This is a genomic window from Flavobacterium sp. UBA7682 (assembly GCF_002482945.1).
Lineage (GTDB): Bacteria > Bacteroidota > Bacteroidia > Flavobacteriales > Flavobacteriaceae > Flavobacterium.
The window spans coordinates 230,685-320,677 of the sequence record NZ_DLGY01000026.1 but is presented as its reverse complement, the minus strand read 5'-3'; the positions used below and the strand labels follow the sequence as shown (position 1 = coordinate 320,677).

The window sequence follows — 89,993 nt, the reverse complement described above, 5'->3', positions numbered from 1 at the left end:
TTGTCTTCTGCCATTATGACCAACAACTTGCGTGAAGCGGAAGCTTTCCTTTCGGTTGCTGGTTCAGAATGTGGTATTGCCAACGTCAACATAGGAACTTCAGGAGCTGAAATCGGTGGCGCTTTTGGTGGTGAAAAAGAAACCGGCGGTGGCCGCGAATCTGGTTCTGATGCTTGGAAAGTGTATATGAGAAGACAAACCAATACAATCAATTATACTACGAGTTTGCCATTGGCACAAGGGATTAAATTTGATTTGTAATTAATCGGAAAAGAAATAAAAAAAGAAAACCCTGCAAATTACGCAGGGTTTTTTTATGTTTTCAAACAATATTAATACAAACTAAAAAGACAACTAAAATAGTTATTAACCCTACTATAAATGCGAGCAGAGGCCTCTCTTCTATTGATGTTTTTATGCTGACTTTAAAACCATTGAATAGTCCAATAAAAATAGCTCCAACAAACTTAATTGGATGACCACCAAACACAGTTTAAATTTTTAATTTGTTCGTAAATAGACCTACTTCGTCTTCTTAACATACTGGGTCAAAATCACAATGTGTTGTCCTTCGACTCTGCCTTCTATTTGTTCGGCATTGTCCCAAACCACTTTGATATTGTGAACGGCTGCACCGCGTTTGGCAGTGAAGTTTGCCCCTTTTACATCCAAATCTTTTATCAAAACCACGGAATCACCATCGAATAAAAGATTGCCATTGCTGTCTTTGTGCACAATTTTACCTTCTTCCTCTTCGCCTTCTCCGGTAGCTTTTGCCCATTCAAGCGCATCTTCATCCAAATACATCATATCAAGCAAATCATGATTTTTCAAACGTGCTAACATTCTCCAAGAAACAATCTGCACCGGAAGATTTTCATTCCACATGCTTTCGCTTAAACCACGCCAATCATTGGCATTAGTTGTATCTGGATTTTCGATTTGGTCTTTTAAAGATTTTGTGATTAAAATACAGTTCTCAGGAACATCTTCGGTTTTTGGTGCTACCAAATACACTACTAAATTTTCTTCGCTTCCGCTGATTTCACATTTAGAATAGCTTCTGTCTCTCAATCTTTTCTCAGTAACAATGCTCATTATCTATCTCTTATAAATTAAATGTTGCACCAATCTGAAAGACAAACTGGTTGTTAAATCGTTCGTAACCTATAGCATCCGGATTGTATTTTGCTAAAGGAAATCCGGCTTCAGAATAAACTCCGAAACCTTGGGTAAAGAAATATCTTGCGCCAAAATGAGCACCGAAATTTCGCAATCCTAAATCCAATCCCGGATAGAAGTCAAATTTATCGCTGATGTTGATTACATTGCCAATATTTGCATTGAAACGCAATTTCGCATCAAATCGGTCATCAAACTTTGGGGTTCCGCCTCTTTCCGTAGTATTTAAAAGATAGGAAACTGAAGCACCAACCGAAATGTTATCACCCAAACCATAATCTGTCATAACAGCAATTCCGGTCGCATATTCCTGCATCGTGGCACCTACTTGGAATTTGACATCCTTTTTCCCTTTAAAGGCTTGCGCATTGGCAAAACCTATTGTCAATAAAAGAGCAATCAATGTAATTTTTTTCATTTGTATCGAATTTAAAGTGCAAATATAGTCCATTAGAAAATAGTAACTTGTAGAATTAATTTGAAATCAATTTCTACCTTTTTCGTTAAAATACAATTCGTTCAACGGTTCGCTTTGCCAAAATTCTTTGGTATTGACATCCATAATGGTCAATGGTCCTTTAAAAGCGGCACCGGTATCAACATTCCAAACACTAGCTTTTTGCACCGGAACCGTTTCTCCGATTCGCGTCACCGGAGTATGTCCGATATAAACTTCAGTATACAAAGTCAATCTTCTTGGATACAACCAACTGCTTTTTGAAATGGATGAATCTAAAGCCAATGCTGATTCCCAAAGCGTTCTATCCCAATAAAACAATTTGGGGAAATATTCATAATGAACGCCATTCATGTTGGTAAATCCGGCATGAACAAACAATCGGTTTTCATCATCGAGAAAATAATTCTCCAATCCTATCAGAAAGTCAATATGCAACTTCTTTGTCGCTTCTGAAATATCGGAATAAGCCAAAACCGTAGCTTCACCACCGTGTTTGTACCACATTTTTTCATCAAAATTCTTAGTGTTGCCTTCGAGCCAATCTAATAGCAACTCATCGTGATTGCCGCGTAAAAAAATGCAGTTTTGCTTTTTACCCAAATCAATTAAATAATTGATTACTTGTGGTGATTCGCTCCAACCATCAACATAATCTCCAAGAAAAATAAGCGTGTCATCCTTGGTCACATTCGCTCTTTCCATAATTTGGTGAAGTGCTCTTAATCCACCGTGAATGTCGCCTATTACTAATATTCTACCCATTAATTTCGTTGTATTTCATTTTTCTTAAAATGCGCATCGCTTCTTTAAAGCTCAAATAAACATTGGCTTTCTTTTGTGCCTTTAAATACGGTTTTGCATCAATCAGTTTTTGCTTTGCATCCTCAAATCCGTTCAAATAGCAAATCATCAAAGTGGAAGATAAATTCTCTAAATCCTTTTCTTCTCGCTCAGACAAAGTAATTCCTTTTTGCAATTTATTAATTAAAGCTAAATTAGAATTATAAATGTGATGCAGCATTTTTTTATTGTAAGCCGGCGGTTCAAACAGCATTTTTGTTTCCATTTTGTAATATCCATTGTCAAAAAAACGGATCGTCAATTGTTCCAATGGATAAAAACTCGTTTTGTCATTCAGCCCAAGCGGAACGTGTTCTACAATCGTAAAACTATGGTCGTCATATTCAATAGAAACCACATCTAGTGCCGAATAAAAAAGCTTGACCCTTTCATTGATTAATTCAATATCTACCCGAGAAAGATAAGTTGTATCTCGGATTTTTTTCGGAATTCCGGCCCAACAAATCACAAATAATTCTTTAAAAACTCTATATTTTGAAGGCATATCGCCATGTCGCACATTCATAAAATCCATCACGCCGTCAAGCGTATAAGCAATGCTGTTCCGCGAACTGTTTTCAATACTGATGACAGTTTCGATATTCTGCTTTGAATACGGAATCTTATCTTCGGTCGGCATCGAATTGCTTCCAACTCTCACAAAAACCGTATTCGCCAAAATGGTGTGAATGTTTTTCTTGAAAAAGGAAATTTTGTGCTTCGGTTTAATCGTTACCAAACCCACTACTCGGTCTTTAGGCAAATTAGGAAACGGTACATTTTCGTATTGAATTTTCGGCGGATTTTCTAAATAAGCATTGACCAAATTCTGTATCCGACTGTCGTCAAAAAAGTCGTCACCCATGATTTCATTGTCCTGATCTTCTACACCAACAACTATGTAAGAATTATTCGAAGGATTAGAATTGGACAATGCGCAAATGTGTTTTAAAAACTTGGCTTTTCCTTCTTTGGTATGCAAATTCAACTGACGCTTCTTGTCATAAAAACTGCACTCATCATTGTGAGCTAATAAATTCTTGATAAGCAAACGTTTATTAATCATATTTTGAGTGTTCAGTGCTCAGTTTTGAGTGTTCAGTTACTGCCAACTAATTACTGAACACTGAATACTAAATTTAAGGTACTTTATTTCCCATACTTTCCGTCCAAATGGCAAACCAATCTTCTTGCTCCAATTGCAATTCTGCGGCTTTGATTAAGGCTTGAATTCGAGCCACATTAACCGTTCCGGCAACCGGAAGGACTTTCGCAGGATGCTTTAATATCCACGCCAACAAAATGGTATCCGAACCAAAATGATATTTCTTCACTAATTCTGCCAATAATATCTTCAATCTTCTGGTTTGCTCAATATCTTCCCTAAATACTGTTCCTAGCGGATTCCAACTCATCGGACGAATGTTGTGCATTTGCATATAATCAAAACTGCCGTCCAACATCGCTTCGTGATGCGTTGCCGAAAATTGGACTTGGTTATAACTGATTTGGGTTTTTTGACGAATCAATTCCGTTTGCCAAGACGTAAAATTAGACAATCCGAAATCAATAATCTTGCCTTCTTTTTTAAGTGTTGAAACGGCTTCCGCAATTTCATCAGCTTCCATTAACGGACTTGGTCTATGCAATAACAAAACATCTAAATAATCTGTTTTGAGATTTTTTAGCGAATTTTCTACTGACCAAATGATATAGTCTTTAGAATAATCATAGTGCTTGATTTTGTTGTCTCTTCCTTTGATGTGTTGAATACCGCATTTCGAGATTAATTGAAGTCTTTTTCGGTCTATTCTACTTTGGGCGAAAGCCTTGCCAAAATCAGCTTCTGTAGTATAATCGCCGTAAATATCAGCGTGGTCAAAAGTAGTAATCTGGTTTTCGATACAAAGTTGTATCAAATGCTCCATTTCGGAAGTGTTTAGTTTTTTATCCCAAATACCCCAATTCATGGTTCCGGCAATTATGGGCGAAAGTTTTGTTTGCATTTTTATGTTTTTTTAGAAGTGTGTTGCAATTGTTTTTGTTTTTTGTCCTTTGGAAAATTTTCTTATTTTGCCAACGAAAAATCGTAAAACAGATTAGGTCTTAAAATTATAAAAAGAAAATCATAAATCATCCTTAAAATTGGGATGTTTTATAAAGTTTTAACGCATTATTAACATCGCGTAACCTAATAAATTTTCACTTTTGAAATGTTAAAATTATAACGTACATACATTAGCATAAATAGAACACTATGGAAGAAAATGGTACTGCTTTAGATATCAGAGCAATTAATGCAAAAATAGAACATGAAAGTGCTTTTATCGACTTGTTGGCAATGGAAATGAACAAAGTCATTGTCGGTCAAAAACACATGGTAGAAAGATTGTTAATTGGACTATTAGGACAAGGCCATATTCTTTTGGAAGGTGTTCCGGGATTAGCAAAAACCTTAGCCATCAATACTTTGTCACAAGCTATTGACGGCAGTTTCAGTCGTATTCAGTTTACTCCGGATTTGTTACCGGCGGACGTAATTGGAACAATGATTTACAACATTAAAGCCAATGAGTTTTCGATTAAAAAAGGACCTATTTTTGCCAATTTCGTTTTAGCAGATGAGATAAACCGTGCGCCGGCCAAAGTACAATCGGCTTTGTTAGAAGCGATGCAGGAAAAACAAGTAACAATTGGCGATACAACCTTCAAATTAGACAGGCCATTTTTAGTATTGGCTACGCAAAATCCGATTGAACAAGAAGGAACTTATCCTTTACCGGAAGCACAAGTCGATCGTTTTATGCTAAAAACCGTAATCGATTATCCAAAAATGGATGAAGAAAGAATGGTGATCCGTCAAAACTTAAAAGGCGCATACGAAAAAGTAAATTCGGTAGTTTCTGTTGACCAAATTCTACGTGCACAAGAGGCCGTTCGTGAAGTGTACATGGACGAAAAAATCGAAAAATACATTCTAGACATCATCTTTGCGACGCGTTTCCCTGAAAAATATAAATTAGAAAGTCTAAAACCGCTTATCAGTTTCGGAGCTTCTCCTCGTGGAAGTATCAACTTGGCAACTGCTGCCAAATGTTATGCTTTCATCAAACGTCGCGGCTACGTAATTCCGGAAGATGTCCGTGCTGTAGTTCACGATGTATTGCGTCACAGAATCGGAGTAACTTACGAAGCCGAAGCCGAAAACATAACTTCTGTTGATATCATCAACAAAATCGTAAACGAAATTGAAGTACCTTAATTCAAAGTTGGCAGTGGTCAGTTTTGAGTGGTCAGTTATTTATTTTTCTTAGAAAATTTTACTGAACACTAATTTCTGAACACTGAACACTATCTAAAATGGAAACAAAAGACCTTCTCAAAAAAGTTCGTAAAATCGAAATCAAAACCCGAAGATTGAGTGATCATATCTTCTCGGGTGAATACCACACATCGTTCAAAGGCCGTGGTATGACGTTTTCGGAAGTGCGTCAGTACCAATTTGGCGATGACATTCGCGCCATCGACTGGAATGTGACGGCTCGTTACAACGAACCGTATGTGAAAGTTTTTGAAGAAGAACGCGAATTGACCATGATGTTGATGGTAGACATTTCGGGTTCGGAAAGTTTTGGAACCAAAAACCAACTGAAAAGCGAAATCGTCACCGAAATTGCCGCAACCATGGCTTTTTCAGCGACACAAAACAACGATAAAATTGGCTTGATTTTATTTTCAGACCAAATCGAATTATACATTCCGCCGAAAAAAGGGAAATCACACGTATTGCGCATCATTCGGGAGTTAATTGAATTCCAACCGAAAAGCAAAAGAACCGATTTGTCTCAAGCATTGAAATTCCTATCCGGAACGCAAAAAAAGAAAGCAATTGTGTTTGTGATTTCAGATTTTATGGTCGAAGACGATTACGAAAAAACCTTAAAAATTGCCGGAAAGAAACACGATATCACTGGTGTCAGAGTCTACGACATTCGTGAAGAAAAAATGCCAAATATCGGAATGGTTGAAATGGAAGATGCCGAAACCGGAGAAGTTTTAGTCGTCAACACAGGTTCTAAAAAAGCACGTTTGAGCTACGAAAAACAGTACCAAGACAAAGTGAATTATTTCAAAGATATTTTCTCTAAATGTGGTTCAGGAACCGTAAACACGCGTGTGGACGAAAGTTATGTTACTAAATTATTGGGGTATTTTAAATCGAGATGAAAAATTTAACCGCAAAGAAGGCAAAGAAGACGCAATGCTCGCAAAGCATTCCTTCAGAAATTTAACTTTGCAACCTTTGCGAAAACTTAGCGCTCTTTGCGGTTAAGAAAAACTAAAAATGAAATTAAAGTTATACATATTATTTTTACTAACATCAGTAGCTCTTTTCGCGCAACCGAAAAAAGTAACGACTTCTATTGACACTACCAAAAACAAAATCGGAGCCGAATTCAAACTGACTTTAAAAGCCGATGTCGATACGTTGTCCAAAGTAAAATTCCCAAACAGTAAGTTTTTTGGTGCTTTGGAAGTGATTCAATCCTATAAAATTGACACCGTTAGAAAAGGCGCTCGTTATGAATTAATCAAAAAATATGGATTAACGCAATTCGATTCAGGAAAATATACGATTCCGAGAATTCCTGTTATGATTAATGGAAAAGCTTCATTTTCCGATAGTATCAAAGTCGAAGTCAATGATGTTAAAGTCGATACCTTAAAACAAAAAATGTACGATATCAAAGACATTGCTCAAGTCGAAAGTCCGATGGGAACTTGGTGGATTTATGTTTTGATTGTCATTGCCATTGGTGTTATTGGTTTCTTCATTTACAAATTCATCAAAAAAATTCAGACCAAAGAAAAAGTCGAAGTCATTGTTTATAAAACACCTATCGAAAAAGCCACAACTTTACTCCAACAATTAGAATCAAAAGAACTTTGGCAAAAAGGCGAAATTAAAAACTATTATTCGGAACTAACTGATATTGCACGAAATTATATCGAAGAAGAAATTCACATTCCGGCGATGGAAAGTACTACTTCTGAATTGATTGAAGGTTTGCGAAAAGCTGCGAAACAACAAAAATTAAAGCTTTCCAACGAAACCGTTGAGAACTTAGAAAAAGTATTAAAACAAGCCGATTTGGTGAAATTTGCTAAAGTAAAACCACTTGAATTTGAAATCGAAGAAGACAAAAAACGCATTTCCAATTCTATAGTAACCATTCACAAATCGATTCCGGAAGTGGTGGAAGATGACGATGAATTGGCATTGTGGAACGAACAACAAAAAGAATTGGCGCGTTTGCAAAAACTCAAAAAACAAAAACGCGTTAGAATCATCACCACTATCGGAATTGTACTTGGTATGATTGTGATTGCGCTCGGCAGCTTGATTTATTTCAAAGGTTTTGATTATGTGAAAGACAATTTAATTGGTCATCCAACCAAAGATTTAATCGAAAGTGAATGGGTTTACAGTGAATATGGTAATCCAGGCGTAAAAGTGGAAACTCCAAAAGTTTTAAAGCGTTTGGATGTCTCTAAAATGATGCCCAAAGAAGTTATGGCTGTTGTAAAAGAAGCGCAGATGTTTGGCTACGGAAGTATGTTCGACAGTTTCTACATCTTAGTATCAACAACCACTTTTAAACAAGAAGGAACTGTCGATTTAGAAAAATCTATTGAAGGTTCTCTAAAAGCGATGGAGGCAAGAGGCGCACAAAACATCATTGTTAAAACTGAAGACTTCGGCACACAAAAAGGAATAACCGGAAAAAAAGCTTATGGCACTATGACCACTTTCGATCCTGTTCAGAAAAAATCAGAAAAAATGTATTATGAAGTATTGGTTTTTGGTCAAAATGGTGGATTACAACAAATCTTAATCATGCATCGTGAAGGAGACAAATACGGACAACAAATTTCTGAAAGAGTACTAAATTCGACCGAATTACAAACAACACAAGAATGAAAGAAGTGAGTTTTTTAAATCCTGAATTTTTCTGGTTGTTTTTATTACTTCCGGCTGCTATCGCATGGCAGTTTTGGAAAAAAAAACAATCGGCGACCTTAAAAATAAGTTCTGTCAGAGGTTTTAAAGCTGAAAAATCATTGGCTGCCAAACTAAAACCGTATTTGTTTGTACTTCGATTGTTAGCATTAAGTTCTTTGATTATTGCGATGGCGCGGCCACGAAAAGTCGATATCAGTAGCCAAACCAAATCGACTAAAGGAGTTGATATTGTAATGGCCATCGACGTTTCCGGAAGTATGTTGGCCAAAGATTTAAAACCCAATCGTATGGAAGCGTTGAAAAAAGTCGCCGAAAATTTTGTCGCCGGAAGACCCAATGACCGAATCGGAATTGTGGTTTATGCTTCCGAAGCTTACACGAAAACACCGGTAACTAGTGACAAAGCCATTGTTCAAGACGCGATTCGAAGTATAAAATATGACAATGTGTTGCAAGACGGAACCGGAATCGGAATGGGATTGACTACCGCTGTAAATCGTTTGAAAGACAGCAAAGCCAAAAGCAAAGTGATTATTCTGTTAACCGATGGTGTTAACAACGCCGGGTTTATTGAACCGGAAACCGCTTCGCAAATTGCCAAAGAATACGGAATCAAAGTCTATACCATTGGAATCGGAACGAATGGTGATGCAATGTTTCCTTATGCTTATGCACCAAATGGCGGCTTTTTATTCCGAATGATGCCGGTGGAAATCGATGTAGCTTTGTTAAAAACCATCGCTAGAAATACGGGGGGAAAATATTTCAGAGCCAATAACAACAGCAAACTGGAAGCCATTTATAACGAAATCAATAAACTGGAAACCACCGAAATTCAAGAACTGAAGTTCTATGATTATGACGAAAAATTCAGACCATTTGTTTGGATTGCCGGCCTCTTGCTTTTGTTAGAATTTGGTTTGCGAAATACGGTTTATAGAAGTTTTATATAACAGCATATGTACGAGTTAGAAGAAAAAGGATATTTGTATTTCTTGATTGCCATTCCGGTATTGGCGATGCTTTTCTTGTATGTACAATACTGGAAAAGAAAAAAACAACGTGAATTTGGCGATTTAGATTTGCTGAAAAAATTAAGCCCGGAGAAATCAGTTTTTAAACCCGTTTTGAAATTGGTTGTAATTCTTTTGGCTTTGACTTGTTTGATTATTGGTTTGGTCAACCCAAAAATGGGAACCAAATTAGAAACAGTAAAACGAGAAGGAATCGACATTGTTTTTGCCATTGACGTTTCCAAAAGTATGTTGGCCGAGGACGTTGCACCAAGTCGATTAGAAAAAAGCAAGCAATTGGTTTCGCAAATCATCAACAATTTAGGAAGTGATCGAATCGGAATAGTGGCTTATTCAGGTAGTGCTTTCCCGGTTTTACCCATTACGACGGATTATAGCGTGGCCAAAATGTTTTTGCAAGGCATGAATCCGGGCATGATTTCTTCGCAAGGAACTTCGATAGACCAAGCTATAAACTTAGCGTCCACATTTATTGACAAAAAAGATAAAACCAACAAACTGTTAATCATTATCAGCGACGGTGAAGACCACTCTGAAGCTTCCGTTGAGGCAGCTGAAGAAGCTAAAAAATTAGGCTTAAAAATTATTACTATTGGGGTTGGAAGTGAAAAAGGCGGACCAATTCCGTTGAAAAGAAATGGTGTCGTAGAAACTTTTCAAAGAGACCAAAATGACGAAGTGGTCATTACCAAAAGAAATTCTGATGTGTTAAAAGAAATCGCCAAAGCCACCGGCGGCGGTTATGTAGATGGTAATTCGACCAAAACGGTTTTGGATTATGTAAAAAATGCGCTGGACAATATTCAAAAAACCGAATTTGAAAGCACGCAAATGGCCGATTTCAAATCGCAATTCCAGTGGTTTTTAGGATTTGCTTTTTTTCTATTGTTTTTGGATGTTTTCCTCTTGGAGAAAAAGACGAAATGGGTAGAAAAGATGAACTTATTTAATGAAAAAGAATAAATGAAAAAGATATTGCTATATAGTCTAATCCTGATTTCCTTTTTGGCGAAAGCCCAAGAAAAGGGAAAAGATAAAAATTTGCCTAAAGGAAACGAATCTTTTGTAGAGAAAAAATACGCCGATGCCGAAGCGGAATACCGAATTTCGGAATCTAAAAACCCTAAGAAGTCCATTGCTCCTTATAACTTAGGCAACGCCATTTACCGCCAGAATCAAAATAATGAGGCAAAATACCACTACGCCAAAGCGTTAAAAAATGCCAAAACACGAACTGAAAAACATCTGGCGTTTCACAATATCGGCAATACCTTAATGAAAAACAAAGATTATTCCGGTGCCGTTGAAGCTTATAAAAATGCTTTGAGAAACAATCCAGCGGATGAACAAACCCGTTACAATTATGCTTTAGCTAAAAAAATGCTGGAAGACAATCCGCCTAAAAAGGATGATGATAAAAGCAAAGACAAGAAAAACCAAAAAGAAGACGAGAAAAAAAACAAGGACAAAAAAGACGATAAAGAAAAAGACAAGGACAAAGACAAAAAAAGCCAAAACGACAAAGATAAAAAAGACGACAAAGACAAAAACCAAGGAAAACCTCAGCCTCAACCGGGTGGAATTTCAAAGCAACGTCTGGAGAATTTGTTAGATGCGGTGAATAACGAAGAGAAAAAAGTACAAGATAAAGTCAACAAACAAAAAGTACAAGCCAATCCGAAAAAAGCTGAAAAAGATTGGTAATTAGAATGATTATTTAAAATTTCGTTAAATAACAACCTAAAAAACACAGACTTTACCAACTTTGTGAGTCGAAATAAATGATAAAATGAAAATGAAAAAGGTAATTGTATTATTACTGTTAATATTCGGAAGTTCACTTATGGCTCAAGTCCAATTTGAAGCCAAAGTGAGCAAAAATTCTTTGGGAATCAACGAAAGATTGCGCATCGAATTTACGATGAATGCTGATGGCGATAATTTTGTGCCGCCGGCTTTTGAAAGTTCGGGTTTCAGGATAGTTGGCGGGCCAAGCCAATCGGTAAGTCAATCTTGGGTAAACGGAAAAAGTTCGTTTAACAAATCTTATATCTATATTTTATTGCCTACGCAAAAAGGCCAATTGACCATCAAACAAGCATCGATTGAAATCAACGGCCAGATTTATAAAACTTCTCCGGTAAAAATTAATGTGACCAATGCAGTCGAATTGCCTAAAGATCCAAACGAAGCACCGGCTATTACCGCAGACGATAATATTTACTTGGTCGCCGACATTTCAAAAGCTAATCCTTACCTCAACGAACCGATTACTGTAGTTTACAAATTGTATTTCAGTTATAACATCGGCATTTCCAATTGGCGCGAATTGAACAAACCAAAATACAATGATTTTTGGAGCCAAAACATTGACATCAAACAGCTCAAAGCCGAGGACGGCATGTTCAAAGGCGAACGTTATCGCTATGTGGTTTTGAGAAAAACAGTTTTATATCCGCAAAAATCGGGTAAACTCGAAATCGAACCACTTTCCTTAGATATCGATTGTCAAGTACCCAGTAACCGAAGAAATTTTTGGGGACAACCTTTGATGGTTGATGACAGCAAACGTGTTTCAGCCGGAAGCAAAGTCATCAATGTAAAACCTTTACCTGAAGCCGGAAAACCAATTGATTTTAGTGGCGCAGTAGGCCGTTTTGACTTTCAAGTAAAACCTTCCAAAACCACCTTGAAAAACGGTGAATCAATGGAATTGAATGTGAGCGTGGTTGGAACAGGAAACTTAAAATTATTCACACTACCAAAACCTATTTTACCTTCTGCTTTGGAAGTGTATGATCCGGTACATGATGAAAATGTAAATACGCCGTTAACCGGAATGTCGGGAAGAATTTCGGACAAATACACCATCATTCCACAATACAAAGGCAATTATCAAATCAAGCCGATTAGTTTTACCTATTTCGATTTGGCTTCCGGCAGATATAAAACCATTACTTCACAACCTATAACGATTAATGTTTTGGATGGTCCGAGTATAGCTTCAGCCGAAAAAACGAATCCGAATGAAGTCGCTAAAACCAAAGTGGAAGTGGCTAAATCATTTGCCTATAACAAGCAAAAAACGACTTTGAAATCAATGGGAAAAGATGATTTCTTAGGTTCGGGATTGTTTTATTCTTTGGTTGCTTTGCCGTTTTTAGCCATTCCGTTATTGATTGTTGGTAAACGAAGAAAAGAAGCATCAGACAATGATGTGGTTGGCAATAAAATCAAAAAATCGAATGCTTTGGCGAAGAAATACTTGGGTGAAGCCAAAAAATACTTGGCCAACAAAGAGCCCTTTTATATTGCTTTGGAAAAAGCCATGCACAATTTTCTGAAAGCCAAACTGAACATAGAAACTTCGGAAATGAGTAAAGAAAAAATTTCCGAAATTCTACAATCAAGAAGTGCTAAACCCGAAACGATATCAGAATTTATAGCCTTAACCGAAAACTGTGAATTTGCTCGTTATGCGCCTTCTTCAGAAACATCGATTCAGCAAGATTATAATAAAGCGGTGAATATTATTTCGGCGTTGGAAAAACAAATTAAATAATTGACAATGAACAATTGATAGTTGATAATGAAAAAAATACTTTACCTATTTCTGTTGATTTTTCAAGTTTCATTGGCGCAAACTGCTTTTGAGCAAGGCAACCAATACTACCAAAAAGAAAATTACCAAGCCGCGATTACCAGTTTTGAAAGCATCATCAATTCGGGTAAAGAATCGGCTGAAGTGTATTTTAATTTGGGAAATGCTTATTATAAATTGCACAAAGTCGCTCCGGCGATTTACAACTATGAAAAAGCATTATTGCTTAGTCCGAATGACGAAGAAATCAAAACCAATTTAGATTTCGCCCGAAAAATGACCATCGACGACATCAAAGTCATCCCGAAAGTTGGTTTTCAAAAATTGATTTCTGATTTTACTTCAAAATACTATTACGACACTTGGGCATGGATTGCTGTGGCTTTTGCGTTATTATTTTTAGCTTTTTTTTCCGGCTATTATTTTTCACAAAAAACCGTTTTGAAACGTGTTTTCTTCTTCGGAATGTTCTTTTGGCTTGCCGGAATTTGCCTTAGTGCTGCTTCGGGGTTTTATGAAAAAAGTAGAACCGACAATGAAAAACCAGCTATCATTTTTGCCGAAACAACACCTTTAAAAAGTGAACCAAAAATCGGCAGCCAAGACGCAACTGTGTTACATGAAGGAACGAAAGTTTACATCTTAGAAAGTATCGCCAACTGGAAAAAAGTTGAACTCACCGACGAAACCACCGGTTGGATTGAAGACAGCGCTATTAAAGAGATAAAATAGTGGTCAGTGGTCAGTAATTAGTGTTCAGTATGATTATCTTTACCAACTTAATTACGTTTTGAATATTATACCTAATATTTAAAATCTAAAATCTAATATTTACAAGTGTCTAGAGACGAACAATTAAAAAACCGCTGGGACAAAGTCGTGACCATTCTTTCCAATCAATTTGCTGAAGGAGATTTGCTCGACTTAGACGCCATTATATACTTAATCGGAGTGCAAGAACTTGGAAAAGTGCACCAAACCTTCAAAAAAGACGAAAAACTCAATTTGATGCACATTGCTATCTGTCGTTTGCTAGAGCCTTATGGTTACTATGAATTTGACTATGTTGACAAAGAAGGTTGGCCTCATTACAATGTCAAAGAAGAATTGCCGCCATTAAAAGCAGGAGAACAATCGGTTTTGATGAAAGAAGCAATTGTGAACTATTTTTTGGAGAGAGAAGTGATAGAATAGCATTTGGTCGATGGTTTTTATTTAAAAACTTCCAACTTCCAACTCCTAACTTCCAACTTTTCCCTAAATTTGCACCTTTACAAAAATGACCGATGATAGATAAGATTAAAGAACACATAGAAGAAGCTAAAGCATTCAATACCAAAAACAAAGAAGCTTTAGAAAATTTCCGCATTAAATATTTAGGCAGTAAAGGGCTTTTGAAAGAGCTTTTCACCGAATTCAAAAATATCCCGAACGACCAGAAAAAAGACTTCGGACAAGTAATCAATACCCTGAAAACTGTTGCTGAAGAAAAAGTCAAAGCGATTCAGTCAGCATTAGAAAGCAAAGAAGAAGTCAAAGGTTTCTACGGTGATTTAACTCGTCCTTCTGAACCTATTACAATCGGTTCACGTCACCCTATTTCGTTAGTAAAAAACCAAATCATCGATATTTTTTCTACCATCGGATTCAACGTTTCCGATGGACCTGAAATCGAAGACGATTGGCACAATTTTACCGCGTTAAACTTACCGGAATATCATCCGGCGCGTGATATGCAAGACACCTTTTTCATCCAAACCAATCCCGATGTGTTGTTGAGAACACATACTTCATCGGTTCAAGTGCGTTACATGGAAAACCACAAACCACCAATCCGTACGATTTCACCGGGAAGAGTTTTCCGTAATGAAGCAGTTTCTTCGCGTTCGCACTGTATTTTCCACCAAGTTGAAGGTTTGTACATTGACAAAGACGTGTCGTTTGCCGATTTGAAACAAACCCTTTTATATTTCACCAAAGAAATGTTCGGGAAGTCGAAAATTCGTTTAAGACCAAGTTATTTCCCATTCACCGAGCCAAGCGCTGAGGTTGATATTTATTGGGGATTAAAAACCGAAACCGATTATCGTATCACCAAAGGAACCGGTTGGTTAGAAATCATGGGTTGCGGAATGGTAGATCCAAACGTTTTGAAAAACTGTGGTATCAACCCGGAAGAATACAATGGTTTCGCCTTTGGAATGGGCATTGAGCGCATCGCTATGTTATTGTACCAAATCGGCGACATCAGAATGTTCTATGAAAATGACGTTCGATTCTTGGAGCAATTCAAGTCGAGTATATAAATAAAAGTCAAAAGGGATAAGGGAAAAGGCATAATAACTTTCCCTTATTACATATCCCTATTCCCTAAAATGAAAAAAGACATCACCATACCAACAGTAGAAAACGTATTCCTAGCCGCAGTTCAGGAATGGAGCGATGATTTTATGGATAAGGTTTGGCATGTGTATCTTGTCAACGATTCTGACTACGATTTAGACAGCGTAATGGTCGTTTCCAAAGCTTTTGGCACCATTGATGGGGAAATGAAAAAAACAGCGCTCTTACGTCACGCATTTGTCCAAGTGCCTTCGGTTTCTGTCGCTAAAATTGAAATGATTGAAAACAACGTGTTGCGATTGAACAACGAGTTTATGGTGACTTACTTTATCGGAAGCACTTTATACGACAAGAAATTCATCTTCCGCGCCCAATCCATCACGCCGGATTATGTAGAAGAAGTGCCGATATTGTTTGTAGACGGCGTTATTGCAAGATAATTATGGATTGTTTTGTTGTTTTGCTTTTTGTTTCCAATTGACATAACCTAAAACAAAAATCCCAACCAAAATGAACACCAAAGCTCTCAGATAGAAACCCGGTGAAGAAAGTTGAATATTTAAAGGTTTCTCTTTAATCTCAAACAAAACATTAAAGACAGTCATAAAAAGTCCCCAAAACGCACCTGTTTTAACTTGGTATTTCCATCTTTCACTCATCTTAGTCTAGCTTATCCGTTAATTTTTTGAATACTTTCTTAGCATCTTTGCCTTCATATAAAATTTCGTAAACTGCATCAATAATTGGCGTCTTTGCTTTGTATTGTTGATTTAATTTGTAGGCACTTTTTACAGCATAATAACCTTCTGCCACCATACTCATTTCCATTTGTGCGGCTTGAACCGTGTAACCCTTTCCAATCATATTCCCGAACATTCGGTTTCTTGAAAAAACAGAATAACCTGTAACCAATAAATCGCCTAAATAAGCCGAATTGTTGATGTTTCGTTTCATCTTGTGCACTTTGCGGATAAACTTTTTCATCTCGCGAATTGCATTGCTCATAATCACCGACTGGAAGTTATCGCCATAGCCTAAACCATGTGCAATTCCTGCTGCAATAGCATAAATATTTTTCAACATTGCGGCATATTCGGTTCCGATAATGTCATCAGAGATTTTGGTTTTGATAAAATGACAACTCAAATTATTAGCAACCACTTTGGCCTTTTTAGCATCGGCGCAAGCAATTGTCAAGTAAGATAGTCTTTCTAAAGCTACTTCTTCTGCATGACACGGACCAGTAATAACGCCAATGTTCTCGTATGGAATGTCAAAGTGCTTATGAAAATGTTCGCCAACAATTAGGAAAGTTTCCGGCACAATTCCTTTTATAGCAGAGAAAATTACTTTGTCTTTCAAATCAACCGTTAATTTCTCGAGTTCTTTACTTAAAAAAGCTGATGGAATTGCAAAAATTAAATAATCGGCATAAGCTATCGCTTCATTGATATCATTGGTCAATTTTAGTTTTTTGATATCAAACTCAACTGAACTAAGGTAATTTGGGTTATGTCTTTCTGTTTTTAAATGGTCTATAGCCGATTGGCTTCTCATGTACCAAGCTATTTCGTCAAGGTTAACACAAAGCATTTTTGCAATAGCTGTCGCCCAACTTCCGCCACCGATTACTGCAAATTTTGGAGATTCATTCATGAATAGTAACTTTAATGATGTCCAAAAATACTCAATTTTAAATGATAAAAGAAGAACTTTATTAAAATAGAAATAAGACCAACCAACTAGCGTCTTTTGGCTCTAAAACATTAAGTGTTACTATTATTCTTACTTGTTGGTGTTTTGTTGTCTTTAGTTATTTCCTTTAATGATAAAAACTATTTTCGATAGAAATTATTATGATCTACATACTCCCAAACATTATGAGGCAATAATGGGCGAATGTTTTTTTTGTTTTTGATATTTTCACGAATAAAAGTAGAGGATATTTCTACTACAGGCGCATCAATTTTGTGGATTTTCGGATGGTCTTTCAGTTCCAAGTTTTCGGCTTCTTCCGAAATTGCTCCGTCGATTCGGCCTTTGGTCTCGAGTCTCGGATAAATATAAATGTCATGATTTTGTAAAATGTACTCGTAGTTTTTCCACTTGTGAAACGATTTCAAATTGTCTTCTCCCATGATTAAAGAAAACTCATGTTGCGGATATTTTTCCATTAAATGCGCCAAAGTATTTACGGTGTAATTCGGTTGCGGCAATTTAAATTCAATATCGGAAGGCCTGATTTTCGGGTAATCTTCAGTAGCCAATCTAACCAAATGCAAACGATGGTAATCATCTAACAAAGTGTTCTTCTGCTTCAACGGATTGTGTGGCGTTACGACCATCCAAATTTGCTCTAAATCGGAATGTTCGGCCAAATGATTCGCAATAATCAAATGCCCAACATGAATAGGGTTAAAGGTGCCGAAATATAAACCAATCTTCATTTTTTAAAAGGGATAAGGGATAAGAGAAAAGGCATAAGATTTTTTACTTATCCCTTTTCCCTAATCCCTTGTTACTTATTTTACAAATTCTTTCACTAATTCATACGCTTCCGCTTTCGCAACATCCAAATCATAATTCTTAATAATGGTGTCAAATTGTGGTGCTGTTGCCAGCTCTACGTGGGCTTTTGCTATGCGCATATTGATTTTTTCGTCGGTTTCGGTAGAACGCTCTTTTAAACGGCGTTTCAACTCGTCGACACTCGGTGGTTTTACAAAAACGGCTAAGGTTTCTTGAGGGAATTTGTGTTTGATTCTCAATCCGCCGGCTACGTCTATATCGAAAATCACGTTTTTACCTTTGGCCCAAATACGTTCTACTTCACTTTTTAAGGTTCCATAAAAATTATCTCGATACACTTCTTCCCATTCAATAAAATCTTCGGCTTTGATGTGCTTCTTGAATTCTTCAATTGAAATGAAATAGTAATCCTTACCATGCACTTCTTCGCCACGTGGTTCACGCGTTGCGGCCGAAATTGAGAATTCTAGATTCAATTCGGGTTGTGCTAATAAATGTCTTACTATGGTGGTTTTCCCGGAACCGGATGGCGCTGAGAATACTAATAATTTTCCTTTGTTCATTTTTATGCTGAATTTCTTTACTTCGTCAGTCGCTTCGCTCGTGTAAGTATCTATTTTACAAAACATTCAAAACCTGTTCCTTAATCTTCTCTAACTCATCCTTCATCATTACGACCAATTTCTGCATTTCGGAATGATTGGATTTGGAACCCATGGTATTGATTTCTCTTCCCATTTCTTGGGTAATGAAACCTAATTTTCTTCCATTGGCTTCCGTTCCGGCAAGGGTTTCAATGAAATAGTTTAAATGGTTTTCCAAACGCACTTTCTCTTCGGTAATATCGTATTTTTCGAGGTAAAAAATCAATTCTTGTTCGAAACGATTTTCATCTACGTTTTCTTTTAATTCGTCCAAAGCGGTTCTCAATCTGGTCTTAACCGTTTCAACTCTTTCTGCGTCATAAGCCACCGCATTATTCATCAACGTCATAATATTGGCAATGCGATGTAAAAACTCTTTTTCCAAAGAAACGCCTTCGTCTTTTCTGAACTGCACAATATTTTCCAAAGCATCATCAATCACGGTTTGGATTTTCTTCCATTCGTTTTCGTCAATTTCATCACGCTCGGTTTTTAACGCATCGGGCATTCTTACCGCCATTTTCATCAATTCGGTTTCATCGGCATTCGGAATCACGGCTTTCATTTGGCTGATATAACCTTTTACAATAGGCACGTTGATTTTAGAGGAAGTTTCTTCTCCGGTTACTTCAACATACAGCGAAAAATCAATTTTTCCACGCTCTAATCGTTGCGAAAGTTGGTTGCGCAAACCCAATTCCATTTCTCTGAATACGGAAGGCATGCGCGTGTTTAAATCCAAACCTTTGCTGTTCAGCGATTTGATTTCTACGGTAATTTTTTTGGTTGGTAGTTGCAAACTCGCTTTCCCAAAACCGGTCATCGATTGTATCATAAATTGTGTAAAATGTTCTCAAAGATAAATAAAAGTTTGCATCCCGAAACATCGGGAGCAGTCGCAGTTTACCGTTTTCTGCTGTGACTGATTACTGAGGCTGGGACTTCTTTTTCTGCAAAACCAAATAAACCCCAACAAATATTAAAACCGCAGACAGCATCTTAACCCAAGTCAGTTGGTCTTTCCCTAAACTCATGGCAAAAATGGTAGCAAAAAGCGGCTGCAGATAAATAAAAACCGCTACAGTTGTCGGTTTCAATTCACGCATCGAAACCAAGTTAAATAAATAAGTAAAGAATGTAGTAAACACGACTACAAAAACAATTTCCCACATAATCATCGTTGGAATCGTTTGCCATTGAATTTCCTGATATTCGCTCCAGCCAAAAGGAATTACCATTAGTAACCCAAAAGTATAAATCCATTTTACGAAGGTGAACGCATTGTATTTGTCCATTAATTTCTTAACCACAATGAGGTAAAAACCATAGGAAACTGCGTTGATGAAAACCAAGAAATTCCCCAACGTCGCATTGGTGGCATTGCCCATTGATTTGCCATAAAGGATTAAAAATCCGGTTCCGAAAAGTCCAAGTAGAATTCCGAAAATCTTTCGGGTTTCCATTCTCTCTTTCATGATTATCGCGGATAAAATCAAAACAATTATTGGCGTCGTTACCATGATTACCGAAGCAGAAATCGGTGAAGTATAATTCAATCCTTTGAAAAAAGTCAGCATATTTAAAGCCACGCCAAAAAAAGCGGCAGCTATAATTCGAGGTAAATCTTGGCGTTGGATTTTTTCTTTTGGGCCAAAAAAAGAAACCAGCCAAAACAAAATAGCTGCTCCAAAAACCCTGATCAAAATAAATCCGTATGGTTTGATGTAGGTTGGCATCACATCTTTGGCAATCGTAAACGAAACGCCATAAATCAGCGACACCATCGTTGCTGCCAATAATGCCCAAGTCCTTTTTGACATTAACTCAATACTTTTGTAACCTCAATGATATTTTTTTGGCTGTTGCCAATGTAAATTTTGTCGTCAATAATAAAAACAGGTCGGCTCAAGAAGGTATAATGTTGTAATAAATATTGCTTATAATCGGCTTCGGTCAAAGCTTTGTTTTTTAAATCCATTGACTTATAAAGTTGTGCTTTTTTGCTAAACAACGCTTCGTAACTTCCCGAAAGTTGATACATTTCCTCCAATTCTTTTTCCGTTATCGGGTTTTGGCGAATGTCATGAAATTGCAATCTGTCGGCGTTGGGAAGTGATTTTATAATTTTGCGACAAGTATCGCAAGAAGCTAAATAGTATATTTTATCGATCATAAAAAATTCTTTTTGCAAAGGAAATTCATTTCCACTTATAATCTGTAATTTTATCGAAAATTTAAAAAAATTGGAAACATTTACGAAAGAAATATCGATTCGTTGGTCTGATTTAGACCCGAATTTTCACGTCAGACACAGCGCTTATTATGATTTTGGCGCCCAACACAGAATTGAAATTCTGGAGCAATTGGGATTGACCATGAAAGTAATGCAAGAACAACATTTTGGTCCGGTTTTGTTTCGGGAAGAATGCATTTTCAGAAGAGAAATCAGATTAAACAGCAAGGTTTTTATCAGTACCAAAATCGGAAAAATAAAAGCCGATGCTTCTCGGTGGACAATTGTTCATGAATTGAAAAATGAAACCGATGAACTTTTCGCCATTATCTCCGTTGACGGAGCTTGGATTGACACTAAGCTAAGAAAAATAGCCAATCCAACACCAAAAATTGCGGCAGATGTTATGAATGCTATGCCGAAAACAACTGATTTTACAACATTATAAGGATAAAATATGGAAGCAACTTTCAAAATTTGGGACACCAGCAGAAAAATTTATGCCAAACTGATTGACAGTTATACTTTGGAACAACTGAACAAAATTCCGGAAGGTTTTAGTAACAATTTGGTTTGGAATTTAGGTCATATTATCGTTTCGCAACAAGGTTTAGTCTATCGTCTTTCAGGATTGCCGATGAATGTTTCAACAGAAATGATGGAAACTTATAAAAATGGTTCAAAACCAACCGGAAAAACAACACAAGCCGAATTAGACGAACTAAAAGTGCTTCTTTTTTCGTTGATGGAAAAAACAAAAGAAGATTATGCGTCAGGAAAATTTGTGACTTACAACGAATACACTACGGGAACCGGATTTCATTTGGCTTCCATCAAAGATGCGATGGAGTTTAATAATTATCACGAAGGAATTCATCTTGGTTTTATGATGAATATTCGAAAATTTGTCTAGCGTTAATAAAAACGAAAAGAGTATTTTCAACCGAAGAATAAAAAGTAAATTTGCGCTTTAATACATTATAATAATGAAATTCAACACCAAAGTTATACATGGCAACCAACACCATGAAGAAGTTACCGGAGCGGTTATGCCACCGGTTTTTCAAACCTCAACTTATGCACAAACTTCACCGGGAAAACCTGTAGGTGATTACGAATATTCTCGTGCTGCCAACCCAACCCGTCAAGCTTTAGAAGATGCTTTAGCCAGTATTGAAAATGGCGCTCGAGGCTTGGCTTTTGCTTCTGGATTGGCCGCAACAGATTGTTTATTGCGTATGTTCAAAGCCGGTGATGAAATCATCGCAATGGACGATTTATATGGTGGTACTTACCGTTTATTTACCCGTTTATACAAAGACAGCGGTATCAAGTTTCACTTCGTAGATATGAACGACTTTGAAACTTTTCAATCATTGATCAATGAAAACACCAAGTTGGTTTGGGTAGAAACACCAACCAATCCGTTGATGAAATTGGCGGACATTGCCGAGATTGCCAAAATCACTAAAAAGCATAACATCCTTTTTGCTGTTGACAATACTTTTGCGACACCTTATTTGCAAAAACCTTTGGATTTAGGCGCTGATATTGTAATGCATTCTGCTACGAAATATTTAGGCGGACACAGTGATGTGATTGCCGGTGCTTTAATTATCAAAGACTCAGCTTTAGGCGATGAATTGCACTTTAAGCAATTTGCAACCGGAGGAACGCTTGGACCAATGGACAGTTTCTTGGTTTTACGTGGTATAAAAACTTTGCATTTGCGTGTACAAAGACATTGCGAAAACGGAGAAAAAGTAGCGCAATTTTTAGCCAATCATCCTGAAGTAGAAAAAGTATATTATCCTGGATTGCCCAATCATCCTTTTCATAACATTGCCAAAAAACAAATGAGTGGTTTTGGTGGTATGGTTTCTTTTACCTTTAAATCTGGAAAAAAAGAAGATGCGATTTCTTTCTTGGAAAAACTAAAAGTATTCACTTTAGCCGAATCACTTGGTGGTGTTGAATCTTTGGCAAATCATCCTGCATTGATGACACACGCATCGATTCCGGAAGACAAACGAAAAGAAATTGGGATTACTGATGACTTAGTTCGTTTAAGCACCGGTGTTGAAGACATTGATGATTTATTGACTGATTTAGAACAAGCCTTCAGATAATTTCTTTCACCAATTTATAAACTAAAGCCAGAACAGAAAACTTCTAGCTTTTTTTTTTAATTTATTTTAATTAATAAGGTAATTTTATAAGAAAAATTATTGTTATTTGTTGTTTTTGTGCATTTTGTCGATTATTTTTATGTTTTTGACGATTGTTTGATATTATTTATTTAGGTTTATCATGTACAATTAAATATCTGACCCCATGAAAACAATTAACCTGAAAAACACTTTTAAACTATTCCTTTTCTCGCTCATACTATGTAGCACAAATAGTTTTTCATTCACAAAACTACCTACTGATGCAAGTTCCAATGGTCATGAATCAAGAACTTGTTTTGTAAGCAAAGCGAAAAAGATGTCGAAAACAACTTCAAAGGGTAAAACCTCTAAAAGCTTTGCCATGCAGGCTAAGAGTAAAAAATTCTTTAAGAAATAATCTAAACTCAACCGTAATTCTAAACATTGCTAAGGGTAAATTGCTAGTGTCGACTTAGAATTATTGAAAAAAAAAAAGTCCCGATTTCTCGGGACTTTTTTTTTATATTCTTCAATTGCTAATTAGAAGCCATAATTCACACCAATTCCTATCACTTGACGGGTTTGAAATCCTCTGTAAGCGTTGTCATCATATATAGTTTGGAATGCAAAATTGGTAGTCAAGTATTTATTCACTTTCATTACGATGTTCAAAGTATAATCGATATCTACGTTGTAAACTTCTTCTAAGTAGTTGGTATACAAATTCAAGATGTTTTCGGCTGACACATTCTCCATAATATTAAACTTGTAATAACCGTTGATCGCAGCTCCAAATTCATAGCGCATAGACTCGCCCATTTTTACACCAAAAGCCGGCCCAAGATCAGTAAAATGAGGATGAACCACGATTATTTTTGAAGTTGCCGGCGCAACGTTTATTTTAAGGTTGTCACTTTTCTTCCAAAGCATACCGGGACCAAATTGGGTAAAAGCAGGAGAAAAGAAATGAGATATTTTAACCGAGCTATTCGCAGGATCGAAACCGGAATCAAATTGGGTTTTAAAATTAAAGAAGAAAGAGTAATACCATTCTCCTGATGCTTTTTTACCTAATAAGGAATTGAATTCAAATCGGTCGTCTGTTTTTTGTAAATCTTGACCGTTAATTTTGGTTAAACCATAATTAGCATTTAGTTTGTTGTCCCATGTCCAAGTATCGCTTTTATAATTGAAGTCGTATTTCACGCCTGCATTTCCTGAAATACTGCTTTGTCCACCGGCCAACCAGTTGTTGAAACTCGCTTGGTTAAGCAAGATGGTAGCCACGCCTTTTTTCTCCCAACCGTTAGGCTTTTCTTCTTGAATTTTGGCAACAGTTTCTTCTGTTTTCTTTAGTAATTCTTTTTCACTTACTTGTGAAAACCCTTTGTTTAGGGATAAAAGGAACAGTGTTGCTAATAAAACTCTTTTCATTTTTAGATTTTTTTAAATTCGGTGCAAAGGTAAGAATACATTCGATTTAAACAAATCTTTGCTAAAAGCTAAGTGTTTGATTTTTAGGAATAAAGCTATTTCGATTTTTTAAATAAAGGAACTGCCGAACAAGCTTCGCCATACATAATGCTTTTAGCAATCGGTTGGAGTTTTTGAACGGCGATGATATAAGCGCTCTCGGGAACGGGTTTTTTAGAACAACCTTTAATGATAACGGGTTTGTCTTGATAAAGAGTGTAATCCAAAGTAGGGAGAATTTCTTGGTACAAGGCCGTTTCCAAATCGTTTAGGTTTCCGCTCACAACTTTTTGAGCAAAAGGCGCAACATAAGTAGCCACTAAAATATTGGCCCAAGCCGGAACAATCGCATCCGTGGAGCAATAAATCGCTACAAAATGATTTTGATATTGCGACCAATCGTGATTTTTTAAGGCTTCGCGAAAGTCTTTTTCTTTCAATAAAAAACCTTCCAATAACCATTGGGAAATATCTATTTGTGTCCGAATGCCGTTTGGGTAATAGTCTTCCAAATCAAACACTTCGAGCACTGAATTGGCTACTCTGTTGATGATTTCGTCCATTTTTTTAGTGTTCAGTGTTCAGTATTGAGTGTTCAGTTTCAGTGGGATTTCTGCCAACTGCCACTGCTTACTGAATACTAGTGTTAAAGCATTCCCAGTTCTAACTTGGCTTCTTCACTCATCAAATCTTTGCTCCAAGGCGGATCAAAAGTGATTTCCACTTCGCAGGATTTAACAGTGTCGATTTTTTTAATTTTTTCTTCTACTTCGCGCGGTAAAGTTTCCGCTACCGGACAATTTGGTGAGGTTAGTGTCATCAAGACTTTTACTTCATTGTCTTCGTTAATCATCACGTCGTAGATTAAGCCTAATTCGTAGATATCTACAGGGATTTCAGGGTCATAAATGCCTTTTAAGGTTTTCACCACATTTTCGCCTAAATTGATATCGTCTTTAAATTCTTCCATAATTTTAATTTTTAGCATTGAATGCCAAAGCATACATTTTAAGTTTTTTTACCATCGAAACCAAACCGTTGGCTCTGGTTGGTGATAAATGTTCTTTTAAGCCAATTTCATCAATGAAATCAGTATTAGCATCTAAAATATCCGAAGCTTTTTGATTAGAAAATGCACGGATTAGAATAGCGATAATGCCTTTGGTCAATATCGCATCGCTATCGGCTGTGAAGACAATTTTATCGCCTTGTTGTTCGGCATGAACCCATACTTTCGATTGACAACCGGTGATTATATTATCTTCGGTTTTATATTGTTCTTCTATTAACGGCAATCCTTTTCCGAGGTCGATGATGTATTCGTATCGTTGCATCCAATCGTCGAACATCGAAAACTCATCAACAATTTCGTCTTGTATTTCTTTTATATTCATTCTTCTTTTTCTTTGGCAATAGCCACTATTTTATTGACTAATTTTTCTATCGCTTCCGGCGGAAAACCGTGATCAAAATCGGTGGTTTCATAATCTATGTCTTGGTAACGAATTTTTAGATTGGCAATTGGTGCGCCATCGTAAAATCGCTTTTGCGTTGGGTCTTTTAATTTTGGCACTTCTTCCAAATTAATTTTAGCGAAAGCTGTTACCAATGCTGCCCAATCGGCATCAGAGATGGAGATTTCTTCCTTAGGTGCTGTTTCGTTTCGGTCTCTTGAGATGGTGGCTTTTTGATTGATAATTACAACTTTTTGGTAAAACCCACGAGTATTTGCAGTGTATTGAATAACAGTATTAGTCAAATCATTTTGCGCTTCATTGGTACAACTTTTTCCAAGGAAAATAGTCAGTAAAATCATGATTATTGCTTTCATCCGTCTTTGTTTTAAGATAACATCATTTGGGCTTTTTTGACCGCTTCGACCATCACGTCGATTTCTTCTTTGGTATTGTAAAAAGCGAAACTTGCTCTTATCGTTCCGGGAATATTAAAATGGTCCATAATCGGCTGTGCGCAATGATGTCCGGTGCGAACCGCTATTCCCAACTTATCGATAATTGTGCCAATGTCGTACGGATGAATCCCATTGATGTTAAACGAAATTACGGAAGTTTTTTGTTCTGCCGTACCAAAAATTTTCAATCCTTTGATTTCTAGTAATTTCTCGGTAGCGTATTCAAGTAGTTCATTTTCGTATGGCGCGATGTTGTCAAAACCAATTGCATTCAAATAATCAATCGCAGTTCCAAGGACAATTCCGTCGGCTATATTGGGTGTTCCGGCTTCGAATTTGTGTGGTAAATCGGCATAAGTAGTTTTTTCAAAGGTCACGGTCGCAATCATTTCGCCTCCGCCTTGGTAAGGTGGTAATTTACGCAGCCAATCTTCTTTTCCATATAGAATTCCGATTCCGGTTGGTCCGCAAATTTTATGTCCAGAAAACACATAAAAATCACAATCCAAAGCTTGAACGTCAGGTTTTAAATGCGGTGTCGCTTGAGCACCATCAATTAAAATCGCGGCACCAACTTCGTGCGCTTTGTCAATCATATATTTGATGGGGTTTATCGTTCCCAAGGCATTTGAAATATGATTTACTGTTACGATTTTGGTTTTGGCAGAAAGTAATTTATCGTATTCCGACATGATTAATTCGCCTTTTTCATTCATCGGAATGACTTTTAAAGTTGCTCCGGTTTTCTCGCAAAGCATTTGCCAAGGCACAATATTGCTATGGTGTTCTAAAGCGGAAACCAAAACCTCATCACCTTGTTTTAAAAACGCAGCAAATCCATTGGCAATCGCATTAATTCCGTGCGTCGTTCCCGAAGTAAAAATCACTTCGTGAGCGTGTTTAGCGTTGATATGATTTTGGATTTTACCTCTTGAAACTTCATACGCATCAGTGGCCAATTGGCTCAAAGTATGCACGCCACGGTGAATATTGGCATTAATCTCTTGGTAATATTTAGATATCGCATCAATAACCACTTGTGGTTTTTGCGAAGTAGCGCCGTTATCAAAATAGACGAGCGGTTTGCCATTGACCTTTTGGGAAAGTATCGGAAAATCAGCTCTAATTTTTTGGATGTCTAACATGGTATTATTTAGAAAAATTCTAAATACAAAAGTAGCTAAAATGGAATTGTTAATTGCTAAACAAATATTAATATTTTAGGCTTTTGAACCATATAAGTTATATAAGAAAGTAGAAGCTCAAATGAACTTAAATGTCTTATATGATTGAAATTTTATAAATTGCTTCAAAATTAATTCCCATGAAAAAACTTCTCAAAATCTTTGCTGTTTTATTGTTGGTTGCTTTTGTTTATTTGCGAATTGCTATTTATCCACAACTCGATTTGATTTCAGGTTTTTCGGCAAAGAGCGTGGCTTCCGGACATTTCATTGATAATCGTTCGCTTGAAACCATTCAAAAAGGCGACAATGATATTCCTAAAGTGGATTGGGCCACCAATGAAATTGATGAAAACGGAAAGTTTGCGACTTCAAAAGTGTATGGATTAAAAACACGAAAAGCCATTTACCGCGAAGGTTTGGGCGCGACGTTAATCAACGATGATTTTGAGGTAAGCAAACCCTATAATGTTCCGAAGCGGACTTTTTTAAAGAACAATTTGCCTTATCCTTATGGAAATAATAATCCGATAGATACTGTTTTTTCCAATATTGATTACGCCAAATTACAAAAAACGGTCGAAAGTGCTTTTGACAAAGAAGGAGAGAAAAACAAACGCACCCGTTCTGTGGTTGTCCTTTATAAAGACAAATTAATTGCCGAAAAATATGCACCGGGCTTTACCGCTACTTCTAAAATTTTAGGCTGGTCGATGACTAAAAGTTTGACCGCAACTTATTTCGGAATTCTACAAAAACAAGGCAAAATCGACATTATGAAACCAGCTCCGATTGCGGAATGGAAAAATGACGAACGTTCCAAAATCACCATTAATGATTTATTACATATGAATTCAGGTTTGGAATGGGAAGAAAGCTATACGAAGATTTCTGACGCTACCAAAATGCTTTTCGTAGCTCAAGACATGACTAAACCACAAATTGATAAACCTTTGGTGGGAAAACCGAATAATAGTTGGAATTACTCTTCGGGAACAACCAATTTATTATCCGGAATTTTACGAAAACAATTCAAAACCCATCAGGAATATTTAGATTTTTGGTACAGCAGTTTGTTTGATAAAATCGGGATGAATTCAGCTTTGGTAGAAGTCGATATGGCCGGAAATTTTGTGGGTTCGTCCTATGGTTGGGCTACAACGCGTGATTGGGCGAAGTTTGGTTTGCTTTATTTAAACAAAGGCAATTGGAACGGCGAGCAAATATTTGATCCAAGCTGGGCAAAATATGTGGCAACGCCAACCAATAGCTCTAATGGTCTTTACGGCGGTCATTTTTGGCTAAACGCCAATGGTAAATATCCTGATGTTCCCAGAGATTTATACCATTGTAGCGGTTTTCAAGGGCAAATGGTGTTTATCATTCCGTCAATGGATTTGGTTGTAGTTCGAATGGGATTGAGTGAAGACTTCGATTTTAATGGGTTTTTGAGGGAGATTATTTTATCAATAAAGAAGTAAACTTAACCGCAAATTTTGCTAAGAAATACACAAAGGGCGCAAAGTTGTTTATCAAACTTACGCCCTTTGCAATTTTTACTTTGGGTTCCCTTACGGTTATAACTTATAAATTAAAGCCTAAATTCACGCCCAATTTAGTAGCGATGATTTTAGTAATTCTCTTTTTCAATTCCGGGATTTTGATACTTTCGATGACTTCATTCGAAAACGCATACATTAATAACGCTTTGGCTTCTTTCTTAGGAATACCACGTTGTTGCATGTAGAACATGGCGGTTTCGTCTAATTGTCCAATCGTACAACCGTGGGAACATTTTACGTCATCGGCAAAAATTTCCAATTGTGGCTTAGCATTTATCGTTGCTTTATCGCCTAACAAAATATTGTTGTTTTGTTGGAACGCATCGGTTTTTTGCGCTTCTTTTTCGACATAAATTTTTCCGTTGAAAACACCTGTTGAACTTCCGGCCAAGATGGTTTTGTAGTTCTGATGACTTTCGCAGTTTGGCGTCGCATGGTTTACCAAAGTGTAATGATCAACGTGTTGTTTGTCGCCAATAATGGTAATGCCTTTTAAAGTCGAATCGATTCTTTCTCCAAAATGGTAAAAATTTAGGTTGTTTCTAGTGATGTTGCCACCAAAAGAGAACGTGTGTACCGAAACCCTGCTTTCTTGTTTTTGGGAAATATAAGTGTTGTCAATCAGGTTCGCTGATTGTAAGTCGTTTTGAATTTTATAGTAATCAACGATAGCGCGTTTTTGGGCAAAAATTTCCGTAACCGAATTCGTCAATACCGGATTCTCATTTAAACTTTGATGTCTTTCGATGATTTGCACGTGCGCATTTTCGCCTACGATGACCAAATTTCTTGGTTGAACCATCAAAGCGCTTTCATTTCCGGTAGAGAAATAAATGATTTCAATCGGTTTTTCTACTACTTTGCTTTTCGGGATGTTGATGTATGCACCTTCATTGGCGAAAGCCGTATTTAAAGTTGTCAAACTCTCTTCTTTGCTCGCTATTTTGTTGAAATACTCATCGATAATCATTTTGTATTTCGGTTTGTTTAAAGCTGAAGACATTAAACAAACATCCAAACCGTCATGTGTCGTTGCCGATAAAAAAGAAGTGAATTTTCCATCCACAAAAATCACTTTATGGGTGTCGATTTCGTGCAAAAAGTATTTTTTTACCTCAGCAAATTCGATAGCATTTTCGTGTTTTGGGAATACTGAATAATCATTTTTTAAGATAGCATTCAGCGAAGTATATTTCCAAGCTTCCTCTTTTTTGGTCGGAAACCCTTTGTTTTCAAAGTTTTTTATGGCAGAAGTACGAACGTCGTGCAATTCCGAATGAACGTCAATGTGTTCTTCGAAAGCCATGAATGAGGATATAAGTTTTTCTTTTAATTCCATGTTTTTGTTGTCAGTTGTCGGTTGTCGGTTATTGTTTTAACGGAGAACAGATAACAGAGAGCTTTTTAAGCTTCTTGCTCTTGTTTAATCCAATCGTATCCTTTTTCTTCCAACTCAAGCGCTAAAGAAGCATCACCAGATTTTACAATTTTTCCGTCCATTAAAACGTGAACGAAATCTGGAATGATATAATCTAACAAACGTTGGTAGTGCGTGATGACTAGTACCGCGTTGTTTTCGTTTTTCAATTTGTTTACACCGTTGGCCACAATTCTCAAAGCATCAATATCTAAACCCGAATCGGTTTCGTCAAGGATAGCCAATTTTGGTTCCAACATCGCCATCTGAAAAATCTCATTGCGTTTCTTTTCTCCACCCGAAAAACCTTCGTTTAACGAACGCGATAAAAACTTACGATCGATTTCCAATAATTCTGATTTCTCACGGATTAGTTTCAGCATTTCGTTGGCCGGCATTTCTTCTTTTCCGTTGGCTTTTCGGCTTTCGTTGATGGCAGTTTTCATAAAGTTGGTCACCGAAACACCCGGAATTTCTACCGGATATTGGAATGATAAGAAAACCCCTTTGTGAGCTCTTTCTTCCGGCGCCAATTCTGAAATGTCTTCGCCCTCTAATAGGATTACACCTTCAGTTACGTTGTAATTTTCATTTCCGGCAATGATAGAAGAAAGTGTACTTTTTCCGGCACCGTTTGGTCCCATAATCGCATGTACTTCTCCGGCTTTTATCTCGAGATTAATTCCTTTTAAAATCTCTTTATCTTCAACACTAGCGTGTAAGTTTGTTATTTGTAACATTTTTTAAATGTGTTTTGTTCTAATTTATGATTATCCTACTGAACCTTCAAGTGAAATCTCTAATAACTTCTGAGCTTCAACTGCAAATTCCATTGGCAACTTGTTCAGTACGTCTTTACTAAAACCATTTACGATTAACGCAATTGCTTTTTCGGTTGGAATGCCTCGTTGGTTACAATAAAATACTTGGTCTTCTCCGATTTTGGAAGTTGTCGCTTCGTGTTCGATTTTAGCTGAAGAATTTTTACTCTCGATGTAAGGAAACGTATGCGCTCCACAATTATTACCCATCAACAACGAGTCACATTGCGAGAAGTTACGGGCATTATCAGCTCTAGCGCCAATTTGCACCAAGCCTCTATAGCTGTTTTGTGATTTTCCGGCAGAAATTCCTTTAGAAATGATTGTTGATCTGGTATTTTTACCCAAATGAATCATCTTGGTTCCGGTATCGGCTTGTTGGTAATTATTGGTTACGGCAATCGAATAAAATTCACCGATTGAATTGTCGCCTTTCAAAATAACTGAAGGATATTTCCAAGTAATGGCCGAACCGGTTTCTACTTGTGTCCATGAAATTTTTGCGTTTTTCTCGCAGAAACCTCTTTTGGTTACAAAGTTGAAAACGCCGCCTTTGCCTTCCTTATTTCCGGGATACCAGTTTTGAACAGTAGAATATTTGATTTCGGCACCGTCTAAAGCAATAAGCTCGACAACGGCAGCGTGTAATTGATTTTCGTCCCGACTTGGCGCAGTACATCCTTCCAAATAAGAAACATAACTGTCTTCATCAGCTACTAAAAGTGTTCTTTCGAATTGACCGGTTCCGGCTTGGTTGATACGGAAATACGTGGATAATTCCATTGGACAACGAACGCCTTTTGGAATATAACAGAATGAACCGTCAGAGAAAACCGCTGAGTTCAATGCCGCATAAAAATTGTCTTTTTGAGGAACAACCGTCCCTAAATATTTTTGAACCAAATCGGGATATTCGCGAATCGCTTCGGAAATACTCATGAAAATGATGCCTTTTTCGGCTAAAGTCTTTTTGAATGTTGTTGCTACAGAAACCGAATCAACCACGATATCCATAGCAATATTGTTCATTTTTTTCTGTTCGTCCAAAGAAATCCCTAACTTTTTGTACATCGCTAAAAGTTCAGGATCTACATCGTCAAGAGTTTTATTCGGGTCAGCTTTTTTAGGTGCCGAATAATAAGAAATCGCTTGAAAATCGGGCTTTTGATAATTTACATTTGCCCAATCCGGTTCAATCATTTCCTGCCAAGCGCGAAACGCTTCGATGCGCCAATCGGTCATCCATTGCGGTTCTTCTTTTTTCAAAGAAATAGCGCGAACGATATCTTCGTTTAGCCCAATAGGAAACGTCTCCGACTCTAAATCAGTGTAGAAACCGTATTCGTATTCTTTATTTTCGAGTTCGACTTTTAAGTCGTCTTCCGTATATTTTGCCATAGTGTTATTCTAAAGTGAGAATGATTCTCCGCATCCGCATGTTCGTGATGCATTTGGATTGTTAAATACAAATCCTTTTCCGTTCAATCCGCCTGAAAACTCCAAAATGGTTCCGGCTAAGTATAAAAATGACTTTTTTTCAACGGCAATTTTTACATGGTTGTCTTCAAAAACTTTGTCGTTTTCGCCAAGTTCTTTGTCGAATTTTAATTCATACGACAAACCCGAGCAACCACCACTTTTTACGCCTACTCGCACGTAATCTTGGGCAGCGTCAAAACCGTCATCTTTCATCATATCGATGATTTTTTTGCTGGCTGAATCTGAAACTTTGATCATGTCTATTTTGATTTTGTCTAAATAAAGGGCAAAGTTAACACAAATATCCTTTTTTACGGCATTTCAAAGCATTTTTATAACTAATTTAAGAATAGAAAAAAATGATTTTGAGGATTTAAAAGCGACAGATTTTTAGTAATTTGCAAGCCATTTACAAGATTAACCGAAGAAAATTCAACAAATGAAGCTATATCCAATAGAAGCCGGAAATTTTAAACTTGATGGCGGTGCGATGTTTGGTGTGGTTCCTAAAACCATTTGGAACAAAACCAATCCGGCAGACGACAACAATTTAATTGACATTGCGGCAAGATGCCTGCTGATTGAAGACGGAAACCGCCTGATTTTAATTGATACCGGAATGGGTAATAAGCAATCGGAGAAATTTTTTGGCTATTATTCACTTTGGGGAAGTCATTCTTTAGATGGTTCTTTAGCTAAATACGGATTTCATCGCGATGATGTGACCGATGTTTTTATGACGCATTTGCACTTTGACCATTGTGGTGGAAGCGTGAATTGGAACGCCGCCAAAACGGGTTATGAAGTCGCTTTCAAGAATGCTAAGTTTTGGACGAATGACAACCATTGGGAATGGGCAACCAAGCCCAACGCAAGAGAAAAAGCCTCATTTCTTTCAGAAAATATTTTACCGATGCAAGAAAGCGGACAATTGAATTTCGTCAAAAGACCGGAAGGAGATTTTGGACATTCAAACGAATTGGGATTTGGGATTTTTTATGTTGATGGTCATACCGAAAAAATGATGTTGCCGCATATTCAATACCAAGATAAAACCATCGTTTTTTGTGCCGATTTGATTCCGACTGCCGGACATTTACCTCTGCCTTATGTTATGGGTTATGACACGCGGCCGTTGTTGACCATGCCTGAAAAATCAAAATTTCTCCATGCCGCAGTTGAAAATAATTATTTTTTGTGGTTGGAACACGATGCACACAACCAAATTATTACTGTTGAAAACACCGAAAAAGGAATTCGTTTAGCTAACGTTTTCAAAGTAGAAGACGTTTTATAATTAAATCATTTTTAAAAATTCTATATGGAAAATTTGAGTTCAGTCATCTTTTACAACATTGAGGAAGCCATAAAAACATATAGAATGTATGCTCAAAATCAGCTGAAAATTAATGATTTGAAAATCACCATTGACCAATGGTTGGTTTTAAAATGTCTCAAAGAAAATCCAAATGCGACTCAAATCGAATTGGCAGAAAAAGTTTTTAAAGACAATGCTTCCATCACCCGGATCGTAGAATTACTGGTCAAAGCCAACTTTCTGCAAAGAGAAATTAACCAAAACGACCGAAGAAAAATGAACCTCAAAATCACATCTTCGGGAGAAAAAATTTTGGAGGACGTTTATAAGATTGTCTTGAAGAACAGAGCCAAAGCATTAGAAGGCATTACTGCTGAAGAGATTGAAAGCGTAAATTCTATTCTAAAAAAAATCAGCTCCAATTGTAAAAAATAATTCTTTTAACTTTTTCTTAAGTAACAAATACATAATTAAAACACATATTTGATATATCAATTATTGATAAGTTAAATTTTTTAAATATGTCACGCAAAACTTTATTATTTTATGCGATAGCCAGCTCATTGCTAGGCTTTGCGGCGCGTTCCCAAAACACTACTGAAGACAAAATTTCTATATCAGGAAATTTGACATTTGAAAAGACCATTTCGGCTAATGCAGTTTTTATTTATCTTATAGAAAGTGATTCGAAAAAACTGATTAAAACCGAAACACCTTTAGAAACCAATGATTTCAAATTTGAAAATGTTTCCAAAGGCACTTATTTTATTAAAATTGTTGCCCATGGCAAAACAAAACATTTGGGCAATCCGTTTGAAGCAAAAAGCAATCTGATTCTTCAAAGCATAATAATTCGAGCTGATGAAAACTTGCTTGATGAAGTCGTGATTACAAAATCAAAGCCTTATATCGAAAGGCAACAGGGAAAAATGATTTTAAATGTGGACAGTAATATTGGTTCAACAGGTTCGAGTGTATTTGAAGTTTTGGAAAAAGCGCCCGGAATAAACGTTGATAATAATGACAACATTAGTTTGAGAGGAAAAAATGGGATTTTGGTTCAAATTGACGGGAAACCGACCCCTATGACCGGCTCGAATCTGGCCAATTATTTACGCGGCATTCCTTCGGGAAGTATTGATAAGATTGAATTCATCACCAATCCATCAGCCAAATACGATGCCGCCGGAGCTTCAATCATCAACATCAAAATGAAAAAAGACAAAAAAATCGGTGTGAACGGCAGTATTTCTTCGTCTTATGGTCAAGGAAAATATGCCAAAAACAACAACAATTTGAGTCTGAATTACCGAGACAAAAAAGTGAATCTTTTTGGAAATTACAGTTTTGTTTATCGCGAAGGTTTAAATGATTTACAACTCGATCGAAAATTTTACGAAGACGGCATTTTTACAGGCGCATATGAGCAAGACAACTTTTTGAGGATGAATTTCAGGAATCACCTTGCTAGAGTTGGTGCTGATTTTTATGCCAATAAAAAACATACTTTCGGAATCATCGTCAACAACATCAGTAATAAATTCAATCCAACGGGAAGCAACCGCTCGGATGTGTTTGATGAAACTGATAATTTGGCTTCTCGTTTTCAAACCAAAAACCGTTCGCGCGACCATTGGCACAATCATTCGGTGAATTTTAACCATAAGTTTGTCATTGATACTTTAGGTACAGAATTGACCACTGATTTCGATTATGCGAATTATGGTAATAAAACCCAACAAAATTTTACAACGCGTTATTTTAATTTGAATAATAGCGAGTTTCAAGATCCATATTTATTGTATGGCGATATCAAAGGCGACTTGAAAATTTATGCCCTAAAATCTGATTACGTGACTGTTTTGAAAAACAATATAAAGTTGGAAACCGGTGTAAAATCGAGCTATGTAAAAGCGGATAACAATTTGGCTTTCTATGATAAAAGTTCGGGCGTTCCGGTTTTTGATCCAACCAAAAGCAATCATTTTATATATGAAGAAAACATCAATGCAGCTTATGTAATCACTTCCAAAGAGTTTAAAAAATGGAGTTTTAATATCGGCTTAAGAGTTGAAAACACGAATATTACCGGAAAACAATTGGTGGATAATACTTCGTTCAAAAATAGCTACACTCAATTGTTTCCCAATGCGGTTTTCAGTTATACTCTAAATGAAAAGAACAGTTTGGAACTCAATTACAGCCGAAGAATTTCGCGTCCGAGTTATGACCAATTGAATCCGTTCAAGTTCTTTTTGGATCCGACAACTTACAAAGAAGGAAACCCATATTTATTGCCTCAATCAACCCATTCGATTGAATTGACTCACGTTTTAAAACAAAAAATCTTTACCACTTTGAATTTCTCGAGAACAACGGATAACATTACTGAAGTGATTGCGCCGTCCGAAGACGATCAACAACTGACCATTCAAACCAATAAAAACCTCAACACCGTTGACATCGTTGGTTTATTTGCTATCGTTCCGCTTGAAATTAACAAATGGTGGAATGTGAACAATAGTCTGAATTTTTATTATGGCTATTACTCAGGAACTGTGGCTAATACTACTATCAAAAACGAGGGTAATTTTACCTGCAATTTTAATTCGACCAATAGTTTCAAACTCGGTAACGGATTTACTGCCGAATGGACCGGAAATTATCGCGCTCGAGAAGTTTATGCTTTTATGGATGTTGACCCGATTTGGTTTATGAATATCGGTTGTCAAAAAAAATTCAAGAACAACAGCGTTTTGAGATTTGCATTAAATGATGTTTTTTATACCAATAAAACCACCGCAAGTACCGCTTTTACAGATTATAAAGAAAACTTCAAAGTGGCCAGAGATACTCGAGTGGCGACGATTTCTTATACTTATAACTTTGGTAAAAACAACGGTCCGCAACGACGAAGAACCGGCGGCGCAGATGACATCAAACAAAGAGCCGGCTCTTCAAACGGATAATTGTGTTTAAGGTAACCGCTTCCATTTGTTTTAGAACATAATCAAAAACATCAAATTAACAACCCAAAAAGCTAGCCCAGAAAAGGGATAATTGATAAATAAAGAGTTCAGAAATTCGCTAAAATTGAAAGAGATAAATTATTTTCCCTCAAGACTTTTTATATTTTTGAGTAACATAATTTTGCAACTGTCCGTTTCGGCTTGATATTTGAACCGTTACTAAATTATTGTTAATCCTTTTTTTGTTGGTGTAAAAAGAAATTATTTTTACCGTAACTAAAAAATCAAATCATTTAAAATGAGAACTTTAACTTATATATTTTTATTATTGGCTACTGTAACACTCTCTGCTCAAGAGATAGTGCCAACAAAATCTTATAAAAAAACCCCTTTAACTGAAGAACAAGAAAAACGTTGGAGTCATCTTGATTTGGAAAAAGATTCTATTCCCGGAATGAGTGTTGACAAAGCTTACGCTGAACTTTTAAATAATAAAAAAGGCAATAAAGTGATTGTCGGAGTTATCGATTCTGGTGTTGACATCAGTCATCCCGATTTAAAATCAGTGATTTGGACCAACAAAAAAGAAATTCCAAACAACGGTAAAGACGATGATAAAAATGGTTTTGCTGATGATGTTAACGGATGGAATTTTTTAGGCAATTCAAACAATGAAACTTTAGAATTGGTTCGCTATTTAAGAAAGGGCGATGATGGTTCTGAAAGGTACAAAAGAGCTCAAAAAGAATATGACGCAGAATACCAAAAAGTTTTTCCGGAGAAAGAAACGGTAGATTTATTAGTCGATGCTGACAAAGTAATTCGCGAACATTTAAAAAAAGACAATTACACCGTGGAAGACTTGAAAGATATCTCTTCTGTGAAATACGAATTGTACAAAAGCAAAAGAATTATGTTGTCGTATGCTGATTATGCCGGCGAAAAATTTCATGCCGAATTGGAAGAATATAAAGATTATGTTTACGACAGATTGAACTATAATTTGAACAAAGAATTCGACGGAAGAAAACCGGTTGGCGATAATCCGGAAGATATTAACGATAAAAAATACGGTAACAATATTGTCTACTCAAAAGAAAGAAAAGACTCTTCTCACGGAACGCACGTTGCCGGAATTATTGCCCAAGTCAGAAACAACGGAATCGGTGGCGATGGTGTGGCAACCAATGTTGAAATTATGCCAATCCGTGCTGTTCCTAATGGTGACGAATATGATAAAGACATCGCCTTAGCGATTCGATATGCCGTTGACAATGGTGCCAAAGTCATCAACGGAAGTTTTGGAAAAGACTATTCTCCACACAAAGAATGGGTTTGGGACGCCATGAAATATGCCGAAAGCAAGGATGTTTTAATTATTCTTGCCGCCGGAAATGATGGGAAAAATGTAGATGTTGAACCCAATTATCCGGAAGATACCGCTGATAAAAAAAATGAATTGGTCAACAATGTGATGAAGGTTGGGGCTATCAATTACAATTATGGAGAAAATGTAGTCGCTAATTTTTCAAACTTCGGAACTGATAATGTTGATGTTTTTGCGCCGGGTGTTAGAATTTATGCCACCGTTGAAGATTATCATTTCAAGTACCAACAAGGAACATCGATGGCATCACCAAATGTAGCCGGAGTTGCAGCCTTAATCCGTTCTTATTATCCTAATCTCAAAGCAGCCCAAGTGAAACAAATCATCATGCAATCGGGAACGCCAATAGATTCAGAGGTTTATGTTGGGGAAAATAAAGAAAAAATACCCTTTTCAAAAGCAAGTGTTTCAGGCAAAATCGTAAATGCTTACAATGCTTTGAAAATGGCAGAAGAACTATCAAAAGAAATTCCAAAAGAACCAAAATTATAATTTTATCGGGAAGCAAAACTTTCCAATTTTTCAGAAAGCATGACAAACAAACTTTTTTCTATTGCCGTTTTACTATTCACCTCAACAATCATAGCCCAAACTGATAGTTATTGGCAACAAAAAGTTGATTACAAAATGGAGGTTTCGATGGATGTCAAAACCTATCAATACAAAGGCAAACAAGAATTGCTTTATACCAATAATTCTAAGGACACTCTAAGACGGGTTTATTACCATTTATTCAATAACGCTTTTCAACCGGGAAGTGAAATGGATGCACGACTACAATCCATTCCTGATCCTGACAGAAGAATGGTGCATAAAGTCAAAACCGCAGAAGGCAAGGAAATCAAAGAAAGCCGACTTAAGTCTTTAAAACCGAATGAGATTGGCTTTTTAAAAATTTCGAATTTTAAACAAGACGGTGTTTTGGCCACGACCAAAGAAGTCAGCACCATTTTAGAAGTCGATTTGGCTCAACCGCTTTTACCCGGAAAATCAACTTTATTAACTTTAGATTTTGAAGGGCAAGTTCCGGTACAAATACGCCGTTCGGGTAGAAATAACATAGAAGGTGTTGAACTTTCGATGGCACAATGGTATCCGAAAATGGCCGAATTTGATTTTGAAGGTTGGCATGCTGATCCTTATATCGCTAGAGAATTCCACAGTGTTTGGGGCAATTTTGATGTCAAAATTACTATCGATAAAGAATACATTTTAGGCGGAACAGGATATCTGCAAAACAAAAACGAGATTGGTTACGGCTATCAAGACAATGGCGTTGTAGTCAATATTCCGAAGAAACAAAAGACATTAACTTGGCATTTCTTAGCGCCTAACGTACTTGATTTTACATGGGCAGCCGATAAAAATTACCTTCATGATGTCGTAAAAACTGATTTCGGTACCACTTTGCATTTCTTATACAAAAACAATCCAAAAATCATTGACACCTGGAAAAAAGCGCAACCGAAAACAGTGCAGCTAATGGACTTTTACAACAAAACTATTGGCAAATATCCTTATGACCAATATTCTGTAATTCAAGGCGGCGATGGCGGTATGGAGTATGCCATGTGTACACTTGTTTTAGGCGAAGGTACACTTGACGGATTAGTAAATAGTGTGATTTCGCACGAAATGGCGCATTCTTGGTTCCAACATGTTTTGGCCTCTAACGAAAGTAAACATCCATGGATGGATGAAGGTGGTGCGTCATTCTTAGAAGATCTAGGCGTAAACGAAATTTCAGAAACCAAATCTAAAAACCCTTTTTCCGGCGCTTACAAAAGTTATATGGATTTGGCTAATTCAGGTTTAGAAGAGCCGCTTTCCACACATGGTGATCATTTTGGTTATAATAAAGTGTACAGCACTTGTTCCTATTATAAAGGCGAATTGTTTTGGACACAATTAATTTATTTAATTGGCGAAGAAAACACCATGAAAACCTTAAAACGTTATTATGAAGATTTTAAATTCAAACACCCAACGCCAAATGATCTTAAACGCACAGCGGAAAGAGTTTCAGGTGCCAATTTAGATTGGTATTTAACTGAATGGACACAAACCGTAAACAAGATTGATTTTGGGATAAAGGATGTAAGCGAAAACAACAATTCAACCACAGTAATTTTGGAAAGAATTGGCAGAATACCTATGCCAATGGATATTTTAGTGGAATACAACGATGGTACTCAAGAGAGTTTTTACATACCGCTGCGCATGATGAGTTTTGAAAAAGAAAACCCGAATCCAAGTATAAATAGAACTACACTTCCCGATTGGGCTTGGGCATTTCCAACTTATACCATGTCTATCAACAAACCAAAAAACAGCATTAAAAAAATCACTATTGATCCGAGTGGTTTAATGGCCGATGTGAAAAAGGAAAACAACACCATAATTTTTTTAAATAGAAATTAATCCAAAGGCGTCTCAGTAGAGACGCTTTTTTTTTGGAATAGAATTTGTAGATTTACCACAAATATTTTTCACCATGAACAATTTAAAAATTCTATTACTTTTAATGGCTTTTGGCTTTGGTTTTCAAAAAAGTGATGCCCAACCTATTCGATTCAAATCGAGCAGCGTTAGTTTTACCGACAAAAAAAGTGACGGAAATTGGAACGAATGGTCAGATTTTGTTGAAGCCAATGTTTTAATCACTTTAGACCCTAAAAAAGATTTGATTCTGATCAATTCTGCCGAAGTGCAATCGTTTAAAATCAAAGCTTATGGTGAAATTGAAGACAATGACGAAGTCAATATTGTTCCGTTTGAGTGTATTGATAATCGGTATTCTAATTGCAAAATATTGATTATCACTAAGAAAAAAGAAAGCAACCGAATGCAGATTTATATCAATTACAACGAAGTTAAATTCGTTTACAACGTTTACAATTCCAATTAATTTACCCGCAAACCAAATGGATTTCTCCTATCCAAAGGCTGAAAAACTCAAAAGCAAAACCATTATAGATTTGTTGTTCTCCGAAGGCAAATCAGTGGGAAAATATCCTTTGCGTTTAGTTTATATAGCACATGATTTCGAAGAAGATATTCCTTTGAAAATGGGCGTTTCAGTATCCAAAAAATACTTCAAAAAAGCAGTAGACCGTAATTATTTCAAACGCGTTTTAAGAGAATGTTACCGATTAAATAAAACCCAATTGATAACTGCTTTGGACAAAAAATACTGCTTTATGTTCTTCTATCAAACCAGCGATAAATTATCTTATCAGGAAATTGAAGAGAAAACCAAACAGCTTTTTGAAAAATTCGCCAAAACTATTTCAGAAGAGAAATAATCAATTTATCATTCTGGCGCACAATAAATTAGTAACTATTTGCGTTTTAGTAGTATAAATCTCTTTATTATGAAAACAGTCTCTCTATTTTTTTCTGTGATTATTTTATTTTTTTCATCCTGTAAACAAAGTGATGCTGAAACCATGGATATTGCAGTTCCTGCTGACGCTTATTATGCCGCTGCTGATTCTACCGTTGTTGAAGCCGAAGAAAGCGTCAAAAACTATGCTGTTAGTATGAGTCTTCCCGACAAAGCCAAAGAAGAAGCCATTGAAACCAAAATCATCAAATCCGGGAATTTGCGTTTCCAATCCGATAACTTGGAAGAAACTTACGATCAAATTCAAAAGGCGGTTAAGAAATACAATGCCTTAATCAAAAATGATTCTCAAGCGAATAACGATTATCAGTTTTCCCGAACGATTAACATTAGGATTCCAAACCAGCATTTTGATGCTTTTATAGCCGATATTTCAAAAGGCGTAAAGTATTTTGACCAAAAAGATATTTCATCTCAAGATGTTACAGAGGAATATATCGATGTGGCTTCACGAATTAAGACCAAAAAAGTTTTAGAGGCACGGTATTTGGAGCTGTTGAAAAAAGCCAATAAAGTTTCGGAAATGCTTGAAATTGAAAGGCAACTTTCCGAAATAAGAGAAGAAATAGAAGCCAAAGAAGGCCGATTACGTTACCTTCAAAACAAAGTTTCTATGAGCACTTTAGACATCGAGTTTTACAAACCCATTGCCCAAGGAGGAAAAGCTACAGTTTCCTATGGTGGAAGAATTGGAAACGCTATTGTTTCAGGTTTTAACGGGATTTCAAATTTCTTTATTGGTTTAATCGAAAATTGGCCAGTAATTGTTACATTAGTTGTCTTGATTTTATTGATCAGAAAAAGATTTAAAAGAAAAAATAAATAAGCATGTTTTTACAATTCAGAAAAAGATATATTATACCGTTGGTATTGAGCGGATTCCTTTTTGTCGGCGTAAGTTTCAAAGATGATTTCTTCGAAATTTCTAAACAAATTGAAATATTCACCACACTCTTCAAAACCATCAACCAAAACTATGTAGATGAAACCAATCCGGCAGAATTGATGGACAAAGCCATTAAAAGTATGTTGGCCGATTTGGATCCGTACACGAATTATTTCAACGAACAAGATGTCATCAAATTCAAAATCAACAATACCGGAGAATATACCGGGATTGGTGCATTGATTACCCGAAAAGAAGACAAACTGATTATCAAAGAACCATATAAAGGATTTCCTGCTGACAAAGCCGGGTTGAAAGCCGGTGATGAAATTATCCAAATTGGCGATGTCTTGCTTGCCGATTTTAAAGACGACGCTTCTCAATTGTTAAAAGGTGCCAAAAACACTAAAGTTGACATCAAGTATCTCCGACAAGGGAAACCCTTAACTACGCAATTAATTTTAGACGAAGTCGAAGTCAAGGCCGTTCCGTTTTATGGAAAAGTGGATGATAAAACCGGTTACATTGTCTTATCACAATTCAACAAAAAAGCCTCCTCTGAAACTAAAGAAGCACTGGAAAAATTAAAAGCTGATGGTGCAACCCAAATCATTCTAGACTTGCGAGGCAATCCCGGTGGTTTGTTGCATGAAGCGGTTAATATTTGCAATTTATTTGTGCCCAAAGGTGAAATCATCGTGACCACCAAATCGAAAAACGAAAAATACAACAATACATATAAAACTAATCGAGAACCTATTGATACTGAAATTCCTTTAGTGATAATTGTTGACGGTAAAAGTGCATCGGCTTCTGAAATTGTTTCAGGCGCTTTGCAAGATTTAGATCGTGCTGTAATTGTTGGCAGCAGAAGTTTCGGAAAAGGATTGGTGCAAAGACCGATTGACATGACTTATGGGACACAAGTTAAAGTGACCATTTCGAGATATTACACGCCATCCGGAAGATGTATTCAGGCTTTAAATTACAACAAAAAAGACAAAACCGGTAAAGCAACACGCAACGATGAGAAAAGTTTTAACGCTTTCAAAACCAAAAAAGGCAGACCTGTTTTCGATGGCGGTGGCGTTTTACCTGATGTAGAAATCGAAGAAACCAAAACCAGTTCGATTGCTGACGCTTTGCAAAAAAATGACGGTATCTTCAATTATGTAACTCATTATTACTATAAAAACCCAACCTTAGGCGATAAAATTCCAACGATTACTGATGCAGATTTTTCGGATTTTAAAGCCTATTTGAAACGTGAAAAAATTGAGTTCAATACCGAAACCGAAATCGCGCTTAAAAACACTTTGGAAAAAGCGAAAAAGGAACAAGTAGATTCAGCCATTAATACAGAATACCAACAACTATTGACCGCTTTACAAAAAAGTGAAGAAATCCTTATTGACAAAAACCAAAGGGAAATTAAAACATTGATTTTAGATGAAATCATCAAGCGTTATCAATACAAAGAAGGACTGTATCAGTATTATGCTAAAAGTAATTTAGAAATAAAAAAAGCCATTGGAGTCTTAAATAATACCACAGAATACAATAAGATTTTAAAAATTTAACATGAAGCTACTTAAATATTTGCCTTTACTTTTATTCGGTTTTTTACATGCTCAGGAAGAAGTAGTTCATTCTGTTTATTTTGACTTTGATAAATTTACTTTGAATGAAATCCAAATTAAAGATGTGGTAGATTTTATCAAAAAAACCGATTCCACCCGAATAGAATCCATCCAGATTTTTGGTTATACCGATGATATTGGTAAGGAAGCTTATAATTTTAAGCTTTCAACCCAACGAGCTACAGAAATTCAAAATAAATTTATTGAAAACGGAATCAAGAGCAAAATCATTGTAACCATTGAAGGTAAAGGAAGAATTCTTATCGATGATGACATTATAGAAAACCTACCCGAGAAACGCTCTAAAAACCGCCGAGTTGACGTAGTACTCAATTTAAAACCATTACCTAAAATTGAAATTCCGGGTTTTTACAGTACGATTCAAAAAAAGCACATCGTTGGCGATCACATTTATTTGGACAATGTTTTATTCGAAAGAGGAAGCAGTAAATTGACCTTTAAATCGAAAACGGAGTTGGATAAAATTGCCAAACTTTTGATGAAATACAAAAATCTGAAGTTTGAAATCCAAGGTCACGTTTGTTGCACACCGCCTTACCAAAAAGAAGCCATAGACAAAGACACTAAAAAACGCCAATTGTCTACCAACAGAGCGCAAACAGTTTACAAGTATTTAATTTGGAAAAAAATTCCAAAAGATAGAATGACTTTTAAAGGTTATGGCAATACCGTTCCGCTTGGAAAAGGTGCAGAATATGACCGAAGAGTAGAATTAGTAATTTCAAAAGTGTAATTACTCTTTCTTCATTTCGATATGAGGAATATCATCTTCCAAATACATATCGCTGGTTTGAATAAAACCGTGACTTTCATAGAATTTCTTCAAGTATAATTGAGCTGAAATCGTTATTTTTCTTTGGTCAAAATGGGTTTTGATGACTTGAATAGCTTCACGCATTAATATATGGCCCAGTTTTTTAGAACGAGAATGTTCTTTGACTACAACACGACCAATGGAAGCCTGTTCAAAATAATCATTTGGTTTAAAAAGTCTCGCATAAGCAACAATTTCACCATTATTCTCGCCAATTAAATGAAGTGCTTTCTCATCTTTCCCATCAATATCCTGATAAACGCAATTTTGCTCCACTATAAAGACTTCGGCTCGCAATTGTAACAAAGTATAAAGTTCATTCGTCGAAAGTGCTTCAAATCGCTTTATTTTCCATTCTAAATTCATGACAATTATTTTTTGAATTGAATCGACTTGATGATTGATTCCAGCTCGAACATCAAATCTCTTTTTTCTTTTGATGGTGCATAACAAAAACCTTCCAACACCAATATTCTTCTGTTTGGTTTATCAAAAATAACGTAGTTGATAAATGGTCCTGACATGAAGTCGTTTTTCATTTGCCAAGTGCCTTTGGTTTCATAGGCATTTCTTCCGGCTAAAATGGTTTTGGAAAAATAGGGTGAATAAGCTTCTTCAGTTACCATTCTTGTTCTATAAGCCGAACCGTGAATGTACTTTCTCCCAATAGAATCTCTGGTTTTTACAATATCATTGACTGCGTTATTAGGGTTAATGTCATTCCATGGTAATTGGTATATTATCACACTGGTATTGCCACTAGTGATTTCGCTTTTGAGCCAAATAAAATTCTTTCTTCGCATGACATACTCATATTTCGAAGGTATCAGCAAATCGATATTGAATTTGGTTTTAATTTTTTTGGTATCCAATAAGGAGTCTTTGAAAATCTTTTGGTTTTGGGCAATCTCAATCGCTCTCATTTTTTGAATGATGTTCGGTGCGTTTTCTTCTAATATGTCCAAAATTTCTGCTGTCGTTTTTCCTGAAATATGGACGGCATTTTGTGGCGATGAAAATTCATTTTCTTTGATTTCAAATTTAGTCTCGTTGCCTTTTTTTATAATGATAATATTTCTGGCATCTGTAGAAAAACCTTCGAAAAGTTTAACGGGATATTGATTGATGGTAAACAAAGGTTCTTCTTGTGGTAAACCCAAAACCGGTGAAGCAAATTTATTCCGAATGCTGTCACCTACTTCACCATTCCAAAGTTGGTCGTCAATAATTACGGCAATAGTGTTTATCGCAGCAGTAGAATCGCCCGGCAGCTTGTCCTTTTTAAACGAACAAGAACTCACGATAAACGTGACAAAAAGCCATAAAAAAAGGGTTTTACTCATAATTGAAATAAAACCCAAATTTATATAAGATTTTCGGATTAACCGTTGTTAATTTTTAACTTCATGCCCGGTTTCAAACTTTCGTTTTTGATTCCGTTCCATTTTTTGATGTCTGAAATGCTTACACCAGGATATTTTTTGGCAATGCTAAATAAGGAATCACCTTTTTTGACATAATACGTTTTTACTGCGTTTCTATCACTTGCAGCAATGCTTTCTTTTTTAGAAGATTTCGCTTCGTTAATAGCCACTTCTTTTTTAGAAACGATTAAGGTTTGACCCAACTTCACATTGTTATCTTCCATGTCGTTCCACTCTTTGATTTCCGTAAGAGTAACATTGTATTTTTTGGCAATGGTACCAAGATATTCACCTTTTCTAACCTTGTGTTCCACAATTTTAGTTTCGGTTTTTGGTGCTTCGGTTACTGTGTTTTCATCTTTATTGGCTAAAGCTAATTTTGAACCCGTTTGAACATGTAAATCATCAAGATTGTTCCATTTTTTCAAATCTTCAAGACTAACATTAAATTTTTTGGCAATACTGAAAAGATTATCTCCTCTTTGTACTTCATAATAATCACCAATTTCTTCGGTAGAATCACCATTGTTATCATTCGAAGCTACTGCGGTTTCAACTTTGTTGTCAATGATTGCTTTTTCTGCTTTCACTTCTTTTCTAACAGTAGTAACCACTCTTTCATTTTTGATGATTTTTAAATTGGCACCTAGAGCGATATTATTGCTTTTTAGTTTGTTCCATTTTTTCACTTCTGCTACAGAAACGCCGTATTTGCCTGAAATCTCACCCAAGTTATCACCTTTTCTAACCTTGTAGTATTTCACCACGTCTTTATAGGCAACCACTTTTTCTTCTTTGAATAATTTGTTGCTATTTGAAGCTACAACAGCTGTATCGGCTTCATTTGTTGCTTTATTTTCATTCGAAGCGATATCACTGTTAGTATAATCAGCTACATAAATTTTTAAGTTTCTGCCCAATGGCGCTTTGCTACTTCTCAAATGATTCCATTTTTTAAGCTCCGCAATTGTAATACCATACCTATTTGAAATCTTGCTTAAACTTTCACCTCTTCTAACTTTATGGTATTTCACATTGGCAGAAGAACCAGAATTTGAAGAAGCCAACATCGTTTTTTCAAACGGTTTTTCTCTTCTATTGGCTTCGTAATCAGCATAAGCATAAATCTTATCTTCATTAGAAGTAAATACTGCTATTTTATCAACCGGTAATCTTAAAAAGTGTTTTTGTCCCGAAATAAACGGAACTACTTCTCTTTTGTAAGAAGGATTTAAAAACTGCAACTCAGCAACAGAAACATCCATTAAATCAGCAATTTGTTTGAAAGTCATTGCTCTTTTAATCATTACAGTATCGGTTGCAAAATGATGTGCAACAGCTCTGGCCGGTTTGATTCCGTGTTCTTTATGGTATTCGAAAATATACATTGTGGCTAAGAAAGCCGGAACATATCCTTGGGTTTCTTTGTGTAAAAATGGCCTGATATTCCAGTAGTTTTGTTTTCCTCCTGAACGTCGAATCGCTTTCGCCACATTTCCAGGACCTGTATTGTAAGACGCCAAAACCAAATCCCAATCGCCAAAAATAGCATACATATTTTTCATGTATTGTGTTGCGGCATTACTGGCTTTTAAAGGATCGCTTCTTTCATCTACGTAAGTGTCGACTTTTAATCCGTATTGTTTTCCGGTTTGGTACATGAACTGCCATAAACCTGTCGCTCCAACTCTTGAAACTGCTCTTGGATTCAAAGCTGATTCTACAACCGATAAATATTTAATTTCTAGTGGAATATTTTGTGCTGCTAACGACTCTTCAAACATTGGGAAATAATACTGAGAAATGCCGATTAGTCTTTCAAAAGAACGCTTTCTGTTCTTTAAAAACGATTTGATTACGTTTTCTAAACCTTGGTTGTATTCAATATTGAAAGGTGATTTTTCATCTAATGCTTTTAGTCTTTCTTTCAAAAGTTCGGTTGGCAATTCGTAGTCCACTTTTTGATCCACATCGATGTTTTTGATGTCAAAAGTTAACTCGTTATATAAATCCAAACTTGCCAATTCCTTCATCCACATACTGTCAATACATTTGGCAATGTTGTCGTGAATAAACGAAGCTTTGATGGAATCTAAAACTTCTCTTTGGGTTAATTCTCTTTTGGGCAACTTGGCCTGAACCGGAATCACTTTAATGGTATCTTGGGCAAAAATTGCCGAAGAAGCCATAATAAGTGCTAAAGTTGTAATTTTTCTAATATTCATACTGTAATATTATAAGTGGTATTTGTTTCAGATTGTTAATTGTATAATTAACAACGTAATTAATTGTCTTTTATTGTGTTGCAAATGTTAATTTAAAATTGCAGCAATTCCCGGTAAATCTCTTCCTTCTAACATTTCCAACATTGCGCCGCCGCCGGTTGACACATAACTCATCTTATCTTCTAAGCCGAATTGTTTAACAGCTGCAACCGAATCTCCTCCACCAACGAGTGAAAAAGCACCGTTAACTGTTGATTCTGCAATATAATTTCCTAATGTAATGGTTCCTTTAGCAAAGTTTTCCATTTCAAAAACGCCTAATGGTCCGTTCCAAAGAATAGTTTTTGACTCCATGATTACTTGCTTGAAATTTTCCAATGATTTTGGTCCGGCGTCTAAGCCTTGCCAACCATCCGGAATTTCTCGAACGTCCACTATTTTTGTGTTGGCATCATTTGAAAAAGCATCTGCTGCAACTACATCCACCGGAATATGGATCTGAACGTTTTTCTCTTTGGCCAAACGTAAAATTTCCAAAGCCAATTCTTGTTTATCCTCTTCACAAATCGAATCTCCGATTTTTCCGCCCAAGGCTTTCACGAAAGTAAAAGTCATTCCTCCGCCGATAATCATGTGGTCGACTTTGTCTAAAATATTTTCAATCACCGTAATTTTTGAAGAAACTTTTGAACCTCCAAGAACTGCAGTTACCGGTTTTACTGAATTATTCAACACGCGATTCAAACTTTCAATTTCTTTTGCCAAAAGCATGCCGAAACATTTACTTGTTGGAAAAAACTTTGCAATTATTGTAGTTGAAGCGTGTGCTCTATGTGCTGTTCCGAAAGCGTCATTCACATAAATATCACCTAGGGATGCTAATTCTTTGGCGAAATCCTCATCGCCGGCTTCTTCCTCAGCATAAAAACGAAGGTTTTCTAGTAATAAAACTTCGCCCGGTTTTAAATCTTTCGCAGCACTTTGGGCAATTTCCCCTCTACAATCTTCCGCAAAAAGAACCTTAACGCCTAAAACTTCTGATGTTTTTGCCACAATATGTCTTAATGAATATTGGTCTTGTTTTCCTTTTGGTCTTCCCAAATGTGACATCAAAATTACACTTCCTCCATCGGCTAAAATGGCATCTATAGTTGGCTTCGCTGCTTCAATTCGGTTAGCATCCGTAACATTAAAATTTTCGTCTAAAGGCACATTGAAATCAACTCTAATAATCGCTTTTTTGGCTTGGAAATTAAAATCTTGAAGTGTTTTCATCTAAAATTTAAGTGGTTATGATTCCTTGCAAATATAATAAAATTTAATTTCATCGGAGATTTTTGTGCGTTTGTCGATGATTTTTAAGAAAAATTTAAGCCATAAGCCATTTATTTTCAGTCAAATAGTGTTTCAATACCCATTAACTTACAAGAGTGACAAGGAGTAATATTTGAATGTAAAGCTTGCCAAATGCTTTTCTTTTAGCCAAAAATTTGCTCTATATTTGCTCATGCAGTTTTCAGAAATACTTGGCCAAGATTACCTTAAAAACCATCTCGTTAAAAGTGCTTTATCGGGAAGGATTCCACATGCACAGTTGTTTGTTGGTCCCGAAGGTAGCGGAACATTGGCTATGGCGATTGCTTATGCGCAATTTGTTTTGTGTAATAACATTGGTATTGAAAATAATGGCGGAAATGAAAGTTGCAACTTAAAGTTTCAATCGCTTTCGCATCCAGATTTGCATTTTGTTTACCCGAATGTGACTAACGAAGACGTAAAATCAAAACCTAAAAGTGCCGATTTTATTATGGACTGGCGTGAATTTGTTTTGCAAAATCCTTATGGAGGTTTATTTGATTGGTACAAACATCTCGGAGTTAAAAACAAGCAGGGCGAAATTCGGGTTGAAGATGCTCAGGATATATTGAAAGCTTTGGCCTTAAAATCCTACGAAGGCGGTTATAAAATTATGATTGTTTGGATGGTGGACAAAATGAATATTGCGGCTTCCAATAAATTATTAAAATTGCTGGAAGAACCGCCTGAAAAAACGCTTTTTATCTTGATTTCCGAAAACGAAGAAGATATTATTCAAACGATTCGATCGCGTTGTCAAGTGTTGCATTTTGGCGCTTTACCGGAAAATGTTATTGTGGATGCTTTGATTTCACGTGAAAATTTAGATTCGAAAACCGCAGCCAAAATCGCTCATCAAGCCCAAGGCAATTATAACAAAGCTTTATATTTATTGAGCGAAGACAATGAAGATTTACAATTCGAAAAATGGTTTGTCGATTGGGTTAGAGCAGCTTTCAGAGCCAAAGGAAACGCTGCTGCCATTCAGGATTTGATTGCTTGGAGTGAAGAAATTGCGAGTATTGGCCGCGAAGGTCAAAAGCAATTTTTGAATTTCTGTATTGATATGTTTAGACAAGCCTTGTTGCTGAACTATCAAAATGAAAAATTAGTATATTTAGAGCCTAAAGTCGAGAATTTTACGCTCGAAAAATTTGCGCCTTTCGTAAGCGGTAATAATATCAATGATATTTTTAAAGAGCTTTCGGACGCTATATATCACATTGAACGCAATGGAAATGCCAAAATCATTTTAACCGATTTATCAATAAAACTTACCCGATTAATTCATAATAAATAAACCTATGAACAATACAGCTTCTATCTTAGTTTTGCTTTTTTTAGCGGTTACTTTTGTGCAATCCGCTTATGATAAAGTCTTTGAATGGAAAGGCAATGTAGAATGGCTTAAAGGTCATTTTGAAAAAACTATTCTAAAAAATAACGTGCCATTTGCCTTGTTTATTATCTTGGTTTTAGAATTAATTACAGGGATTTTTGCGCTGGTCGGTTGTGTTGAATTAATGGTCAATGGCGGCAAAACATTTGGTTTTTATGCGGCTGTTTTTTCTTCTATAACCTTGATATTTTTATTATTAGGCCAAAGATTGGCAAAGGATTATGATGGTGCGAGAACAATTGCTATTTATTTTGTGCCTTCGGTTTTAGCGGTTTGGTGGTTAAGTTAAACCACTTCTTTTGGCCGCTTGGAACATTTTTAATTCATCCCACGTAAATTGGTCACCATATTGTTCTTTCAATCCGCTTAACGATTCTTCTTTAAAACCTTTAAAAGCCTTGGCTAATGCTTTTATTTTATCTTCCGGCAATACATCTGAAATTGAAATAGTTTGGTTTTCAATTAATTTGGCTATATGGCTTCCAATGGTTTGAGCCGTTAATTTTCTGATAGCAGCAATTTCTTTGATTGAATTCTTTTGCAACCACAATTCGTAAGTTTCCTGAATAGTTGATTTTTTTGGTTCCTTTGTTTTTTTCTCCTTAGTATATCTTTCAATATCGTCTTCATCTTCCACTAGTGTGACATTGACATTTTTGAATTCTTGTTTTATGGTTTCCAATTTGTTAACCCTGTAATTCCGAATTTCGTCTGAAGACAATTTTTCTTTTGAAATGGTTTCACCTTTTACTACTGTTTCTATCAATAATTTGGCTTTCATCAAGCGTAAAACGGCTTTGATTTGGAGTTCTTCCAAAACCAATAACTCTTCGTAATAAGCTTTTGCTTTTTTGAGTCGTTGCACTTCTTCTATTTTCCACAGAATTTCATAAACCAAGTTATCCATTGGCAACAAAAAATAACTAAACGCGGCTTGAATTCGGTCATTAATAAACTGAAAATCAATATTTTCTGTAAATAATTTATTCAATTGAGAAATAAATTTTCGTGACGGATCAATTAATTTTTCTATTTCTTCTGCTTGTTTTTTGGCCCAAAAAGCGTGTTTAGATTTGGCTGAAACAGTTGATGCTTCGTTATAACTGAATTGGTGATTTCGCCATTCTTGCGCCAAATCATTCCAATCAAAACTGTTACCCAAGTATTGATGAATAAAAGCTTTGGTATCTTGTTGTAAATTATTTTGAAGTATTTCTTCAGTGGCTTTGTTCAAGGAATAATCCATAACATCTTGGTCATTTGAAATGCCATTCATTTGCAACGGAGAAAGCAAAATTAAGCCGTTTAACGAACGCAAACGCGAAAGTGCTACATAGGCTTGTCCGGGAAGAAAAACCTGCGAAACATCGAGCGCTGCTTTGTCAAAAGTTAGTCCTTGACTTTTATGAACCGTTATTGCCCAGGCTAATTTTATCGGATAATGGACAAACGTTCCCAAAACCTCTTCGTCAATTTCTTTAGTGTTTTCGTTTACCGTGTATCGAATATTTTCCCATTCATATTTTTCGACTTCAATGGTTGTATTTTCATCGGGGAAATGAACGAGAATTTCTCTTTCGGAAAGAGATTGGATGATGCCCATTTTTCCGTTAAAAAATTTTTTATCAAAGGATAAATCGTTTTTGATGAACATAATTTGGGCTCCAATTTTTAGTTCCAATTCTTGTTCCAATGGGTAAATTTTATCCGGAAAGTCGCCAATAATTTCGGCACTATAAGTTCTAGAATTTCCTTCCAAATCAATAAGCGATTGTGAATTGATGTTATCGGCTTTAGCATTATGAGTGGTTAAAGTGATGTAACCTTTGTTTGCTTTCAAATCAAAATCAGGTTTTACAAACTGATTTAAAATTTGAAGATCATCTTTAGTGATTTTATTATTTCTAAGATTATTCAAAACCGAAATAAAAGTATCATCTGTTTGACGGAAAATGGTAGACAATTCAATATACAAAGGCGGATTTCTTTCGATTACATGTGCGTGAAAAAAGAATTTTCCTCTATAATAATTCCGAAGTGTTCGCCATTCTTCATCTCTAACAACCGGAGGAAGTTGTAGCAAATCCCCAATAAATAAAACTTGAATGCCGCCAAAAGGACGATTGTTTTTTCTAACAGTTTGCATCATAAAATCCATCGCGTCCAACAAATCGGCACGCAACATACTGACTTCATCAATGATGAGCAATTCCATATTTCGGATAACTGCTTTTTTTAATCCACTCATTTTAAAATGTCTACGCAAAGTAGAACGGCTTTCGAATTTGGTGTTTTCGGTAAATTGTGGTGATGAATTATCGGGTAAAAATCCGCCAAAAGGCAATTGAAACATGGAGTGAATCGTTACACCGCCGGCATTTAAAGCCGCAATTCCTGTTGGCGCCACAACCACCGTATTTTTATGAGTGGTTTGAATTATTTCTTTAAGCAATGTCGTCTTTCCCGTTCCGGCTTTTCCGGTTAAAAAGACCGATCGGTTAGTTTGGTTGATGAATTGCAAAACATAGTTTGCTTCGGCTGTTACTGATTTCATGGCTTGTAAGTTTTATAAGACACAAAGTTAAAGGATTGTATTTCAATATACAACAAAAAAAGCGCCTTTAAATTATGGCGCTTTACTATCTATAAGTTGAAATGAAATTATTTCTTTTCTTCTTTTTTGGATTCCGGTTTTTCTTCTTTCTTATCTGAAGATTTGTATTTGTCGTTAATCAATTTAATTATTTCTTTAGTTACATCATAACTGTCTTTGGCATACAAAACTGAGGCTACATCGCCTGTTCCGTAGATATAATCATATCCTTTTTCTTTACCATAATCCTTGATTACTTTTCTGTAATTCTTAACTAAAGAATCCATTTCAACACCGCTTTCCTCTTGCAATTGTCTTAACATCGCCTGTTGTGCGTAGCTCAATTCTTGTTCTCTTTGTTGTAATTCAGCCCCTTTTTGTTGAGCCCAAACTTGCCCATTTGCCTGAGCGTTCTTCTGGAAATTAGCTGCTTCAGATTTGAAACGATTTACTTCAACTTCCAATTGGCTTCCCATTACTTTGGATTTGTCTTTGTATTTTACTTCAATATCTTTTGCTTCCGTAGATTCTTCCATTAATTTAGAAGTATCGATGTAAGCCGTTTTGAATTCTTTTGTTTCGGTAGTTTTGTTGCAGGAAATTATTGAAATGGCCAATGCAAAAAGTAGAACTGTTTTCTTCATTATTTATTTATGATTTGATAAATTAATTTTCGGTTTCAAAAGTATAAAAATAAAAGGCAATAATCTAACGCTAGAAAGCTGAGATTCTATTACAATTTCGCAACATAAGATTTAGTTATTGTTTAAACAGAAATGATAATCAGGCGTTATTGTTTTTGATTTCAAATAAAGCGTTTTAAGCGCATTTTTCATTTCTGTCAACCAAAGACGAATTTTAAATCGTTTTGATTAAACAGCGCTCGTTTATTTAAGTTTTATTGGTTTTTAATGATGTAAATGTGCGATGAATACTCATTTGTCTTCTTTCCGTTTAAATTTGACTTCCATCCAACAAAAAATGCTCTGATGAAATTCATCTTTCCTGATTTGTATTTTTCAGAAAGCAAACTCACATAATAACTGTCAAATTTCATGGGTAACACTTCCACCAATTTCATTTCCTTTTCTGCAAATAATTTTTCAATCGCTGTTTTAGAGAAATGCCAAATGTGTCTTGGCACATCATAAGCCGCCCAATGTCTTCCGTAGAAATTCGCATCAAAAGATTTAAAATTAGGAACCGCAATAACAATTGTTCCAGTTGGTTTGATTAATCTTTTTAATTCAGCAATATATTCATCCAGATTTGGAACATGTTCTAAAACGTGCCACATGGTAATTACATCAAAAGATTTGCTTTCTAAAGCAGATAAACTTTCAGCAAAATTTACACCTTTATTAATAGCAATTCCTTTTGCTTTTTCACTTGGTTCGATTCCGGTAATTTGCCAACCGTCATTTTTGGCTACCATTAAAAAATCTCCGGTTCCGGCACCAATGTCTAAAAGTTTTCCCTTTGAAGATTGTGAGTTGATTAATTTGAGCTTGTTTTTGAGCGCAATTCCTTTGATAAAATGATAAGCTCTTTCAAACAAAGAACGCTTTCCGTCAGTATGTGAAATATAGTCATCGCTTTCATAATAGCTTGGTAGTTTTTCTAAACTTGGCTTTGGAAAAGTGATTAAGAGGTCATATTCCGGATTGTGGTGCAATTCGAAAACTTCTTTGGAAACCGAATAATCTTTGACTTTTTGAAAAAAAATATTGTTTTGAAAACTCATATAAGGCTGTATTGGTAAGGCTTGGCAAAGTTAGTTTCACGTGGAACGTTACAACTATCTTCCCATGTAAATTAATAAAACCGAAATATCTGCTGGTGAAACACCGCTGATTCTGGAAGCTTGCGAAATGGTCACCGGACGAATTTTGCTTAGCTTTTGCTTAGCTTCAATCGACATTGATTTGATTTTGTTGTAATCGAAATTCTCAGGGATTTTTATATCTTCTAAACGGATAAGCTTTTCGGCATTGTTTCTTTCTTTTTCGATATAACCTGAATATTTCACATGAATCTCTGCTTGCTCAATTATCTCTTTATCCAAATGATTTTCTTGAATGTACTTTTGAACTTTATCAAATTTTAAAATATCTTCCAATTCAATTTGCGGACGAGAAAACACTTTAAACATTTTATCCGATTGATTCATTGGAGCGCTTTCTTTTTCGACTAAAATCGGATTGGCTTCTTCTTGTGTAACACTCGTTTCTTTGAAGAAATTGACCATTTTTTCACTTTCGTTGAATTTATGCTCCATTCTTCTCATTCGCTTTTCAGAGGCTAAACCAATCTCAAAAGATTTTGGTGTTAATCTAAAATCCGCATTGTCTTGCCGTAAAAGAGTTCTGTATTCTGCTCGTGAGGTAAACATGCGATAAGGTTCTTCGGTTCCTTTGGTAATCAAATCATCTATTAGAACACCAATATAAGCTTCATCACGACGAAGAATCATAGGTTCCATTTCTTTCACTTTTAAAGCGGCATTCATACCAGCCATCATTCCTTGAGAAGCAGCTTCTTCGTATCCAGTTGTTCCATTAATTTGTCCGGCAAAATACAAACCTTCGACGAGCTTCGTTTCTAAGGTATGTTTCAACTGTGTCGGCGGAAAATAATCGTATTCGATGGCGTAACCCGGACGGAAAAACTTAACCTTTTCGAATCCTTCAACGGAACGTAAAGCTTTGAATTGAATATCTTCCGGTAAGGAAGTCGAAAACCCATTTACATAAACTTCAACGGTATTCCAGCCTTCAGGCTCAACGAAAAGTTGGTGTCTTTCTTTGTCTGCAAAACGGTTAATTTTATCTTCAATTGATGGACAGTATCTTGGTCCGATACTTTTGATTCTTCCATTAAACATTGGTGAACGATCAAAACCTTCGCGCAAAATATTATGCACTTCATTTGAAGTATAAGTCATGTGACACAATTTTTGGTGTGTCAATGGCTTCGTTTCATCAGAATAAGAAAACTTATCCGGTATTAAATCACCGGGTTCCTCACGCATTTTAGAATAATCTAAAGAACGTCCGTCAACTCTTGGCGGTGTTCCTGTTTTCATTCTGCCTGATTCGAAACCAACTTTAATTAAGTCCTCGGTAATTCCATAAGCGGCACTTTCGCCAGCTCTTCCTCCACCAAATTGTTTATCGCCAATATGAATCAATCCATTTAAGAAAGTTCCGTTAGTTAAGACAACGGTTTTGGCCTTGATTTCAATTCCTAAAGAAGTAACAATGCCTTCAATTTTATTATTCTTGATTAAAAGTCCTTTGACCATTTCTTGGTAGAAATCGAGGTTTGCAGTTCGTTCCAACATTAATCGCCATTCTTCTGCGAAACGCATTCTGTCACTTTGCACTCTTGGCGACCACATGGCAGGGCCTTTTGACTTGTTCAACATCTTAAACTGCACAGCCGTCTTGTCCGAAATGATTCCTGAATAACCGCCTAAAGCATCAATCTCACGAACAATCTGTCCTTTGGCGATACCGCCCATCGCAGGATTACATGACATTTGCGCAATATTTTGCAAACTCATCGTTACCAATAAAGTTTTACAGCCCAAATTGGCCGATGCTGCGGCTGCTTCACAACCTGCGTGTCCTGCACCCACTACTATGGTATCGTATTTTTCTAAAAACATTTTAATTTTGTTTCACGTGGAACATCTTCATTTTCTCTTCTTCCTTTTCACGCATTAATTTTTCGTCGGCTTCAGATTTGTCTTTGTAACCGCAATAATGCAAAAGACCGTGAACCATTACACGCTTTAACTCATCTTCAAAAGAAACACTAAAATCTTGAGCGTTATCTCGAACTCTTTCAATGGAAATAAAAATATCTCCGTGTAGTTCGTTTCCTATAGAATAATCGAAGCTGATAATATCTGTTAATGTGTCATGATCTAAGTATTGTTGGTTTATTTCCAACAAATAATCATCGTCACAGAAGATGTAATTAATTTCACCTTCGTTCTTTATTTCGGAGCTAATGACTTTGGAAAGCCAATCGGCATAATTCGTTTCGTTGTCTAAATTGAAATCTGACTCGTAATTAAAACTAATCATTTTTTATAAAGTATTCTTGAACCTTCTGGTTAAAATTGGAGCGCAAAGGTAAGCTTTGTCTATTTAAAATTTCAATACTATTCAAATATTCTTGAAGCTTACTAGGAAGTGCATTAGCCTGATTGCTAAATTCTTTCTTATTAGTTTCTGATTGGCGCTTTTTATCTTCGCCTTGTTGTTGTAATGCCTTTTCTAATTTCAGCAATTCATACTTCACATTGAGAATCTTTTGAAGCGTTTCGTTGTTAAAACCTTTGTTTAATAATTGCTTTTCGATTTGCTTCATTTGATCCAAAGTGTTTTGACCGTTTCCGCCAACACCTTGCTTCTTCAATTCTTTCTCTAAAGCTTCGCGCAGTTGTTGTTGTTCTTTGTATATTTCCATAATAGCTTTGGCATCACCTTCACCGTCTTGACCTTGTTCTCCGCCCTTTTCATTCCCTTGGCCTTGCCCTGATTTTCCGTCTTTTTGACCCTGACCGTCTTTACTTCCTTGTTGACCTTCTCCGGGTTTCTCACCTTCTTTACCTTCTTGTCCATCTCCTGGTTTTTCCCCCTTTTTCATTCCCTTTTTCATCTTTTCACCCAATCCGTCTTGCTTCTTAATGATATCCGGCAATTGCATTCCGGCACCTTGTCCTTTTCCTGGTTTTGGCTTTCCTTGTCCTTGTCCTTCCATTTGCATCTGCATTTGCATACCGTTGAGTATATCACTCAACATATCGGCTAACTTATTCGAAGACGAAACAGCATACTGTTGGTGAGAATTTCCCTTTGGAACATTAGCTTCAGCCAAATTTTCCAAAGCTTTATCCACATTGTACTGAACATTACCTATTTCTTTAGTTACTTCTTCGGCAATTTTAGGATTACGCAATGACATAGCAAACAAACTGTCATCAACATGTTTGAATTGTTGTTTCAAATCTTGTTGAATTTTTAGGTTCTTATTGAATGACGGCGCGCCACGTTTCAAATTTTTAAACTGTTTCATCACCTCTTCCTGAGAGAAAGAATATGCTAAAAGGTTATCTAAAATCTGACGCAACATTGCCACATCTTCCTCCATTTGTTCCATATCGCCTGATTGCATTTGTTCTGCCATTTGTTGGCTCATTTGCTTCATTTTTTTGGCCGCACTTTTTTGCTTTGGTTTAGCCTTTTCCTTTTGTTGCTTTTGTAATTGGTCTTTGGCGTCCTTTAAATCTTCATCTATACTTTTCTCCTTTTCATCAGTATTCGGCAAATCCATAGGAGATTTCAATTCCTTATTGTCTTTGTCTAATTCATTCAATTCTTCTTGAAGCTTGTCAAACTCTTTGTTGATATCGTCTTGCTTTTGGGCATTATTGTCATCTGTCTTGTCAGCCAATTTATCTTGCTTTTCAGCAAGCTTGTCCAATTTATCAGCAATTTGTTCCGCTTTTTTCTCTACGTAATAACGCTTGGTTAATTCTACCAATTGCTCCAAACTCTTGGTTTGATTTTTACTGGATTGTTGGAATTTCTCCATCTTCTCAAACAATTCTTCTTTGCTGATTTTATCGTTCAGTTTTTGAAGTTCATCTAAAAGCTTTTTATTTTTTTCTAATTCTTCTTTGGTTTTCTCTAAACGTTCTTGTAACAACTCCTTCTTCTCATCCTTTTTCTCGGCCTTGAATTGCTCCAAATTGTCTTTCATCTTTTCTGAAAACTCTTTCATCAACTCGTCTTGTTGTTTTTGGCGTTGAATAAAATCGTTGACTTTTTGTTGTTCTTTATAATCTAAATTGTCTTTCTCTTTGCCCATTTTTTGCAATTTCTCCATCTCGGATAATTGCTTGTCTTGAGCTTTTAAAGATTTAGCCAATGAATTAATGTTATCATTTTGTTGTTGCAACATTTCGTCCTGCTTCTCAGTTTCAGTCGAAATACGATTACTGAATACAGAAGATTTTGTGCTTTTTGAATTGTGAATCGCATCATTATCGAAAATCTCAAAGTAATATTCATACGAAACACCCTCTTCTACCGGAAGATTACTCGGAAAAGAAAACACAAATTGGTCGTATACGTCTTTCTTGACATTTATATATGCTTTTTTAGCGCTGTTTGGCGTATCCTTTGGATAGTAGACAATTTGCAGTTTTGAAAGTCCGTAATCATCGGAAACTTGTCCTAGAACGTAATTTTTATTCACTTTCAAACTATCCGGAGCATTGTTAACCGTTATAGTTGGAAATTGATCTTTGATTACCGAAATCTGATAATTCAATTTTTCATAATTCTGAACTTTTGCATTTGAGGTCAGAATTTGATAGTCGGTGTTTTGAACAATGTTTTTCGATAATGAAAACTGATTATCTTGTTTGATAAAAGCAAAATGATTGTTGGCATTCACCCAATCCACCTTTTGCGTAGCCAATGTGTTCATTCTCCATGTAACTCTTGTTCCTTCAGGTATAATGGCGTTTCCGGTTCCTTTAATGACTTCAGATTTTTTATTGAGATAACTCGGAAAGTTTAAAACCATTTCAAAGTTGGCAATTGATGGAACAGTTACGACTTTCAATTCATAATCTTTCGAAGAAACGTCATTGGCTTCAATGTGAAACTCTACATCTTCTGAAGGTTTCGGAATCACAAACTGGAATTCACCGGATTTGTTACTTTCCATAAAATAGCTTTCCTCACCAATAAAAATCATCGCGTTTTCGGGAAATACTTTACCAATAGTTTTCACTTTTAGTAAAAAGTCTTTGTTTTGTTCTGTTTGCAGATTATCATTTACAACCACAAATTCGAATGGCGCAGGTGGTAAAAACTGTTGTTTAAAATTCACTACACGATTCAAACTTTGGGACAAAATATCTCCTTTGCCTGAAATCAAGAAAAACAAAAAGAACAAAATCGGAATAACTGCCAATGGCAAATACTTCTTATTCTTCCCCAAATTAATGGCGTTTCCAAAAGGAATCGGCTGCAAAGTGTTGGCTTTTTGGTCAATCGAAGCTAATAATAACTCGGATTTATTTAGGTCTTGTGATAATTGTAAAAAGTTGGTCAACTTATCACCTACTTCGTTAAAATGGTTTCCAATGATATTTGAAGCTTGATTGTAATCGATTCCTTTTTGCAATTTGAACAATTTGAAAAGCGGAAATAAAATGAATCTCAACAACAGAAACAATTCCACCAAAATAAAAACCGCAAACAAAATAGTTCTCGCCATTGGTTTGAGCCACAAGAAATATTCCACAAAAAGCGTGAAGATAAAATACAACAAACCTAAGCCAACGAAAAATATCGTTCCGCGCAACAATTCATTGGTATAAAACTTTCGAATAAAGTCTTCTAACTTTTGATAAATAAGGGTTGATTTTTCCACTTTTTAGCCAATCTTTTATATAACCGATAAATGTACAATTTTTGCTGAATAACCAACGTTAAAAATTTGCCAATGAAAAAGTGCTGAAAATGACGCTCCAAACCTTATCAAAAACTTCAACCTTCCGACTTCCAACTTCCAACTTCTGATTATCTTTGCACACACTTCGACAAGCTCAGCGCTAATATGAATAACCATAAATTATAAAAAATGTCAAGACCAGTTAGAGTTCGTTTTGCCCCAAGTCCGACAGGACCTTTACACATTGGTGGTGTTAGAACAGCCTTATTTAATTATTTATTTGCCAAAAAACATAACGGTGTTTTCTATTTGCGAATTGAAGATACCGACCAAAATCGCTTCGTTCCAGGAGCCGAACAATATATCTTTGAAGCTTTAGAATGGTTAGGCATTGCGCCAAGCGAAACCATTGGTAAGAATGAAAAATTCGGTCCATACCGTCAAAGCGAAAGAAAACCTTTGTACAAACAATACGCAGATCAGTTGGTGAATTCGGGTTGGGCTTACTATGCTTTTGACACTGCTGAAGCTTTGGATGCGCAAAGAAAACAACACGAAGAGCAAGGAAAAACATTCATTTACAATTGGCACAACCGAGAAAAATTGGATACTTCTTTGGTGATTTCAAAAGAAGAAACTGAGAAAAGAATTGCCAACGGCGAAGCTTATGTTATCCGTTTTAAAACGCCGGTGAATGAAACTTTGCATTTGCATGATATCATTCGTGGTGATATTAATTTTGAAACGAATTTGTTAGACGATAAAGTTTTGTTCAAATCAGACGGAATGCCAACTTACCATTTGGCGAATATTGTAGATGATCATTTGATGGAAACCTCACATGTAATTCGTGGTGAAGAATGGTTGCCCTCGATGCCTTTGCATAGTTTATTATACAAAGCCTTTGGTTGGGAAGCGCCTGAATTTGCGCATTTGCCCTTGATTTTGAAACCAATTGGCAACGGAAAATTATCCAAACGCGATGGTGACAAAATGGGATTCCCAGTATTTCCGTTAGAATGGAAAAGCGAAGAAGGTGTTTCATCAGGTTACCGAGAAAAAGGGTTTTTCCCGGAAGCTGTGGTTAACTTTTTGGCTTTATTAGGCTGGAATGACGGAACAGAACAGGAAATATTTTCTTTAGAAGAATTAGCAGAGAAATTTGATTTGAATAGGGTTCATAAAGCCGGAGCTAAATTTGACCCTGATAAAAACAAATGGTTCAACCATCAATATTTGCAAAAACAAAGCGATGAAAGTTTGGCGAAAGCCTTTGCTCCTATTTTAGCTGAAAAAGGCATCTCGACTGCGCTCAATATGACAAAAGTAGTTTCACTGATAAAAGAACGTGCGAATTTTGTTTCAGAGTTTTGGGATTTAGCGGATTATTTCTTTGTGGCGCCAACGTCTTATGATGAAAAAGCAGCTAAAAACTGGAAAGAAGAAACACCTGATTTTATCAAACAATTGATTGCTGTTTTAAATACTATTGAAGATTTCACTTCGGTAAATATTGAAACCATTGTCAAAGATTGGATGACACAAAAAGAAATCGGAATGGGGAAAGTCATGCAACCGTTTCGTTTGAGTTTGGTTGGTGCTTTAAAAGGACCACATCTTTTTGACATAGTCGAATTGATTGGTAAAGAAGAAACCATTAAGCGATTGGAGAAAGCGATTGCAACTTTATAAAAAGGAAAAGTCCCGAGTTATTCGGGACTTTTTTATTAGAAGTAAAATATAATGTTTCCGTTTAAAACCGATGCGTTTCCTTTAAAATCGCCATCCATTTTTCCGAGCATATTGTTGAGTCCGTATTGATACGTAACATTCAACCTTACGTTTCTAACGCCGGCAGTTACACCAACTACGGGATAAATTGTAAAATTACTGATGTCGGTTAAGTCTTTGGCCATAACAGTTGGATTTCCTTTGACAATATAGTCTTCATCGGTTTCTTCTATGGTCAATTTGCCATTGACTTGAACCATTGGCCCAAACTCAACACTCAAATGGTTTTCGATAAACTTATAGCTTAATTGAAAAGTTATATTGGCACAAGATAGCTTATAGTTGGTTTCTCTTTCATTCATGAGTTGGTTTAAAGTCGCCACTTTGAAATTGTACTCGCTAAACTGCAATCCGTAAATTGCATCCCAATCGTTAAAGGCATTTCCTCTCATGGAAAGTCCAATGTTCCAACCATCGCCTGGTTTGGTTTCGAAATCTGAAGTTTTTAAATTGAATTGATTTAATCCTAAAGTTATTCCAATCATATTGGAATCTCTGTAGCCATATTGTGCGTTCGCAATTGTTGTAACAAACAACAAAAGGACGATAAGATTTTTGTTCATGAAATGAGGATAGTTAATTTGTAACAAACATACATATATTTCGTATAAACACTGTATTAACAATTTAAATAATCAAAAATGGATATTTTTTTAATTGCCTTTCTGGTCTTCGGCCTTTTTGTGTTGTTCTCTTCTTTTTTTACTGTCAAGCAACAAACCGCTGTAATTGTGGAACGTTTTGGGAAATTTTTAAGTATCCGACAATCCGGACTTCATTTAAAAATTCCTTTAATCGACAGAATTGCAGGTCGTGTGAATTTGAAAATTCAACAATTGGATGTGATTATTGAAACCAAAACCAAGGACAACGTGTTTGTTAAATTGAAAGTTTCTGTACAGTTTATGGTCGTTAAAGATACCGTTTACGATGCCTTTTATAAATTAGAATATCCGCATGATCAAATCACTTCTTATGTATTTGACGTAGTTCGTGCCGAAGTACCAAAATTGATTTTGGATGATGTTTTCGAAAGAAAAGATGATATCGCGATCGCTGTGAAAAGAGAATTGAACGAAGCCATGACTACTTATGGTTACACAATCATCAATACTTTGGTTACCGATATTGATCCGGATATTCAAGTAAAAAATGCGATGAATAGAATTAACGCAGCCGATAGAGAAAAAACGGTAGCTGAATTTGAAGCTGAAGCCTCAAGAATCAGAATTGTAGCCAAAGCCAAAGCAGAAGCCGAAAGCAAACGCTTACAAGGACAAGGTATCGCCGACCAAAGAAGGGAAATTGCCAAAGGTTTGGTAGAAAGTGTTGATGTTTTAAATAAAGTTGGCATCAATTCACAAGAAGCTTCTGCTTTGATTGTCGTGACACAACATTATGATACTTTACAAGCGATTGGTGCTGATACCAATTCGAACTTGATTTTGTTACCTAATTCACCACAAGCCGGAAGCGATATGTTGAACAACATGGTCGCTAGTTTTACGGCAAGTAATTTGGTTGGAGAATCAATGAAAACCGGAATGAGAAAAGTGGAACCTAAAAAAGGTAAAAACCAACCGAACGATTATGATTCGAATGAAGAAAGTTCTGAAACGGAATCTTAATCAAAATAATTACACAAAAAAAGAGGCTTAATCGCCTCTTTTTCTATTTATAAACCAACTGACAGCATACGGAATCAACATCTTTAAAATCATTCCGAAAGTGCCTGAAAAGACTTTATTGTAAATAGCATACAAACCTTCTAATGGTTGTGACGGCAATATACTTTCTTTGGTTTTATCGAAACTCAATTTCATTTTCTGATAATAAATTTCTTTTTCCAGCTTCAGGATTTCTAAATCGTGCTCAATTTCGGCGTAGGAAGAATATTTTTTAGTTCCCATAATTAGTCGTTAAAAAATATTTCGGAGAATTTCTCCAGAATTGGACCTTCAACCACTTTGTCTTTTACCAAAAATAAAAGAGCTGCCAAAATCGCATAAATTCCGGCCACGGCCAAAAATCCCAAAGGATAACTATCAAACATTTTTCCAAAAGCTAAAGCTCCGGCAATAGAGACAAAAAGTAAAACAATTGTCAGGCAAAGTGCAATCAACATAAACTTTACCATTAAAGTAGTTGACTTCATGGCAACCTTAAAACCCCAAAGTTTATAGTAAGCAATACTGCTTTCCATATAAGCTTTGGCATTTTCCTGAATATTGTCTACGTTTTCTTTTATTTCTTCAAAAGCCATTATTTCTGCAATTTGGCATTTTGTTTTTTAAGCTCGGCTAATTTCTCTTCCAAAAATGAAATCGCTTCTTCGGCTTTATAACTCGATTTCGAAAGTAAGTTGTCAACCGTTTCTTTTAATTCGTCTTTTGAATGTGTAAATTTTTCTTTAGCTTCTTCTTCAAAAGAATTAAACTTCGATTTGGCTTGATCTTTCAAATCATCAAAACTGCCTTTGATTTTTTCTCTCGTTTTCGAACCTTTATCAGGCGCAAACAAAATTCCGATTCCAACTCCAATTGCAGCACCGGCTAAAAGTGCCAAAATGCTATCACCAGTTCTACTAGACATAACTTTGAATTTTTTAATTTTATTAAAGTTACAAAAATTTTACCGAAAAGCTGTTAAGAGGTCGTTAAACAGTCGAAATTCATTTTAAAGCGATATAATCACCGTTCATTTAAATCATCGTAAATAGACATTCCAAAATCTCAAAACTCTAATAAAATCGATTTATGAAAGCCATTTTTTATGGTTTAAAATTATGCTTTTTATAATTACGATAGTTTTTGTTAATAATAGAAAAAGCCAACATTTACGTCAGCTTTCCATTTATAAAATCTATTTTTAAATTTATTCTTTGCTTTCCACTTTTGCCCAAGTATCTCTTAAGCCTACCGTTTTGTTGAAAACCAATTTTTCAGCCTTCGACTCTTTATCAACACAAAAATAACCCAAACGTTGGAACTGAAATTGGTCTAAATTTTTAGCCGTTTGCAAACTTGGTTCAACATAACCGGTAATTACTTCTAAAGAATTTGGGTTAATGAATTCTTTAAAGTCAATTTCTTTATTGCCATCCGGACTTTCGTGCGAAAATAAACGATCGTAAATACGTACTTCTGCTTCTATTGCATGAGTAATAGAAACCCAATGAATCGTACCTTTTACTTTTCTTTGAGAAGCTTCTGTTCCGCTTCCACTACGTGAATCGGTATCATAAGTACAGTGAATTTCAGTAATATTGCCCTCAGTATCTTTGACAACACTTTCGCCTTTAATGATATAAGCATTTTTTAAGCGTACTTCTGTTCCTAATGTCAAACGGAAAAACTTCTTATTGGCTTCTTCTTGAAAATCTTCTCTTTCAATGTATAATTCCTTTGAAAACGGGACTTTTCTATAAGTCATTACTGCTTCTTCCGGATTGTTTTCTGCTTCTAACCATTCTTCTTGACCTTCAGGATAATTGGTGATTACTAACTTCACCGGATTCAAAACTGCCATTACACGATGCGTAGATTTATTCAATTCTTCGCGAACGCAAAACTCTAAAAGTGAAACATCAATCAGATTGGTACGCTTCGCAATTCCGATAGTTTTGGCAAAATTCCGAATCGCCATTGGCGGATAACCTCGACGGCGCATCCCTGAAATCGTGCTCATTCTTGGATCGTCCCAACCAGTAACATGTTTTTCTTCCACTAATTGTAATAGCTTTCTTTTAGAAACTACTGTATGTGAAAGGTTTCTTCTGGCAAATTCTCTTTGCTTTGGACGAACTTTAGTTGAATCATACACTTGGTCTAAAAACCAATCGTATAATTCTCTGTGAGGTAAAAATTCAAGCGTACAGAATGAGTGGGAAATTTGTTCCAAATAATCACTTTCGCCATGCGCCCAATCGTACATCGGATAAATACACCATTGGTTGCCTGTTCTGTGATGATGCGAATGCAAAATGCGATACATTATTGGGTCGCGCATCAACATATTGTTGTGTGACATGTCTATTTTAGCACGAAGAATATGGGTTCCATTTGGAAATTCTCCGTTTTTCATTCGTTCCAATAGGTCTAAATTCTCTTCAACAGAACGATTTCTGTAAGGAGAATCAGTTCCAGCTTGCGTTGGAGTTCCTTTTTGTTCGGCCATTGCTGAAGAAGATTGACTATCGACATAAGCCTTTCCTTTCTTGATAAATTCAACTGCCCAATCATATAATTGTTGGAAATAATCTGAAGCATAACATTCTGTATCCCATTGATAACCCAACCATTCGATGTCTTTTTTGATGGCGTCAACGTATTCCTGTTCTTCTTTAGCCGGATTGGTATCATCAAATCGCAAATTTACAGGCGACTGATAATCAATTCCTAAACCAAAATTTAAACAAATAGCACTCGCATGTCCAACGTGTAAATAACCATTAGGTTCAGGTGGAAAACGAAAACGCAATTTGCTTTGAGGCAAACCGTTTTTCAAATCTTCTTCTATAATTTGTTCGAGGAAATTAAGGGACTTCTCTTCTGTTGACATTATTTTTGTAATTTTAGCAAAGATAAAAATTTAGATGATAGATAAGAGATGAATAGATAATAGAACCTATATTATTTATTTGATACAAACTGATTATTAATTACTGAACACTGAATACTGCTTAATATGGGAACTATTAAACTACAAAACATAAGAACCTTTTCATTTCATGGTTGTTTGGAAGAAGAAGGAAGAATTGGTTCGGATTACCGTGTTGACCTTGAAATCAAAACTGATTTGAGAAAATCTTCGGTGACTGATGAACTAAAAGATACGGTTGATTACGTGCTTTTAAACCGAATTATAGAGGAAGAAATGGCGATTCGTTCAAAATTATTGGAACATGTTGCCCATAGAATCATTACCAGAATCTTTGGAGAAATACCATCTGTTTCCCGAATTTTACTAGGCGTTTCAAAACTAAATCCACCTATTGGCGGTGATGTTGAAGCGGTTACGATTGAAATGGAAGAATATCGTAGTTAAAAGAATTAGAAATTTTAAATTACGAATTACGAATTCTAAAAATTATCAATTGATAATTGATAATTATCAATTGTTTTATATATTTGCCGTCCAACTGGCATCGTGGCCGAGCGGCTAGGCACCGGTCTGCAAAACCGACTACTCCGGTTCGAACCCGGACGATGCCTCAAAAACCTTCAAGGAAACTTGGAGGTTTTTTTATTGGTAAATTTTTAGAAAAAATTAATTAAAGTTGTGTTCGAACCCGGACAGTGTTTACTAAAAACCTTCAAAGAAACTTGGAGGTTTTTTTATTGGCAAATTTTTAGAAAATTAGTTAAAGATGTGTTCAAACCCTGACAGTGTTTACTATAAACCTTCAAGGAAATTTGGAACTTTTTAATTGGTAAATTTTAATTTTAATTCTCGCCTTCTAATTTTTCAATAGCGGAATTCACCATCTTTTGTTCTTTCGGAAACCAAGCTTGGGATAATAAAACCACTCCACAAATAATCAAAACTATACTAATCATTTTCTTGATTAAAAGAATATTTTTTGGATTTAATTTATTTCTTAATTGCTTGGCTAAAAGAATTTTAAATATGTCGGTTATGAAATAAACAATGATTAATGTTGAGAAAAAAGTAATCATTCTAGAAGCTTTTAACTCTAATTGTGGTCCGATTGTTATTAGGATGGCTAACCAAAAACCCAATACACCAATATTGATAAAATTGAGGAAAAAACCTTTAAAGAAAAGAGAAACATAGTTGGTTTTAGCCAATTCTTTTGGGTCAATTTCATCAATGCTTTTTTTGGATTCTTTTTTGTTTTTTACAAAGGAAATGATTCCGTAAGTAAGCATCACCAATCCACCAAAAATGAACAAAGCCGGATCATTTTTAATACTTTGTATCAATCGGTAACTACTAAAAAATGCGATAAGAATAAATACAATATCGGCAAGAACCACTCCTAAGTCGAAAACTATAGCAGCTCTGAATCCTTTGACTACACTAGTTTCAAGTAATACAAAAAAAACCGGTCCAATCATAAAACTCAGAATGAAACCAAGCGGAATTGCGGATAAAATATCGTTAAGAAAAATCATGCTTTGAATTTTGACAATGCAATTTAGAACTAAATTTTAACAATTTAAAACTATTTTTATTTTGCTTCCTCAATACTTCCGCCAGCTATCACTTTTTGATTGATTTGCTTTGGTTTACCGTAAATAGTGATATCACCACCGGCACGAACTTTAGCTTCCACTAAATCAGTAGCATAAACATTTGCATTTCCTCCAGCATTCGCTGTTATAGTTGTTTGCTTAGTTTTAAAATTTTGAGCGTCATAAATACCACCCGAATTCACTAAAACATCTTGATTATCAGCTTTTCCTTCTAAATTAATAGTAGATCCATTGGCTACTCTAACATTCAATTTTCCAACATCTAAAGTTAATCTGAGAATAGAGCCTTCTTTAGCATTAATTTCAAAAGCAGTGGATTCAATTTTGTCGCCACATGCAATTCTTGACCCTTCATTTGCCTCTACTGCGGTAAGATTATTGAAATAAACTGTTACAGAAATATTATCTCCGGCAAGTAATTTAGTTAAAGGCATTCTAATCTTTAATTCTCCGTTTTTATTAACTAATTCTACTTCGTTTGCTTCTTTACCATCAATAACAACTTTGTTTTCACTACTTTTTATCAGATAAACATCAATTTGATCGAAAGAAGTCACCTTGGTAAAATCACCAACATTTTTTTCAACTTGTCCGAAAGCTATCGAACTGAATACTAATAAACTATAAACTAAATTTTTCATATTTTAAATTTTTACTGAACACTAATAACTGAACATTGACTATTTATTCGTTTCTTCTGATAAAATGAAAATCCAATTGCTTTTTCACTAAATCAGCATTTTTTACTTTAACATAAACTTCATCTCCAAGTTGCAAAATACTATTGGTGGCTTGACCAACCAAAGCATATTGCTTCTCATCAAAAGTATAATAATCCTCTTTTATTTCACGAATTCTCACCATACCTTCACATTTGTTTTCGATGATTTCTACATAAATTCCCCATTCGGTAACACCTGAAATAACCCCTAAAAATTCTTGGTCTTTGTGGTCTTGCATGTATTTAACTTGCATGTATTTAACAGAATCTCTTTCAGCTTGCGCTGCTAAACCTTCCATATCACTGGAATGTGCGCATTTTTCTTCGTATTCTTCTTGACTGACACTTTTTCCACCATCAAGATAAAACTGCAACAAACGATGTGCCATTACATCCGGATAACGTCGAATTGGTGACGTAAAATGACTGTAAAAATCAAAAGCTAATCCGTAATGTCCAATATTTTCAGTAGAATATTTGGCTTTACTCATACTTCGAATGGTCAAAGTATCTACTAAATTTTGTTCTTTTTTCCCATTGACTTCCATCAACAAATTATTCAACGATTTTGAAATGTCTTGTTTGGATTTCATATTAATTGAATACCCAAATTTAGCAATCACTGTTTGAAGGTTAATCAACTTGTCTTCGTTTGGTTCATCGTGAATTCTATAAATAAAAGTTTTCTTTTGTTTCCCAATAAATTCGGCTACTTTTCGGTTTGCCAACAACATAAATTCTTCAATTAAATGATTGGCATCTTTCGAAATTTTAAAGAACACACCAACCGGTTCTGATTCTTCATTTAAATTGAATTTTACTTCTACTTTATCAAACGAAATCGCTCCATCAGCCATTCTTTTTTTACGAAGAATTTTGGCTAAATCTTGCATCTTTAATGTTGCTTCGACGATTTCCTTTGGTGCTTTATATTCTTTTCCGGTAAGAGAAATTTCCGCCGGAATTACATCCGATTTTGTCTCAATAATTTGTTGTGCTTCTTCGTAAGCAAAACGTTGGTCTGAGTAAATCACGGTTCTTCCAAACCAAGAATCTAAAACTTCCGCTTTGTTGTTCAATTGAAAAATAGCCGAGAACGTATATTTTTCTTCATTTGGTCGAAGTGAACAAGCAAAATTTGATAAAACCTCAGGCAACATTGGTACAACTCTATCTACTAAATAAACTGATGTAGCTCTTCTATAAGCTTCATCATCGAGTATTGTCCCTTCTTTCAAATAATGCGAAACATCGGCAATGTGAACACCAATTTCATAATTTCCATTCTCTAAAACTTGGAATGATAAAGCATCATCAAAATCTTTCGCATCTTTTGGATCAATAGTGAAAGTCAACACTTTTCGCATGTCTCGACGCTTGGCAATTTCTTCTTCTGTAATGGAAGTATCTAACTTATTAGCAAAAGCATCTACTTCTATCGGGAAATCATACGGTAAACCATATTCTGCTAAAATCGCATGAATTTCGGTATTGTGTTCGCCTGGTTTCCCTAAAACTTTAATCACGGAACCAAAAGGCGAATCCGCTTTCGCCGGCCAATCTTCTAATCTGACTAAAACTACATCTCCGTGTTCGGCTTCACCTAATTTATTTTTTGGAATAAAAATATCAGTGTACATTTTAGCATTCGCTGTAGTTACAAAGCCGAAATTCTTTTGAATATCAACCACACCAACGAATTCTTCTTTGGCTCTTTCTAAAATTTCTAAAACTTCTGCTTCCGGTTTTCTGGAACTTCTTCGGTCGTAAACATAAGCTTTTACTTTATCACCATCCAAAGCGTGATTTAAGTTGACAAAAGGAACAAAAACATCATGTTCTAATTCATCTGAAACAAAATAACCGGCTTTTCTACTGGTCATGTCAATAGTTCCTTCGTAATATTTTTGGCTGGTAGCTTTGACTAAATACTTTCCGGGTTCGGATTCTATAATCAATTTTTGAGCGGCTAACACTTTTAAATCTTTGATAATTTCGTTTCTACTTTTGGTATCATCCAACTCAAGTATAGTGGCTATTTGTTTATAATTGAATGGTTTATTGGCATTCTTTGATAATATTTTAAAAATCTTCTCGGAAAATGTTTTGGTTGTCTTCCCGAATTTTTTTGGTTTCTTACTCATTGTATCAGTTCTATTAATGCTGAAAATTACGAAATAGTAATTAGTAAATAGTAATTAACGATTAGTTTTAATTAAAAAATAACAATTTGTATCTTTATAAAAACTCAAAAAGATGACCGAATTTATCACGATTGCTACTTTTAATTTCGCTCATGAAGTTATGGTTTTAAAAACCATTTTAGAAAGAGAAAACATTCCGTATTTATTCCAAAATGAAAACCTTATTTCTATTGATCCATTTGCGAGTTTGGCTTATGGCGGAATCCAATTAAAGATTCATCCTAATGATATTGAAACCGTTCAAAAGATTTTAAATGACTTAAATAACAATTTAAAAATCGTTTAAAACTTCAAAGTTGTCAACATATATTAAATACAACAAAAAGATTTTTAAAATTATTTAAAATTTATGATGGTTATTATAGTGTGTTAATAGTCGCAATAACTTTTTGGTAATCGTAGGGTTTTAAAAGTTATAGAAACTTATACAGAGAAATTAACAATGTTATGTAATTGTAAAGTTCTTTAAATGAGTAAAATTTTGATTCTTATCAACAGTTGTTAACATGTAAAAAAACAAGTAAATTTTTAATAAGTTTAATAGTTGATTTATGTTGAAAACCTGCTTTTTTATGCTGATAAGTAATCTAAAAAAAGATCAAACTAAATTTGATTTTCTCGTTTGCATTTTGGATTAGAAAAAAAAGGCATACAACCTCAAAAAACTTCTAATTTTCTATCCAAAGTTGTTAACAATTCATGTTAATTTAAAGTTAACTGATTGTCAAGGATTTACAAAACACTATCAACATTCTAAAATTTTAACATTTGTTTTAAAATTTACGCAATGATTTTCAAAGAGTTATAGAAAAATCTCAGTTGGTTCAAAATCTTAAGTTTTTAAAATCAAGTAGTTACCTTAAAGTAGAAATAGAAGCGATAGTTTACGTAAATTTGTATCCTTAACTACATATATAACACCATGAAAATCTCCATCGGAAACGATCACGCAGGACCGGATTATAAAAAAGCCATTGTCTCTTTTTTGGAACAAAAAGGCTATCAAATATTTAACCACGGAACAGATACTTTTGACAGTGTGGATTATCCTGATTTTGGTCATCCGGTTGCGGTTGATGTAGAAACCAAGAGAGCCGATTTTGGTATCGTAATTTGTGGTTCCGGAAACGGAATTGCGATGTCTGCTAACAAACACCAAGGCATTAGAGCAGCAGTTTGTTGGACTAAAGAAATTGCCGCTTTAGCTCGTCAACACAATGACGCTAACATTTTAAGCATTCCTGCAAGATTTACTTCGGTTCAACAAGCCGTTGAAATGGTGGATACTTTTTTAAATACAGCTTTCGAAGGCGGAAGACATGCCTCCAGAGTGAATAAAATCGCTTGTCAATAATAATGAGCGAAGTTCACATCCACAAACATGAAGTAAAGGGTAAAAACTTAGTCCTTTCCATTATCCTGAATCTGATTATTACCATTGCGCAAGTGATTGGCGGTATCATTTCAGGAAGTTTGGCACTGATTTCAGATGCTTTACATAACTTTTCAGACGTGCTTTCGTTGATTTTTAGTTTGATTGCACACAAATTATCCAGAAGAAAAGCATCTATAAACAATACTTTTGGTTACAAAAGAGCCGAATTGATTGCCGCTTTTGTCAACGCTTCAACCTTAGTAATTGTCGCGTTTATTCTGATTTATGGTGCAATTGGAAGATTTGTTAATCCACAACCCATCGAATCCGGAATGGTAATTTGGTTAGCCTTACTCGGTATTATTGTCAATGGTCTTTCCGTAATTTTTCTCCGTAAAGATGCCGAACACAATATCAACATGAAATCAGCCTATTTGCATTTGCTTACCGATATGATGGCTTCAGTGGCTGTTTTGGTTGGTGGTTTGTTGATGAAATTTTACGGTTGGTTTTGGGTTGATAGCGTAATGACCATTGCCATAGCGATTTATTTGATTGTGGTTGGAGTCAAATTATTAATTACTTCTACAAAAATGTTGATGCTTTTTACACCAGATTTTATTGATATTAAAGAATTGGTTCGAGAAGTACATAAGGTTCCGGGCGTGAATAAATTGCACCACATCCACGTTTGGCATCTCAACGATGAAGAATTACATCTCGAAGCGCATTTAGATTGTTCAGATGATATTAAAATGAGTGAATTCAATGAGTTACTGCATGAAGTAGAACAGGTTTTATTTCTTAAATTTAACATCAATCATATCAACATCCAACCTGAATTCAAAAAAGAAGATCCAAAAGATTTCATCGTTCAGGATTAAAAATTTTTCAACATGATTACGGTTGACCAAAACCTTATCCAAAAAATTTTCAAAAAACGTTTGCCCGATTCACACAAAGGCAGTCACGGTCATGCTTTGATTATTGCCGGAAGTAAAGACAAAATGGGCGCTGCAATTATTGCTGCAAAAGCATGTTTAAGAGCCGGAGTTGGTTTGCTGACGGTCAACATTCCTAAGAAAGAAAAATGGGTTATTTTCAACTCAATACCGGAAGCGATGATTGAATTTAGAGAAGACAATAACGATTGGGAAAAGTACAATGCTATCGCTATCGGACCGGGTTTTGGAACCGACAAACAAGCTAAAAGAAAAGTAGAATTTGTAATTGAAACGATCAAATTACCTGTTGTTTTTGATGCTGATGCGCTCAACATTTTAGCCAAAAACCAACAATTATTAGCTACACTTCCAGCAAAATCAATTGTAACACCGCATGTCAAAGAATTCGATAGATTGTTTGGTATTCATTTCTCAGTCGAAAAAAGACAACAAAAAGCCATAGAGAAAGCAGCTGAACTAAACTGTATATTTGTCTTAAAAGGACACAAAACTTTCATTACCGATGGAAACCAAAGTTTTCAAAATTCCACAGGAAACTCAGGCTTAGCTAAAGGCGGTTCAGGCGATGCTTTAACCGGTATCATAACCGCATTTGTAGCCCAAGGTTATGAACCGATAAACTCCGCTATTCTTGGTGTTTACCTTCACGGATTGGCTGCTGATATTACCTTAGAAACCCAAAGCGAAGAAAGCATGTTAATTACTGATGTGATTGAAAATCTTGGGAAAGCATTCCAAAAGATAAACTATAAAAAAGGCTGATTAGCTGTGAATTGCTTTCCAAAATAGAACAAAGCTGACTACAATAAAAAGGAAAATAGGTATTCCGGCTAAGAGATTTAAATTTCGTTTAAGTCGCAAGGTCTTTTTGTGAAAAAAATAACTTTCCACCAATAAAAAAAAAAGACCAAAAAAACAAACCCGTGTAAATACTCAAAGCATAGGCTAAGTAAAACTCCTCAAAATCAAGGAAGAAAACGATACTTCCCAAACAAAGTATAATCAACAATAGAATCCTCAGGAAAAAATATTTTATCATTGCATGAGATTTGCTCAAATATACAAAAATGACCAACATACAATTTATTCAAAACCATGTTACGGCTTCGCCAAAAAGCATTGAAGCAACTTTAAAATTATTATCCGAAGATTGCACAATCCCTTTTATTTCACGCTATCGAAAAGACCAAACCGGAAATTTGGACGAAGTGGTGATTGAAAACATTGCCAAGCTAATAAAGCAATACGACGAAATCGTAAAACGAAAAGACAGTGTTTTAAAATCGATTGAAGAACAAGGACAATTGACTTCGGAACTGAAAAGTAAAATTGAAAACAGTTTCGATTTACAAGAGATTGAAGATTTGTATTTACCCTATAAAAAGAAGAAAAAAACCCGTGCCGATATCGCGCGTGAAAACGGTTTGGAACCGTTGGCCAAAATTATCATGGCGCAAAATTCAGACGATATTGAGTTCATTGCCTCCAAATATTTGAATGCTAAAGTTCCGAATGAAGACGATGCGTTACAAGGCGCGCGCGACATTACCGCCGAATGGATAAACGAAAATATCTACATTCGGAAAAATCTGCGTCGTTTGTTCCAAAGAAAAGCCATTGTGGAAACGAAGGTCGTAAAAACCAAAAAAGACGACGAAGCCGCTCAAAAATTCTCCCAGTATTTCGAATGGGCCGAACCGATTTCTAAAGCGCCATCGCATAGGTTATTAGCGATGTTGCGCGCCGAAGCCGAAGGTTTTGTCAAATTAAATGTTGAAATAGAGAAAGAAGAAGCTATCGAATTTATCGAAAACAATACGATAAAAAACAATCGCGAAACCGCAGACCAATTGCGTTTAGCCATTAAAGACAGCTACAAAAGATTATTAGAACCGGCGATTTCCAATGAAACATTACAGGAAGCCAAAGCCAAAGCGGATGCCAAAGCAATAGAAGTTTTTGCCGGGAATTTAGGCCAACTTTTATTAGCACCACCATTAGGAGAAAAACGAATTTTAGCCATTGATCCGGGATTTAGAAGTGGTTGCAAAATTGTTTGTTTGGATGAAAAAGGCGATTTATTATACAACGAAACCATCTATCCGCATCAACCGCAAAACGAAACCGCAATGGCGATGAAAAAAATCAAATCGATGGTCAATGCTTATAATATTGAAGCGATTTCCATTGGAAACGGAACGGCAAGCAGAGAGACCGAATTCTTTATCAAAAAGATTGCTTTTGATAAACCGGTTCAAGTTTTTGTGGTTTCGGAAGCCGGAGCATCGGTGTATTCCGCCAGTAAAATTGCCCGAGAGGAATTCCCCAATTATGATGTGACTGTTCGTGGCTCTGTTTCCATCGGAAGAAGACTTTCAGATCCTTTGGCAGAATTGGTGAAAATTGATGCAAAATCGATAGGAGTAGGGCAATACCAACATGACGTGGACCAAACCAAACTCAAAGAAGAATTAGATACTGTAGTCGTTCGTTGCGTGAATTCGGTTGGGATTAATATCAACACAGCGAGTAAATCATTGCTGAGTTATGTCTCAGGAATTGGAGAAAAAATGGCTGAAAATATCGTCGCTTTCCGAAGTGAAAACGGTCCGTTTGAAGACAGAAAGCAATTGAAAAAAGTACCGCGTTTGGGCGACAAAGCTTACCAACAAGCTGCAGCCTTTATCCGAATCAAAGATGGAAAAAATCCTTTAGACAATTCAGCCGTACATCCTGAAGCGTATCCAATTGTGGAAAAAATGGCGAAAGACTTAGGCTTAAAAACGGCAGAATTAATTGGGAAAAAAGATAAAATCAGTTTGATAAAACCCGAAAGTTATATTACGTCAGAGATTGGAATTTTAGGCGTCAAAGACATTTTAAAAGAACTCGAAAAACCGGGATTAGATCCAAGAAAAGCAGCGAAAGTTTTCGAATTTGACGCCAATGTCAAAACCATTAAAGATGTTCGTTCCGGAATGATTTTACCGGGAATCGTCAATAATATTACCGCTTTTGGTTGTTTTGTAGATATCGGAATAAAAGAAAGCGGCTTGGTTCACATTTCCCAACTCGGCAGCAGGTTTGTTTCCGATGTGAATGAAGTAGTTAAGCTGCACCAACATGTGCAGGTAAAAGTTGTTGAAGTTGACGAAGAGCGTAAACGAATTCAGTTGACGATGGTTTTCTAAAAAATAAAAATCCCTAATTTCAACCTATTGAAATTAGGGATTTTTATTTTTGATCCAGAAGTTTCGGGATGATGAAGTTACTATTTAGTAGTTTCTTCTTTTCTTGCTACTGGTACATCATCTTTAGCTGCGTTTTTAAATTCTTTCACGCCACTACCCAAACCTTTCATTAGTTCCGGAATTTTTTTACCTCCAAAAAGTAATAAAACAACGGCCAAAATCAACATCATTTGAGGGAATTCAATTGTGCCAAGAAATATGGTTAGAAAATTCATCTTATTATTAATTATAGTTTATTCTTTTGTTTCGTCTTTAGTTTCCGCTTCTTTTTTTACGGGAGCAGCATCGTCTTTAGCCGCATTTTTAAATTCTTTCACGCCGCTACCTAAACCTTTCATCAATTCCGGAATTTTTTTACCACCAAAAAGCAATAAAACAACGGCCAAAATTAATAGAATTTGAGGCATTCCAAATTCTCCTAAAAATATCATTAAAAAGTTCATGATTAGTGTAATTAGATTAAATATTAGGCAAATGTAGAAAATAAATCAATAGGAGAGATTCTTTTAATCCTAAAGAACGTTAAACTTTATAAAATAGGAAGCAGATATTATTTTCTATATTTGTGGTATAATCAACAACTATGTCGGGAAAACGGCTTAAACGCAAAATCATAAAGAAAAAATTATTCACGAAAAACCGTTTGGTTATCTTGAATGAAGAAACATTTGAAGAAGTATTTTCTTTGCGTTTGACGTTGATGAATGTGTTTGTGGTTGCCAGTATTGGTGCGTTATTGATTATTTTTATTACTACTTACATTATCGCATTTACGCCTTTGCGAGAGTATATTCCGGGTTATGCCTCCACCAAATTGAAAAGAGACGCGACAGAGTTAGCTTTGAAATCAGATTCGTTAAGCAACGCTTTAAAGAAAAATGAAGCTTATATCGCTTCTATCAAGAAAGTTTTAACCGGAGATTTGGATTATGCCAAATTCAGTAAAGATTCGATAACCGCAACTAATCTCGAACCTGTTTCTGAGGAAGATTTACAACCCACAGAAGCCGATTTAAAACTAAGAGAGCAAGTTGCCAGAGAAGACAAGTACAATCTTTTTGAAAAGGCTAAGCCAAAAGTAAGCGTCGTGTTTTTTTCTCCTGCCAAAGGTATGATTACCGAGAAATTTAACCCTAAAGAAAAGCATTATGCCGTTGATGTGGCTTTAGCCAAAAATACACCGATAAAAACCATTTTAGGAGGAACCGTAATTTTTGCTGATTGGACACCAACCACCGGAAACGTGATTATTATAAGACACAATAACGGATTTATTTCCGCCTATAAACACGCCGCTTCTTTAACCAAAAGTCAAGGTGACGCTGTCAGAACCGGTGAAGTCATTGCACTAGCGGGTTCAACCGGAAACGAATCAACCGGTGTGCATTTGCATTTTGAATTATGGAAAGACGGTTACCCAATTGATCCAACTATTTTTATAGCATTCGAATAAGATGTCCATCAAATCAATAGCCGCTAAATTATTAGCCAAAAACATTCACAAAAAAACCAAAGCTTGGGCATCAAAACCTGTTGAAACCCAACAAAAAGTGTTGAATGATTTAATCGGTCAAGCCAAATTTACTCAGTTTGGCAACGACCATGATTTTGCCAATATCAAAAACTTTGAAGACTTTGCGGCTAAAGTTCCGATTCGGGATTATGAAGCATTGCGACCTTATATTGATAAAGTAGTAAAAGGCGATGAAAACATATTGTGGAAAGGCAAACCCATTTATTTTGCCAAAACTTCGGGAACGACTTCCGGGGCAAAATATATTCCGCTGACGGCAGCATCCATGCCGTTTCATATCGAAGCAGCACGAAACGCCATCCTAAGTTATATCCATGAAACCGGCAAAGCAGATTTTGTTGATGGTAAAATGATTTTCCTGCAAGGCAGTCCGATTCTGGAAGAAAAAAACGGAATCAAACTCGGAAGACTTTCCGGAATTGTAGCGCATTTTGTTCCGAAATATTTACAAAAAAATCGCATGCCAAGTTGGGAAACCAATTGCATCGAAGATTGGGAAACCAAAGTCAATGCAATTGTAGAAGAAACGCTTAACGAAAACATGACGGTCATTTCGGGTATTCCTTCTTGGGTGCAAATGTATTTTGAAAAACTACAACAAAAAGCCAATCAATCCGTTGGTGAAATATTCAAAAACTTCAACTTGTTTATTTACGGCGGCGTAAATTATGAACCTTATCGCGCCAAATTTGAAAATTTAATTGGTCGAAAAGTCGATTCTATTGAATTATTTCCGGCTTCAGAAGGTTTTTTTGCTTACCAAGATTCGCAGAAAGAAAAAGGTATGTTGCTATTGCTGAATTCGGGAATTTTTTACGAATTTGTAAAAGCCGACGAATTTTATACAGAAAAGCCTAAAAGACACACCATAGGCGAAGTCGAATTAGGCGTCAATTATGTTTTAATCATTTCCACTAATGCCGGACTTTGGGCTTATAACATTGGCGACACCATTCAATTCACAAGTTTAAAACCTTATCGCGTAATCGTTTCAGGAAGGATTAAACATTATATTTCGGCTTTTGGCGAACATGTCATCGGCAAAGAAGTGGAAAGCGCTTTACAAGAAGCAATGGAAGGAACAAACGTTCGTATTAATGAATTTACGGTTGCACCACAAATTACACCAAAAGAAGGATTACCATATCATGAATGGTTTATCGAATTTGATCCCGAAGCTTCGGGAGAACCTGAAAACCTGGAAGATTTTGCCTTAAGAATTGACAAGGCTATGCGCAAACAAAATACGTATTATGATGATTTGATTGTAGGGAATGTGTTGCGAACACTAGTGATTTCAAAAGTGGACAAAAACGGCTTCCAAGATTATATGAAATCTATCGGGAAACTCGGCGGACAAAACAAATTGCCTCGATTGGCCAATGATAGAAAGATTGCGGATTTTTTTAGCAGAAAATAGAAGAAAGATGCAAGAAAAAAGATGGTTGTGTTTGTTGATTTTTATTGGTTTTTCTTCTTTTGCCCAAATCAAGGGCATTGTTCTTGATGAAAACGACAAACCAATTCCGTATGTCAATATTTGGGTTGAAAATGAAAATATCGGAACAACGGCAGAAGAAGACGGTACTTTTTCATTACTATTAGAAGAAACAAAAAACATCGTTTTTTCGGCCTTAGGCTTTGAAACTAAAATTATTTTATCCACAAATCTCACTGTAGTCGTATTGCATTCAAAAGCTTTAGAACTTAATGAAGTTGTTGTTGAAAGAAAAAAAGGGACAAGTGAAATAGTGATTGGGGATTTTTCGGGGATAAAATTAAATTCGGGCGTTACCAATACCGGACAAGAGAATGTTCACGTTTGGGCAAAATTTATAAAATCTAATGAAAAAATAAAAGAACATCCTTTTATTAAGTCAATCGAATTTGTTACCGATTCAAGACTAAAAAATGCTTTATTGAGAATTAGGATTTTCAAGGTGAATAATGAAGGATTCCCCAAGGAAGATGAGGTAGAAGAAGACATTTTGGTATCCATAAAAAAAGGGAAGAACAATAATATCGTAGATTTAACAAAACACAACATTAAAATTCCCGAGGAAGGAATAATAGTAGGTTTTGAATATCTAAAATTAGAACAAAACAAATATGAGTATAGTTATACAGTAAAAGGGGAAAAAGGAAGTCAAAAAGGATATGCTTATGAACCATCTATCAAAGGTTTTTTTCCGGGAAGTGAATCACTTTTACTACTCAACCGTGACGGAAGTCCTCGTTTAACAAGATATGGAAACGTAGAAATTGCCTTAAAAATGAAACTCACAAACTAAATGAAATTATTCTTCGCTTTATTTTCTTTTTTGTCACTTTCCGCTCAAACCACGCAAGGCATAGTCCAACGGAACGAAGTTAAAGGCTTTGTAATCGATGAAAACAACCAACCGATTCCGTATGTGAATATTTGGGTTGAAAATGAAAACATTGGAACAACTTCTGATGACAAGGGATTTTTTACCATCAATACTTCTGAGGATAAGATACTTGTTTTTTCTTCCGTTGGCTTTGAGGTTAAAAAGACTACAATACAAAATGATGGAAAAGTTATTTTAAAAGAAGCTATTTATAAGTTGGATGAAGTGCTAATATCCAAAAGAAAACAGGAGAAAGAAATTGAAATCGGCGATGCCCAAAGAATACACCACAGACAATTATCCGGAGATAAGCCTTGGATTTACGGTAAATTATTTGAACAGGATACTATTTATAAAAAAACGCCGTTTATAAAGAAGATTGTATTTTATTCAGATAGTGATAAAAAAGGCGCCAAACTTAAAATCAGAATTTTCGAATTCAACGATTCTATACCCGGAAATGACTTAATAGAGGAAGACCTGATTGTAACGGTTAATAAAGGAATGAAGCGAAATGTAATTGATGTTTCTAAATACAATCTGTTATTTCCTGAAAAAGGAATCGTTATTGGCTTAGAATGGATGATTATACAAGAAAACAGGGCTGATTTTGAATACAAAGATCCTAAAACTAAAAAATTGGTAAAACAGGAAGATTACGCTCCATCATTGGTTGTCAATTATTCTGTCAAAGAGAATGCTTTTACCTATTCTAAAGGGAAATGGCATAGAAGCAAAGTATTCCTTACCGAAAAGAAAAGCAAGGAACCTTGGTACAATAAAATAATGATGCCCGCTATAAATTTGATATTGACGAATTGATGAAAACAACATTACTATTATTTTTATTTCCCTTGTTATTATTCGCTCAAACCAACCGAGGTATAGCCGAACGAAATGAAGTTAAAGGTGTTGTAAAAGACAGTCTTTCCGGTCAACCGATTTCATTTGTCAATATTTGGGTCGAAAATGAAAATGTCGCTACAACTTCTGAAGAAGACGGCACTTTTTCCATCAGTGTCGCTGCCGAAAAGAATCTTATTTTTTCTGCTTTAGGTTATGAGAAGAAAACCATTAAAGCTTCTCAAGCCACAGAAGTTTTTTTAAATTCCAAAGCATTCGATTTGGATGAAGTAGTCATTTCCAATAGTATTGATACCAAAAGAACTGTCATTGGTCAAACAGAAAATACTATCGCGCAAGCTTTTGACAACGGACCCAGAATTGACGTCAAATATTTTCCGTACAGTCAGGCTTATAAAAAAACAAGATACATCAAAAAAGTGACACTTTCTACCGATAGCAGGATTGAAGACGCTACGATTAGAATTCGATTTTATAGTGTTGACGCTAATGGTTTTCCCGGTGAAGAAATGCTCAAAAAGGATTTAATTGTTTCGGTTAAAAACGGAACTAAGAATAACAAAATTGACTTGTCCGATTATAATTTGGTCATGCCTAAAAATGGTCTTTTTGTTGGTTTTGAAAAGTTGATGATTGAAAAAAACAAGAAAGAAAAAACCATTACCGACCAGAATACTAAAACCATAAAGATTCTAAAAACCTATTATCCATTTATCCTTTATAACTATGTAGAAAGAGATGCGTTGTATACTTTTTCGGGAGGAAAATGGAACAAACAAGTTAAAGAGACCAACGGAATAGCGGAAAAAGTCAAAGGTTATGAACCGGCAATCAACCTAATTCTAACCAACTAAACGACAAAAACCCTATATTTGCAGGTTAGAAAACAAAATTTAATGAAGGAAATTAAGAACATTTCGCGCTCCAGAGCGCAAGAATCGTCGGCAGCTATCGAACGATTGTACATCACCATGAGACATTTATTTAACAGAGGTTTCTATAAACCTATGGGTGTTTCAGGAGAAACTTTAAGAGAGGCATTATTGTCTCTAAGACCGGAAATTTATGGCAGTATTGCTGAAGAAAAAGTAGAACTCAACGGTTTGCTTTATGTAATTGAAAGACTCCCGGTTGGTATTGAAGAATGTCGTTTTATCAACTTAACTTCTGACGAAGGCTATTCTAAATCGCATTTTCAGGCGATAGTTCCACCCAAAAGAAGAAGAAATTGTTACCGTATAGATGAAGAACAAATGAACGTGGAAATCACGCGCGGCCGTTCAGATATCTATGATATTTTAACGCATTTGACTTTTATTTTTATCGAATCGCATAAAATTAAAGACCGTGTAATGTTAGATGAGGCCAATGTAGAACTTACCCGCGATTGGCAAAAATTGGAGCAAGCAGTTTTACAAAACAAAAAGTTCACCCAATCGGAAAAAGAAGTCGCAATTTCGCATGCGGCCAATGTTTTAGGCAGAAGTTTTTCGGAAGTGTTAGATATTTATGACTCTTTTGGCACTAAAGAAAAGCCGGATAGATTTTTACATGTCATTTATTGGTTAGGAAAATTAGCCATCGAAGAAATTGTTGACAACAACAAAAGAACCATCACGTTCAGTCCGATTTTGAGAGAAAGATTAGGACATCATATCCACGGAGAAATTTGGGCCACGACTATCAAAGAAACCTTGAAATCCAATAATTTATTGGAAAGACCGATTCATATTATTAGTGCTAATATGCACAGTGTGATGAATTCGCTTTTTGCCACAACGGTTTTGAAAACCAAATTCAAAGACAAATCGGATTTCTTTATTTATGAGGAATTGAGTAAATCGGGTGCTGATCCGGTTAGAAATAAGGTAGAAGAATTTGCTGTAAAACACGGTATGATTTCTTTGCCGGACCAATCAGGAACCAATATAGATGTTCAGATTTTTGATACCGCCAAAGTGGATTGGGCCAAATCAAGTTTCCCAAAAGCGGTAATTGGAAAAGAAAGTCCGGTGCTAATCGTAATGGATTATGCTTTTGGCGAGCAAGCTTTTGAAACGATAGATGAATTATTGAAACCTTACAAAGACGGAAAGAATAAAACGTTTCTCAATGTAGAATCGGTTTCCATTATGGGAAAAGCCGGCATTTTGCAAGGCGGAAAAGGCGACATCATGATTCCTTCGGCACATATCAACGAAGGAACAGCCGATAATTATCCTTTCGAGAATGAATTGACCGCAGAAATGTTTGAAGGCAATGGCATTCCGGTGTTTTCCGGGCCAATGGTAACCGTTTTAGGAACATCACTTCAGAATAAGGATTTATTAAAATTCTTCCATGAGTCGACATGGGAAGTAATTGGTCTTGAAATGGAAGGTTCTTACTATCAAAAAGCGATTCAATCGGCTTCAAAAATCAGAAAAAGTATCCATCCCAATGTAAAAGTTCGTTATGCTTATTACGCTTCGGATAACCCATTGGAAACAGGAAGTACTTTAGCGTCCGGTGGATTGGGAACAACTGGCGTAAAGCCAACGTATTTAATTACCATCAAAATATTAGAACAAATCTTTAACGTAAAATAATAATTTTTTATGAGCGCAACACCTCAAAATAATGCTGACAATCAGGAAATAGACTTATCTCAGATTTCTAAGAAAATTGGATCTTTTTTTGAAAATATTTCTACTCAAATTTTCAAAGTGTTTTTATTTTTCAAAAGAAATATAATTTGGACCGGTATACTTTTTATTCTAGGTGCGGTATTAGGATATTATATGGATAAAACAACCAAATTATATGATAATCAGATGATTGTTTGTCCTAATTTCGGCTCAACAGATTATTTATACGCTAAAATAGATTTGATTAATTCTAAAATAGAAGAAGGCGACACCATTTTTTTGAAGGAGAAAGTTGGAATAAAAGAACCTAAAAAATTTAGAAGCATTACAGTAAAGCCGATACTTGATATTTATAAATTTATCGAAGACAAAGAAAGAAATTTTGAGGTCTTAAAACTCATGTCAGAAGATGGCGACATAAAAAAAATCATCAATGAAAACTTGACCAGTAAAAATTATCCTTACCATTTGATTACCTACAGGACGCTCAATCAAACTACGGATGAAAAAACTTTACAACCAATATTGAAATTTTTAAACGATTCAGATTATTACACTATTATTCAACAGCAGTTTGTTGAAAATGTTAAAATAAAGATGGTTGAAAATGATTCTATTATTTCTCAAATTAACAACATATTAAACACTTTTTCAACAACCTCTAATAGCCAACAGAAAAGTGATAAATTAGTGTACTACAACGAAAATTCACAATTGGCGGATGTTTTAAAAACCAAAAATGAATTGGTTTATGAACAAGGGATGCGCCGATTGGACTTAATTAATCTGAGTAAAATCATCAAGGAAAATAGCATTACCTTAAACATCAGAAACAAAGAAAAAACAACTGGCAAAATGAAATTTATTTTGCCTATTTTACTAGTTTCATTATTTGTTTTTGTGAGTTTACTGTTGGCCTATTATAAGCATCAAATGGCTAAATTGAACAATTAATTTATGAAATAGCAATAGCTTAATTGTAAAACAAAAACGATAAAAGGCTATTACATTTGACCAATTAAAACAATAATAAAGACAAATGAAAGGAATAATATTAGCAGGAGGTTCCGGAACAAGACTGCATCCATTAACATTGGCTGTGAGTAAGCAATTGATGCCTATTTATGACAAGCCGATGATATATTATCCGTTGTCAACATTGATGTGGTCAGGGATTCGGGAAATATTGATTATTTCAACACCTCATGACTTACCGCTTTTCAGACAACTTTTAGGTGATGGTTCTAGTTTAGGCTGTCGATTTGAATATGCTGTACAAGAAAATCCAAATGGTTTGGCAGAAGCTTTTATCATTGGTAAAGAATTTATTGGAAACGATAAAGTAGCTTTAGTATTGGGTGATAATATTTTTTACGGCACGGGACTTTCTGATTTGCTTTTGGCCAATAATGATCCTGATGGCGGCATTATCTATGCTTATCACGTTCATGATCCGGAACGTTATGGCGTGGTTGATTTTGATGCTAATGGCAAAGTCTTGTCTATTGAAGAAAAGCCTGAGCAACCTAAATCCAATTTTGCGGTTCCCGGAATCTATTTTTATGACAATGATGTAGTTGAAATTGCTGCCAATATAAAACCAAGTCCTCGAGGAGAATTAGAAATCACAGACATCAACAAGGAATACCTTAATAGAGGAAAACTCAAAGTAAGTATACTCGATAGAGGAACAGCTTGGTTAGATACCGGAACGTTCAATTCGCTAATGCAAGCTAGCCAGTTTGTTCAAGTTATCGAGGAGAGACAAGGATTAAAAATTGGAGCCATCGAAGAAGCCGCCTATAAAATGGGCTTTATCAATGAGGAACAATTAAAAAAATTAGCCCAACCGTTATTAAAAAGTGGTTATGGTAATCACTTATTAAGCTTGATTTAAATGAATTTTATCCCAACAAAACTAGAAGGATGTTTTATTATTGAACCTAAAATTATCCTCGATGAAAGAGGCTATTTTATGGAAAGTTTCAACGAAAAAACTTTTCAAAATGGCGTTAACCAAAAGGTTCATTTTGTTCAAGACAATCAGTCCTATTCTTCCAAAGGTGTTTTACGCGGATTACATTATCAAACCGGAGAACACACTCAGGCTAAACTTGTAAGAGTATTACAAGGAGAAGTATTAGACGTAGCGGTTGACATTCGCCCTTATTCACCAACATTCGGACAATACGAAGCAGTGGTTTTATCGGGAGACAATCAGCGACAGTTTTTTGTGCCAAGAGGTTTTGCTCATGGATTTTTAGTGCTGAGCAATACGGCTACATTTTTTTACAAATGTGATAATTTCTATAATAAAGAAAGTGAAGGCGGCATCATTTACAATGACAAAACCATCAATATTGATTGGAATTTTCCTCTGGAAAAGCTTATAGTTTCAGAAAAAGATAAAGTACAACCCACCATAGAAAACGCCAAAAAAGCATGGTAGTTTTAGTCACAGGAAGTGCAGGACAATTGGGTCAAAGTTTGCAATTTATTGCGCCAAACTATCCTGATATTCAGTTTGTATTTTGTGCTTCCACGGAGTTAGACATAGCCAATTTAGAGAATTGCAAAGAAGTTTTTAGCAAATACCAACCTGATTATTGCATTAACGCTGCGGCTTACACAGCAGTTGACAAAGCAGAAAGCGAACCCGAGAAAGCCCATTTAATTAATACAATTGGCGCTAAAAACTTGGCTGAGGTTTGTAAAAAAGGCAACGTTAATTTACTTCATATTTCCACCGATTTTGTTTTTGACGGAGAAAAAACTATTCCATATACAGAAGAAGATTTGCCGAATCCAACCGGAGTTTATGGGCAGACTAAACTTGATGGAGAAAAAGCGATTCAGGCAGTTTTTGGTAATTATTTTATAATTCGAACGTCTTGGGTTTATTCTCAGTTTGGAAACAATTTCATGAAAACGATGTTGCGTTTGGCTTCAGAAAGAGATTCTCTTTCTGTAGTGAATGACCAAATTGGAACACCAACCAATGCGGTTGATTTAGCCAATGTTTTGGTTCAAATTATTTTAACCAACAACCAACAACCAACAACCGACAAGTTCGGTATTTACAATTTTAGCAATGAAGGCCAATGCAGTTGGTATGATTTTGCTAAAAAAATATTTGAAATCAATCAGATAAATATAAATTTACAACCCATTCCAACTTCGAGTTTTCCGACGCCGGCAAAAAGACCAAGTTTTAGTGTTTTAGATAAATCAAAAATTAAGGAAGCATTTAGTTTGGAAATTAAAAATTGGGAAAAAAGTATTGAAAAACAACCTTAAATAATTATTTATGAAGTTTTTGGTAGGCTATACTGGTTTTGTAGGATCTAATCTTAGTTCTCAAACACATTTTGATAAACAATTTAATTCCAAAAACATTCAGGAAGCATTCGGATTAAATCCGGATGTTTTGGTTTATTCGGGAGTGAGAGCCGAGAAATTTTTAGCCAATAAAGAACCCGAAAAAGATTTTGCAATCATTGAAGAAGCTATCAATAATATTAAAAAAATAAATCCTAAAAAGATAATTCTAATTTCTACAGTTGATGTTTATCCTTCGGCAGTAAACGTAAATGAAGAAACTATTATTGATGAAGAAACGCTGCAACCATATGGGAAGAACAGATTGTATCTTGAACAGTGGATAGAAAATAATTTTGAAGATTATTTGATTTTAAGATTACCTGCTTTGTTTGGTTTGAACATCAAAAAGAATTTTATTTATGATGTAATCCATATTATTCCGGCAATGCTAAATGAAGCGCTTTACCAAAAATACAGTAACCATCATTGGATAGTTTCTAATTATACTTTACAAGATAATGGTTTCTATAAGTTGAATGCTGTATCAAAAGAACAGCGTGAAATCTTAAAATTCAATTTTCTTTCTATAGGATTTTCGGCTTTAAATTTTACCGACAGCCGTGGAATTTTTCAGTTCTACAATCTTAAAAATCTTTGGAAACATATTGAAATTGCTACCGATAATCACTTTAAAAAACTGAATTTAGCCACAGAACCATTGGGCGTTAAGGAGATATATGAAGCGGTTTTCCACAAAGAATTTGTCAATGAGTTGGGCGCAACATTTCCGCACTATGATTTCCAAACGGTTTATGCAAAATACTTCGACAACAATGAAGATTATATCGAAAATAAAACAATTGTATTGCAAGAAATTATTGAATTCCTAAAGGAAAATAAAAATTGAAATTAGCCATATCTAACATAGCGTGGTCAGCAGA

At 35.6% G+C, this 89,993-nt stretch carries 91 protein-coding genes and 1 tRNA gene (1 of these 92 only partly in view); 50 read left to right on the top strand and 42 right to left on the bottom strand.

Annotation, left to right across the window (positions count from 1 at the left end):
• A partial coding sequence (locus B3C16_RS07815) for an aldehyde dehydrogenase family protein (protein WP_291130553.1) occupies positions 1–261 on the top strand: 261 nt, incomplete at its 5' end.
• A gap of 261 nt (positions 262–522) precedes the next feature.
• Here the strand turns inward: B3C16_RS07815 and B3C16_RS07810 are convergent.
• From B3C16_RS07810 to B3C16_RS07790, 5 genes are all read right to left on the bottom strand, one after another.
• Positions 523–1,098, bottom strand: coding sequence for a PhnA domain-containing protein (locus B3C16_RS07810; RefSeq protein ID WP_291130550.1), 576 nt, complete (start codon positions 1,096–1,098; stop codon positions 523–525).
• A 10-nt stretch (positions 1,099–1,108) separates the two neighbouring features.
• Complete coding sequence (locus B3C16_RS07805; protein ID WP_121312122.1) at positions 1,109–1,600, bottom strand: DUF6646 family protein; 492 nt, start codon at positions 1,598–1,600, stop codon at positions 1,109–1,111.
• Positions 1,601–1,666: 66 nt separating this feature from the next.
• On the bottom strand, positions 1,667–2,404 hold the full coding sequence (locus B3C16_RS07800) for a metallophosphoesterase family protein (protein WP_121312123.1): 738 nt from the start codon (positions 2,402–2,404) through the stop codon (positions 1,667–1,669).
• On the bottom strand, positions 2,397–3,548 hold the full coding sequence (locus B3C16_RS07795; RefSeq protein ID WP_121312124.1) for an ATP-binding protein: 1,152 nt from the start codon (positions 3,546–3,548) through the stop codon (positions 2,397–2,399). Before B3C16_RS07795 ends, B3C16_RS07800 begins: the two co-directional genes overlap by 8 nt.
• Before the next feature lie 73 nt (positions 3,549–3,621).
• A complete protein-coding gene (locus tag B3C16_RS07790; protein WP_291130545.1) occupies positions 3,622–4,488 on the bottom strand; it encodes an aldo/keto reductase in 867 nt (288 codons plus the stop codon).
• 251 nt (positions 4,489–4,739) lie between these two features.
• Between B3C16_RS07790 and B3C16_RS07785 the strand changes: the two genes are divergently transcribed.
• The 11 genes from B3C16_RS07785 (at position 4,740) to B3C16_RS07735 (ending at position 15,925) form a co-directional block, all read left to right on the top strand.
• Positions 4,740–5,744, top strand: a complete 1,005-nt coding sequence (locus B3C16_RS07785) for an AAA family ATPase (protein ID WP_121312126.1) — start codon at positions 4,740–4,742, stop codon at positions 5,742–5,744.
• 98 nt (positions 5,745–5,842) lie between these two features.
• The gene (locus tag B3C16_RS07780; RefSeq protein ID WP_121312127.1) at positions 5,843–6,709 is read left to right on the top strand and encodes a DUF58 domain-containing protein; all 867 of its coding nucleotides are present in this window, start codon (positions 5,843–5,845) and stop codon (positions 6,707–6,709) included.
• Between the two features lie 118 nt (positions 6,710–6,827).
• Positions 6,828–8,465 carry a hypothetical protein gene (locus B3C16_RS07775; RefSeq protein ID WP_291130541.1) on the top strand — a complete coding sequence of 546 codons (1,638 nt, stop codon included), beginning with the start codon at positions 6,828–6,830 and terminating at the stop codon, positions 8,463–8,465.
• Positions 8,462–9,460, top strand: a complete 999-nt coding sequence (locus B3C16_RS07770; protein WP_291130538.1) for a vWA domain-containing protein — start codon at positions 8,462–8,464, stop codon at positions 9,458–9,460. The genes B3C16_RS07775 and B3C16_RS07770 overlap by 4 nt, the downstream gene beginning before the upstream one ends.
• A gap of 6 nt (positions 9,461–9,466) precedes the next feature.
• Complete coding sequence (locus B3C16_RS07765) at positions 9,467–10,504, top strand: vWA domain-containing protein (RefSeq protein ID WP_291130536.1); 1,038 nt, start codon at positions 9,467–9,469, stop codon at positions 10,502–10,504.
• Positions 10,505–11,245 carry a tetratricopeptide repeat protein gene (locus tag B3C16_RS07760; protein WP_291130533.1) on the top strand — a complete coding sequence of 247 codons (741 nt, stop codon included), beginning with the start codon at positions 10,505–10,507 and terminating at the stop codon, positions 11,243–11,245.
• A gap of 91 nt (positions 11,246–11,336) precedes the next feature.
• Positions 11,337–13,103, top strand: a complete 1,767-nt coding sequence (locus tag B3C16_RS07755) for a BatD family protein (RefSeq protein ID WP_291130532.1) — start codon at positions 11,337–11,339, stop codon at positions 13,101–13,103.
• A 27-nt stretch (positions 13,104–13,130) separates the two neighbouring features.
• Positions 13,131–13,874, top strand: coding sequence for a tetratricopeptide repeat protein (locus tag B3C16_RS07750; RefSeq protein ID WP_291130529.1), 744 nt, complete (start codon positions 13,131–13,133; stop codon positions 13,872–13,874).
• A gap of 105 nt (positions 13,875–13,979) precedes the next feature.
• Positions 13,980–14,336, top strand: a complete 357-nt coding sequence (locus B3C16_RS07745) for a hypothetical protein (RefSeq protein ID WP_121312133.1) — start codon at positions 13,980–13,982, stop codon at positions 14,334–14,336.
• Between the two features lie 92 nt (positions 14,337–14,428).
• A complete protein-coding gene (locus tag B3C16_RS07740; RefSeq protein ID WP_291130524.1) occupies positions 14,429–15,448 on the top strand; it encodes a phenylalanine--tRNA ligase subunit alpha in 1,020 nt (339 codons plus the stop codon).
• 69 nt (positions 15,449–15,517) lie between these two features.
• Positions 15,518–15,925: a hypothetical protein gene (locus B3C16_RS07735; RefSeq protein WP_291130521.1), complete on the top strand. Its 408-nt coding sequence runs from the start codon at positions 15,518–15,520 to the stop codon at positions 15,923–15,925.
• Here the strand turns inward: B3C16_RS07735 and B3C16_RS07730 are convergent, their stop codons facing one another.
• The 7 genes from B3C16_RS07730 to B3C16_RS07700 all read right to left on the bottom strand — a co-directional run bounded on the left by B3C16_RS07730 (position 15,926) and on the right by B3C16_RS07700 (position 20,828).
• Complete coding sequence (locus tag B3C16_RS07730) at positions 15,926–16,144, bottom strand: hypothetical protein (protein WP_121312136.1); 219 nt, start codon at positions 16,142–16,144, stop codon at positions 15,926–15,928.
• Between the two features lies 1 nt (position 16,145).
• Positions 16,146–17,141 (bottom strand): NAD(P)H-dependent glycerol-3-phosphate dehydrogenase, encoded by a 996-nt coding sequence (locus B3C16_RS07725; protein WP_121312137.1) that lies wholly within the window; start codon positions 17,139–17,141, stop codon positions 16,146–16,148.
• Positions 17,142–17,320: 179 nt separating this feature from the next.
• Positions 17,321–17,932: a nicotinate (nicotinamide) nucleotide adenylyltransferase gene (nadD, locus tag B3C16_RS07720; RefSeq protein WP_121312138.1), complete on the bottom strand. Its 612-nt coding sequence runs from the start codon at positions 17,930–17,932 to the stop codon at positions 17,321–17,323.
• A 75-nt stretch (positions 17,933–18,007) separates the two neighbouring features.
• Entirely contained in the window at positions 18,008–18,577 is a 570-nt protein-coding gene (gmk, locus tag B3C16_RS07715) for a guanylate kinase (RefSeq protein WP_121314954.1), read from the bottom strand.
• A 55-nt stretch (positions 18,578–18,632) separates the two neighbouring features.
• Positions 18,633–19,493 (bottom strand): YicC/YloC family endoribonuclease, encoded by an 861-nt coding sequence (locus tag B3C16_RS07710; RefSeq protein ID WP_121312139.1) that lies wholly within the window; start codon positions 19,491–19,493, stop codon positions 18,633–18,635.
• 91 nt (positions 19,494–19,584) lie between these two features.
• Complete coding sequence (locus B3C16_RS07705) at positions 19,585–20,478, bottom strand: DMT family transporter (RefSeq protein ID WP_121312140.1); 894 nt, start codon at positions 20,476–20,478, stop codon at positions 19,585–19,587.
• Positions 20,478–20,828: an arsenate reductase family protein gene (locus B3C16_RS07700; RefSeq protein ID WP_121314955.1), complete on the bottom strand. Its 351-nt coding sequence runs from the start codon at positions 20,826–20,828 to the stop codon at positions 20,478–20,480. The genes B3C16_RS07705 and B3C16_RS07700 overlap by 1 nt, the downstream gene beginning before the upstream one ends.
• Positions 20,829–20,901: 73 nt before the next feature.
• Between B3C16_RS07700 and B3C16_RS07695 the strand changes: the two genes are divergently transcribed.
• The 4 genes from B3C16_RS07695 (at position 20,902) to B3C16_RS07680 (ending at position 23,459) form a co-directional block, all read left to right on the top strand.
• On the top strand, positions 20,902–21,339 hold the full coding sequence (locus B3C16_RS07695) for an acyl-CoA thioesterase (RefSeq protein WP_121312141.1): 438 nt from the start codon (positions 20,902–20,904) through the stop codon (positions 21,337–21,339).
• Between the two features lie 9 nt (positions 21,340–21,348).
• On the top strand, positions 21,349–21,804 hold the full coding sequence (locus B3C16_RS07690) for a DinB family protein (RefSeq protein WP_121312142.1): 456 nt from the start codon (positions 21,349–21,351) through the stop codon (positions 21,802–21,804).
• A gap of 73 nt (positions 21,805–21,877) precedes the next feature.
• On the top strand, positions 21,878–23,020 hold the full coding sequence (locus tag B3C16_RS07685; protein ID WP_291130509.1) for a cystathionine gamma-synthase: 1,143 nt from the start codon (positions 21,878–21,880) through the stop codon (positions 23,018–23,020).
• A gap of 205 nt (positions 23,021–23,225) precedes the next feature.
• Positions 23,226–23,459, top strand: a complete 234-nt coding sequence (locus tag B3C16_RS07680) for a hypothetical protein (protein WP_291130506.1) — start codon at positions 23,226–23,228, stop codon at positions 23,457–23,459.
• Positions 23,460–23,581: 122 nt separating this feature from the next.
• On the opposite strand, the gene B3C16_RS07675 is transcribed toward B3C16_RS07680, so the two are convergent.
• From B3C16_RS07675 to B3C16_RS07650, 6 genes are all read right to left on the bottom strand, one after another.
• Complete coding sequence (locus tag B3C16_RS07675; protein ID WP_291130503.1) at positions 23,582–24,475, bottom strand: DUF3078 domain-containing protein; 894 nt, start codon at positions 24,473–24,475, stop codon at positions 23,582–23,584.
• Between the two features lie 95 nt (positions 24,476–24,570).
• Positions 24,571–25,077, bottom strand: a complete 507-nt coding sequence (locus B3C16_RS07670; protein ID WP_121312146.1) for a DUF2480 family protein — start codon at positions 25,075–25,077, stop codon at positions 24,571–24,573.
• Positions 25,078–25,160: 83 nt separating this feature from the next.
• Complete coding sequence (locus B3C16_RS07665; protein ID WP_121314956.1) at positions 25,161–25,484, bottom strand: SUF system Fe-S cluster assembly protein; 324 nt, start codon at positions 25,482–25,484, stop codon at positions 25,161–25,163.
• Positions 25,485–25,488: 4 nt separating this feature from the next.
• Entirely contained in the window at positions 25,489–25,908 is a 420-nt protein-coding gene (locus B3C16_RS07660) for a SufE family protein (RefSeq protein ID WP_291130498.1), read from the bottom strand.
• Entirely contained in the window at positions 25,905–26,345 is a 441-nt protein-coding gene (locus B3C16_RS07655; RefSeq protein ID WP_291130496.1) for a hypothetical protein, read from the bottom strand. The genes B3C16_RS07660 and B3C16_RS07655 overlap by 4 nt, the downstream gene beginning before the upstream one ends.
• Before the next feature lie 11 nt (positions 26,346–26,356).
• Positions 26,357–27,571, bottom strand: a complete 1,215-nt coding sequence (locus B3C16_RS07650; protein ID WP_291130494.1) for an aminotransferase class V-fold PLP-dependent enzyme — start codon at positions 27,569–27,571, stop codon at positions 26,357–26,359.
• 179 nt (positions 27,572–27,750) lie between these two features.
• On the opposite strand from B3C16_RS07650, the gene B3C16_RS07645 reads away from it, so the two are divergent.
• Positions 27,751–29,091, top strand: coding sequence for a serine hydrolase domain-containing protein (locus tag B3C16_RS07645; protein ID WP_291130492.1), 1,341 nt, complete (start codon positions 27,751–27,753; stop codon positions 29,089–29,091).
• A 103-nt stretch (positions 29,092–29,194) separates the two neighbouring features.
• Here B3C16_RS07645 and sufD read toward each other — a convergent pair whose 3' ends face one another.
• From sufD to B3C16_RS07625, 4 genes are all read right to left on the bottom strand, one after another.
• On the bottom strand, positions 29,195–30,511 hold the full coding sequence (sufD, locus tag B3C16_RS07640; RefSeq protein WP_291130490.1) for a Fe-S cluster assembly protein SufD: 1,317 nt from the start codon (positions 30,509–30,511) through the stop codon (positions 29,195–29,197).
• 65 nt (positions 30,512–30,576) lie between these two features.
• On the bottom strand, positions 30,577–31,329 hold the full coding sequence (sufC, locus tag B3C16_RS07635) for a Fe-S cluster assembly ATPase SufC (protein WP_121312152.1): 753 nt from the start codon (positions 31,327–31,329) through the stop codon (positions 30,577–30,579).
• A gap of 30 nt (positions 31,330–31,359) precedes the next feature.
• On the bottom strand, positions 31,360–32,808 hold the full coding sequence (sufB, locus tag B3C16_RS07630; RefSeq protein ID WP_291130486.1) for a Fe-S cluster assembly protein SufB: 1,449 nt from the start codon (positions 32,806–32,808) through the stop codon (positions 31,360–31,362).
• Positions 32,809–32,817: 9 nt separating this feature from the next.
• Positions 32,818–33,147 (bottom strand): HesB/IscA family protein, encoded by a 330-nt coding sequence (locus tag B3C16_RS07625; RefSeq protein WP_121312154.1) that lies wholly within the window; start codon positions 33,145–33,147, stop codon positions 32,818–32,820.
• Between the two features lie 181 nt (positions 33,148–33,328).
• On the opposite strand from B3C16_RS07625, the gene B3C16_RS07620 reads away from it, so the two are divergent.
• The 10 genes from B3C16_RS07620 (at position 33,329) to B3C16_RS07575 (ending at position 45,249) form a co-directional block, all read left to right on the top strand.
• Positions 33,329–34,186, top strand: a complete 858-nt coding sequence (locus B3C16_RS07620) for an MBL fold metallo-hydrolase (protein WP_121312155.1) — start codon at positions 33,329–33,331, stop codon at positions 34,184–34,186.
• Between the two features lie 24 nt (positions 34,187–34,210).
• Entirely contained in the window at positions 34,211–34,642 is a 432-nt protein-coding gene (locus B3C16_RS07615; protein ID WP_121312156.1) for a MarR family winged helix-turn-helix transcriptional regulator, read from the top strand.
• Positions 34,643–34,728: 86 nt separating this feature from the next.
• Positions 34,729–37,176 carry an outer membrane beta-barrel family protein gene (locus B3C16_RS07610; protein ID WP_291130479.1) on the top strand — a complete coding sequence of 816 codons (2,448 nt, stop codon included), beginning with the start codon at positions 34,729–34,731 and terminating at the stop codon, positions 37,174–37,176.
• 298 nt (positions 37,177–37,474) lie between these two features.
• Positions 37,475–39,055 (top strand): S8 family peptidase, encoded by a 1,581-nt coding sequence (locus B3C16_RS07605; protein WP_291130476.1) that lies wholly within the window; start codon positions 37,475–37,477, stop codon positions 39,053–39,055.
• 39 nt (positions 39,056–39,094) lie between these two features.
• Complete coding sequence (locus tag B3C16_RS07600; protein ID WP_291130473.1) at positions 39,095–40,984, top strand: M1 family metallopeptidase; 1,890 nt, start codon at positions 39,095–39,097, stop codon at positions 40,982–40,984.
• Positions 40,985–41,057: 73 nt separating this feature from the next.
• Positions 41,058–41,471, top strand: a complete 414-nt coding sequence (locus B3C16_RS07595) for a hypothetical protein (protein WP_121312160.1) — start codon at positions 41,058–41,060, stop codon at positions 41,469–41,471.
• 16 nt (positions 41,472–41,487) lie between these two features.
• On the top strand, positions 41,488–41,868 hold the full coding sequence (rnpA, locus tag B3C16_RS07590; RefSeq protein ID WP_121312161.1) for a ribonuclease P protein component: 381 nt from the start codon (positions 41,488–41,490) through the stop codon (positions 41,866–41,868).
• A gap of 69 nt (positions 41,869–41,937) precedes the next feature.
• On the top strand, positions 41,938–42,795 hold the full coding sequence (locus tag B3C16_RS07585) for a DUF4349 domain-containing protein (protein ID WP_291130467.1): 858 nt from the start codon (positions 41,938–41,940) through the stop codon (positions 42,793–42,795).
• 2 nt (positions 42,796–42,797) lie between these two features.
• On the top strand, positions 42,798–44,435 hold the full coding sequence (locus B3C16_RS07580) for a S41 family peptidase (protein WP_291130464.1): 1,638 nt from the start codon (positions 42,798–42,800) through the stop codon (positions 44,433–44,435).
• 1 nt (position 44,436) lies between these two features.
• A complete protein-coding gene (locus B3C16_RS07575) occupies positions 44,437–45,249 on the top strand; it encodes an OmpA family protein (RefSeq protein WP_121312164.1) in 813 nt (270 codons plus the stop codon).
• Here the strand turns inward: B3C16_RS07575 and B3C16_RS07570 are convergent, their stop codons facing one another.
• From B3C16_RS07570 to B3C16_RS07555, 4 genes are all read right to left on the bottom strand, one after another.
• Positions 45,250–45,696 carry a GNAT family N-acetyltransferase gene (locus tag B3C16_RS07570; protein WP_121312165.1) on the bottom strand — a complete coding sequence of 149 codons (447 nt, stop codon included), beginning with the start codon at positions 45,694–45,696 and terminating at the stop codon, positions 45,250–45,252.
• A gap of 5 nt (positions 45,697–45,701) precedes the next feature.
• Positions 45,702–46,673: a DUF4837 family protein gene (locus tag B3C16_RS07565; RefSeq protein WP_291130459.1), complete on the bottom strand. Its 972-nt coding sequence runs from the start codon at positions 46,671–46,673 to the stop codon at positions 45,702–45,704.
• 38 nt (positions 46,674–46,711) lie between these two features.
• Positions 46,712–48,979 carry a LysM peptidoglycan-binding domain-containing protein gene (locus B3C16_RS07560; RefSeq protein ID WP_291130456.1) on the bottom strand — a complete coding sequence of 756 codons (2,268 nt, stop codon included), beginning with the start codon at positions 48,977–48,979 and terminating at the stop codon, positions 46,712–46,714.
• A gap of 87 nt (positions 48,980–49,066) precedes the next feature.
• Positions 49,067–50,254, bottom strand: a complete 1,188-nt coding sequence (locus B3C16_RS07555; RefSeq protein ID WP_121312168.1) for a phosphoglycerate kinase — start codon at positions 50,252–50,254, stop codon at positions 49,067–49,069.
• Positions 50,255–50,486: 232 nt separating this feature from the next.
• Here B3C16_RS07555 and B3C16_RS07550 point away from each other — a divergent pair, with 232 nt between their 5' ends.
• Both B3C16_RS07550 and B3C16_RS07545 read left to right on the top strand, forming a co-directional pair.
• Positions 50,487–51,635: an ATP-binding protein gene (locus B3C16_RS07550; protein ID WP_121312169.1), complete on the top strand. Its 1,149-nt coding sequence runs from the start codon at positions 50,487–50,489 to the stop codon at positions 51,633–51,635.
• A 4-nt stretch (positions 51,636–51,639) separates the two neighbouring features.
• On the top strand, positions 51,640–52,023 hold the full coding sequence (locus tag B3C16_RS07545; RefSeq protein WP_121312170.1) for a DoxX family protein: 384 nt from the start codon (positions 51,640–51,642) through the stop codon (positions 52,021–52,023).
• Here the strand turns inward: B3C16_RS07545 and B3C16_RS07540 are convergent.
• The 6 genes from B3C16_RS07540 to B3C16_RS07515 all read right to left on the bottom strand — a co-directional run bounded on the left by B3C16_RS07540 (position 52,015) and on the right by B3C16_RS07515 (position 61,788).
• Positions 52,015–54,288: a helix-turn-helix domain-containing protein gene (locus B3C16_RS07540; protein ID WP_291130450.1), complete on the bottom strand. Its 2,274-nt coding sequence runs from the start codon at positions 54,286–54,288 to the stop codon at positions 52,015–52,017. The genes B3C16_RS07545 and B3C16_RS07540 overlap by 9 nt on opposite strands.
• A gap of 107 nt (positions 54,289–54,395) precedes the next feature.
• Complete coding sequence (locus B3C16_RS07535) at positions 54,396–54,971, bottom strand: OmpH family outer membrane protein (protein WP_291130447.1); 576 nt, start codon at positions 54,969–54,971, stop codon at positions 54,396–54,398.
• A gap of 254 nt (positions 54,972–55,225) precedes the next feature.
• Positions 55,226–56,071: a class I SAM-dependent methyltransferase gene (locus tag B3C16_RS07530; protein WP_291130446.1), complete on the bottom strand. Its 846-nt coding sequence runs from the start codon at positions 56,069–56,071 to the stop codon at positions 55,226–55,228.
• A 54-nt stretch (positions 56,072–56,125) separates the two neighbouring features.
• Positions 56,126–57,997 (bottom strand): tRNA uridine-5-carboxymethylaminomethyl(34) synthesis enzyme MnmG, encoded by a 1,872-nt coding sequence (mnmG, locus tag B3C16_RS07525; RefSeq protein WP_291130443.1) that lies wholly within the window; start codon positions 57,995–57,997, stop codon positions 56,126–56,128.
• A 1-nt stretch (position 57,998) separates the two neighbouring features.
• Entirely contained in the window at positions 57,999–58,421 is a 423-nt protein-coding gene (gene ybeY, locus B3C16_RS07520) for an rRNA maturation RNase YbeY (RefSeq protein ID WP_291130441.1), read from the bottom strand.
• Positions 58,414–61,788 carry a DUF4175 family protein gene (locus tag B3C16_RS07515; protein WP_291130438.1) on the bottom strand — a complete coding sequence of 1,125 codons (3,375 nt, stop codon included), beginning with the start codon at positions 61,786–61,788 and terminating at the stop codon, positions 58,414–58,416. Before B3C16_RS07515 ends, ybeY begins: the two co-directional genes overlap by 8 nt.
• A 210-nt stretch (positions 61,789–61,998) precedes the next feature.
• On the opposite strand from B3C16_RS07515, the gene gltX reads away from it, so the two are divergent.
• Positions 61,999–63,501, top strand: coding sequence for a glutamate--tRNA ligase (gltX, locus tag B3C16_RS07510; protein WP_291130435.1), 1,503 nt, complete (start codon positions 61,999–62,001; stop codon positions 63,499–63,501).
• A 35-nt stretch (positions 63,502–63,536) separates the two neighbouring features.
• Here gltX and B3C16_RS07505 read toward each other — a convergent pair whose 3' ends face one another.
• Positions 63,537–64,163: a PorT family protein gene (locus B3C16_RS07505; RefSeq protein WP_291130432.1), complete on the bottom strand. Its 627-nt coding sequence runs from the start codon at positions 64,161–64,163 to the stop codon at positions 63,537–63,539.
• Between the two features lie 78 nt (positions 64,164–64,241).
• Between B3C16_RS07505 and B3C16_RS07500 the strand changes: the two genes are divergently transcribed.
• Complete coding sequence (locus B3C16_RS07500) at positions 64,242–65,228, top strand: SPFH domain-containing protein (protein ID WP_121312179.1); 987 nt, start codon at positions 64,242–64,244, stop codon at positions 65,226–65,228.
• Between the two features lie 27 nt (positions 65,229–65,255).
• Here B3C16_RS07500 and B3C16_RS07495 read toward each other — a convergent pair whose 3' ends face one another.
• The 4 genes from B3C16_RS07495 to B3C16_RS07480 form a co-directional block, all read right to left on the bottom strand.
• Positions 65,256–65,510: a DUF6327 family protein gene (locus B3C16_RS07495; RefSeq protein ID WP_291130429.1), complete on the bottom strand. Its 255-nt coding sequence runs from the start codon at positions 65,508–65,510 to the stop codon at positions 65,256–65,258.
• A gap of 2 nt (positions 65,511–65,512) precedes the next feature.
• On the bottom strand, positions 65,513–65,863 hold the full coding sequence (locus tag B3C16_RS07490; RefSeq protein ID WP_291130426.1) for a competence protein: 351 nt from the start codon (positions 65,861–65,863) through the stop codon (positions 65,513–65,515).
• Positions 65,863–66,192, bottom strand: coding sequence for a YtxH domain-containing protein (locus tag B3C16_RS07485; RefSeq protein ID WP_121312182.1), 330 nt, complete (start codon positions 66,190–66,192; stop codon positions 65,863–65,865). Before B3C16_RS07485 ends, B3C16_RS07490 begins: the two co-directional genes overlap by 1 nt.
• A gap of 282 nt (positions 66,193–66,474) precedes the next feature.
• Positions 66,475–68,160 (bottom strand): glutamine--tRNA ligase/YqeY domain fusion protein, encoded by a 1,686-nt coding sequence (locus B3C16_RS07480; protein ID WP_291130421.1) that lies wholly within the window; start codon positions 68,158–68,160, stop codon positions 66,475–66,477.
• 126 nt (positions 68,161–68,286) lie between these two features.
• On the opposite strand from B3C16_RS07480, the gene folB reads away from it, so the two are divergent.
• Together folB and B3C16_RS07470 are read left to right on the top strand one after the other, a co-directional pair.
• Positions 68,287–68,646: a dihydroneopterin aldolase gene (folB, locus tag B3C16_RS07475; RefSeq protein ID WP_121312184.1), complete on the top strand. Its 360-nt coding sequence runs from the start codon at positions 68,287–68,289 to the stop codon at positions 68,644–68,646.
• 96 nt (positions 68,647–68,742) lie between these two features.
• Positions 68,743–68,813: transfer RNA gene (locus B3C16_RS07470), tRNA-Cys, on the top strand.
• Positions 68,814–69,044: 231 nt separating this feature from the next.
• On the opposite strand, the gene B3C16_RS07465 is transcribed toward B3C16_RS07470, so the two are convergent.
• The 3 genes from B3C16_RS07465 to rnr are packed head-to-tail and all read right to left on the bottom strand — an operon-like array spanning position 69,045 to position 72,683.
• Positions 69,045–69,737 carry a LysE family translocator gene (locus B3C16_RS07465; RefSeq protein WP_121312185.1) on the bottom strand — a complete coding sequence of 231 codons (693 nt, stop codon included), beginning with the start codon at positions 69,735–69,737 and terminating at the stop codon, positions 69,045–69,047.
• Positions 69,738–69,793: 56 nt separating this feature from the next.
• Positions 69,794–70,459, bottom strand: a complete 666-nt coding sequence (locus B3C16_RS07460) for a head GIN domain-containing protein (protein WP_121312186.1) — start codon at positions 70,457–70,459, stop codon at positions 69,794–69,796.
• Between the two features lie 43 nt (positions 70,460–70,502).
• A complete protein-coding gene (rnr, locus tag B3C16_RS07455) occupies positions 70,503–72,683 on the bottom strand; it encodes a ribonuclease R (RefSeq protein WP_291130419.1) in 2,181 nt (726 codons plus the stop codon).
• Between the two features lie 112 nt (positions 72,684–72,795).
• Between rnr and B3C16_RS07450 the strand changes: the two genes are divergently transcribed.
• From B3C16_RS07450 to B3C16_RS07430, 5 genes are all read left to right on the top strand, one after another.
• The gene (locus tag B3C16_RS07450) at positions 72,796–73,029 is read left to right on the top strand and encodes a DUF2007 domain-containing protein (protein ID WP_121312188.1); all 234 of its coding nucleotides are present in this window, start codon (positions 72,796–72,798) and stop codon (positions 73,027–73,029) included.
• Between the two features lie 636 nt (positions 73,030–73,665).
• A complete protein-coding gene (gene rpiB / locus B3C16_RS07445) occupies positions 73,666–74,097 on the top strand; it encodes a ribose 5-phosphate isomerase B (RefSeq protein WP_121312189.1) in 432 nt (143 codons plus the stop codon).
• A gap of 2 nt (positions 74,098–74,099) precedes the next feature.
• Entirely contained in the window at positions 74,100–75,002 is a 903-nt protein-coding gene (locus B3C16_RS07440) for a cation diffusion facilitator family transporter (RefSeq protein WP_291130415.1), read from the top strand.
• A 12-nt stretch (positions 75,003–75,014) separates the two neighbouring features.
• Positions 75,015–75,845, top strand: a complete 831-nt coding sequence (locus tag B3C16_RS07435) for an NAD(P)H-hydrate dehydratase (RefSeq protein ID WP_121312191.1) — start codon at positions 75,015–75,017, stop codon at positions 75,843–75,845.
• 305 nt (positions 75,846–76,150) lie between these two features.
• Positions 76,151–78,274, top strand: a complete 2,124-nt coding sequence (locus tag B3C16_RS07430) for a Tex family protein (RefSeq protein WP_291130412.1) — start codon at positions 76,151–76,153, stop codon at positions 78,272–78,274.
• An 80-nt stretch (positions 78,275–78,354) separates the two neighbouring features.
• Here the strand turns inward: B3C16_RS07430 and B3C16_RS07425 are convergent, their stop codons facing one another.
• Both B3C16_RS07425 and B3C16_RS07420 read right to left on the bottom strand, forming a co-directional pair.
• Positions 78,355–78,549, bottom strand: a complete 195-nt coding sequence (locus B3C16_RS07425; RefSeq protein WP_121314957.1) for a twin-arginine translocase TatA/TatE family subunit — start codon at positions 78,547–78,549, stop codon at positions 78,355–78,357.
• Positions 78,550–78,567: 18 nt separating this feature from the next.
• Positions 78,568–78,777: a Sec-independent protein translocase subunit TatA/TatB gene (locus B3C16_RS07420; protein ID WP_291130407.1), complete on the bottom strand. Its 210-nt coding sequence runs from the start codon at positions 78,775–78,777 to the stop codon at positions 78,568–78,570.
• A gap of 140 nt (positions 78,778–78,917) precedes the next feature.
• Between B3C16_RS07420 and B3C16_RS07415 the strand changes: the two genes are divergently transcribed.
• From B3C16_RS07415 to B3C16_RS07360, 12 genes are all read left to right on the top strand, one after another.
• Complete coding sequence (locus B3C16_RS07415) at positions 78,918–79,787, top strand: M23 family metallopeptidase (RefSeq protein ID WP_291130404.1); 870 nt, start codon at positions 78,918–78,920, stop codon at positions 79,785–79,787.
• A gap of 1 nt (position 79,788) precedes the next feature.
• Positions 79,789–81,288: a GH3 auxin-responsive promoter family protein gene (locus tag B3C16_RS07410; RefSeq protein ID WP_291130401.1), complete on the top strand. Its 1,500-nt coding sequence runs from the start codon at positions 79,789–79,791 to the stop codon at positions 81,286–81,288.
• Positions 81,289–81,295: 7 nt separating this feature from the next.
• Complete coding sequence (locus B3C16_RS07405) at positions 81,296–82,159, top strand: carboxypeptidase-like regulatory domain-containing protein (protein WP_158592544.1); 864 nt, start codon at positions 81,296–81,298, stop codon at positions 82,157–82,159.
• Positions 82,160–83,062, top strand: coding sequence for a carboxypeptidase-like regulatory domain-containing protein (locus tag B3C16_RS07400; RefSeq protein WP_291130398.1), 903 nt, complete (start codon positions 82,160–82,162; stop codon positions 83,060–83,062). It abuts the gene before it with no gap.
• Entirely contained in the window at positions 83,062–83,958 is an 897-nt protein-coding gene (locus B3C16_RS07395) for a carboxypeptidase-like regulatory domain-containing protein (RefSeq protein ID WP_291130396.1), read from the top strand. Before B3C16_RS07400 ends, B3C16_RS07395 begins: the two co-directional genes overlap by 1 nt.
• 42 nt (positions 83,959–84,000) lie before the next feature.
• Positions 84,001–85,692, top strand: coding sequence for a DUF6909 family protein (locus tag B3C16_RS07390; RefSeq protein ID WP_291130394.1), 1,692 nt, complete (start codon positions 84,001–84,003; stop codon positions 85,690–85,692).
• Positions 85,693–85,701: 9 nt separating this feature from the next.
• Positions 85,702–86,685 (top strand): hypothetical protein, encoded by a 984-nt coding sequence (locus B3C16_RS07385; protein WP_121312201.1) that lies wholly within the window; start codon positions 85,702–85,704, stop codon positions 86,683–86,685.
• Between the two features lie 85 nt (positions 86,686–86,770).
• A complete protein-coding gene (rfbA, locus tag B3C16_RS07380) occupies positions 86,771–87,628 on the top strand; it encodes a glucose-1-phosphate thymidylyltransferase RfbA (protein WP_291130390.1) in 858 nt (285 codons plus the stop codon).
• Positions 87,629–88,180, top strand: coding sequence for a dTDP-4-dehydrorhamnose 3,5-epimerase (gene rfbC / locus B3C16_RS07375; protein WP_121312203.1), 552 nt, complete (start codon positions 87,629–87,631; stop codon positions 88,178–88,180).
• A complete protein-coding gene (gene rfbD / locus B3C16_RS07370) occupies positions 88,174–89,028 on the top strand; it encodes a dTDP-4-dehydrorhamnose reductase (RefSeq protein WP_121312204.1) in 855 nt (284 codons plus the stop codon). The genes rfbC and rfbD overlap by 7 nt, the downstream gene beginning before the upstream one ends.
• Positions 89,029–89,038: 10 nt before the next feature.
• A complete protein-coding gene (locus B3C16_RS07365) occupies positions 89,039–89,959 on the top strand; it encodes an NAD-dependent epimerase/dehydratase family protein (RefSeq protein ID WP_121312205.1) in 921 nt (306 codons plus the stop codon).
• Positions 89,956–89,993 carry the beginning of a sugar phosphate isomerase/epimerase family protein gene (locus B3C16_RS07360; protein ID WP_199717090.1) on the top strand. It continues 754 nt past the right edge of the window, so the window shows 38 of its 792 coding nt (coding positions 1–38); it begins with the start codon at positions 89,956–89,958; the stop codon falls past the right edge of the window. The genes B3C16_RS07365 and B3C16_RS07360 overlap by 4 nt, the downstream gene beginning before the upstream one ends.

Excerpts from the sequence above, each read along its gene's own strand:
- B3C16_RS07385 (WP_121312201.1), top strand. The coding sequence starts at position 85,702 with ATGAGCGCAACACCTCAAAATAATGCTGACAATCAGGAAATAGACTTA.
- B3C16_RS07685 (WP_291130509.1), top strand. The coding sequence starts at position 21,878 with ATGAAATTCAACACCAAAGTTATACATGGCAACCAACACCATGAAGAA.
- B3C16_RS07710 (WP_121312139.1), bottom strand. The coding sequence starts at position 19,493 with ATGATACAATCGATGACCGGTTTTGGGAAAGCGAGTTTGCAACTACCA.
- B3C16_RS07670 (WP_121312146.1), bottom strand. The coding sequence starts at position 25,077 with ATGGACGAAATCATCAACAGAGTAGCCAATTCAGTGCTCGAAGTGTTT.
- B3C16_RS07555 (WP_121312168.1), bottom strand. The coding sequence starts at position 50,254 with ATGAAAACACTTCAAGATTTTAATTTCCAAGCCAAAAAAGCGATTATT.
- gltX (WP_291130435.1), top strand. The coding sequence starts at position 61,999 with ATGTCAAGACCAGTTAGAGTTCGTTTTGCCCCAAGTCCGACAGGACCT.
- B3C16_RS07625 (WP_121312154.1), bottom strand. The coding sequence starts at position 33,147 with ATGATCAAAGTTTCAGATTCAGCCAGCAAAAAAATCATCGATATGATG.
- B3C16_RS07440 (WP_291130415.1), top strand. The coding sequence starts at position 74,100 with ATGAGCGAAGTTCACATCCACAAACATGAAGTAAAGGGTAAAAACTTA.
- B3C16_RS07400 (WP_291130398.1), top strand. The coding sequence starts at position 82,160 with ATGAAATTATTCTTCGCTTTATTTTCTTTTTTGTCACTTTCCGCTCAA.
- B3C16_RS07795 (WP_121312124.1), bottom strand. The coding sequence starts at position 3,548 with ATGATTAATAAACGTTTGCTTATCAAGAATTTATTAGCTCACAATGAT.
- folB (WP_121312184.1), top strand. The coding sequence starts at position 68,287 with ATGGGAACTATTAAACTACAAAACATAAGAACCTTTTCATTTCATGGT.
- rpiB (WP_121312189.1), top strand. The coding sequence starts at position 73,666 with ATGAAAATCTCCATCGGAAACGATCACGCAGGACCGGATTATAAAAAA.
- B3C16_RS07775 (WP_291130541.1), top strand. The coding sequence starts at position 6,828 with ATGAAATTAAAGTTATACATATTATTTTTACTAACATCAGTAGCTCTT.
- B3C16_RS07435 (WP_121312191.1), top strand. The coding sequence starts at position 75,015 with ATGATTACGGTTGACCAAAACCTTATCCAAAAAATTTTCAAAAAACGT.
- B3C16_RS07550 (WP_121312169.1), top strand. The coding sequence starts at position 50,487 with ATGCAGTTTTCAGAAATACTTGGCCAAGATTACCTTAAAAACCATCTC.
- B3C16_RS07430 (WP_291130412.1), top strand. The coding sequence starts at position 76,151 with ATGACCAACATACAATTTATTCAAAACCATGTTACGGCTTCGCCAAAA.
- B3C16_RS07495 (WP_291130429.1), bottom strand. The coding sequence starts at position 65,510 with ATGGGAACTAAAAAATATTCTTCCTACGCCGAAATTGAGCACGATTTA.
- rfbD (WP_121312204.1), top strand. The coding sequence starts at position 88,174 with ATGGTAGTTTTAGTCACAGGAAGTGCAGGACAATTGGGTCAAAGTTTG.
- B3C16_RS07485 (WP_121312182.1), bottom strand. The coding sequence starts at position 66,192 with ATGTCTAGTAGAACTGGTGATAGCATTTTGGCACTTTTAGCCGGTGCT.
- B3C16_RS07585 (WP_291130467.1), top strand. The coding sequence starts at position 41,938 with ATGAAAACAGTCTCTCTATTTTTTTCTGTGATTATTTTATTTTTTTCA.
- sufB (WP_291130486.1), bottom strand. The coding sequence starts at position 32,808 with ATGGCAAAATATACGGAAGACGACTTAAAAGTCGAACTCGAAAATAAA.
- B3C16_RS07570 (WP_121312165.1), bottom strand. The coding sequence starts at position 45,696 with ATGAATTTAGAATGGAAAATAAAGCGATTTGAAGCACTTTCGACGAAT.
- B3C16_RS07425 (WP_121314957.1), bottom strand. The coding sequence starts at position 78,549 with ATGAATTTTCTAACCATATTTCTTGGCACAATTGAATTCCCTCAAATG.
- B3C16_RS07480 (WP_291130421.1), bottom strand. The coding sequence starts at position 68,160 with ATGTCAACAGAAGAGAAGTCCCTTAATTTCCTCGAACAAATTATAGAA.
- B3C16_RS07410 (WP_291130401.1), top strand. The coding sequence starts at position 79,789 with ATGTCCATCAAATCAATAGCCGCTAAATTATTAGCCAAAAACATTCAC.
- B3C16_RS07460 (WP_121312186.1), bottom strand. The coding sequence starts at position 70,459 with ATGAAAAATTTAGTTTATAGTTTATTAGTATTCAGTTCGATAGCTTTC.
- rnr (WP_291130419.1), bottom strand. The coding sequence starts at position 72,683 with ATGAGTAAGAAACCAAAAAAATTCGGGAAGACAACCAAAACATTTTCC.
- B3C16_RS07675 (WP_291130503.1), bottom strand. The coding sequence starts at position 24,475 with ATGAAAAGAGTTTTATTAGCAACACTGTTCCTTTTATCCCTAAACAAA.
- B3C16_RS07575 (WP_121312164.1), top strand. The coding sequence starts at position 44,437 with ATGAAGCTACTTAAATATTTGCCTTTACTTTTATTCGGTTTTTTACAT.
- B3C16_RS07595 (WP_121312160.1), top strand. The coding sequence starts at position 41,058 with ATGAACAATTTAAAAATTCTATTACTTTTAATGGCTTTTGGCTTTGGT.
- B3C16_RS07725 (WP_121312137.1), bottom strand. The coding sequence starts at position 17,141 with ATGAATGAATCTCCAAAATTTGCAGTAATCGGTGGCGGAAGTTGGGCG.
- B3C16_RS07530 (WP_291130446.1), bottom strand. The coding sequence starts at position 56,071 with ATGAGTTTTCAAAACAATATTTTTTTTCAAAAAGTCAAAGATTATTCG.
- B3C16_RS07415 (WP_291130404.1), top strand. The coding sequence starts at position 78,918 with ATGTCGGGAAAACGGCTTAAACGCAAAATCATAAAGAAAAAATTATTC.
- B3C16_RS07535 (WP_291130447.1), bottom strand. The coding sequence starts at position 54,971 with ATGAAGAAAACAGTTCTACTTTTTGCATTGGCCATTTCAATAATTTCC.
- B3C16_RS07660 (WP_291130498.1), bottom strand. The coding sequence starts at position 25,908 with ATGAATATAAAAGAAATACAAGACGAAATTGTTGATGAGTTTTCGATG.
- B3C16_RS07465 (WP_121312185.1), bottom strand. The coding sequence starts at position 69,737 with ATGATTTTTCTTAACGATATTTTATCCGCAATTCCGCTTGGTTTCATT.
- B3C16_RS07705 (WP_121312140.1), bottom strand. The coding sequence starts at position 20,478 with ATGTCAAAAAGGACTTGGGCATTATTGGCAGCAACGATGGTGTCGCTG.
- B3C16_RS07650 (WP_291130494.1), bottom strand. The coding sequence starts at position 27,571 with ATGTTAGACATCCAAAAAATTAGAGCTGATTTTCCGATACTTTCCCAA.
- B3C16_RS07665 (WP_121314956.1), bottom strand. The coding sequence starts at position 25,484 with ATGGAAGAATTTAAAGACGATATCAATTTAGGCGAAAATGTGGTGAAA.
- B3C16_RS07405 (WP_158592544.1), top strand. The coding sequence starts at position 81,296 with ATGCAAGAAAAAAGATGGTTGTGTTTGTTGATTTTTATTGGTTTTTCT.
- B3C16_RS07490 (WP_291130426.1), bottom strand. The coding sequence starts at position 65,863 with ATGGCTTTTGAAGAAATAAAAGAAAACGTAGACAATATTCAGGAAAAT.
- rfbC (WP_121312203.1), top strand. The coding sequence starts at position 87,629 with ATGAATTTTATCCCAACAAAACTAGAAGGATGTTTTATTATTGAACCT.
- B3C16_RS07615 (WP_121312156.1), top strand. The coding sequence starts at position 34,211 with ATGGAAAATTTGAGTTCAGTCATCTTTTACAACATTGAGGAAGCCATA.
- B3C16_RS07420 (WP_291130407.1), bottom strand. The coding sequence starts at position 78,777 with ATGAACTTTTTAATGATATTTTTAGGAGAATTTGGAATGCCTCAAATT.
- B3C16_RS07805 (WP_121312122.1), bottom strand. The coding sequence starts at position 1,600 with ATGAAAAAAATTACATTGATTGCTCTTTTATTGACAATAGGTTTTGCC.
- B3C16_RS07610 (WP_291130479.1), top strand. The coding sequence starts at position 34,729 with ATGTCACGCAAAACTTTATTATTTTATGCGATAGCCAGCTCATTGCTA.
- B3C16_RS07600 (WP_291130473.1), top strand. The coding sequence starts at position 39,095 with ATGACAAACAAACTTTTTTCTATTGCCGTTTTACTATTCACCTCAACA.
- B3C16_RS07565 (WP_291130459.1), bottom strand. The coding sequence starts at position 46,673 with ATGAGTAAAACCCTTTTTTTATGGCTTTTTGTCACGTTTATCGTGAGT.
- B3C16_RS07785 (WP_121312126.1), top strand. The coding sequence starts at position 4,740 with ATGGAAGAAAATGGTACTGCTTTAGATATCAGAGCAATTAATGCAAAA.
- B3C16_RS07580 (WP_291130464.1), top strand. The coding sequence starts at position 42,798 with ATGTTTTTACAATTCAGAAAAAGATATATTATACCGTTGGTATTGAGC.
- B3C16_RS07540 (WP_291130450.1), bottom strand. The coding sequence starts at position 54,288 with ATGAAATCAGTAACAGCCGAAGCAAACTATGTTTTGCAATTCATCAAC.
- B3C16_RS07770 (WP_291130538.1), top strand. The coding sequence starts at position 8,462 with ATGAAAGAAGTGAGTTTTTTAAATCCTGAATTTTTCTGGTTGTTTTTA.
- B3C16_RS07505 (WP_291130432.1), bottom strand. The coding sequence starts at position 64,163 with ATGAACAAAAATCTTATCGTCCTTTTGTTGTTTGTTACAACAATTGCG.
- B3C16_RS07655 (WP_291130496.1), bottom strand. The coding sequence starts at position 26,345 with ATGAAAGCAATAATCATGATTTTACTGACTATTTTCCTTGGAAAAAGT.
- rnpA (WP_121312161.1), top strand. The coding sequence starts at position 41,488 with ATGGATTTCTCCTATCCAAAGGCTGAAAAACTCAAAAGCAAAACCATT.
- B3C16_RS07545 (WP_121312170.1), top strand. The coding sequence starts at position 51,640 with ATGAACAATACAGCTTCTATCTTAGTTTTGCTTTTTTTAGCGGTTACT.
- B3C16_RS07645 (WP_291130492.1), top strand. The coding sequence starts at position 27,751 with ATGAAAAAACTTCTCAAAATCTTTGCTGTTTTATTGTTGGTTGCTTTT.
- rfbA (WP_291130390.1), top strand. The coding sequence starts at position 86,771 with ATGAAAGGAATAATATTAGCAGGAGGTTCCGGAACAAGACTGCATCCA.
- B3C16_RS07450 (WP_121312188.1), top strand. The coding sequence starts at position 72,796 with ATGACCGAATTTATCACGATTGCTACTTTTAATTTCGCTCATGAAGTT.
- B3C16_RS07390 (WP_291130394.1), top strand. The coding sequence starts at position 84,001 with ATGAAGGAAATTAAGAACATTTCGCGCTCCAGAGCGCAAGAATCGTCG.
- B3C16_RS07730 (WP_121312136.1), bottom strand. The coding sequence starts at position 16,144 with ATGAGTGAAAGATGGAAATACCAAGTTAAAACAGGTGCGTTTTGGGGA.
- B3C16_RS07790 (WP_291130545.1), bottom strand. The coding sequence starts at position 4,488 with ATGCAAACAAAACTTTCGCCCATAATTGCCGGAACCATGAATTGGGGT.
- B3C16_RS07735 (WP_291130521.1), top strand. The coding sequence starts at position 15,518 with ATGAAAAAAGACATCACCATACCAACAGTAGAAAACGTATTCCTAGCC.
- B3C16_RS07365 (WP_121312205.1), top strand. The coding sequence starts at position 89,039 with ATGAAGTTTTTGGTAGGCTATACTGGTTTTGTAGGATCTAATCTTAGT.
- B3C16_RS07680 (WP_291130506.1), top strand. The coding sequence starts at position 23,226 with ATGAAAACAATTAACCTGAAAAACACTTTTAAACTATTCCTTTTCTCG.
- B3C16_RS07560 (WP_291130456.1), bottom strand. The coding sequence starts at position 48,979 with ATGAATATTAGAAAAATTACAACTTTAGCACTTATTATGGCTTCTTCG.
- ybeY (WP_291130441.1), bottom strand. The coding sequence starts at position 58,421 with ATGATTAGTTTTAATTACGAGTCAGATTTCAATTTAGACAACGAAACG.
- gmk (WP_121314954.1), bottom strand. The coding sequence starts at position 18,577 with ATGAACAAAGGAAAATTATTAGTATTCTCAGCGCCATCCGGTTCCGGG.
- B3C16_RS07690 (WP_121312142.1), top strand. The coding sequence starts at position 21,349 with ATGGAAGCAACTTTCAAAATTTGGGACACCAGCAGAAAAATTTATGCC.
- B3C16_RS07810 (WP_291130550.1), bottom strand. The coding sequence starts at position 1,098 with ATGAGCATTGTTACTGAGAAAAGATTGAGAGACAGAAGCTATTCTAAA.
- B3C16_RS07605 (WP_291130476.1), top strand. The coding sequence starts at position 37,475 with ATGAGAACTTTAACTTATATATTTTTATTATTGGCTACTGTAACACTC.
- B3C16_RS07395 (WP_291130396.1), top strand. The coding sequence starts at position 83,062 with ATGAAAACAACATTACTATTATTTTTATTTCCCTTGTTATTATTCGCT.
- B3C16_RS07765 (WP_291130536.1), top strand. The coding sequence starts at position 9,467 with ATGTACGAGTTAGAAGAAAAAGGATATTTGTATTTCTTGATTGCCATT.
- B3C16_RS07755 (WP_291130532.1), top strand. The coding sequence starts at position 11,337 with ATGAAAAAGGTAATTGTATTATTACTGTTAATATTCGGAAGTTCACTT.
- B3C16_RS07740 (WP_291130524.1), top strand. The coding sequence starts at position 14,429 with ATGATAGATAAGATTAAAGAACACATAGAAGAAGCTAAAGCATTCAAT.
- mnmG (WP_291130443.1), bottom strand. The coding sequence starts at position 57,997 with ATGTTTTTAGAAAAATACGATACCATAGTAGTGGGTGCAGGACACGCA.
- B3C16_RS07750 (WP_291130529.1), top strand. The coding sequence starts at position 13,131 with ATGAAAAAAATACTTTACCTATTTCTGTTGATTTTTCAAGTTTCATTG.
- B3C16_RS07800 (WP_121312123.1), bottom strand. The coding sequence starts at position 2,404 with ATGGGTAGAATATTAGTAATAGGCGACATTCACGGTGGATTAAGAGCA.
- B3C16_RS07500 (WP_121312179.1), top strand. The coding sequence starts at position 64,242 with ATGGATATTTTTTTAATTGCCTTTCTGGTCTTCGGCCTTTTTGTGTTG.
- B3C16_RS07760 (WP_291130533.1), top strand. The coding sequence starts at position 10,505 with ATGAAAAAGATATTGCTATATAGTCTAATCCTGATTTCCTTTTTGGCG.
- nadD (WP_121312138.1), bottom strand. The coding sequence starts at position 17,932 with ATGAAGATTGGTTTATATTTCGGCACCTTTAACCCTATTCATGTTGGG.
- B3C16_RS07620 (WP_121312155.1), top strand. The coding sequence starts at position 33,329 with ATGAAGCTATATCCAATAGAAGCCGGAAATTTTAAACTTGATGGCGGT.
- B3C16_RS07780 (WP_121312127.1), top strand. The coding sequence starts at position 5,843 with ATGGAAACAAAAGACCTTCTCAAAAAAGTTCGTAAAATCGAAATCAAA.
- sufD (WP_291130490.1), bottom strand. The coding sequence starts at position 30,511 with ATGGAATTAAAAGAAAAACTTATATCCTCATTCATGGCTTTCGAAGAA.
- sufC (WP_121312152.1), bottom strand. The coding sequence starts at position 31,329 with ATGTTACAAATAACAAACTTACACGCTAGTGTTGAAGATAAAGAGATT.